The following is a 115343-nucleotide window of genomic DNA, read 5'->3' on the forward strand; positions in this document are numbered from 1 at the left end:
AACGTCCCGTCTCGAGACATTCATGACGGGGAAGGCCGCATCAGAGAGCCCGCGAGGAAACCCATGTCGCTGACGATGCCCTTGCCCGAACCCGAGATCATGGCGGCGCGCGACGACATCGTCGCCCGCCTCCAGGCGATCCTGAAACCGTCGAGCGTCATCCACCTCGCCCGCGAACTCTCCCCCTACGAATGCGACGCCCTCACCATGTATCGCCAGACGCCGCTGGTGGTGGTGCTGCCGGAGACGGTGGAGGAGGTCGCCGCCGTCATGCGGCTCGCCGCCGAGCTGAACGTCAAGGTGGTGCCGCGCGGTTCGGGGACCTCGCTCTCCGGCGGATCGCTGCCGCTCGCCGACGGCATCCTGCTCGGTATGAGCAAGTTCAACCGCATCCTCGACGTCGATTTCGAGAACCGCTGCGCCCGCGTCCAGCCCGGCGTCACCAATCTCGCCATCACCAAGGCGGTCGAGCATCGCGGCTTCTATTACGCGCCCGATCCGTCCTCGCAGATCGCCTGCTCGATCGGCGGCAACATCGCCGAGAACGCCGGCGGCGTACATTGCCTCAAATACGGCCTCACCACCAACAACGTGCTCGGCGTGGAGATGGTGCTGATCGGCGGCGAGATCGTCCGTCTCGGCGGCAGGCATCTCGATTCGGAAGGTTACGACCTGCTCGGCCTCGTCACCGGATCCGAAGGCCTGCTCGGCGTGATCACCGAGGTCACCGTGCGGATCCTGCAGAAGCCGGAGACGGCGCGCGGCGTCCTCCTCGGCTTCTCCTCCGTGAAGGCCGGCGCCGATTGCGTCGCCGCGATCATCGCCGCCGGCATCATCCCCGGCGGCATGGAGATGATGGACAAGCCCGCCATCGACGCCGCCGAGGCCTTCAAACCCTGCGGCTATCCGGAGGATGCCCAGGGCCTCGTCATCGTCGAGCTCGACGGCACCGCCGCCGAGGTCGACCATCTCTGCGGCGAGGTCGCCAAGATCGCGGAAGCCGCCGGCGCCACCTCGATCCGCACTTCGAACTCCGACGCCGAGCGGATCGGCTTCTGGTTCGGCCGCAAGAACGCCTTCCCCGCCGTCGGCGCGATCGGCCCGGACTATCTCTGCATGGACGGCACGATCCCGCGCGGCCGCCTCGCCGAGGTGCTGACCGGCATGGGCGCTCTCGCCGCCGAACACGGCCTGCGCGTCGCCAACGTGTTTCATGCCGGCGACGGCAATCTCCATCCGCTGATCCTCTACGATGCGGCGATCCCCGGCGACATCGAGAAGGCCGAGGCCTTCGGCGCCGACATCCTGCGCCTCTGCGTCGCCGTCGGCGGGGTCCTGACCGGCGAGCACGGCGTCGGCGTCGAGAAGCGCGACTTGATGGGCGAGATGTTCGATTCCGTCGATCTCGGCCAGCAGGAGCGGGTCAAATGCGCCTTTGACGAGAACCACCGCCTCAACCCGGGCAAGGTCTTCCCGACGCTCCACCGCTGCGCCGAGATGGGCTTCATGCACGTCCGCTCCGGTGACCTGCCCTTCCCCGAGATCCCGAGGTTCTGATGGCACGAACCGTTCACGCCCCCCGCGACGAGGCGGACCTCGCCGCCCTCGTCGCGAGCGCTCGCGAGACCCGCGCCCCCCTCGCCGTCGAGGGACGCGGCACCCGCCGCGCGCTCGGTCGCCCGGTCGAGGCGCCCGCCACCCTCTCGACGGCCGATCTCTCCGGCATCACCCTCTACGAGCCGGCCGAACTGGTGATGACCGCCCGCGCCGGCACCTCGCTCGCCGAAATCCGCGCGACGCTGGCGAGCGCGAACCAGGAACTGGCCTTCGACCCGATCGAGCACACCGCCCTCCTCGGCCACGACGCCGGCTCGACCACCATCGCCGCCGCCTTCGCGCTCAACGCCTCCGGCCCGCGTCGTCCCAAGATCGGTGCCGCCCGCGACCATCTCCTCGGCTTTCGCGCCGTCAACGGCCTCGGCGAGACCTTCAAGTCGGGCGGCCGGGTGATGAAGAACGTCACCGGCTTCGACCTCTCCAAACTCGTCTGCGGCTCCTGGGGGACGCTCGCCGTCCTCTCCGAGGTCACCTTCAAGGTGATGCCGGCCCCCGAGACCACCGAGACCATCGCCGTCTTCGGCCTCGACGACGAGGCCGCCGGCCGCCTGATGCGCGAGGCCTCCGGCCTGCCGCAGGAGGTCGACGCCTTCGCCCACCTGCCCGCCGGCGCCGACGGGCCCTTCTCCCACGTCGCCACCACGCTGCTGCGCCTCGACGGCCCTCCGGTCTCGGTGGCGAGCCGCGAGGCCGATCTGGTCGCCCGGTTCAAGGCGCTCGGCCAGATCGAGATCCTCGGCGAGGACGATTCGCGCCGCGCCTGGACCGATCTGCGCGAGGCCGGGCCGATCGCCCGCCGCCCCGGCGCGATCTGGCGGATCTCGCTCGCCCCCTCCGACGGCCCGAAACTGGTGGCGGCGCTGCGCGCCCGCGAGCTGCCCCTCGCCGGCTGGTTCTACGATTGGGTCGGCGGTCTGGTCTGGCTGGCGCTGGAGCCCGAGGCCGGGCCGCAGGCCGGTCCCGTCCGGGCGGAAGTCGACCGCCTCGGCGGTCACGCCACGTTGATCCGCGCCGGTGAGCTGGTGCGTGGCGTCGACGACGTGTTCCACCCTCAGCCCGCCCCGCTCGCCGCCCTCGCCGCCCGCGTCAAACGCGCCTTCGACCCCGACGGGATCCTCTCTCCCGGCCGCATGACGAAAGGCGCGTGAGATGCAGACGAATTTCCTGCCCGAGCTCCTGGCCGATCCCGACACCGCGCTGGCCGAGAAGATCCTGCGCAAATGCGTCCATTGCGGCTTCTGCACCGCGACCTGTCCGACCTTCCTCGAACTCGGCGACGAGTTGGACAGCCCGCGCGGACGCATCTGGCTGATCAAGGAGATGCTCGAGACCGGCCGCCCCGCCGACACCGAGACGGTGACCCATCTCGACCGCTGCCTGACCTGCCTCTCCTGCATGACCACCTGCCCGTCTGGGGTGGACTACATGCATCTGGTCGACCATGCCCGCGCCCATGTGGCGAAGACCCACACCCGCGCCCCGCTCGACCGCGCCTATCGCCGTCTGCTCGCCGCCGTCATCCCCAATCCGACGCTGTTCCGCCTCGCCCTGATCGGCGCGACGCTCGCCCGGCCCTTCGCCCGGCTGATGCCGAAGGCCTTCTCCGCCCTCTTCGCGCTGGCGCCGAAGTCGGTGCCGCGCCCCTCCTGGGTCGACGCGCCGCAGACCATCGCGGCGACGGGCGAAAAGCGCCTGCGCGTCGCCCTCCTCAACGGCTGCGCCCAGACCGTGCTCGACACCGCCATCAACGAGGCGACGGTGCGGCTTCTCGCCCGCCTCGGCGTCGAGGTGGTGGTGGCCGAGGGCATGGGCTGCTGCGGCGCGCTCGAGCACCACATGGGCGAGACCGACGCCGCCCACGCCCGCGCCGCCAAGAACATCGCCGCCTGGACCCGCGAGATCGACGGCGCCGGGCTCGACGCGATCGTCGTCAACACCTCCGGCTGCGGCACCACGGTCAAGGACTACGGCCACATGTTCCGCAACGACCCGGCCCACGCCGCCGACGCCGCCCGCGTCTCAGGCCTGGCCCGCGACGTCTCGGAGGTGCTGGCGACGCTCGAGATCGAGGCCGCGCTGGTGCCGGGCCCGCGTCCGCGCGTCGCCTATCATTCGGCCTGTTCGATGCAGCACGGCCAGAAGATCACGACGCTGCCGATGGAGCTTCTCGCCAAGGCCGGCTTCGAGACGGTGTCGATCCCCGAGAGCCACGTCTGCTGCGGCTCGGCCGGCACCTACAACATCCTCCAGCCGGAGCTGGCGGGACGGTTGCGCGACCGCAAACTGGCCGCCATCGCCTCCGTCTCGCCCGACGTGATCGCCGCCGGCAACATCGGCTGCATGACGCAGATCGGCTCCGGCACCACCACCCCGATCGTCCACACCGTCGAGCTTCTCGACTGGGCCACCGGCGGCCCGGTTCCCGAGGGGCTCGAAGCCTTCACCGAAACGAAGAAAGTCCTCGCATGACCGATCTCACCCTCGCCCAGGCCCAGACCATCGTCACGCGTTCTCTCGCGGTGGCGCGCGAGCGCGGCCTCAACCCGATGGCCGTCGTCGTCCTCGACGCGCGCGGCGCGATCAAGGCCGCCGCCTGTGAGGACGGCTGCTCGGTCGGCCGTTGGAAGATCGCGCACGGCAAGGCCAACGGCGCGATCGAACTCGGCATCTCCAGCCGCCGCCTCGGCGCGATGGCCGTCGAGCGCCCGCATTTCTTCGCCGGTCTCACCACCGTCATCGGCGAGGCCGGCGCGATCCCCGTCGCGGGCGGCGTCCTGATCCGCGACGCCTCCGGCGCCCTCGTCGGCGTCTGCGGCATGTCCGGCGACACCTCCGACAACGACGAGGCGGCCGTGGTCGCCGGCATCGAGGCCGCCGGTCTCCTCGCCGACTGCGGCTGAACCGCCTCGCCCCCTCTGTTCGGCTTCAGGCCGAGGTGAGAGCGAAGCGAGCCTCGAAGCCCGAAGCCGGCGGCACGGCCCGTCGTCCCACACCCTTCATGGTTCGAGTCCCGGACCTTCCGTCCGCCTCACCATGAAGGGAGCCGTGCGGAATGCGAAGCGGGGCCGTGCGGGATGAGGACCTCCACCCGGAGACGGCCGCCCCCCGCCCTCAGCCGATCTCGGCGAGGCGATCCATATCGAAGCGATCGACCTCGGCGAGCAGCTCGAGGAATCCGGTCACCGCGTGATCGATCGCCGCCCGGCCCTTCTCCGGGGTCGAACGGCGTGGATCGCCGACCGCCCCCGATGCGTTCAGATCCCGTGCCGCCCAGCCGAAGGCATGTGGCCCATAGGCCCGGAGATGCGTGAACTCGCGCTCCATCTCCCCCTGGAGCGAGGGAAATTCGGCGAAGGCCTCGGGTCGCACCAGATCCGGCCGCAGCGCCATCACCATCGAGGTCTCGACGTCGCCGGCATGGATGCCGAGCCGCCGCTCGTCCGGATCGAACAGCCCCTCCGGCCGCCCGAATCGCGACCACGACGACGCCACCGCGAGCATGCCGTGCTTCATCCGAAGCTCGCGGCAGACGAGATCCATGATCGGCACGTTGCCGCCGTGCGCGTTGACGACGACGAGCTTGCGCACCCCCGCCTTCGCCACCGACGCCCCGATCTCGAGCCAGACCTTGGCGACCGTCTCCCAGGAGAGCGTCAGCGTCCCCGGCGTGCCCTCGTGCTCGGCCGACCACGCCACCGCCTGGACGGGGAGGAACGTCACCGGCAGCACCTCGGGAAGCCGCGCCACCGTCGCCGCAACGTGGCCCTCGGCGATGATCGTGTCGGTGCCGAGCGGCATGTGCGGCCCGTGCTGCTCGATCGCCGCGATCGGCAACACCGCGATCCACGAGGCGACGTTCGGATCGGCGAAGTCGGTGGTGACGAGGTCGGACCAACGAGGACGAGGCATGAGACGGTCTTTCAGAAGAGATCGAGGAAGGCGCGCGCCGCTTCCCCATGTTCGTAGCGGAGCTTCGCGACGTCGATGCCGACCGGCATCCCGTCGACCACCCGCCACTCGCCCGCCACCATCACCCGGTCGGCCCGATGCGCCCCGCACAGCACCAGCGCCGCGAGCGGATCGCCGGCCCCGGAAAAGCGCAATTCGTCGAGGGTGAAGAGCGCCAGATCCGCCTGTTTGCCGACCGCGATTTCGCCGATGTCGGCGCGCCCCAGACACCGCGCCGAACCCTTGGTGGCCCAGCGCAGCACGTCCGTGTGGGAGAGCGTCGCGTCGTAGGTGAGCCGGCCGATCATCAGGGCGTGGCGCACCCCTTCCATCAGGTTGGAATTGTCGTTCGAGGCCGACCCGTCGACCCCGAGCCCGACCGGGGCGCCCGCCGCCTCCAGTTCCCGCGTCCGGCACTGGCCCGAGGCGAGCACCATGTTCGAGGTCGGGCAATGGCAGATCCCGACCCCGTGCCGGCCGAGCCGCGCCACCTCGCCGTCGTCGAAATGGATGCCGTGGGCGAGCCAGGTGCGATCGCTCATCCAGCCGACCTCTTCGAGATAGTCGACCGGACGGCACCGGAGGGCCGAAAGGCAGAAGTCGTTCTCGTCGCGTGTCTCGCCGAGATGAGTGTGGAGGCGGCAGTCGTGCTTCGCCGCCAGATCCGCCGTCGCCTTCATCAAGGAGCGCGTCACCGAGAAGGGCGAGCACGGCGCCAGCGCGATCCGCGTCATCGAGCCGTCGGAGAGGTCGTGATATTTGGCGAGCACCCGCTCGCTGTCGGCGAGGATCGTGTCCTCGTCCTGCACCGCGGCTTTCGGCGGCAGCCCACCGTCCTCCTCCGAAAGATTCATCGACCCGCGCGTGACCGTCATGCGCAGGCCGAGCGTTCGTGCCTCCTCGACCTCGATGTCGACGGCATCCTCGAGACCGGGCGGGAAGATGTAGTGGTGGTCGGCCGCCGTGGTGCAGCCCGACATCAGAAGCTCGGTGCCGGCGAGCCGGACCGCGAGGCGAAACGCTTCCGGATTCAGCCCCTTGGTCCAGATCGGATAGAGCGCCTGGAGCCACGGGAAGAGTTCCTTGTTGATGGCGCGCGGGTGGGCCCGGGTCAGCGTCTGATAGACGTGGTGATGGGTGTTGACGAGGCCGGGGATGACCACATGCCGGGAGGCGTCGAACACCGCGTCGACCGGCGTGACCGGCTCACGGCCCGCCGCCACCGTCTCGACGATGCGGCTTCCCTCCACCACGACGCCGCGCGCCGCGCCCTCGGCCATGACGGCGAGCGGATCCTTCACCCACAGACGCATGATCACTCCTCGATTGCCCCGCCATCCTAGCCGACGCCGGCGCCCCCGTCACCGCGCGTCGCCACGCGTCACCGCCCCGGCTCCGGTCGACGGACCGGCCCGCCCGAGCTAGGGTCGGCCGCCCCGAACCGATCGGAACGCCCACGATGATCCCGCCCGCGCACCCCGACGCCATGCCCGCGACCACGATCGAGACGCCCGAGATCCTCGCCGCTCTCGACCATGTCGCCAAACGCTACCCCGGCGAACCGACCGTGCTCGACGACGTCTCGCTCGCGGTCGGCGCCGGCGAGGTGGTGACCCTGCTCGGCCCCTCCGGCTGCGGCAAATCGACGGTGCTGCGTCTCGTCGCCGGTCTCGAGACCGCCGATTCCGGACGCGTCGTCGCCCCCACCCGCGGCATCGGCCTCGTCTTTCAGGACGCCACGCTGATGCCCTGGGCGAGCGCCCTCGACAACGTCGCCCTGCCGCTCCGCCTCGATCGGCGCCCGAAGGCCGAGGCCCGGCGCCGCGCCCTCGCGGCGCTCGCCGGGGTCGGCCTCGCCGAGGCCGCCGGCAAACGCCCGCGCGAGCTCTCCGGCGGCATGCGCATGCGCGTCGCCGTCGCCCGCGCCCTGGTCGGCGATCCCGGCCTCCTCCTGATGGACGAACCCTTCGCCGCGCTCGACGAGATCACCCGCTTCCGGCTGGTCGACGACCTCCTGCGGCTGAAGACGCTTCGCCGCCTCGGCATTCTCTTCGTCACCCACTCCGTCTACGAAGCCGTCTCGCTGTCCGACCGCATCCTCGTCATGAGCGGGACCCCGGGGCGGATCGCCGAGGTCGTCGACATCCCCGCCGACACCCCGCGCGGCGGCGCGTTCCGCGCCTCCCCCGCCTTCGCCGAGACGGCCGCGACCGTTTCACGCGCCCTCGCGACCGCCATGGGCGAGGCCGAACCCGTCGACGCAACTCCCGGAAGCGGCTAAACTCTTTCGATAGTCGTCGTAAATTCGAAACATCCGACGCTTAAGGAACGGACATGAGCTTTCAACATCGCAAGTCCGTCACCTATCGTCTGGCCATGGCCGCCAAGGCCCACCGTGCCCGCTCCGGCACGCATCTGGCGCGCATCGGTCTCCACCCGGGTCAGGAGGCGGTCCTCAAGGCGCTGGCCGACGAGGACGGACGCACCATGAGCAACCTCGCCCAGGTGCTCGGCGTCCAGCCGCCGACCGTCACCAAGATGATCTCGCGCATGGCCGCGCAAGGCCTCCTGAAGCGCGTCGCCTCCCAGACCGACGGCCGCCTCGCCCGCGTCCACCTGACCGACGAGGGCCGCTCGCGCATCGACGAGATCGATCGCATCTGGACCCGGCTCGAGCGCGAGGCCCTCGCCGGCTTCGACGACAAGGACCGCAAGCGCCTGCGCCGCCTGCTGCGCGACCTCGAGCGCAACCTCACCCTCCCCCTCGACGGCCTCGCCGAGCCCCAGGCCGCGGAAGAGACCGAGGACGATCCCGAGGATTGAGCCGGCTTCGTCGCCGCGATCGCGGTTTTTTCGAGGCTCCGTCGCGATTTCGCCACGACTGGGTCGCAGGAGCATGTCCGGCGCCCGAGACGGCGCGCGGGGGCCGGAGTTTTCAGTGACGGGATCGATCGACATCGCACGCCGCGAGGGCGCCCCCGAGGCGTGGGAGCGCCGCCGCCGCCTCGCCGGCATCGGCCTGATGTGCCTCGCCCTGATCGGCTTCACCGGCATCGACTCCTCGGCGAAATGGCTCGGTCACACCCTGCCGCCGCTCGAGATCGCCTTCTTCCGCAATCTCGTCGCCTTCCTCGCCGCCGCCGCCATCTTCGCGCCCTGGCGCGTCCCCGGCGCCTGGCGCAGCCGCCGCCCGCTGCTGCAGATCGTCCGTGGACTCTGCCTGCTCGGATCGACGGTCTTCAACTTCATGGCGCTGCGCCATCTCCAGCTCGCCGAGACCATGTCGATCTCCTTCTCGGCGCCGATGATGATCGCGCTCCTCTCCGCGATCTTCCTCGGCGAGCGCATCGGGCTCGGCCGCTGGGTGCTGATCACCGTCGGCTTCGCCGGTGTCGTGGTGGTGGCGCAACCGAGCGCCGGCGGCTTCCAGCCGGCGATGCTGCTCGCCTTCGCCAACGTCGCCTGCTACGCGGTCTATGCCATCGTCACCCGCAAACTCGCCGGGGTCGATACCTCGGCGAGCATGTTGATCATCTCCGCCGGCCTGCCCGTCGTCGCGCTCGCGCCGTGGTTGCCGGCCGGCTGGGTCTGGCCGGAAGGACTCCAGACCTGGATCGTCCTGGTGATCATGGGCCTGTGCGGGGCCGCCGGCCATTTCCTGCTGATCCTCTCCTTCGCGCGCGCCCCCGCCTCCGTCGTCGCGCCCTTCACCTACACGCAGATCCTCTGGATGACGCTCTCGGGCTGGCTGCTCTTCGGCGACGTGCCCGGCACCTCGACTCTCGCCGGCGGCGCGATCGTGGTGGCGAGCGGTCTGCTGCTCCTGTGGCTCGAGCATCGTCCCGCGCGGCCCTCCACCATGTGAGCGTGCGACGTCCGCGCGATGCGTGACGGGTGGGTGAGTTGTTGCGGTTCGCTCGAGTTTCCGGCACAAACGGGCGACCGGCGGCGCGAGGGGCGCTCCGGTCGCAGGCCTTCTCACCCCTCGACCGAGATACCGATGGATACCCCTGGCGCCACGCCGAAACGACGTCTCACCCTGGCGATGATCGCCGAGCGACTGGACCTGTCGACCGCGACGGTCTCCCTCGCCCTGCGCAATTCGACGCTGGTCGCCGAGGAGACGCGCAAGCGGGTCCACGCCCTCGCCGAGGAACTCGGTTACATCTACAATCGATCGGCCGCGAGCCTGCGCACCGCGCGCACCAACATCGTCGGTCTGGTCGTCCACGACATCCTCAACCCCTATTTCGCCGAGCTGGTCTCGGCGGTGGAGACCGAGCTCGGTCGCCAGGGGCAGACCGTGATCCTCTACAATCACGGCGACGATCCGCAGCGCCAACGCCAGTTCCTGGAGACGCTGCTCCAGTATCGCGCCGACGGCATGATCCTGTGCCCGGCCGCCGGCACCACGGCCAAGGACGTCGCCCGCATCGTCGACGCCGGCCTGCCCACCGTGCTGATCGCGCGCGAACTGCCCGACCTCGCCGACGTGCCGGTGATTCGCGGCGACGATCGCGCCGGCATCCGCCTCGCCGTCGAGCATCTGATCGGCCAGGGCCACACCCGTATCGCCCTGGTCGGCGGCCAGCAGGAATCCTCCTCCGCCGCCTCCGAGCGTCGCGCCGGCTACGAGGACGCGCTGCGCGCCGCCGGCATCCCGGTCGATCCGGCGCTGGAGTTTCCGGCCGTCGCCAGCCGTCGCGCCGGTCGCGACATCTGCGGCGACGTCCTCGCCGCCCACCCGACCGCGATCGTCTGTTTCAACGACCTCCTGGCGCTCGGCATGTTGATGGAGCTGAAGCGGCGCGGCATCGATCCCGGCCGCGACATCTCGCTGACCGGCTACGACGACATCGACGAGGCCTCGGTCTGGTCGCCCGGCCTCACCTCGGTGTGGAACGGCCAGCAGGAGGTCGGCCGCATCGCCGCCGAGACCCTGCTCGACGTCGTCGCCGGCCGCCGGCCCGAACAGACCCGCGTGCTGGTCGAACCCCAGTTGCGCCTGCGCGAGACCACCTGCCCGCCCAAGGCGTGATACCGAGCGTAGAAAGGCCCGACTTGTTCGGAACTTTCTACGCGAAGGCAAGCCCGAACGGGCGTCGGCCGGTCAGGCCGCAGCGCTCACGAAATTCGGACGAGTCCGAATTTCGTGAGCCTGATATGACACCCCTCGCCCCGGAAGACGACGAGAAACGGCGCGCCCTCGCGGGACGCGCCGTCTTCGTTTCCGACGAACGAGAGGGGGCCCTCAGGCGCCCTTCACCTGCGCGGTGATCTCGGCGACGAGAGCGGCGTCGAGGCCGAGCCTGGTCGCCAAGGCGTCGAGATAGGCCTTCTCCGAGGTCTGATCGGGATCGATGGCGAGCAGCGAGGCGGCATAGAGATGGACCGCCTCCTGCTGATTGGTCGCGAGCGAGGCGACCCGGTCGAGATCGAGCGGCGCCGCCAGTTCGGTGTCGAGGAAGGCCTTGGCGGCCGCCTCGACCTCGCCGACCCGCGCCAGGATCGCCGCCCGCTCGGCCGCGTCGACGTGACCGTCGGCCTTGGCCGCCTGGATCATCGCGATGATCGTCGCGGCGGCGAGCTTCTGCTCCGCCTCGGTCGAGACCGGCGCGGGCATGGGCGCCTCCGCCCCGGGAACGGCGGCCGGCGCCGTCGCCGAGGCTCCGGCCGAGCCGCTCTGATAGGATTGATAGGCCTTCCAGGCGAGACCGCCGAGCGCGGCGAGCGAGCCGAGCTTCACGGCCGTGCCGCCGACCTTGCGGCCGGTCTCGGTGCCGACCAGGAGCCCGAGCAGACCGCCGGCGAGCGCGCCGACGGCGAGGCCGTCGCCCTGTTTGGCGAAGAGGTCCTTGGCCTGGGCGACCTTCTCGGCGCCGACGTATTGCGTCGCCGTCGCCTCGAGGGAGCCGAGCCCCTCGCCCAACATCGCCTTGCCCTTGGCGATCGTGTCGGCGCCGACGAAGCCTTCGACGGTCTTGGTGCCCTGATCGATGGTGCTCTGGACGCCGGCCGCGGCCTGCGGACCCAACAGTTGCTCCAGAAGCTTCATGGCGTCGAACATGTCCGATCCTCCTTTGCCGCTGAGGTTCCGTCCCGGCGGTAGGCAGGATCTAAGCACGCGGGCATGACGACACAAGGGCGCCTGCCCCAAAGGAAGGCCCGGTTGCGACCGACCCCGCCCTCAGCAGGCCGGGCCGAGATTGGCCGCCTCGCGCGCCAGCTTCTCGATCCGCCCCCAGTCGCTCGCCGCGACCGCGTCGCCCGGCGCGACCCAGGATCCACCGACACAGACGACGTTGGGGAGCGCCAGATAGCGCGACGCCTTGTCCGGTCCGATGCCGCCGGTCGGACAGAACTTGAGACGCGGCAAAGGCGAGGCGAGCGACTTCAGATGATCGACGCCGCCGATCGCCTCGGCCGGGAAGAATTTGAGCCGCTCGTAACCACGCTCCGAAAGCGCCATCGCCTCCGAGGCCGTGGCGATGCCGGGCAGGAGCGGGATGCTCGACCGATCGGCCGCCTCGAGGAGCTTCGGCGAGGTGCCGGGCGAGACCAGGAATTGCGCCCCCGCCTCGACGGCCGCCGCCAGCGCGAGCCCGTCGAGCACCGTGCCGGCGCCGACGATCGCCCCCTCCACCGAGGCGAGCGCCCGGATGCAGTCATAGGCGCGCGGCGTGCGCAGCGTCACCTCGAGCACCGGCAGACCACCGGCGACCAGAGCGCGGCCGAGGCCGAGCGCCTTGTCCGGATCGTCGAGGATCAGCACCGGGATCACCGGCGCGCGGCTCATGATGTGATCGAGAAGGGCGATGTCTTGGCTCATCAGACTTTGGTAGTCCAATTCCGTGACGCTGAGAAGACCCGCCCGAACGAAGAAGGGGCGCCGCGGCGCCCCTTCGTATCCCATGACCCCACGGCGAGGCCGAGGCCTCACCAGGTCTTCTGCGGATGCAGCTTGAACAGCCACGTCTCGGTCAGGGCGGTGTCGCCGTCGCGCAGATAGGCGCGCAGGTCGACCGGATCCGGCCCCTCGGCCTTGATGTCGAACTGCAGCCGCCACGCCTTGTTCCAGGTGGTGGTCTCCAGGAAGATCGAGGAGATCTGACCGCGCGAGGCGGTGATCACCGGCTCGGGCTTGCGATCCTTCGGGAAGCCGTCGAGCGGTCCGCCCGAGAACTCGATCACCATCCGCTTCAGTTCCGGCGGATTGACGCGGCTGTAGGGGAAGCCGCCGCGCCCGATCCGGGTCGCGGTCGGCCGCGCCAGATTGTTCGGCGGATTGGGCTCGTCGGCGTTCCAATACATCCGATAGCGGAATTCGAGGCTCTGCCCGGCCTTGACCGGCTCCTTCGGCACCCAGAAGCAGCCGATGTTGTCGAAATCCTCGTGATCGGTCGGAAACTCGACCAGATGGAACGCGCCCTGACCCCACCCGCCGATCGGCTCGATCCACAGGGACGGCCGCCGTTCGTAGTTGAGATAACGGTCCATGTAGTGCTGGGGATCGCGATCGCGCTGCATCAGGCCGAATCCGCGCGGATTGTCGTCGACGAAGGCCGAGGTCGACGGGCCGGGCGGATTGACCAGCGGCCGCCAGATGCGCTCGCCGGCACCCGTCCACATCGCCAGACCGTCGCTGTCGTGGGCGCCCTCGCGCCATTCGAGCTGATAGCTCTTGTCGTAGTTGGAGAACCAATACATCGACGTCATCGGCGAGATGCCGAGCTTGCCGATGTCCTTGCGGACGAAGAGATTGCACTCGACGTCGATGATCACGCCCTCGGTGCGGCGGATCGTGAACTTGTAGGCGCCGGTGATCGACGGCCCGTCGAGCAGCGCGTAGACGACGACCGGCTGGGTCTCCGCGCTCGCCGGCTGGAGATAGAACTCGGTGAAGTCGGGGAATTCCTCCGGCTTCGGACTGGCGGTGTCGACCGTCACGCCGCGCGCCGAGAGCCCATATTCGCCGAGCGAGCCGATCGCGCGGAAATAGGAGGCGCCGAGGAAGGCGCACCAGTCCTTGGTGGTCCAGTCGGGGCGCGACTTGGCCTCGCGGATCTGGAAGCCGGCGAAGCCCGTGTCCTCGGGCAGCTTCGCCGCCGGGCTGTCGTCCGGCATGTCGAAATATTCGGGCTCGTAGAGCACCTCGGCCGCCTTGTCCCCGTCGACCGCGTGCATCTTGATGGTCTTGGGGAAGTACTTGCCGACGGGGAAGAAGGTGACCGGATAGACCCCCTTCTCGTCGGAGAAGAGCGCATGGTCGGAGCGGAACTTGATCTTGCCGTGCTGCTCGTAGCCGATCTGATCGACGATCTCCGGCGCCGGCTTGCGCGGGGCGAGATAGGCCTTGGCGGCCATGTCGCGGGCGCGGCCGACCAGCCCGGAGAAGGAGAAGGACTTGGCCGGGCCGAACTTCAGTTGCGCGGCCGCCGCCGGGCCGGTGGCCCCCAGCAGGCTGGCGACGGAGGCGGCGACGGCGGCGGAGAGAACGTCACGGCGGGAAGGGGCAGCGCGCATGGATGGTCCTGAGGATCCCTGAAGGTCCGGAACGGAGGCGAGGCCGAGGGAGACGTAGCCTCCGATCCTTCTAATGCGCCGCAAGATCCATCGCAATCGGGCGGAAGAACGGCAACCCCGCCAGGATGCATCCTTCCCATGCGGAAAAGGAGCCCGTCTCGAACGTCGGCGGCGGAGGAACGGCGAGAAAGTTGCGCGCTCGCGCCGGGAGGCGAGCGATTCCGATGGCGAGACGTCGGCGAGATCACCGGCCCCGCGAGGCACGAAGAGACCAGCCGATCCGACCCGTCCGGCCCGGCGAGACGGGGCCTCAGAGCTTCGGCTTCCACCGCGTCAGCGTCAGCGCGTTGGTCACGACCGTGACCGAGCTCATCGCCATCGCCGCCCCGGCCAGCGCCGGGGTGAGGTGGCCCATGGCGGCGAGCGGCACGCCGACCACGTTGTAGAAGAACGCCCAGAAGAGATTCTGGCGGATCTTGCCCCAGGTCGCCCGGGCGATCTCGAGCGCCGCCGCCACCAGCCGCGGATCGGCCCGCATCAGGGTGATGCCCGCCGTCTCCATCGCCACGTCGGCGCCCGAGCCCATGGCGATGCCGACGTCCGCCGCGGCGAGCGCCGGCGCGTCGTTGACCCCGTCGCCGACCATCGCCACCACCTGGCCCGAGCGCCGGAGCAGCTCCACCACCTCGACCTTGCCCTCGGGCAGGACCTGGGCGCGGACCGCGTCGACGCCGACCGCGCGCGCCACCGCCTGCGCCGGCGCCTTGGCGTCGCCGGTGACGAGATGGGACGAGATGCGCTCGGCCGAGAGCCGGGCGATCGCCTCTGCCGCCGTCGCCCGCAACGGATCGGCCAGCGCCACCAGCCCCAGCGCCTCGTGATCGCGCGCCACCACCACCACGGTCTTGGCCTCGCCGGCGAGGCGGCGCGCCTCGCTCTCGAAGAGGCGCAGATCGACGTCGAGTTCCTCCATCAGCCGGGCATTGCCGACCGCGATCGTCCGCCCCTCGACGGTGCCGGAGACCCCGCGCCCGACCGAGGCGCGGAACTCGGTCGCGGTCGAGAGCGCGATCCCGCGCGTCTCCGCCGCCCGCACGAAGGCGGCCGCGAGCGGATGTTCACTGGCGCTCTGGAGCGAGGCGGCGAGCCGCAACATCTCGTCGCCGGAGCCGCCCAGGGTGAAGACGTCGGTGACCGAGGGTCGCCCCTCCGTCAGCGTCCCGGTCTTGTCGAAGACGACGCAGTCGACCGCATGGGCCCGTTCCAGCGCTTCGATGTCACGAATGAGAATGCCCGCCTTGGCCGCAGCCCCGGTGCCGGCGACGAGCGCCGTCGGCGTGGCGAGACCGAGCGCGCAGGGACAGGCGATCACCAGCACCGCCACGGCCGGGATCAGCGCCCCTTCGAAATCGTGCCCCGCCAGCCACCACGCCGCGAAGGTGAGGATCGCGATCGCCACGATCACCGGCACGAACACCGCCGCGATCCGGTCGACCAGCTTCTGCACCGGCGCCTTGGCGATCTGCGCCTGTTCGACCAGATGGCCGATCCGGGCGATGGTGGTGTCCTCGCCGACCGCCGTCAGCGTCACGGTGAGGGAGCCCGCGCCGTTGATGGTGCCGGCGGTCACCTTGTCTCCCGCCCCCTTGGCGACCGGCATGCTCTCGCCGGTGACGAGGCTCTCGTCGAGATCCGACGCCCCCTCGGCGACGAGACCGTCCGCCGCCACCCGCTCGCCGGGCCGCACCAGGATCCGTTCGCCGCGCCGCAGCCGATCGACCGAGACCGTCTCCTGCGTCCCGTCGGGCAGAAGCCGCGTCGCCGTGTCCGGCCGCAGCTGCATCAGCTTGGCCACCGCCGCGCTCGCCGAGCGCTTGGCCCGCGCCTCCAGGAGCTTGCCGAGGATGATCAGGGTCAGCACGGTGGTCGACCCCTCGAAATAGAGATGCGGCCCGGCCGCGTCGCCGTGGCGCCCGATCGCCCAGACGGAGAACGCATAGGCCGCCGAGGTGCCGAGCGCCACCAGCACGTCCATGTTGGCGGAGCGCCCGCGCAGCGCCTTGAAGGCGCCGACGTAGAAGCGCGCCCCGGCGATCGCCTGCACCGGAGTCGCCAGCGCCAGCTGGACCCACGGCGTCAGCCAATGGGCATGCGCGCCCCAGGCCATCGGCACCATCGCCACCAGGAAGGGCAGCGTCAGCACGGCGGAGAAGAGGAAGAGCGCGAAGGTGCGCCGCTCCTCGCGGGCCCGTTCCGCCGCCGCCCGCTCGAGCGCCGCGCGCCGGGCCGCGACTGCGGTGTCGCGCGGATGGGCGCCGAAACCGGCGCGCTCGATCGTCTCGACGATCGCGCTGGTCTCCACCCCCGGCGCCACGATTTCCGCCGTCTCGAGCGCCAGATTGACGGTCGCCCGCTCCACCCCGGGCATCCGCCCGAGCACCTTCTCGATGCGCGCCGAACAGGCCGCGCAGGTCATGCCGGTGACGTCGACGACGATCGGCGTCGCGCCGGAGGCGGTGTCGGAGGTCGGGTGGGAGGGGGCGGGAGCGAGGGCATTCATGGGCTCATATTTGCGCTCTTCCGGCCGGAAGGTCGAGAGGTCGCGCGTCCGGTTGCCGGAATGCGCGGTCACATCCGTGTCAGCGCGGATGACCGTTGATCTCGCCGCGCCCCAGCGCCTAAGGTCGCCTCGGGGCAAACGAAACGTCGCGCGTCGCCGACACCCCGCAAGAAAAGGATACCCGCACCATGCCGGGAACTCGTGAGGAGCGCCCGGTCGGGCCGCTCGTCGAAGGCTGGAGCGAACGCGCTCGGCCGGTACGCGCCACCATCACAGGCACCCACGGCCGTCTCGAGCCGCTCGACACCGCCAAGCACGGCGCCGACCTGTGGGCGGCGATCGTGGGCCACGATTCGGTCTGGACCTACATGAGCTACGGCCCCTTCGAGACCGAAGGCGCCTTCCTCGCCTGGCTGAAGAGCCGCGAGGAACTGACCGATCCCCTCTCCTTCGCCGTGGTCGACACCGCCTCCGGCAAGGCGCTCGGCGTCCTGACGCTGATGGAGGTCCGTCCCGCCGCCGGCGTCGTCGAGATCGGCCACATCTTCTTCGCGCCGGTGCTCCAGAAGACCCGCGCCGCGACGGAGGCGATCTTCCTGGCCATGCGCCATGCCTTCGACGACCTCGGCTATCGCCGCTTCGAATGGAAGTGCGACGGCCTCAACGCCCCGTCCCGCGCCGCCGCGATCCGCTTCGGCTTCACCTTCGAGGGCCTGTTCCGCCAGCACATGGTGATCAAGGGCCGCAACCGCGACACCGCCTGGTATTCGATCGTCGACAAGGAATGGCCGGTGGTGAAGGCCGGGTTCGAAGCCTGGCTGAAGCCGGAGAACTTCGACGCCGAGGGCCACCAGAAGGCCGGCCTCGCCGACCTCCGCCCGAAGGCCGCCCACGCCCGCTGAGGACCGAGGAACCGAGACGACGCGAGCCGGCCGGGGGCGACCTCGGCCGGCTTTTTCCTGCGTCCCTCTCAGCGCGCCGAGCCGCCGCCGAAGGCCGCGCGGTTCGAGACCCGCATCACGACCAGCGCCAACACCGCCGCCGCGAGCGGCACGAAGGAGACGGCGAGCACCGTGCTCCACCCCGACGTCGTCAGGAGCCCACCCGAGGAGAGCGAGCCGACCGTCATCGTTCCGAAGACGAGGAAATCGTTGAGCGACTGGACGCGCGTCCGCTCCTCCGGCCGGTGGCAACCGAGCACCAGCGCCGAGGCGCCGACGAAGCCGAAGTTCCAGCCGACCCCGAGCAGGATCAGCATCACCCAGAAATGGGGCACGTCGACGCCCATCAGCCCGGCCGCGGCCGAGAGCGCGATCAGCGTCAACCCGGCGGCGACCACGCGCGGCGCGCCGAAACGGGTGATGAGATGGCCGGTGACGAAGCCGGGCGCATACATGGCGATGATGTGCCACTGGAGCCCGGTATTGGCCGATTCCTGGCTGAGGCCACACATCCGCATCGCCAGCGGCGCGGCGGTCATCAGGAAGTTCATGACCATGTAGGATACGACCCCGCAGATGACGGCGACGACGAAGCGCGGCTGGCGGGCGATCTCCATCAACGGCCGTCCGCCCGCGATCTCGGTTCGGCTCGGCATGGGGATGTGGACGCCGACGAGGACGAGCGCGGAGACGGCCGCGACCGCCGCCTGCGCGACATGGGTCGCGGCGAAGAGATAGGGCGGCCACAGATCCATCGTATGGGTGACGAGCTGCGGCCCGATCACCCCGGCGAAGACCCCGCCCGCCATCACGAAGGACATCGCCCGCGCCCGCCGCTCGAAGGGCACGCAGTCCGCCGCCGCGAAGCGGAACGACACCACGACCGCCGCATAGGCCCCGCCGAGGAAGGCGGCCAGGCAATAGAGCCAGAACGAGCCGAGGACCACCGCCGCCGTCGCGATCCCTCCGGCGACCACGGCCGCCCCCGTCCCGACGAGAAAAGCCGCGCGCCGGCCGTGGAGCCGCGCGATCGCCCCGACCGGCAGCGTCGACACCGCCATACCGACGACGAAGACCGAGATCGGCAGCGTCGCCAAAGTCTTGTCGGGTGCGAGGATGTTTCCGACCACCGCCCCGGTCGCATAGAAGACCGAGGAATTGGCCCCCGCGAGCGCCTGCGCCGTCGCCAGCCTGAGGACGTCGCGTCCCCCCGAAGGCCCCACCGCCTGCTGAACGGCACTCTCCTCGACGGCGGAACGGGACATCGTCACCTCGATTTCGGCTGAGGACGCGAGCGGAAAGGAGAGCCGACCGCGAGAAAACCTCGCAGGACCGGACGAGCCGCATCACCTAGCAGAGCCCGCTCCCGATGGGAAATCCGAAGGTCGCGCGCTCACCGGCACGCGTCGTCGCGGGCGGCGCGGCGTCATGTGGAGAGGCCGGTTCTGGCGCTTTGCGGCAACTCGGAAGCAGGGTATTTCTGGTTGTCCGACGACGGAGCTGCTCATGGAATGGTTGGGGATGCTGCTCGACACGGTCGTCGGCGGACTGCCGTCGGCGGCGGCGGCACTCTGCCCGGAGCACCTGAAGAGGCGATGGCAGCAGCGGCTCGCCGACAAGAATCCGTTCGCGACCATCTCGGACAACCATGATCTCATCCGGGCGACTAGGCTCGCGTGGATCGAGGCCGCGCAAGACGTTCTGGAGGCGGCACAAGCGCGAAAGTCAGATCGGGAATGGCACTCGCAATACGCGAGCATCTCAGCCTTCCACGACACGATTCGGGACATCCTGCTCGACGTGCGCGAAGACGCGCTCGACCGGCGCAAGGCCCCTGGCCATTCCCCGATCGACGTGCATGTCGAGGCCGTGATCGCCGGCGTCCCAGAACGGATCTCTCTCGGCGAGCATGCGGCGAAAGGCGCGTCGGTGAGTGCCGGCTTCACCAAAACGCTGGCCGAACTCAGCAACTGGAGCGTGCCGGAAATTCCCCCGATCTTTCAACAGATCGCCGACGTCGGCCTCGCCCCCCATGGTGGAGGGGCGGCGCGGTCCTTCGGCGAGTTGGTCTTCGCGGCCTTCGCCGAAATCCTGAAGGATCCCAGGAAATACCCGCAAGCGTGCGAGGCCTTCCACATCGCCACCGAAAAGCTCGGTCGCGACCTCGGCCGAGCGACACTCGACGCCGTGCGCGGGCTCGACGATCGGCTGGATGCTCTGACCTCGCAACTCGATGCGCTCGGCATCCTGCGCGCTGGCGTCATCCACCATCTGGAGCTCATACCGAAGATTGCGGACGATGCCGCAGCGACGCGCGACGGCGTCACTTCGGCGAACGACAAGCTCGACAAAATCATGCGGCGGATAGCGCAAGCCGAAGGCGTCCCGCTCGACGCGTTGCGCACCATCCTGACCGACATGGGCGAGGCGGCGGACGAACTCGACGCCGATCAAATCGAAGAACGGCTCAGAGCCAAGGCAGGTGAATTCAAGGCTCTGACCGACCGGCTGAACCGCCTCTCCAACGACGATCCCGAAGTCCGAGGACTGCGCCACGCGGCGGCCGAAGCGCTGGGCATGGGCCGTTTCGCGCAGGCCGACACGCACCTCGCCGCCGCCGAAGAGCGCGATCTCGCAGGTCTGGAGGATCTGGAGGCGCTGGCGAAACAGAAGCGCCTCTCCGCAGCCGAAAGCCGCGCCGGGCGAGCCGCCGCCGCCAAGCTGCGCACCAGCCCGGACGGATACCGCGAAGCTGCGAGCCACTACGGTGAGGCCGCTCGGATCGCCGCACCCGCCGACCCCGGAATCTCGCGCGACTACGCGCGCCGGAAGGGCATGACGTTGATCGATCTGGGCGCCGAGTTCGGTCTGAACAATGCGCTTCTCGAAGCGGTCGATCATTTCAGGGAGATGACGAGCACTGTCGATCGGACCGACGATCCGCTCGAATGGGCAAGGACACAAGCCAGTCTCGGCACGGCGCTCATGAAGCTCGGTGAACGTGAAGGAGGTGTGGAGCGATTGAAGGAGGCGGTTGTCGCCTTCCGTGCGGTGCTGAAAGTCCGACGTTGGGATCGCGGTCCGCTCGAGTGGGCGATCGCACAGACCAACCTCGCCACGACACTCCTCAGGCTCGGTGAGAGAGAAAGTGGAACGGCGCGGCTCAAGGAGGCAGTCACGGCCTTTCGTGCCGTATTGACCGTGCACCGTCGGAATCGTGTGCCGCTCCGATGGGCGATGACGCAGACCAATCTCGGCGTCGCACTCTCGATACTCGGCGAGCGTGAGGGCGAGGGCGAACGCGGTACGGCAAGATTGGAGGAGGCGGTCGAGGCTTACCGGGCAGCGCTCGAGGAATACCGGCAAGACGTCGTGCCACTCCGATGGGCCATGACGCAGGCCAATCTCGGCACCACGCTCATGAGGCTCGGCCAACGCGAGGGCAGAACAACGCGGCTGCAAGAGGCGGTCGCCGCTTTCCGCGCGGCATTGAAGGAACAAACGCGAGAGCGCGATCCGGTGGAATGGGCGAGGACGCAGACCAATCTCGGCCTCACCCTCTTCATGCTCGGCGAGCGCGAGAAGAACACCACCGGGATGAAAGAGGCTCTCGTTGCTTTGAACGCGGCACTGGAGGAACGAAGGCAGGATCGCGCGCCACGCGACTGGGCGAACACGCTTTGCCTTGCGGGCGACGTCTTACGGACCATTGCCGACCAGAACCATGATCTCATTCTCGCCCAACTGGCCCTACGACAGATAGAGGACACGCGCCAAGCATTCCACGCATACGGCAACGAGCGCGAACGGGTCTACCATGCCGAACAGAGTCGCGCGGCGCGAGAGTTGGTCGAGCGGTTGCGAAGAGGGTGATGGAACGGGTCATGTCTGGAGTACGGCGAGTGTCGAGGCACCCGCCGAACCCCAGAGGAACACATGCCCCTCACCCCACCGGCCGTTCGTCGGCGATCACCTTGCCGTCCCTCGGCAGCGCGCCCGGCTCCACCCGGACGACGCCGCCCTTGAGCTTGGTCACCGCCTGCAGGGTCGCCGCCACCTTCGCCGGCAGGGCGCCGTCCTCCGTCTCGGTCTCGATGCGGAGCTCCATCGCGTCCTGCTCGCGCTCGCGGGTCACGACCAGCCGCGCCAGCCGGATCTCGGGATGGCGCTTCACCACCCGGTCGATGTCGGAGGGGTCGACGAACATGCCCTTGACCTTGGCCTTCTGGTCGGCGCGGCCCATCCAGCCCTTGATGCGCGGGCCGGTCCGGCCGCAGGGAGAGGCCTCGGTGAGCAGCGCCGAGAGGTCGCCCGTGCCGAGCCGGATCACCGGATGGACCGTGTCCGCCCGGCTCACCACCACCTCGCCGACCTCGCCCGGCGCGACCGCGTCGCTCGTCCCCGGCCGCACGATCTCGAGCACGATCCGCTCGTCGACCACCATCCCCGGATTGACCGAGCCGTCCGGCGCGTCGGTCTCGTAGGCGACCAGTCCCACGTCGGCGATCGCGTAGCATTGCCGCACCTTGACCCCGCGCGCCTCGAGCTCGGCGCGAAGCGTCGCCGGCAGCGCCGCGCCGGTCACCAGCGCCACTTGCAGGGACGAGGTGTCGCGGCCGAGCTCGCGGCCCGAATCGAGCAGGATCTTGAGGAAGTCGGGCGTCCCGACATAGGCGCGCGGCCGATAGTGCTCGATCAGCTCGAGCTGCGCCTCCTTGTTGCCCGGCCCGGCCGGGATCACCGGGCAGCCGAGCGCCCGCGCCCCCGCGTCCAGAATGAAGCCGCCCGGCGTCAGGTGATAGGCGAAGGTGTTGAGCACCACGTCGCCCTTGCGGATTCCCGCCGCATGGAGCGCGCGCGCGGTGCCCCACCAGTCGGACGCGGCGCCCTCGGGCTCGTAGACCGGCCCCGGCGAGGTGAAGAGATGCGCGACGCCGGAGAGATCCGACGGCGTGATCTCGGCGAAGGGCCGGTTCTCCGACTGCAACAGCTTCAGCGCGTCCTTGCGCAGCACCGGGATCGCCGCGAGGTCGCGATAATGGCGCAGCGCCATCGGCTCGACCGTGGAAAACCGCTTGCGCCACAGGCGCTTGCGCGCCAGATCGGCGATCGCGCCGGCCAGCGCCGCCATCTGCTCGCGTTCGCGCACACGCGGCCCCCGCGTCTCCGCCCGATCGAACCCCCGCGCCATGGGACGCCCCCTCATGCCAGCCAGCGCTTGCGCCGCTTGTAGTGTTTGACTTCCTTGAAACTCTTGCGCCCCGCCGCCGCCACGCCGAGGTAGAATTCCTTGACGTCCTCGTTCTCCGCCAAGGCCTTCGCCTCGCCGTCCATGACGATTCGCCCCGATTCGAGAATGTAGCCGTGGGTCGCCCAACGCAACGCGACCGCCGTGTTCTGCTCGGCGAGCAGGAACGAGACGCCCTCTTGCGTGTTGAGCCGATGGACGATCTCGAAGATCTCGTCGACGATCTGCGGCGCCAGCCCCATCGAGGGCTCGTCGAGCAGGATCATCGTCGGCCGCGACATCAGCGCCCGCCCCACCGCCACCATCTGCTGCTCGCCGCCCGAGGTGTAGCCGGCGAGCGACTTGCGGCGCTGCTTGAGGCGCGGAAAGAGCTCGTAGACCTTCTCGAGATCCGCCTTGATCGCGCCGCGCCCGTCGGCCCGGGTGAAGGCGCCGGTCAGGAGATTGTCCTCGACCGTCAGATGGCCGAAACAGTGCCGGCCCTCCATCACCTGGATGCAGCCGCGCCGCACCAACTCGTTGGGCGAGAGATCCTGCACCTCCTCGCCGTTGAAGACGATCTTGCCCTTGGTCACCTCGCCGCGTTCGGCGTGGAGCAGGTTGGAGACCGCCTTCAGCGTCGTCGTCTTGCCGGCGCCGTTGGCGCCGAGCAGCGCCACCACGCCGCCCTTCGGCACCGTCAAGGAAACGCCCTTCAGCACCAGCGCGACGTGGTCGTAGACCACTTCGATGTTGTCCACGGCGAGCAGCGGCCGGGCCGCGGGCGTCGTCTCGGATGTCTTCTCGGACATGGGGTGTCGGTGCCTCGATGAGGTGTCGAGTGGGAAGGAGCCGTGGACGAAGTGTGGGTCAGACCTTCGCCCACGGCGATCGCCCGGGAGCGGCGAACCGCTCGCGCGCTTCGACGGGCCGCTCGGGGGCCGCCCGTCGATTCGATCGCGACCTCAGCGGCCGCCACAGGCCTCGGTGCGCGCCGGCCACGGCGCGTTCTTGTCGGCATAGGCCTTGGCGTCGGCGAGAAGCGTCGGACGAATCTTGTCCGTCATCGGCTCGATCCAGTCGGAGACCTTCACCCACTTGGCCCCGTCCCACTGCTGCACGTAGACCGGGTTCTCACCGGAATGGTCGTCGCAGGTGACCTTCATCGGCGCCATGAAGCCCTCGAGCCCCATTTCCTTGATGCGGGCGGCGTCGATGTTGAGCGTCTCGAGACCGGCGCGCATGTCGGCGGCGTCGATCATCTTCTTGCCGGCGATCTTCTGCGCGTTGCGGATCGCCTCGGCGATCAGCATCGAGTTGTAGACGCCGTGATTGTAGTTGTTCTCGCCGATGCGATCCTCGCCCTTCACCTGCGACAGGCCCTTGGCGAAGACGTATTTCTTGATGTCGGCGAGCGCGGGATAGTTCGCGCCGGTGCCGTTGAAGTTGAGCGTCAGGAAGCCCTTGGCGCCCGCGCCGCCGGCCTTGGCGTCGTCGTCGCCGCCGGAGAACCACACGCCGATGAAGCGATCCATCGGATAGCCGATCTTGGCGGCCTCCTTGACGGCGGTCGGGTTCATCGCGCCCCAGCCCCACATGATCATCCAATCGGGGCTGTCCGACTGGACGTTCAGCCACTGCGACGACTGATCCTGCATCTTGTCGCCGGGCACCGGATATTTGGCGAGCTTGAAGCCGTTCTCCTTGGCGAGCTCTTCCAGGAGCGGGATCGGCTCCTTGCCGTAGGGCGCGTCGAGATAGATGTAGCCGATGGTCTTGCCCTTGAGCTTGGCCATGCCGCCCGACTTCTCGGCGATGTACTTGATCGCGACCGAGGCGCCGTCCCAATAGGTCATCGGCGGATTGAACACCCACGGGAAGGTCTTGCCGTCCGCCGCGGCGGACAGGCCGTAGGCCATCGACAGGACCGGGATCTTGTCGACGCCGGCCTTGGGGATCAGCTGAAGCGTGATGCCGGTCGACCAGGGATTGTAGACGAGCGCGCCCTTGCCCTTGGTGGCCTCGTAGCACTCGACACCCTTCTGGGAGTTGTAGCCGGTCTCGCATTCCTCGAGCGCCAGCTTCACACCGCCGATGCCGCCGTCGCGCTGATTGAGCATCTCGAGATAGTCGTGCATGCCGTCGGCGATGCCGATGCCCGAACCGGCATAGGCGCCGGTGCGATAGGTGAGCAGCGGCACGTAGAGGCTCTCCTCCGCATGCGCCGTCGAGATCGGCGGCAGGACGGCGGCGATCACCGAGGCCACTGAAAAGGCTAGTCCAAGACGTCCGAACATCTGCGTTTCCTCCGCTCTCGGTGCCGCTCCCCCGTCTCGTTCGCGGGAGATGTGACACCCTGGGCCGTCGTCGCACGAGGTCCGCCGACCGGCCCGTGCCGGCGGATGGGGGCGCCCCTCACCAGGGGAAGGGCCACACCCGAAGCTTCTGCTTGGTCACCGCCCACAGGCGCGCGAGCCCGTGCGGTTCCACGATCAGGAAGAAGATGATCAGCGCGCCGACGATCATCGAATTGACGTGCTCGACCCGCGCCGAGGGCACGTCGATGCCGACGAGGCCGGGCGCGAACTTGATGACGACCGGCAGCGCCCAGATGAAGGCCGCGCCGAGCCACGATCCGAGCAGGCTGCCGAGCCCGCCGATGATCACCATGAACAGCACCTGGAACGACAGCGTGATGCCGAAGGCCGAGGGCTCGGCCGCGCCCAGCCAGAAGAACACCATCATCGCCCCGGCGACGCCGGCGAGATAGGACGAGACCGCGAAGGCGAGGAGCTTCGCCGGCAACAGCCGCACACCCATCAGCTCCGCTGCGATGTCCATGTCGCGCACCATCATCCAGGTCCGCCCGATGCGGCCGTGGACGAGGTTCGAGGTGATCCAGGTGAGGAACACGACGAGCCCCAGCACCACGAAATAGCGCGTCAGCGGATCCGCCTCCGGCCCCGAGATCGACAGGCCGAACAGCGTCCGCCGCACCGCCTCGATGGCGCCGGAAGACGAATAGTCGGTGAGCCAGCCCATCCGCACGAAGCACCACTCGAGGAAGAACTGCGCCGCCAGCGTCGTCACCGCCAGATAGAGCCCTTTGATGCGGAGCGACGGCAGGCCGAAGATCACGCCGATCCCGGCCGAGAAGACCCCCGAGCAGAGGATCCACACCAGGAGGTTCACCTCGGGAAAGGCATTGGCGAGCTTGTAGGCGGCATAGGCGCCGACGCCCATGAAGGCGCCGGTGCCGAGCGAGATCTGCCCCGCGTAGCCGGTCAGGATGTTGAGCCCGATCGCCGCCAGCGTGAAGATCAGGCCGGGGATCAGGATCGAGGTCAGAACGAAGTCGTTCGAGACCAGCGGCAACACCACCACGGCGATCGCCAGCAGCACGAGGATGCCGATCCGATCCTGACGGATCGGAAACACCGCCATGTCGGCCGCGTAGGTCGATTTGAACTGTCCGACTTCACGATAGAACATGGGTCTCGATCCTGAAGCTCGTCGTCGTCGAAAGGGAGCACGGGAACCGTCGGGCGGAATAGGTGACGCCGTATTCCGCCATCGGCGCCCCGGGCGGAATACGGCTGTGCCTATTCCGCCCTACGAGGCCGCGTTCACCGGCGGCGATGGTGTCGTGGTGCATGGTCATCGTCGTCCTCACACCCGCTCGATGATCTTTTCGCCGAACAGGCCCTGCGGCCGGAACAGCAGGAAGCCGAGCGCGATCAGATAGGCGAGCCAGCTCTCGATGCCACCGCCCAAGAGCCGCCCCCAATAGATCTCGCCGACCTTCTCGCCGATGCCGATCATCAAGCCGCCGACGATGGCGCCCGGCACCGAGGTGAAGCCGCCGAGGATCAGCACCGGCAGCGCCTTCAGCGCGATGATCTCGAGATCGAACGACACTTGCGAGCGCGCCCCCCACATGATGCCGGTGACCAGCGCGACGACGCCGGCGGCGAACCACACGATCACCCAGATCTTCTCGAGGGAGATGCCGACCGACAGCGCCGCCTGATGATCGTCGGCGACCGCCCGGAGCGCCCGGCCGATCTTGGTTCGGGCGAAGAACACCGCGAGGAAGGCCACCATCGCCAGCGCCACCACCGCGGCGGTGATGTCGATCTCCTTCAGGATCAGGGTCTTGCCGAAGAGCGGAACCCGCAGGACGTCGGTCGGAATGCCGAGCGCGCCGGTGATCATCACCTTGGGCTCGCCGCCGAACACCATCTCGCCGAGACCGACCAGGAACCGCGTGAGGCCGATCGTCGCCATCAGGAGGATGATGTCGGGCTGGTTGACCAGCGGTCTCAGCACCAGCTTCTCGATGCCGAAGGCGAGGATCAGCATGGCGACGACCGCCGCCGCCAGGGCCAACCACCCCGGCATGCCCATCTCGGCGAGGCCGACCAGCGTCAGCGCGGCGAACACCACCATGATGCCCTGGGCGAAGTTGAAGACTCCCGAGGCCTTGTAGATCAGCACGAAACCGAGCGCGACCAGCGCGTAGAGCACGCCGGAGACGAAGCCCTCCCACACCACCTGGACCAGGAAGGTCGGGTTCGTGCCCATTCGGACGAAGGGATCGAGGAAGATCGAGGCGAGGAGATCCATGGGTCGCTTCTCCTCAGTGGGACCGGCCGAGATAGGCGTCGATGACGGTCTGGTCGTTCTGGACCTCGTCGGGCGTGCCGTCGGCGATCTTGCGGCCGTATTCGAGCACCACCACCCGGTCGGAGAGATCCATCACCACCCCCATGTCGTGTTCGATGAGCGCGATCGTCGTGCCGTAGGTCTCGCGGATGTCGAGGATGAAGCGGCTCATGTCCTCCTTCTCCTCGAGGTTCATGCCGGCCATCGGTTCGTCGAGCAGCAGGAGTTCCGGCTCCTGGGCGAGCGCGCGCCCGAGTTCCACCCGCTTCTTGAGCCCGTAGGGGAGCTTGCCGACGGGCGTCTTGCGGATGTGCTGGATCTCCAGGAAGTCGATGATCTCCTCGACCTTGGCGCGGTGATCGATCTCCTCGGCGAGCGCCGGGCCGAAGCGCAGGCACTGCCAGAAGAAGCCGCGGGTCATCTTCAGGGTCCGCCCCGCCATGATGTTGTCGAGGGTGGAGAGCCCCTTGAAGAGCGCCACGTTCTGGAAGGTGCGGCCGATCCCGCGCCGCGCCGCCTCGTGCGGCCGGCGGCCCGTCCGCGCCTCGCCGCGATGGACCACACGACCGATCTGGGGATGGTAGAAACCGTTGATGACGTTGAGCATCGACGTCTTGCCGGCGCCGTTCGGGCCGATGATCGCGCGCACCTCGCCCGCCTTGATGTCGAAGGACACGTCGGTCAAGGCCTTCACGCCGCCGAAGGAGAGCGAGATGTTCTCGACCGCGAGCAACTGCTTGCCGTGTTCGATCGGGGTGAGCCCACTCATTCCGCCGCCTCCCTCTGCGCGGTCGGATGGACCGTCATGTCCTCGATCTTCACGTCGCCGGTGATGCTGCCCTTGCGACCGTCCTCGAAGGCGATCTCGGTGACCACGTGCTTCTCGGTGGAGCCGTCGTAGAGCGCCTCCACCAGCGGGGCATAACGATCGGCGATGAAGCTGCGCCGCACCTTCTGGGTCCGGGTCAACTCGCCGTCGTCGGCGTCGAGTTCCTTGTGCAGGACCAGGAAACGGCGGATCTGCGCGCCCGCCATCATCGGTTCGGCCGCGAGGTCGCGATTGACCCGGTCGACCGCCGCCCGGATGCGCTCGATGACGCGTGGGTGGCCGGCGAGTTCCTGGTAGCTCGCGTAGGTGACGTCGTTGCGCTCGGCCCAGGCGCCGACCGAGCCGAGATCGATGTTGACGAAGACCGTCACGAAGTCACGCTTGTCGCCGAAGGCCACCGCCTCCTTGATGTCGGCGAAGAACTTGAGCTTGTTCTCGATGTATTTCGGCGCGAACAAGGTGCCGTCGGCCAGTTTGCCGACGTCCTTGGCGCGGTCGATGATCTTGAGATGCCCGGTCGCGTCGACGAAGCCGGCGTCGCCCGAGCGCACCCAGCCGTCGGGCGTCTTGGTCTCGGCGGTGGCGGCGTCGTTCTTGTAGTAGCCGACGAAGACGCCGGGGCTCTTGTAGAGCACCTCGCCGCTGTCGGAGATCTTGATCTCCACCTCCGGCGCCGGCACCCCGACCGTCTCGGCGTGGATCTCGGCATCCGGCTGCATCGTCACGTAGACCGAGGCTTCGGTCTGGCCGTAGAGCTGCTTCAGATTGATGCCGAGCGCGCGGAAATAGCGGAAGATCTCCGGCCCGATCGCCTCGCCGGCGGTATAGGCGACGCGGGTGCGCGAGAAGCCGTAGCGGTTCTTGAGCGGCCCGTAGACCAGGATCTCGCCGAGCCCGTAGGTGAGACGATCCATCAGCCCGACCGGCCGGCGATCGAGGATCGCCTCGCCGACCCGGTCGGCCACCTTCAGGAAATGCTCGACCATGCGCTGCTTGACGCGGCCGGCGTCCTGCATCCGGACCTGCGTGCGGGTCAGGAGGCTCTCGTAGACGCGCGGCGGGGCGAAGACGTAGGTCGGACCGATCTCGCGGCGATCGTCCTCCACCGTCTCCGCGCTCTCCGGACAGGAGACGCAGAAGCCGGCGATCAGCGATTGGGCATAGGAGAAGATGTGGTCGCCGACCCAGGCGATCGGCAGATAGGCGACGACCTCCTCGCTCTCGCCGAGCCGGTCGAAATCGATGCCGTTGCGGGCCGAGATCAACACGTTGTCGAAGGAGAGCATCACCCCCTTCGGCTTGCCGGTGGTGCCGGAGGTGTAGAGCATCACGGCGAGGTCGAAGCCGCGCCCCAACTCGATCCGCGCCCGCCAGCCCGCCTCGAGCACGGGATCGCGATCGCGCGCCTCCCGCCCCGACCGCGACACCTCGACGAAGGCGTGGAGCCGGCCGTGCTCGTAGTCGCGCATGCCGCGCTCGTCGTCGTAGATCATGTGGCGCAGCGCCGGCAGGCGACCGGCCACCGAGAGAACCTTGTCGACCTGCTCCTGGTCCTCGGCGACGACGAAGGCGACCTCGGCGTGCTCCAGCACATAGGCCATCTCGTCGGCGACGCTGTCCTTGTAGACCGGCACCGGCACCGCGCCGAGCGACTGCACGGCGGCGAAGGTCCAATAGAGCCGCGGCCGGTTGGCGCCGATCACCGCCACCTTCTCGCCGGCCTCGAGACCGAGTTTCTGAAGGCCGAGCGCGTAGTCGCGCACCAGATCGGCGACCTCGCCCCACGTCCAGGTCTGCCAGATGCCGAGATCCTTCTCGCGCATCGCCGGACGATCGCGACGGTTCACGGCATTCCAGATCAACAGTTTGGGAAAGGTGTCCCGTTCGCCGGAACGGGTTTCTCCCGCCGTCGCCATGCGCGTCTTCTCCCCTCGGCGTCTCGCATTCTCACCGAATTTCGGTGGCGCTCGATCGTTCGATTAAATGGGATTAATGCCGAGTTTCGTCTCGGACGCAAGCCTCGAGCGCCGCCCATTGGTCGTAGAGAAGGAAATTCCAGTGGGCCGAAAAAATGCATGCTCACTGCATGTCGATGCCGTCGGAGCGAAAATGAGAAGGCCCGGAGGGCGTTTCTCGCCATCCGGGCCTCGTCGGTTCGAACCGCTTTCGCACGCCGTGGGCGCCGGTTTTCGGCCTCCCGCGCGCGCCCCCGCGTCATTGCGACGCGTAGAGCAACCTCGGCAGCCAGGTCGCGAGCGACGGCCATTCCCACAGCACCCACAGCATCGCCACCTGGATGACCACGAAGGGCACCGCGCCGAGATAGATGTGCGAGGTCTTGACCTCCGGTGGCGCCACGCCGCGCAGGAAGAACAGCGCCGCGCCGAAGGGGGGATGCATGAACGAGGTCTGGAGATTGACGCTCATCAGCACGCCGAGCCACACCGGGCTCATCGCCGAACCGTCCGGCATCGGCATCTTCAAGAGCACCGGCGCGGCGATCGGCACGACGATATAGGCGATCTCCAGATAGTCGACGAAGAAACCGAGCAGGAACATCGCGATCATCACGACGATGATCGCCTGGGCCGAGCCGCCCGGCAGCGCCTCGAGGTGACGCGCCACCATCGCCTCGCCGCCGAGGCCACGGAACACCAGGCTGAAGAAGGTCGCGCCGATGACGATGGTGAAGACCATCGTGGTGATCTCGGTGGTGGTGCGCACCACGGGCCGCAGCACTTCCCCCTTGAAGTTGACCCAGGTCGCCAGCAGCACGCCCGCCGCCAGCACCAGCGACAACACCACCGAGGCGGCGATCCCGAGCGACTGGAGCCCGGTGGTGTCGGAGCGACCGAGCCGCATGTCGACGGTGGTCGCCAGCACCAGCAGCGCCGCCAGCGCCACCCAGGTCGCGACGAACCACGGCGTGAGATGCGGCGCGCGCCGCTGGCCGCCGAGCAGAAGCGTGCCGACCGCGCCGACCGAGGCCGCTTCCGTCGGCGTGGCGATGCCGAACAGGATCGATCCGAGCACGCACAGGACGAGCGCCACCGGCGGGATCAGAGCGCCGGCCACTTCACCGAGCGTCACCTTGCCGAGGCCTTCCGGCGCCGGCGGCGAGCTCTTCGGCGAGACGATCGCCACCACCACCTGATAGACGATGTAGAGACCGGCGAGCGCGAGACCGGGGATCAGCGCGCCGGCGAAGAGATCCGACACCGAGACGGTCTCGGGGGCGAAGTTGCCCATGTCGGTCTGCGCGGTCTGATAGGCGTTGGCGAGCACGTCGCCGAGCACCACCAGCACCAGCGACGGCGGAATGATCTGCCCGAGCGTTCCCGCCGCCGCGATCGATCCGGCCGCCAGTTTCGGGTCGTAGCCCCAGCGCAGCATGGTCGGCAGCGACAGGAGCCCCATCGTCACCACCGTCGCCCCGACGATGCCGGTCGAGGCCGCGAGCAGCGCGCCGACCAGCGTCACGGATATGCCGAGCCCGCCGGGGAGGCGGCCGAACAGCCGCCCCATCGTCTCGAGCAGCAGTTCCGCCACCTTGGAGCGCTCGAGCATCACGCCCATGAAGACGAACAGCGGCACCGAGATCAGCACCGGGTTGGTCATGATGCCGAAGATGCGCTGCGGCAGCGCCGCCAGGAAGGTCGGGTCGAAGGCCCCGAGCATCCAGCCGATCACCGAGAACAGGATCGCCGTCCCGGCGAGCGTGAAGGCGACCGGAAAGCCCGCCAGCAGCACGACACAGGCGACGACGAACATGCCGACGTCGAGCCATTCGGACACGGTGTTCATCGGGCCGTCTCCTCGGTCTCGGCGTCGTCCTCGGTCAGCGTGGCGATCGCCCGGATCACCGACGAGAGGCCCTGAAGGGCGAGCAGCCCGGCGAAGGCGAGCAACTCCGCCTTGAGCAGATAGAGGAAGGGCAGACCCGCCGTCTCGCGCGACCCTTCGAGGATGGCGAAGGAGCGCCACACGTAAGGGTAGGCGACCCAGAGCAGCAGCCCCGTCACCGGCCACAGGAAGACCAGCGTCCCCACCAGATCGACGATCGCCCGCGCCTTCAGGCTCGCCTCACGATAATAGATGTCGACCCGCACATGCCCGTCGCGCAGCAGCGTGAACCCGGCCGCCAGCATGAACACCGAGGCATAGACGTAGGTGATGCCCTCCTGCAGCCAGACGAAGCCGACGCCGAAGACGTAACGCTGGATCACGACTGCGAACTGCAACAGGACGAGGGCGAACACCCCCCAGGCGATGAAGCGGCCGACCTTGTCGTTCAAGGCCTCGATCGCTGTGGCGATTTTGAGCATGAGATCCCCGAGAGGAACGAAGAACAGCGGGAAGGCCCTTCATAGACGGGCGAAACCCATCGGTCGAGCACCACGAGCGCGGGAGCCATGCGACCATCGGCTCCGTCTCGTCATTTCGCCGAGGTCGTGGCATATCTGCCGAACGACCGCTCGAGAGCCGGGGCCGCGCCCCCGGCCACTGGTTTCACGCTCGCGAGGTGCCATGACCGCCCGTCCGCTCGTCCTTCTCTCCGCCGACTACAAGGTCATCGACGGCCTCGCCTGGCACATGACGCCGGCGCCCTACATCGAGGGCGTTCTGCACGGTGCCGGCGCCATGCCGGTGCTCCTGCCGGCGCTCGGCGGCGCGCTCGACCTCGACGCCATCCTCGCCCGCATGGACGGCGTGCTCCTGACCGGGTCGCGCTCCAACGTGCATCCGAGCCTCTACGGCGAGGAGCCGACCCTCGGCCACGAGCCCTACGACCCCGCCCGCGACGCCACCACCCTGCCGCTGATCCGCCGCGCCATCGATCTCGGCGTGCCGCTCCTCGCCATCTGCCGCGGCTATCAGGAGCTGAACGTCGCGCTCGGCGGCTCGCTCCACACGGAGATCCAGACCTTCGAGGGCCGGATGGACCACCGCGCCCCCGACACCTCCGACTGGGACGCCCGCTTCGCCATCCGCCACCCGGTCCACATCGTCCGCGACGGCTGCATCGGCAAGATCCTGGACGCCGACAGCGTCGACGTGAATTCGCTCCACCGCCAGGGCCTCGCCCGCCTCGCCGATCGCCTGGCGATCGAGGCGACCGCGCCCGACGGCACCATCGAGGCGGTGCGCGTGGTCGATGCGAAGGCCTTCGCCGTCGGCGTCCAGTGGCATCCCGAATATTGGGTGAGGACCGACGGCCCCTCGGCCAAACTCTTCGCCGCCTTCGGCGCCGCCATGCACGAGCGCGCCGCCGCGCGCGGGTGACGGCGGGGGCGACCGGCGAAGGCCCGATCGGCCGTCCGCGAACGCGTCCTCTCCCCGCAACGACCTCGTGCGGAGACCTTCACGGGTGAGGTGCCCGGTCGAAGACCGGGCCTCCAACCACGAAGGGCGAGAGGCACGGCCTCCGGGGATCGCGGGCGGGTCTCGGGCGATCGTGCCCATCGGCCCTTCGCCCTTCGAGGCTCGCTCACGCTCGCACCTCAGGGTGAAGCGCCTCCGCACCGGGAGCCCCGTTCGGCCGCACTCGGCCGCCACCCATCTCTCCGGGAAGAATCGATCGGTGGCTTTCAGCCGCCGCCCATCTCTCCGGGAAGAATCGATCGGCGGCTTTCAGCCGCCGCCCATCTCTCCGGGAAGAATCGATCGGCGGCTTTCAGCCGCCGATCGGGCCACCCCAGATCGCCGCGCCGGTCAGGAGCGTGCCGGCGGTCAGGACGAGCAGCGCGCCCGTGACCTCCGCCGTGCGCAGGATCCGCAGGGGCCACGGCCCCTCGTCACCGGCGATCCTGAGCGCCAGATTGCGCGCGCTCACCGCCAGCGAGGCGAGAACCGACACGGTGAATCCGGTGCCGAGCGCCATCGCCATCACCGAGGCCATGCCGGGGCCCGGCATCTTCTGCGCGAAGGCGAAGACCAGAACGATCAGCGCCCCGGTACAGGGCCGGATCCCGACCGCCGCGATCGCGCCGAGCGCCTTCTTCCAATCGAACGGCCCCTTGATCAGCGAGGGATCCGGCATGTGCGACACGCCGCAGGGACAGGCCTGCGGCACCGCCGCCGGATCGCCGCCGATCGCGCAATCGACCACGTCCGCCTCGCTCGCCACCACCGGGGCGGCGCGCGCCGCCCGGCGCGCCCGCACGATCGGCTCGACGATCTTCACCCAGGCGAGCCACAGCCCGAGCCCGAGGATCGCCGCCGCGCTGGTGCGCTCGAGCGCCGTCGTGGCGTCGGTCATCTGCAACGCCGTCAGATTGAAGATCAGGATCGCCGAACCGACCAGGAGGATCGCCATCGCCCCCTGCACCACCGCCGAGATGAAGGCGAGCACGATGCCGCGCTTCAGCGTCTCGTCGTTGGCGAGCACATAGGAGGTGATCACCGCCTTGCCGTGACCGGGACCGGCGGCGTGGAAGATGCCGTAGAGAAACGAGAGCCCGATCATCCACCAACCGGCGTGCGGCTGGGTCTTCATCGCCCTGAGCCCGTCCTTCAGCGCCAAGTAGAAGACGCTCTGCTGATGGACGATCCAGGCGAAGATCGTGCCGCGCGGCGCCGAGGCGCCGAGCTCCGGGTTGCCGACGCCGAAGGGACCGGCCTGGGCGAAGGCCGGTGCCGCCGTGACCATCACCGCGAGCCCGAGGACGATCGCCACGACCGCCCATCCGTGGAGCCGCCGGGCGCTCACGGGCACACCACCGTCATGCGATTGGCGAGATCGGAGGTCATCGCCTTGAGATTGGCCGGCAATTCGCGCTCGCTCGCCGGGATCTGGCCGAGGATCGCGGCGGTCGCCGGATCCGGCGCGTCCTTGCGCTTGAGGCTCGCCTTGCAGTTGGCCGGCGCGTTCTCGAGAACGATCGGGTCCTTCTCCACCATCTGGAAATCGACGAAATAGCCGGGATCGTAGACGTCCAGCGTGACCCCGGTCGCATCCGGCTTGATCGGCTGCATCAGATTGAGCGTGTAGAACAGCGTCAGATAGCCGTCGGCCGACTGCAGCCAATATTCGGTCGGGATCTTGAACCCGGTGCGGCGTCCGCCGACCCGAAGAAAGGTGAAATACTCGTAGTCCTTCAGCGAATCGACATTGACCTTGGCGAGCGGCTGCAATTCCTCGACGGTGAGGATGCCGTCGCCGTTCTTGTCGAGCCCCTGGGAGGCGAAGGCGGAAAAGGCGTCGTCGAAACGCCAGATCTGACGCACCGCGACGATCCGCCCCTCCTTGTCGAACACCACCTGGCTGCGCGCGTCGACGAAGACGTGCGGATGGGCCGCCGCCGGCGCCGCCACGCCGATCACGGCACCGACCGCCGCGACGGCGCTGAGAACGAGGGATCGCAACGACATGGGGCCTCCCGGCGGTTCCGCTGCCCGGCAGCGGTGGCTACGCGAATCGCGAGGGGATCATCGCATTGCGGCGAAGGCGAGGACAGGCATCCGCCTCACATGCAGGGGTCGCGCCGCTTGCGTCGCTCGAACCAGCCGACCAGAAAATCGACGAAGACCCGCACCTTGGCCGAGAGATGGCGGCGATGCGGATAGACCGCGTTGACGGTCAGGCCGGTCAGCTCGAACTCCTCGAGCAGGGCGACGAGCCGCCCGTCCTGGATCGCCCGCGCCACCGCGAACAACGGCACCCGCGCCACCCCGACCCCGGCGATCGCCGCCTCGGCGGTCACCTGCGGTCCGTTGACGTTCATGCGCGGGCTCACCGCCACCACCACCCGCTCGCCATCGACGATGAAGGGCCAATGGTGCCAGTTGCGCGCGTTGGTGTCGCAGATCGCCGGCAGTCCCAGGAGATCGTCCGGCCGCGCCGGGCGCCCATGCGCCTCGATCCACGCCGGCGCGGCGCAGGTCACCACTCGAAAGGCGGCGAGGCGCCGGGCGATCAGGCTCGAATCGGCCGGCTCCGAGACCCGGATCGCCACGTCGAACCCCTCCTCGACCAGATCGACGAAGCGATCGTCGAGCCTCAGATCGATGGTGATGTCGGGATGCTCGGCCATGAACTCGACCACCGCGCCCCCGAGCTCGGCGTCGCCATAGGAGCGCGGCGCCGAAATCCGCAGATGCCCACGCGCCTGAGTGTGGGTGTCGCGCACCGAGGCGGTGAGGTCCTCGAGCCGCTGCAGGAGATCGACCGCCTCGCGGTGATAGGCGATGCCGGCTTCCGTCGGCGACAGCTGCCGCGTCGTCCGATTGAGCAGGCGAACCCCCAGTTCGTCCTCGAGATCGCGGACGTATTTGGAGAGCAACGCCTTCGATTTGCCGGCCTTGCGCGCGGCGGCCGAAAACCCGCCGGCATCCACCACCTGCACGAAGGCCTGCATGCGCGTCAGCGTGTCCATCACCGTCTCCGCTCACCGAACGATCCTCGGGAAATCCTACTCGATCGTCTCCGATTTGCCACCCCCGAGGCGCCCGGTGCCGGCCTCGCGCGCGCTCCGCCGCGCCCACGCGGATTCCGTGAATTCCCTCGATCGGCCCGTGGCTTGCCCGGGGGTGGAAAATCTCGGTCCGTCATCGAGAATTCACTTGTGTCACCGGGCGAACGGCCCTATATCCCGGCTCGCCCAAATTCGCACGTGCCTGTGGCTACGTGCCGGTCGATGACGTTCCAGGGACAAGAGGCCTGGGAATTCCATCGGGGCAACCGGCAGCCGGAGTAACCGGCGCACCTCGTGACTCACACGGGGGACGTGGCTTGAAGCAACGACGTAGAGGGCTTTTTTGGTCTCTGCCGGCTCGTCCAAAGGCCGGGGTTACTGAAGAGGCAACTACTTCCTTGCCGGCGTGCGGACGGGTCCTCCCATCCAAGCCATGGCAGCAACGTCCGTGATCGAGCCGCTCCGCGTCTCGTGACCGGAAGGGTCCGCGCCCCTCTCCTCAGCGCGGGTTCGGGTCGGCGTCACACCGCCGGCTCATCGGGTGCTCGTCACCGTCGTTCGGTCGTCTCCAAAGCGATCGTCGGCGCGGGATGTGCTCCCCGAACACTTTCGCGCGTCGCCGCGCGGAGGAAACGCCCGAGAACGGCCGAAAGGCCCGATGCGGGGATGACCGAACGCCGACGGCATCGTCGGCCTGCTTGGAAGACCCGGGAAGGACCCCGCCATGACCGCTCGCATCCGTGAATTCCTCCGCACCCGCCGTCCCGATGGTCCCTGCCTGGTGGTCGACCTCGACGTCGTGCGCGAGAAATACATGTCCTTCGCCAAGGCGATGCCCGACACCCGCGTCTTCTACGCGGTGAAGGCCAACCCGGCGCCGGAAGTGCTGGCGCTGCTCGCCGAGATGGGCTCCTGCTTCGACACCGCCTCGGTCGCCGAGGTGGAGATGGCGCTCGCCGCCGGCGCCACCCCGGACCGCGTCTCCTATGGCAACACCATCAAGAAGGAGCGCGACATCGCCCGCGCCTTCGAGCTGGGCGTTCGCCTCTATGCGGTCGATTGCGAGGCCGAGGTGGAGAAGGTCGCCCGCGCCGCTCCCGGCTCGAAGGTCTTCTGCCGCATCCTGTCGGACGGCGCCGGCGCCGAATGGCCGCTGTCGAAGAAGTTCGGCTGCGTGCCGGAGATGGCGCCGCGCGTGCTCGAGCACGCCCATCGTCTCGGCCTCGAGGCCTATGGCGTGTCCTTCCACGTCGGCTCGCAGCAGCGCGACACCGGCGCCTGGGACGCCGCCGTGGCGTCGGCCGCCGGCATCTTCCGCGAGATGGCCGATCGCGGCATCCACCTGCGCATGGTCAACCTCGGCGGCGGCTTCCCGACCCGGTATCTGAAGAACGTGCCGGCGGTGCAGGCCTATGCCCAGGCGATCTCCGACGCCATCCTGACCCATTTCGGCAACCACGTCCCCGAGACCATCATCGAGCCGGGGCGCGGCATGGTGGGTTCGGCCGGCATCATCAAGACCGAGGTCGTGCTCATCTCCAAGAAGAGCGACGACGACGAGGTCCGATGGGTCTATCTCGACATCGGCAAGTTCGGAGGTCTCGCCGAGACCATGGACGAGGCGATCCGCTACCCGATCAAGACGGCCCGCGACGGCGACGAGATGAGCGCCTGCGTGCTGGCCGGCCCGACTTGCGACAGCGCCGACGTGCTCTACGAGAAGGATCCCTACCTCCTTCCCGTCAGCCTCGAGATCGGCGACGAGGTTCTGATCGAGGGCACCGGCGCCTATACGACCACCTATTCGGCGGTCGCCTTCAACGGTTTCGCGCCGCTGAAGAGCTACGTCATCTGAGGATGACCGATCGGGGGTGAGCCCACCCCCGGCCTCCCGCACCGTTCCCGACCGGCCGGCCCTCCGGGGCTCGGCACGAGGGTCGTCGTCCACTCGCTCGCCCGAGGACCTCGACCGTGATCCACGTTCGTCCCCATCTCGCCGTCGCCACCCCCGCCTTCCACGTCCGTGACGAGATCGACACCGATTTCGTCGCGCGCGAAGCCCTGCTCGACGCCGCCTTCGGCCCGACCCGCTTCGCCAAGACCTGCGAGCGCCTGCGCGAGGGCCGCCGCCCCGCCGAGGGTCTCGCGCTGGTCGCGGAGGGTGCCGACGGCCGCCTGATCGGCACCGTCCGGTTGTGGCACGTCGAGGCCGGATCGGCCGGCGCCGCCCTGATGCTCGGCCCCATCGCGATCGATGCCGAGGCCCGTTCGCTCGGCCTCGGCGGCGCGCTGATGCGGGTCGCCATCGACCGCGCCCGGCGCTTCGGCCATCGCGCGATCGTTCTGGTCGGCGACGCGCCGTATTACACCCGCTTCGACTTCACCCCCGAGGCGACCCTCGGCCTCGACCTGCCCGGCCCGGTCGATCGCACTCGGTTCCTCGGCCTCGACCTCGTCGACGGCGCGCTTTCCGGCGCCTCCGGGATGGTCGAAGCGACCGGCCCCTTCGAGGCGATCGCCCGCGCGGCGTAAGACGGGGCCGGCGCGATCCGGCGCCCGGCCCTTCGCTCGTCGACGAATGGACCGATGGGAATCCCGGCGGGGGAAGGATACGCTCGCTCCGATTGCATATGATCGGAGTACACGATGACGTTTATTCTCCCCCTCGGCCTCGCGCTGCTCTTCCCCGTCACCGCCGAAGCCGCCAGCAAATGTTTCACCCCGCGATTCGTCTCCCTCGTCGGCCAGACCGTCAACGCCCAGATGATCGCCGAGAGTGGCCGGTCCTGCAGCATCGGCCTGGGAAGCTCCGAGGGCCCCGTCAAGTCGACCTGGATCTCGACCCAGGCCCGCAACGGAACCGCCACGGCGACCGGCACCAGGGTCTCCTACAAGTCGAGACCGGGTTTCACCGGCCGCGATTCCTTCACCTATTCCCGCACTCTGATCGACCGATACGGCAAGCCGGGAACCAAGATCGTCGTGGTGAACATCGAGGTCGTCCACTAGGACGCCCGACACGGCGCCCGGCCGGCGGGCTCTCCCGCGCCCGCGCCCTGGACGGCCGGGGCGAACCCGGCCGTGTGGCGGCGCGAGCCGTCCGGCCCTCGATTGGCATCGCTCCTGCTTGGGGGACCGCCATCGCCCCCTCGCGCGCGTCGCGGCGAGCGGATCGTCGCGTGCGTGTCGCGAAGGAGACGAACATGACCACCCCGACCGACGTCGACGCCCCGCGCGACGCCTTCGACATTCTCGAGGGCGCCCGCGCCGCGCGGAGCGAGCCGGAGCGCTCCGAGGCGGCCGTCCTCGCCGCGCTCCAGGCCGCGCCCGACGACCGCGCCGTGCGGATGGGCGCCTACAAGTTCTATTTCTACGCCGGACGCCTCGCCGAGGCGGTGCCCCATGCCGCATGGTGCGTCGCCGACGGCGCCCGCGCCCTCGCGATCCCGCCCGATTGGCGTGGCCTCGCCCCGGGCTCGGTGCCGTGCGCCGGCTACGACGAGGCGCCGCGCTTCTTCGTCCAGTCCCTGGTTGCCCTCGGCTATTGCCGGACCCGGATCGGCGAGATCGACGCCGGCCTCGAGGCGCTGCGGAAGGCCGCCGAGATCGACCCCACCGACACCTTCGGTGTGAAGCGCCTGATCGCCGTGATCGAGCGCGGCGGCCTCGACGAGGACTGAAACCCCCGCGAAGCCCCGAATGACGGTCTTGCGACGCGGATTCCCGTTGACCCGCCGGCCGTCGCCCTGTTTTGTGATCACGAATTCCGCATCCGGCCGCTCGGCCGATCGCGGCCCTTTCGACGTCGCCTCCGCGACACGTGTTTCCCGGGTCGCCCATGCGACACGATCTTCCCGGGTCGCCCATGCGACCAGCCATCAACCCCAGGAGTTGAAACGAATGAAGACTTGGCCGATCTACGGCGAAATCACCGGCCCCATCGTGATGATCGGCTTCGGCTCGATCGGCCGAGGCACCCTTCCCCTGATCGAACGCCATTTCAAATTCGACAAGTCGCGTCTCGTGGTGATCGACCCGTCCGACGCCGACCGCAAGCTCGTCGACGAGCGCGGCTACGCCTTCGTCCATCAGGCGGTCACCAAGCAGAACTATCGCGAACTGCTGCTGCCCTTCCTCACCGCCGGCGAGGGCCGGGCCTTCATCGTCAACCTGTCGGTCGACACCGGCTCGCTCGACCTGATGAAGTTCGCCCGCGAGAATGGCGCGCTCTATATCGACACCGTGGCCGAACCCTGGCTCGGCTTCTATTTCGACAAGAATGCCACCACCGCCGACCGCTCCAACTACGCCCTGCGCGAGGCGGTGCGGACCGAGAAGGCCGCCTCCCCCGGCGGCCCTACGGCGGTCTCCTGCTGCGGCGCCAATCCCGGCATGGTCTCGTGGTTCGTCAAGGCGGCGCTGCTCGACATCGCCCGCGACACCGGCGCCGAGGCCGAGAAGCCCACCACCCGCGAGGGCTGGGCGAAGCTGATGCAGTCGCTCGGCGTCCACGGCGTCCACATCGCCGAACGCGACACTCAACGCTCCAGGAACCCGAAGCCCGCGAACGTCTTCGTCAACACCTGGTCGGTCGAGGGCTTCATCTCGGAAGGTCTGCAGCCGGCCGAACTCGGCTGGGGCACCAAGGAGACCTGGAAGCCCGACAACGCCCGCTCCCATGAGAAGGGCTGTCTGGCGGCGATCTATCTGCTCCAGGCCGGCGCCAACACCCGCGTCCGCACCTGGTGCCCGACGCCCGGCGCCCAGTACGGCTTCCTCGTCACCCACAACGAGGCGATCTCCATCGCCGACTACTACACCGTCGGCGACAAGGCGGCCCCCGAGTTCCGCCCGACCTGCCACTACGCCTACCATCCCGCCAACGACGCCGTCCTGTCGCTGCACGAGATGTTCGGCGCGGAAGGCCGCAAGCAGCCGGCGCAGCACATCCTCGACGAGCACGAGATCGTCGACGGCATCGACGAACTCGGCGTGCTCGTCTACGGCCACGCCAAGAACGCCTATTGGTACGGTTCGCAGCTCTCGATCGAAGAGACCCGCGTTCTCGCCCCCTACCAGAACGCCACCGGCCTCCAGGTCTCCTCGGCCGTGCTCGCCGGCATGGTGTGGGCGCTCGAGAACCCGATGGCCGGCATCGTCGAGGCCGACGAGATGGATCACGAGCGCTGCCTCGAGGTCCAGACCCCCTACCTCGGCCCGGTCTGCGGCTACTACACCGACTGGACCCCGCTGGAAGGACGCCCCGGCCTCTTCCCCGAGGACATCGATACCGCCAACCCCTGGGCCTTCCGCAACGTTCTGGTGCGCTGAGCCTTCCTACAATTTCAGTAGGCATGGAGAACCCGGAGAACACCACTCCGGGTTTTTCTTTACGCGACCGGATACTGACGCGACGTCAGGCCTTTAAAACGTCTCGACAACGAAAAATTTACCCGTGCGGAGGAGATTATCGGCGAAAATCGAGAGGATTCCCCATGAAGAACGTCTCCATTGCCGCGAAGTTGGCCATTCTCTTCGCGATGACCGCCGCGTTGTCGCTCGTGGTCGGCGCGGTCGGTCTGTGGGCGGAATCCTCTCAGCGCGCCCTCGGCGAGGACATGCGCCAGGCCTTCCTCGGCCAGGCCTATGTCGAGCGCATCAATGGCCTCGTCTATGCGGTGGTGATGGACAGCCGCGGCGTCTACATGTCCGCCGACCCCAAGAAGCTCGCCAAGTTCGCCGACGGCATGGCCAAGAATCTCGACCGGATGACGCAGGAAGTGGCGGACTGGAAGAAGGACGTCGCCCCCGCGCTCCGTTCCCGCTTCGACACCCTCGAGAGCCGCGTCGCCCAATTCCGCGAGTTCCGCCTGGAGACCGCCCGTCGCGGCCGCGAGATCGGTTACGAGGCGGCCCGCGAGCACGGCGACAACGACGCCAACCGCTCCGTCCGCTCCGCCCTCAACAAGGATCTCGAGGCCCTGGCCGAAGGCCTCTCCGATCAGGCCGCCGCCGCCTCCGCCCGTCTCGACACGCTCACCGAGCGGTCCCGCCTCATGGTCGCCCTGTCGATCGGCCTCGCCGTGGTCGTCGGCCTGTTCGGCTTCTGGCGCGTTCGCTCCGACGTGACCAAGCCGATCGAGCGCCTCGTCACGGTGATGGCTCAGATTTCCGCCGGACGCACCGACGTCGAAGTGCCCCTGCGCGATCGCGGCGACGAGATCGGAGCGATCGCCACCGCGGTCGCGGAATTTCGTGCGACCGTCGAACGGTCCGACGCGATGAAGGCGAGCCTCTCCGACGAGGGCCGCGCCCGCGCCGAACGCCAGGCCAAGATCGACACGGCGATCACCGCCTTCGACCACGAGATCCGCGACCTGACCACCGAACTCGGCCGCGCCGTCGAGACCCTGTCAGGCGCCGCCCGTCATCAGATCGAGTCGACCCAGGGCGCCGGCGCCCGCGCCCGCGACGTCGCCGGCGCCTCCGAACAGGCCGCCGGCAACGTCCAGACCGTCGCCGCCGCCGCCGAGGAACTCTCCGCCTCCGTCGCCGAGATCAACGCCCGCGTCGCCGACGCCACCGGCACCGCCCGCACCGCCGTCGACACCGCCGAGCGCTCCGCCGCCGCCGTCCAGGGGCTCGCCGGCTCGGCCCAGAAGATCGGCGAGGTGGTCGGCCTGATCCGCTCGATCGCCGAACAGACCAACCTCCTCGCCCTCAACGCCACCATCGAGGCCGCCCGCGCCGGCGAGAGCGGCCGTGGCTTCGCCGTCGTCGCCAACGAGGTCAAGGCGCTCGCCGACCAGACCGCCAAGGCGACCGAGGAGATCTCCGCCCAGATCATCGAGATGCAGTCGACCACCCGCGCCTCGGTCGCGGCGATCGAGGAGATCCGCGCCACCATCCGCGCCATCGACGGCATCACCATGTCGGTCGCCGCCGCTGTCGAGGAACAGAGCGCCTCCACCGACGAGATCGCCCGCAACGTCAATCACGCCGCCTCCGCCTCGCGCGAGGTCGACCACAACATCCGCGAAGTCGACGTCGCGATGGGCGAGACCGCCCGCAGCGCCGAGAGCCTGCTCGATCTGGCCGTCGGCCTCGACCGCCGGTCCTCCGACCTGCGGTCCCGTGTCGACGCTTTTCTGCGAACCATCGCCGCCGCCTGAGATCCCGGCGCGATCGGCCGGACGCCGCCCTCACCGCTCCCGTCCGGCCACGACCTTGCGACGGTAACCGCTCCGAAACGCCTCTCGGCTACGGTGGCCGTCGGGAACGGGGGAACGAGATGCGTGGTCTGGTCGGATATGTCGCAGCAGCCGTGATCGCCGCGATGGTGGCGACCGCGTGGACACTGCTCCAGAGCGACGGCCAGTCGCTGATCGCGTCGTTCCGCATCCCCGATTCGCTCGCCGGCATGATGCCCGACCTCGCCATCGGCATGCGTCGCCTGATCGGCTATTACAACGAGACCGGCCGCCCCATGACCGTCCTCATCGACGTCCCGGCCGGCGTGCTGATCTTCCTGGTCCTGAACATCCCCGGCGCGATCTTTCTCTGGGCCGCCGAGGGCGCCTGGGGCAAGGCGCCGAGCTGGCGCACCATGAAACCCCTGTGGGGCGGCCTCGCCTATGCGGTGATGGCCGCGACCTTCGTCATGCTCTGCATGAACTACGGTCTGCCGCCCTTCTCGAGCCTGCGCATCTCGCCGATCGGCGCGACCCTCGCCGCGCTCTTCTCCGGCGCCATCCTCGGCCTCACCCCGCCGCCGGAACCGAAGATCGACGACTACGGCTACTGAGGCCCGACGCGCCGACGCCCGTTCCGGATCGCGACCCGACGGCGGCGGCGGGATCGCTCACCGCCGGATGTCGATCACCCCGGCCTCGCCGCCCTCGCCGCCGAAGGCGATCCGGACGCCGGCCGCGTCCCACGCCAGCGCCGAGACGGGCGATCCTTCCGGCTTGCGCAGCAGCACCTCCGCCGCATCGCCGAAGCGCACCGCCATGATCATGCCGTCGTCGTAGCCGATCGCCACCACGTCCTCGCTCGGATGACAGGCGACGGAGGTGACGATGCGGTCGCGCGGACCGAGCTCGAGCGGGGCCTTGCCCATCGGCCCGTCCTTGGAGAGATAGGGCCAGAGGATCGCCGCATTGGCCCCGGAGGTGGCGAGAAACCGCCCCTTGGCCGACCACGAGATCGACTTCACCTTGGTCGGATAGCCGGTCATCCGCATGTGTTTCATGTCGTCGATGCGCCAGCCGTGCAGCGCCGGCTCCTGCATCGTCGTCACCAGGAAGCGCCCGTCGGGCGAGGCGGTGATGCCGGTATGCGCGCCCTTCCACGGCAGATCGACCGGGGCGCCCTTGGCGGTGACCCAATGCAGCATCGCCTTGTCGGTGGTCGCGGTGGCGAGCCGCAACCCCTTGGGCAGGAAGGCGACGCCGCCGACCGCCTTCTCGTGCGGAAATTCCACCACGGTGCCGTCGGCGAGCCGCACCCAGGCCATGCGGCCGGAGGCGGTGGCGATCGCCCCCTGCGGCCCCTCGGCCAATTGGTCGAGCCACTTGCCTCGTCTCTCGAACAGGGTCTCGGTGGTACCGTCGGCGGTGGTGCGGACCACCCGGCCGTCGTCGCCGGCGGTCAGGAGGCTCCGGCCGTCGGCGGCGACACGGGCGGCGAGAATGCCGCCGTCGTGCGCCTCCACGGTCGGATCCGTCTCGCCGACGACGAGCCGGACGTGCCCGTCGCCGAGCGCGAAGACCGGCGCCTCGCCGAGGAAGCCGGAGGCGACGACATAGGCGTCGAAGCTGCGCGGATCGATCGTCGGCATCGCGTCAGGCCGCCTTGCAGGCTTCGAAACCGGCCTTCAGGGCCGCGAAGTCGAGATCGCGGCCGATGAAGACCAGACGCGTGCGGCGCTCCTCGTCGGGCTTCCAGTCGCGCTGGTGATTGCCCTCGACGATCATGTGGACGCCCTGGACCACGTAGCGCTCGGGATCGCCCTTGAAGGCGATGATGCCCTTCATCCGGCGGATGTTGGGACCCTGTTCCTGGGTCGCCCGGTTGACCCATTCGAAGAAGGGTTCCGGCTCCATGTCGCCGGCCTCGAGGCTGATCGACTTCACCGTCTCGTCGTGGCTGTGATGATCGGCGACGAGGAACTCCGGCTCGACCAGAAGGATCCGGTCGAGATCGAAGGCGCCGCGATCGAGCACTTCGGAGAGATCGACCGCGCAGCGCTCGGTCTCGACGATGCGGGCCTGCGGATTGATCGCCAGGATCTCCGCCTTGACCCGCGCCAGTTCCTCGGCGGAGACGAGATCGACCTTGTTGAGCAGGATCACGTCGGCGAAGGCGACCTGATCCTCGGCCTCGGGGCTGTCCTCGATGCGGGCCATCAGGTTCTTGGCATCGACCACGGTGACGATCGCATCGAGACGCGTCTTGGCGCGCACCTCGTCGTCCATGAAGAAGGTCTGGGCGACCGGCGCGGGATCGGCGAGACCCGTGGTCTCGATGATCACCGCGTCGAACTTGCCCTTGCGCTTCATCAGGCCTTCGAGAATGCGAATGAGATCGCCGCGAACGGTGCAGCAGATGCAGCCGTTGTTCATCTCGAAGATCTCCTCGTCGGTGTCGACGACCAGGTCGTTGTCGATGCCGACTTCGCCGAACTCGTTGACGATCACCGCATATTTCTTGCCGTGATCCTCCGAGAGGATGCGATTGAGGAGGGTCGTCTTGCCGGCACCGAGATAGCCGGTGAGCACGGTGACGGGAATGGCCGAAGCGGCGGCGGACGTCATCGAGGAGGGTTCCTTGTCTCTCGCGAAGCCCACCGCCGGGCGATCGGTCACGAATCGGCCATCGCCGCCGTCAGGAGCTTCACGTTGTTGCGGACCATATCGACATATGTGGAGGCCGGTCCACCCTTTGGCGAGAGGCTGTCGGAATAGAGTTCCCCACCCAGGACGACACCCGTCTCCTTGGCGATCCGCTTCACCAATCGACCGTCCGTCATGTTCTCGATGAAGACGGCGGTGATGTGTTCACGCCGGATCTGGCGGATCAGCGCGGCGACCGCCTTGGCAGAGGGCTCGGCGTCGGTCGACAGACCCTGCGGCGCCACGAATTCGATGCCGTAGGTCGTGGCGAAATAGCCGAAGGCGTCGTGAGAGGTGATGACCCGCCGCCGCGCCGCCGGCACCGCCGCGATCTTCGCCCGCACCTCGGCGTCGAGGCCGGCGAGTTCGCTGGTGAAGGCGGCGGCATTGGCTGTGTAGACCTCGCGCCCCTCCGGATCGGCGACGATCAGCGCGTCGCGAATGTTCGCCACGTAGAGCTTCACGTTGTCGATCGACTGCCAGGCGTGGGGATCGAAGGCACCGTGATCATGGTCGTGGCCGGCCTTGGCCTCGGCGCCGTGCGCCTCGCCCTCGTCCTCGGCCTTCTGCGGCACGACGCCCTTGGAGGCGACCACCACCGCCGCCCGGGTTCCCGAGGCGGCGACCAGACGATCCATCCAGCCCTCGAAGCCGAGCCCGTTGACGAAGACGAGTTTCGCGGCGGCGAGCGTCTTGGCGTCGCTCGGCTTCGGCTGGAACACGTGCGCGTCGCCGTTCGGCCCGACCAGCGTCGAGATCGTCACCCGCTCGCCGCCGACGCGGGCGATGAGATCGGCCAGGATCGAGAAGGAGGCGACCACCGGCAGGCGGGTCTCGGCGGCGACGGCGAGCGGCCGGGTCGCGGCGGCGAGCGCCAGCGTGGCGGTGGCGGCGAACAACGAACGACGGGACACTACGATCATGGGATCGACTCCACGTTGAGGTCTGCGAAGGAGGATGAGAGGCGGACCGCGCGTTCGGCGAACGCGCCGGTCAGGCTTCCAGATGTCGCCGCCCGAGCCGGGTGGTGACGAGACCGCGTCGCCCGAACAAGAGCGAGACGAACCAGATCACCCCGGCCGTCAGCACGATCGACGGACCGGCCGGCAGCGACAGGTGATAGGAGACGACGAGGCCGACGACCGAGGAGATCACCCCGATCAACGCCGCCACGGCGATCGTCGCGGTCGGGTCGTCGACCCAGGACCGCGCCCCGGCCGCCGGCAACATCATCAGCCCGACCGCCATCAGCGTGCCGAGCGCATGGAAGCCGCCGACCAGATTGAGCACCACCACGCCCATGAAGACGAGGTGGACCGAGGCCCCGACCCGCCCGCCGACCGCGCGCAGGAAGCCCGGATCGATCGAATCGAGCACCAGCGGCCGCGCGATGATCGCGAAGACGATCAGCGTCGCCGTCGAGATCCCGGCGATCAGCATCAGCGCGTCGTCGTCGAGCGCCAGCACCGAGCCGAACAGCACGTGCAGGAGGTCGACGTTCGACCCGCGCAGGGAGACGATGGTGACGCCGAGCGCCAGCGACAGGAGATAGAAGGCGGCGAGCGAGGCGTCCTCGCCCAGCACCGACGAGCGCGCCACCGCCCCCGCCGCCACCGCCACCGCGACGCCGGCGATCAATCCGCCGAGCGTCATCGCCGTCAGCGACAGGCCGGCGAAGAGATAGCCGATCGCCGCGCCGGGCAGGATCGCGTGGCTCATCGCGTCGCCGGTCAGCGACATCCGCCGGAGCATCAACATCACCCCGATCGGGGCCGCCGCCAGCGCCAGCGCCACCGAGCCGACCAGCGCCCGCCGCATGAATTCGAAGTCGGCGAAGGGCGCGATCAGGAGATCGTATGCGGTCATGATGTCCTCGGGTCGAGCGACGGAGCAGGGAGCGTGACGAGCGTCAGGACGCGCGCGCGCAGACGTGCGCGTGAGTATCGAAGGCCTCGATCATCCGCTGCGCCCGCGCCAAATGGGCGTCCGAGACGACCTCCGCCGTCGGCCCCCAGGCGACCGGCTCGCGGGCGAGAAGCAACGTTTCGGGGAAATGCTCGGCGACCAGCGCCATGTCGTGCGAGACCGCCACCACCGTGCGCCCCTCGCCGTGCCAGCGATGGACCAGAACCAGGAGATCGGCCACGGTGCGCGCGTCGACCGCATTGAAGGGCTCGTCGAGCAGAATCACCGCCGCGTCCTGCAACACCAGCCGCGCGAACATCGCCCGCTGCATCTGCCCGCCCGAGAGCGTCCCGATCGACCGCGTCTCGAACCCCTCGAGCCCGACCGCCGCCAGCGCCTCGCCGATCCGCGCCCGTTCCGCCGGCCCGATGCCGCCGAAGGCGCCGATCCGCCGCCACGCCCCCATCGCCACGAAATCGTAGAGCGACAACGGGAAACGCCGATCGATCTCCGCCACCTGCGGCAGATGGGCGATCGCCTTGGGCTCGACCCCGTGGAGCCGGATCGCCCCGCCGATCGGCCGGACCGCGCCGACGATGCCCTTGAGGAGCGTCGACTTGCCCGCCCCGTTCGGCCCGATCACCGCGGTCAGACTGCCGCGCGCGATCGCGCCGGTGAGATGATGCACCGCCGGATGGCGGTCGTAACCGAGGGTGAGATCCTCGAACTCGATCAGCGCGCTCACGGCAGCACCGCCGGCACGATCGGAGCGCTGGCCCACAGCACCGCCAGCCAGACGAGAACGGAGAGCCCGCCGGCGACCGCCAGCCGCGACGCCACCGACGCCTGCACCATCGAGAAACGCGGCACAGTCACGCCCCGAACCGCCCCGTGCGCGTGTCCATGCTCCGGCGCGGGACCGTGATCGTGCCCGTGTTCGGCCTCGACCGCATGATCGGCCGCGTGCGCATGACGATCGCCGCCATGATCCCCGAGCCCCTCGATGCGGGCTTGCGCCGACACCGAAACGGGACCATGTGCGGAGGGGGCGGGACCGAGGTCCCGACCCGAGAGGATCCCGACCGGACGCGGGGCGAGAGAGGCTGTCGTGCTCATGGAGGATGTTATAACGTAACACTTCGAGGCCGGCAAGCCCGTCCGCCCGCCGTCATCGTCCCGGAAACATTTTCGCCCACCCTCGTGTAGACTGGGTAAAAGTCGAATCCTCACCCGGAGCCGCCCGTCCCGATGCCCCCGACCACCGCGCCCTCCCCTTCGCCCCGGCCCGCCGATCATCCGGCGGTGGAGAGCGGCCGTGTCGGTGTCCTCCTGGTCAATCTCGGCACGCCGGACGGCACCGACTACTGGTCGATGCGGCGCTATCTGAAGGAGTTCCTCTCCGACCGCCGCGTCATCGAGGTGCCGCGCGCGATCTGGTGGGTCATCCTCAACGGCATCATCCTGACCACCCGGCCGGCGAGGAAGGGGCGCGACTACGCGACCATCTGGAACCGGGAGCGGAACGAAGGCCCGCTCAAGACCATCACCCGCGCCCAGGCCGAGCGCCTCGCCGAGCGGCTCGATCGCGACGACGACCGCCTCGTCGTCGATTGGGCGATGCGCTACGGCAACCCGTCGATCGCCGAGCGCCTCGACGCGCTTCTGGCGCGCGGCTGCGAGCGCATCCTGGTGGTGCCGCTCTATCCGCAATATGCCGCCGCCACCACCGCGACCGTCGCCGACGCCGCCTTCGACGCGCTGAAGACCATGCGCCGCCAGCCGGCGGTCCGCATCGCCCCGCCCTGGCACGACGACCCGACCTACGTCTCGGCGATCGCCACCTCGCTGGCGAACGACCTCGCCGCCCTCGATTGGGAGCCGGAGGTGATCGTCGCCTCGTTCCACGGCATCCCCGAGAGCTATTTCGAGAAGGGCGATCCCTATTTCTGCCACTGCGCCAAGACCATGCGGCTCCTGCGCGAGGCGACCGGATACGACGAGACGCGCTTGCGGATGACCTTCCAGTCGCGCTTCGGCAAGGCGGAATGGCTGCGCCCCTATACCGACGAGACCATCGCCGCGCTGGCCCGATCCGGCGTGAGGCGTCTGGTCGCGATCACCCCCGGCTTCGCCGCCGACTGTCTCGAGACGATCGAGGAGATCGGTCACGAGAACGCGGAGATCTTCCGCGCCGCCGGCGGCGAGAAGTTTCACCGTGTCGCCTGTCTCAACGACGGACCGCTCGGCCTCGACGTGATCGAGACCGTGGTCCGCCGCGAGCTCGGCGGCTGGATCTAGAGGAGGAGCGGCCCCGGCCGCTCTCGCGCCGTGGAGGCCCACGGCCGACAGGGAGGAAGTCCATGCCCCTTTCCGGTTTCGACATCGTCGTCGTCGCCTTCGTGGCGGTCGTCGTCCTGGTCTTCTTCGCCGGCGTCAAGACGGTGCCTCAGGGCCAGAACTGGACGGTCGAGCGCTTCGGCCGCTACACCCGCACCCTGAAGCCCGGCCTCAACGTCATCGTTCCCTTCATCGACCGGATCGGCGCCAAGCTCTCGGTGATGGAACAGGTCCTCGACGTGCCGACCCAGGAGGTCATCACCAAGGACAACGCCACCGTCGCCGTCGACGGCGTCGCCTTCTACCAGATCCTCGACGCGGCCCGCGCCGCCTACGAAGTGCAACAGCTCGAGATCGCCATCCTCAACCTGACCATGACCAACATCCGTACCGTCATGGGCTCGATGGAACTCGACCTGCTGCTCTCCCACCGCGACGAGATCAACACCAAACTGCTCCACGTCGTCGACGCCGCCGCCGAGGCCTGGGGCCTCAAGGTGACCCGCATCGAGATCAAGGACATCGTACCGCCGGCCGACCTCGTCGCCTCGATGGGCCGCCAGATGAAGGCCGAACGCGACAAGCGCGCCGCCATTCTCGAGTCGGAAGGCATGCGTCAGTCCGAGATCCTCAAGGCCGAGGGCCAGAAGCAGGCGCTGATCCTCGCCGCCGAGGGCCGCCGCGAGGCCGCCTTCCGCGACGCCGAGGCGCGCGAGCGCGCGGCGGAGGCCGAGGCCAAGGCGACCGAGATGGTCTCCAAGGCGATCGCCGAGGGCGACGTCCAGGCGATCAACTACTTCGTCGCCCAGAAATACGTGGAGGCGCTCGGCCATCTCGCCTCCGCCCCCAATCAGAAGGTCCTGATGCTGCCGGTCGACGCCACCTCGATCCTCGGATCGATCGCCGGCATCGCCGAAATCGCCAAGGCGACCTTCGGCGAGGGCGGCGAGCAGCGCCGCCGCCCCGGCGTGCCGGACACGCGTGGCTGACGGCTCAGGGAGACTTCCATGCTCGACGGTCTCGAAACCCTGTTTCTGCGATACGGCGCCTGGAGTTGGTGGCTGCTCGGCCTCCTGCTCCTCGGCCTGGAGATCGTGATGCCCGGCTTCGTGCTGATCTGGTTCGGCGCCGCCGCCGTCCTGATCGGCGTCCTGGCGTTGGCGGTCGACTGGTCGGTGCGAACCCTCGCCATCATCTGGGCGATCCTGTCGATCGTCCTCCTGATCGTCGGCCGCCGCGTCATGAAGCGCTCGGAGACGGAGTCCGAGGATCCGCTCCTCAACGACCGCGCCGGCCGACTCGTCGGCCGCGCCTTCACCCTCGAGGAGCCGCTCGGCGAGAACGGCGGCCGCCTCACCATCGACGACACCAATTGGCGCATTCGCGGGCCGCTCCTGCCGGTGGGCACCCGCGTCGTCGTGCGCGCCGTCGAGGGAACCGTATTGGTCGTCGAGGCGGCCTGAGACCCCGGGTCGCCCACGGGCGACCCTCTTCCTGCCTCGCGGCCGCTCGGGCGACCCTCTTCCTGCTTCGGGGTCGCCTCAGGCGACGCTCTGCCTGGTTTGGGGTCGCCTCAGGCGACGCTCTGTCTGGTTTGGGGTCGCCTCAGGCGACCCCGGCGCGCAGCAGATCGTGGACGTGGACGACGCCGACCGGGCGTTCGTCCTCGACCACCAGCAGCGCCGTGATCGACGACACGTTCAAGGTCGCAATCACCCGACCGAGCAGGGCATCGGGGCGGGTGGTCTTCGGATTGCGGGTCATGACGTCGTCGACCCGCTGTTCCAAGAGATTGGGCGAGAGATGGCGGCGCAGGTCGCCGTCGGTGACGATCCCGATCAGCCGGCCCTCGGCATCGACCACGCCGACGCAGCCGAAGCCCTTGCCGGTCATCGCGATGATCGCCTCGCTCATCGGCGTGCCCGAGGCGACGACCGGCACCCGGTCGCCGACGTGCATGACGTCGCGCACCGTCCGGAGCGACGAGCCGAGCTTACCGCCCGGATGGAACACCCGGAAATCCTCCGGCGTGAAGGAGCGCCCCTCGAGCAGCGCCACCGCCAGCGCGTCGCCGATCGCCAGTTGCAGCGTCGTCGAGGTGGTCGGCGCCAGCCCGTGCGGACAGGCCTCCTCGGCGCGCGGCAGCTCGAGCACCACCGTCGCCGCGCGTCCGAGCGTCGAGGTCGCCTTCGAGGTCACCGCGATCAGCGTCACGTCGAACCGCGCCGCATAGGCGAGGATCGGCGCGAGCTCCGCCGATTCCCCCGACCACGACAGCGCCAGCACCACGTCGCCGTGCGCGATCATGCCGAGATCGCCGTGCCCGGCCTCGGCCGCATGGACGAAATAGGCCTGTGTTCCCGTCGAGGCGAGCGTGGCGGCGATCTTGCGCCCGACATGGCCGCTCTTGCCCATGCCGGTGACGATCACCCGCGCCGCCGGATCGGCCATGAACTCGACCGCGCGGACCAGCGCCGTGCCGAGATCTCCGTCGAGGGCGGCGGCGAGCGCCTCCAGGCCGCGAGTTTCGGTGGCGATCGTGCGCCGTGCCGAGGCGAGACTGTCTGGTTTCATCCTGAGGATCCTTGACCCGAGGCCGCGCCGAAACCGTCGCCGCCATGGTGTGGGGGTCGCCTCTCTACCACGTTTCGCCGGCGCGCCAAGGCGCCGCGCGGTCGCGCCCCCTCCCCCCGCGAGAACCGGCAAGAAAGCGTTAACCACTTCCCTTTACCTTTCGGCAAGAAACCGCGACCCGACCCGTGTCGACCCCGCCGCGATCGTCCCGAGGATCCATGCGCTCCGCGAGCCTCCCTCCTGCGCGAGCTCCCGCGTCGCGATCCCGCTCCCGTCGCGTCGACGGGTGCCTCCGCGCGTCGCTCGCCGGCGCGAGCCTCCTCGTCGCGCTTCTCACCGCCGTCTCGCCCGTCCGCGCCCAGTTCCTGCGCGGCACCCTCTCCGAACGCGAGACCGCGACCCCCGACGATCCGACCCGCACCCTGCCCCGGACCCCGACCCCGTCGGTCAACGTCGCCCCCGATCTGCTCGGTCTCGGCGAAACCGTCTCGCCGCTCGATCCCGCCGCCCTGCCGAAGGACGGGACCGACGCCGCCGCCGCGACGGCCGACCCGGCCACGCCCGACCTCACCCGCACCGGCACCGTCGATCCCCGCGCGACCGCGGGTCGCGGTTCGACCGCCCGTCGCGGCACCGCCACGACCCGGACGGCGACGCCCGCCCCCGGCACCCGTGTCGCCCCGGTCGCGCCGACGGCCCCACCCGAGGAGACCGGCCGGGTGATGCCCACCGCCGCGATCCGCTCGGCGCCGCCCGACCCGGACGGCGCGACCGCCGAGGAGGCCGTCAAGGAGGATGCCGCCTACGCCCCGCTCGGCCTGCGCGTCGGCGGCATGACCTGGCGGCCGGCGATCGAGATCGGCGTCGGCGGCAAATCGAACGTCGATTCGGCACACGGCGGCCGCTCGAGCAGCGCCGTCTCGATCGAACCGGAACTGATCGGCCGATCCGACTGGTCGCGTCACGCGCTCGAGGTGTCGCTGCGCGGCGGTCTCCTCGCCTATCCGAACGCCCCGGATCAGAGCCGCAAGCAATATGCCGCCGAGGTTCGGGGCCGGATCGAGATCGGCGACCTCACCCGTCTCGATCTCGCCGCCGGCTGGGCCCGCCAGCGCGAGACGACCTCGGTCACCGAGACGGCCACCGCCGGCGACGGCACCGATCGCGAGAGCAAGACCCTCTCCGTCGGCCTGACCCGCGAGGTCGGCGCGATCGGCCTGACGTTGCGCGGCGAAATGGCCCGCTCCGACTATTTCCTCAACGGCACCCTCGACGCCGGCGCGGTCGATCCGTCGATCCAGAACAACACCCGTTGGACCGCCGCCTTCCGCACCACCTTGGGGCCGACCCGGACGATCGCGCCCTTCGTCGAGGTCCAGACCGGCATCCGCCGTTACGATGCCGGCTTGGTCTACGGCCTGCGTCGCGACGGCGACGGCGCCGCCGCCAAGATCGGCGTGGCGATCGACACCGGCCCGACCCTGCGCGGCGAGATCTCGACCGGCTGGGGCTTCGAGAAGCCGGCTGAGACCTCGTTGAGCACCCTCTCCGGCTGGCTCGTCGACGGCAACCTGACGTGGTCGCCGAGCCGTCTCGTGGTGGTCAAGACGAAGATCAAGACCAGCTTCGAACCCACCACCAACGCCGGTTCGCCCGGCTCGATCGCCCGCGCCTGGACCATCGACGTCGATTGGGCGCTGCGGCGCGACCTCACCGCCAGCCTCGGCGGCGGCTGGGACACCAAGCACTATTTCGGGATCGACGTCGACGAGCGCACCGCCGCCCTGTCCGCCGGCCTGACCTACAAGTTCGACCGCACCTTCCAGACCTTCGTCCGTGCCAAGTTCGAGCACGTCACCGCCTCGAACGCCCCGACCTACGACGTCGGCACGGTGATGACCGGCGTTCGCATCCAGCGCTGACGACGGCCCCCGAGAAACGAAGACGGCCGCCGCCCCGGCAGGGACGACGGCCGCGCGTCGTGGATCGGACCGAGGATCAGTGCCCCTTCAGGATCGCCGCGATCTCGGCCTTGAAGTCGGCGGTCAGCTCGGTGCGCTCGAGGCCATAGGCGACGTTGGCCGCGAGGAAGCCGACCTTGGAGCCGCAGTCGTAGGTCTTGCCCTCGAACTTCACGCCCCAGAACGCGTCTTCGCCCATCAGCTTGAGCATCGAATCGGTCAGCTGGATCTCGTTGCCGGCGCCCTTCTCCTGGCTCGCCAGCAGTTCGAAGATGCGCGGCTGCAGGATGTAGCGGCCGTTGATGAAGAGGTTGGAGGGGGCGGTGCCCGCCTTCGGCTTCTCCACCATGGAGGTGATCTCGAAGGCCTTGCCCTTGTGGGCGCCGACCCCGACGATGCCGTACTGATGGGCGAGCTCGGGCGCGCATTCCTCGACCGCGACCACGTTGCCGCCGGTCTCATGATAGACCTCGGTCATCTGGGCGAGACAGCTCTTGCCGACGCCCTTCATGATCATGTCGGGCAACATCACCGCGAAGGGCTCGTCACCGACCAGATCGCGCGCGCACCACACCGCATGGCCGAGCCCGAGCGGCTCCTGCTGGCGGGTGAAGGAGGCCGCGCCGGGGCGCAGGCGCTGACCGTCGAGGATGGCCAGTTCCGCCACCTTGTTGCGGCTCTTCAGCGTCTGCTCGAGCTCGTAGGCGATGTCGAAGTGATCCTCGATGACGCCCTTGTTGCGGCCGGTCACGAAGATGAAGTGCTCGATGCCCGCCTCGCGCGCCTCGTCGACGATGTATTGGATCACCGGCTTGTCGACGACCGTCAACATCTCCTTCGGCATCGCCTTGGTGGCGGGGAGGAAGCGGGTTCCGAGGCCCGCGACGGGGAAGACGGCCTTGCGAATTTTCTTCATGTCGAAAACACCCTGAAACCCATGACGATCGGGCCGGGATCCCCTCTCGTCGACAGTTGTGGACGTACCGGAAGCTCGCTCGATCGACAAGCCGGTCGATCTGCGGATCCGTCGGCGACCGGCGCGCTGTTCTCCTGATGCGCAGTCGTGGCGGGACCGTGGCGAGCCACTCGCATGCCACGAAACTCACCACCACGGCGTTAAGACCGTATTAAGATCGAATTAACCATGATCCCCCGAGACGACGCGCCATCCGCGACCTCCGGCCCGCCCACCCGAGCCGGTCGCATCGATCAGGAGACCACCGATGACACGAGCGACTTCGCTGAACCGGGGCCTTCTCGCCCTCCCGGATCCGGCGACCACCCGCCGTGCCTTCCTCGTCGGCCTCGGCGCCACCGGCCTCGGCGCCTGCGCCTCCAATCCCGTCTCCGGCACCCTGCGCGCCGCCGAGACCCCGGAGATACCCGACGGGTTCCGGGAATGGATCGTCGCCTTCCGCCCGCGCGCGCTCGGCCGCGGCATCTCCGCCGCCACCTACGACCGCGTCATGAATTCGGTCGTGCCGGAGACCTCGGTCTTCAAGTCAGACAAGTCGCAGCCCGAGACGATCGAGCCGATCTGGCGCTACGTCGACCGCCGCACCAACGAATACAACGTCGCCACCGGCCGCAAGCGCATCCAGGAATATGCCGCCCTGTGGGACCGGATCGAGGCCCGCTACGGCGTCGATCGCCATCTCCTCTGCGCGCTGTGGGGGCTGGAATCCTCCTTCGGCGATCTCGCCGTCTCCACGAAATACATGAAGCCGGTGATGAACTGCCTCGCCGCCCTCGCCTGGGGCGAGCCGCGACGGCGCACCTATTGGGAGGCCGAGCTCCTCAACGGCCTCGTCATCATCGATCGCGGCTGGGCCGAGCCGTCGGGCATGATCGGTTCCTGGGCCGGCGCCATGGGCCACACCCAGTGGATGCCCGAGGTCTGGCTCAACATGGGCGTCGACTTCGACGGCGACGGCAAGATCAACCCCTTCGGCAAGCCCGACGACGCGCTCGCCGGCACCGCCCGCTACATGGTCGAGCGCGGCAAGTACCGCCGCGGCGAGGCCTGGGGCTACGAAGTCTCGTTCGATCCCGGCTTCGATCTCGGCGACGCCGACGGCAAGACCCGCCACACCATCGCCCACTGGACCGCGCGCGGCATGCGCCGCGCCGACGGCCAGCCCTTCCCGCGCTCCGGCGACATCGCCCGCATCTGGCTGCCGGCCGGCGCCAAGGGCCCCGCCTTCGCCCTGTTGCAGAACTTCTACGCGGTCCGCTCCTACAACCCCTCCAACAAATACGCGCTCGCCATCTGCCACCTCTCCGACAAGATCCGGGGCAACGGCACCTTCATCCATCCCTGGCCGACCCAGGAGCGTCTCCTCACCCTGGCCGAGACCCAGGAGATGCAGGAGAAGCTGACCGCCATGGGCTTCGACACCGGCGGCGCCGACGGCCGCGCCGGCGAGAAGACCCAGTCGGCGCTCCAGGCCTGGCAGAAGTCGGTCGGCATGCAGCCCGCCGACGGCTACCCCTCCGACAAGGTTCTGGAACGGCTGCGCGGCGGTTGAGACCCGGCCCGGCCACGCGAAAATGTCGGAGAAATCTCCGACCCGATTCAATCCGCGCGGAAATCGCACTAGACTGGTCTTCGAGCCGACCCTCGCGGCGTCAGAGATCCGGAGACCGTCCCCATGCGCCGCATCGCGATGTGGCTCGCCGTCGTGGCGATCGCGCTCGCCCTTCCGGGCGCTCCTCCGGTTCAGGCCCAGGATCCCGTCACCGGCTTCTTCAACATGCTGTTCGGCGGCGGCCGGCGTCAGCCGCAACAACAGCAACAGCAGTATCAGATCATCGAGCCCGACCAGACCCGCAAGCCCACCCGCCCGGCCGAGCCTCGCGTCGTCGAGACGCCGAAGAACCCCGACGCCCAGACCGTCGTGGTGGTCGGCGACATCGAGGCGGCCGGGCTCGCGAGCGGCCTCCAGGCCGCCTTCGCCGAGGAACCCTCGCTCATCGTCCTGCCCAAGGTGAAGAACACCACCGGCCTCGTCCGCGACGGCGACCCCGACGGCATCGCCCAGCTGAAGAAGACCCTCACCGACACCGCGCCCGATTTCGTCGTCGCCATGATCGGCATCAACGACTGGCGCGCGATTCCCGTGCCCGGCGGCAAGGCGATCGAGCCCGACTCCCCGGACTGGGCCCGCCTCTACGGCGAACGCCTCGACCAATATGTCGCGGCGCTGCGCGCCACCGGCCGGCCGTTCTGGTGGGTGGGCCTGCCCCCCACCGCCGACGCCGACCTCGGCCCGACCCGGCGCGCCGCCTTCTCCGCCTTCCTGTCGTCGCTGAACGACCTCGCCCGCCCGCGCGTCCAGGCCGCAGGCGGCACCTTCGTCGACGTCTGGGCCGCCTTCACCGACGAAGAGGGCCACTACACCCAGATGGGTCCCGACGTCGACGGACAGGTGAAGCGCCTGCGTCTCAACGACGGCATCCTCTTCACCCGGGCCGGCCGGCGCAAACTCGCCTTCTTCGTCGAGAGCGGCATCCTGCGCCTCAAACGCGGCGAGGCCCCGGTCGCCCTGCCGGAGGAGCCCAAGGTGGTCGCCCCGGTCGAGGCGACCATCGTCGGCGCGCCGCCGCCGCTGCCGCCGGCGCCCTGGTCGGTGCCGGGCCCGGTCGTCCCCCTCGACGATCCCGCCCCGTCCGCCGAGGCCGGCCTCGCCGGCGGCCCCGACCGTACGCCGCCGCGCTGGCTGCCGGGCGGCTACCCCGTCGCCGCCACCCCCGCCCACCGCCGTCTGGTCGAGGGCGCCCCCCTCGATCCGCCCGCCGGCCGGGTCGACGCCCTCGTCCGCCGCGCGCCGTGACCGCCACGGACCGACGGCCGACGCGGTTTCATCCCTTCGGAGAGGCCCGATGACCCTGCCCACCCCTCCCGCCTGGCTGTTCTGGGCGTTGCTCTCGGCCGTCTTCGCCGCCTCGACCGCGCTCTTCGCCAAGCTCGGCGTCGCCCAGGTGCCGGTGCAACTCGCCACGCTCCTGCGGACCCTGGTGGTGGTCGCCTTCGCCGGCGGCCTCGTCGCCGCCACCGGCGAATGGCGCGCGCTCCCCGGCCTTCCGGCCAGCGCCTGGGGCGCCCTGATCCTGTCCGGACTGGCGACGGGCGCCTCGTGGCTCTGCTGGTTCCGCGCCCTCTCGCTCGGCGAGGCCGCCCGCGTCGCCCCGATCGACAAGCTGAGCGTGGTACTGGTCGCCGTCTTCGGCGCCACCTTCCTCGGTGAGCGTCTGACCGCGATCAACTGGGCCGGCGTCGCCCTGATCGCCGGCGGCGCCGTTCTGGTCGCCGTCCGCTGAACTGACCCCGAAGACGACGACGGCGCGCCTCTGTCGAGACGCGCCGCCGAATACGTCCGAGACGAAGACCGCTCAGCGCGGCAGTTCGGTCTTGCCCATCAGGTCGAGGTCGATCGCCCGCGCCGCCTGACGACCCTCGCGAATCGCCCACACCACGAGGCTCTGGCCGCGCCGCATGTCGCCGGCCGCATAGACCTTGTCGACCGAGGTCTTGTAGGCGACGTCGTCGGCCTTGACGTTGCCGCGCTTGTCGAACGCGGTCGCCAGCTCGTCGAGCATGCCGACGTGGACCGGACGCGAGAAGCCGATGGCGAGGAACACCAGATCCGCCTTGATGACGAATTCGGTGCCGGGGATCGGCTGACGCTTGGCGTCGACCTTGACGCACTTGACGCCGGTGACGCGCCCGTCCTCGCCGACCACCTCGACGGTGCCGGTCTGGAACTCGCGATTGCAGCCCTCCGCCTGCGACGAGGAGGTGCGGAACTTCACCGCCCAGTTCGGCCAGGAGGCGAGCTTGTCCTCCTTCTGCGGCGGCACCGGACGGATGTCGATCTGCGTCACCTGGACCGCGCCCTGACGGAAGGCGGTGCCGACGCAGTCCGACGCCGTGTCGCCGCCACCGACCACGACGACGTGCTTCGCCGCCGCCAGGATCGGCGCTTCGTGGCTGATGTCCTCGCCCGAGGTGCGGCGGTTGGACTGGACCAGATAGGTCATCGCCCAATGGCAGCCGGAGAGGTCCTGACCCGGGATCTGCGGATCGCGCGGCTCTTCCGAACCGCCGGTCAGAAGCAGCGCGTCGTGGCGCTCGGCCAGTTCCTTGGCGCCGACGTCGAAGCCGACGTTGACGCGGGTGTGGAACACCACGCCCTCGGCCTCCATCTGCGAGACGCGCCGGTCGATCAGCGCCTTCTCCATCTTGAAGTCGGGGATGCCGTAGCGCAGCAGGCCGCCGACCTTGGGCTCACGCTCGTAGACGTGGACCTCGTGGCCGGCACGCGCCAACTGCTGCGCCGCCGCCATACCGGCCGGCCCCGATCCGACGATTCCGACCGACTTGCCGGTCTTGACCGCCGCCGGGATCGGCTTGACCCAGCCCATCGCCCAGGCCTTGTCGATGATCGACTGTTCCACCGTCTTGATGGTGACCGGCACGTCCTCGAGATTGAGGGTGCAGGCCTCCTCGCACGGCGCCGGGCAGACGCGGCCGGTGAATTCGGGGAAGTTGTTGGTGGAGTGCAGGTTGCGCGCCGCCTCTTCCCATTCCTCGTTGTAGACGAGGTCGTTCCAGTCGGGGATCTGGTTGTTGACCGGACAGCCGGTATGGCAGTAGGGCACGCCGCAATCCATGCAACGCGCCGCCTGCCGCTCCACGTCCACGTCGCTCAACGGCAGCGTGAACTCGCGGAAATGCCGGATCCGGTCGCCCGCCGGTTGATACTTCTGTTCCTGGCGGTCGAACTCGAGAAAGCCGGTGACCTTACCCATCACGCACTCCGTTCGTCTTCCGTGGGACCGCTCGCCCCGCCCCTCTCGTCGACGAGGGGGCGGGCGACCTGCGGTCGATCAGGGTGAATGGCGCGATCCGAGGATCACTCCGCCGCCTGGCGCTGGGCCTGCATGGCCTCGAGCGCCTTCTTGTATTCGACCGGCATGACCTTCACGAACTTGGGCCGGAAGGTCTCCCAGTGCTCCAGGATCTCCTTGGCGCGGGCCGAGCCGGTCCAGTGGAGATGGCTGGAGATGAGCTGCCACAGCCGCTCGTCGTCGTGCCGCGTCATGTCGCCGGAGATGTCGACCCGACCCTTGAAGTCGAGATCGCCACCGTGATGGTGCAGCTCCTCGAGCAGGATGTCCTCTTCCGGCACCGGCTCGAGATCGACCATGGCGAGGTTGACGCGGCTCGAGAAGGCGCCGTCCTCGTCGAGCACATAGGCGACGCCGCCCGACATGCCCGCGCCGAAGTTGCGGCCGGTCGGACCGAGCACCACCACGACACCGCCGGTCATGTATTCGCAGCCGTGGTCGCCCACGCCCTCGACGACGGCGATGGCGCCGGAGTTGCGCACGGCGAAGCGTTCACCGGCGAGACCCCGGAAGTAGCACTCGCCCTCCACCGCGCCGTAGAGCACGGTGTTGCCGACGATGATCGAGCTCTCCGGCACGATCTTCGAGGCCGGGTTCGGCTTGACCACCAGACGGCCGCCCGAAAGACCCTTGCCGACGTAGTCGTTGCCGTCGCCGATCAGCTCCAGCGTGACGCCCCGCGCCGCCCAGGCACCGAACGACTGACCCGCCGTGCCGGTGAGGGTCACGTGGATCGTGTCTTCCGGCAGACCGGCATGGCCCCAACGCTTGGCGACCTCGCCCGAGAGCATCGCGCCGACCGAGCGATCGACGTTGATGACCTTGGTCTCGATGCGCACCGGGGTCTTGGCCTCGAGCGCCGGCATCGCCTCGGCGATCAGCTTGCGGTCGAGCACGGTATCGATCGGATGGTTCTGGACGGCGGTGTGGCGGATCTCCTCCGGCGCGGCCTTCGGCATGAAGAACAGCTTGGAGAAGTCGAGCCCCTTGGCCTTCCAGTGATCGATCGTCCCCTGCTTGTCGAGCAGGTCGGAGCGGCCGATCATCTCCTCGAACTTGGTGAAGCCCAGCTCCGCCATCATCCGACGCACTTCCTCGGCGACGAAGAAGAAGTAGTTGATGACGTGTTCGGGCGTGCCCTTGAAGCGCTTCCGGAGCACCGGATCCTGGGTGGCGATGCCGACGGGACAGGTGTTGAGATGACACTTGCGCATCATCAGACAGCCCGCCGCGATCAGCGGCGCCGTGGCGAAGCCGAATTCGTCCGCGCCCAGGAGAGCGCCGATGATCACGTCGCGGCCGGTCCGGAGACCGCCGTCGACCTGGAGCGCGACACGCGAGCGCAGCTTGTTCACCACCAGGGTCTGATGGGTCTCGGCGAGACCCATCTCCCAGGGCGAACCGGCATGCTTGATCGAGGTCAGCGGCGAGGCGCCGGTGCCACCCTCGAAGCCGGAGATGGTGATGTGGTCGGCGCGCGCCTTGGCGACGCCGGCGGCGACGGTGCCGACGCCGACCTCCGAGACGAGCTTGACCGAGACCTCGGCCGTCGGGTTGACGTTCTTCAGGTCGAAGATCAGCTGGGCCAGATCCTCGATCGAATAGATGTCGTGATGCGGCGGCGGCGAGATCAGGCCGACGCCCGGCGTGGCGTGACGCACCTTGGCGATGACCGCGTCGACCTTGTGGCCGGGCAACTGACCGCCCTCGCCGGGCTTGGCGCCCTGAGCGACCTTGATCTGCATCTGGTCGGAGTTGACCAGATATTCGGTGGTGACGCCGAAGCGGCCCGAGGCCACCTGCTTGATCGCCGAGCGCAGGCTGTCGCCGTTGGGAAGCCGCACGAAGCGATCCGCCTCCTCGCCGCCCTCACCCGTGTTGGAGCGGCCGCCGATGCGGTTCATCGCGATGGCGAGCGTGGTGTGGGCCTCGCGGCTGATCGAGCCGAAGGACATCGCGCCGGTGGCGAAGCGCCGGACGATCGCCGCCGCCGGCTCGACCTCGTCGAGAGCGACCGGGGTGCGGCCCATTTCGGCCGCGCTCTTGATGCGGAAGAGGCCACGGATGGTGGTCAGCTTCTCGCTCTGACGATCGATCGGATCGGCGAATTCGGCCTTGTAGCGCTCGAACGAATTGCCGCGCACCGCATGCTGGAGACCGGCGATGACATCGGGCGTCCACACGTGGGCCTCGCCGCGCAGGCGCATGCCGTATTCGCCGCCGACCTCGAGCGCATGGGCGAGCACCGGATCGGCGCCGAAGGCGCGGGCGTGACGCAGCACCGTCTCCTTCGCCACCTGATCCAGACCGATGCCCTCGATCTTGGTCGCGGTGCCGAAGAAATACTGCTTCACGAACTTCGATTCGAGACCGACCGCGTCGAAGATCTGCGCGCCGCAATAGGACTGATAGGTCGAGATGCCCATCTTGGACATGACCTTGAGCAGCCCCTTGCCGATCGACTTGATGTAGCGATAGACGATCTCGGTCTCGTCGACGTCGTCGGGGAACTGAGACTTCATCGCCAGCAGCGTGTCGAAGGCGAGATAGGGGTTGATCGCTTCGGCGCCGTAGCCGGCGAGGAGCGCGAAGTGATGGATCTCGCGCGGCTCGCCCGACTCGACGACCAGACCGGCGCGGGTCCGAAGGCCCTTGCGGATCAGGTGATGGTGCACGGCGGCGGTGGCGAGCAGCGCCGGAATGCCGATGCGCTCGCGCCCGACCATGCGGTCGGAGAGGACGATGATGTTGTAGACCTGCCCCGTCGCCGAGATCCGCACCGCGGCCTCCGCCTGGATGCAGATCGCCTCCAGCGCCGGGCGCATGCCCGAGGCGCCGTTGGCGGCCGGATAGGTGATGTCGATGGTGATCGACTTGAAGCCCGACCCCTCGATGTCGCCGATGGTGCGGATCTTCTCCAGATCCTCGTTGGTGAGGATCGGCTGACGCACCTCGAGCCGCTTCTGCGCCTCGGCGCCCTCGAGATCGAACAGGTTCGGCCGCGGCCCGATGAAGGAGACGAGGCTCATCACCAGTTCCTCGCGGATCGGATCGATCGGCGGGTTGGTGACCTGGGCGAAGTTCTGCTTGAAATAGGTGTAGAGCAGCTTCGACTTGTCCGACAGCGCCGAGATCGGCGTGTCGGTACCCATCGAGCCGATCGCCTCCTGGCCGGTGACGGCCATCGGCGGCATCAGGAGCTTGAGGTCTTCCTGAGTGTAGCCGAAGGCCTGCTGCAGATCGAGCAGGCTCTCGAGCGTCTTGGGCGCGCGCGCCGGCACCTCCGGCAGATCCTCGAGGACGAGCTGGGTCTCCTCGATCCATTGCGCATAGGGGTGCGCGGTGGAGATCGAGTGCTTGATCTCCTCGTCGGAGACGATGCGGCCGGCCTCGAGATCGATCAGCAGCATCTTGCCCGGCTGCAGGCGCAGCTTCTGGACGATCTTTTCCTCCGGCACCGGCAGCACGCCGGATTCCGAGGCGAGGATGACGCGGTCGTCGTCGGTGACGATGTAGCGGGCCGGACGCAGACCGTTGCGGTCGAGCGTCGCGCCGATCTGGCGGCCGTCGGTGAAGCACACCGCCGCCGGGCCGTCCCACGGCTCCATGATCGCGGCGTGATACTCGTAGAAGGCCTTGCGCTCGTCGTCCATCACCTTGTTGCCGGCCCAGGCCTCGGGGATGAGCGTCATCACCGCGTGCGGCAGCGAATAGCCGCCGCGCAGCAGGAACTCGAGCGCGTTGTCGAAACAGGCGGTGTCGGACTGGCCCTCGTAGGAGATCGGCCAGATCTTGCCGATCTCGTCGCCGAAGAGCTTCGAGGTGGTGGTCGCCTGACGGGCGTACATCCAGTTGACGTTGCCGCGCAGCGTGTTGATCTCGCCGTTGTGGGCGACCATCCGGTAGGGATGGGCGAGCTTCCACGACGGGAAGGTGTTGGTCGAGAAGCGCTGATGCACCAGCGCCAGCGCCGAGACGAAGCGCTCGTCGTGCAGGTCGAGATAATAGGCGCCGACCTGATAGCTCAGGAACATGCCCTTGTAGACGATGGTGCGGCTCGAGAAGCTGACCACGTAGAAGCTGTCGAGATCGCGCTTGGTGGCTCCGTTCCAGTCGGCCTCGTAGACGTCGCCGGAGAGGAGCTTGCGGGCGATGTAGATGCGCCGCTCGAAGGCTTCCGTGTCGACCTGGGTGCCGGCGCAGCCGACGAACACCTGGGCATGGACCGGCTCGGTCGCCTTGACGCCTTCGGAGAGCTTGGAATTGTCGACCGGAACGTCGCGCCAGCCGAGGATCGCCAGACCCTCCGCCTTGATCGAACGCTCGACGATGGCGACGGCGCGCTCGCGCTCGGCCTGATCGCGCGGCAGGAACAGCTGACCGATGGCGTAGTGGCCGGCCTCCGGCAGGGTGAAGCCGAGCTTCGCGCATTCCTCGGAGAAGAAGGCGTGCGGGATCTGCACCAGGATGCCGGCGCCGTCGCCCATCAGCGGATCGGCGCCGACCGCGCCGCGATGCTCGAGGTTCTCGAGCACGTAGAGCGCGTCCTTGACGATCCCGTGGGTCTTGCGCCCCTTGATGTCGGCGACGAAGCCGACGCCGCAGGCGTCGCGGGTCTCGGCCGGATCGAACATGCCTTGCGCGGGCGGCAGCGCGGTCGCCGTGGTCGCGACCTCGGTCGAGACGGCGTCGGCCGGGCGGCCCTGGAGTTCTTCCGACGAGATCCGTTCCATTGGGATCCATCCTCGCTTTGAGCGACGTCTCGCGACGTCGGCGACAAGGGTGGCCCGTCGACGCTCGCCCCCGCCGCCGACCGGCGGGAGAGGCGACCGGCGCGGGCCGGGTTTCGGGACGTCACCGCTCGCAAACCTCGGGCCGAGTCCGAAAATCGATCTCGAAGACCCTCGGAAACGAGCTGAGCCCCTGCCGAGAAAGAGTGAGAAGTGACTGAAAACAGCCGATTTTCTCGCCCCCTGGAGAGATAGGTCAACAACACTGTCCTATTTCTCACAGTCGGAAGATGGCAGAAAACCGGAGTCCTCGCAAGTCGACCCGCATGCGCGCCATGCCGCACCTCTCGCCACTCTGAGCAAATGCTGGGCAACCGCACACGATCGGCGCGAATTACGGTCACGCAGCGACACCTCGCGCGTCTTCCGCACGAGCGGCCCGCCCTCCGTCGCACGCCCCTTCCCCACGCCCTTGCTCCGCGGCCCGCGCGGTGCCAAGGTCGCCGCCATGATCTTCTCGTCCGACAATTGGGCCGGTGCCTCCGAGCCCGTCCTCGCCGCCCTCCTCGCCGCCGGTCGCTCGGGTGCCCGTCCCGCCTACGGCACCGACGACGCCACCCGCCGGCTCGAGGCGCGGATCTCCGAACTCTTCGAACGTGAGGTCGCGGTGCTGACGGTCGCCACCGGCACCGCCGCCAACGCGCTGTCGATCGCCGCCCTCGCCCCACCCTGGGGCGCGGTCGTCGCCCACGAGGAGGCACATCTGGCGGTCGACGAATGCGGCGCTCCGGAGTTCTTCGCCGGCACCCGCACGATCCGTCTTCCCGGCGCGCGCGGAAAGCTCGGCGCCGCCGATCTCGCCCGGCGCCTCGAAGAGATCCCGCGCGGGCTCCATCACGGCGAACTCTCGGTTCTGTCGCTGACCTCGCCCAACGAATACGGCCTCGTCTACCGGCCGGCCGAGACCGCCGCCCTCTGCGAGGTCGCCCGGGCGCATCGGCTCGCGGTGCACCTCGACGGTGCCCGTTTCGCCAATGCGATCGCCCGCCTCGGCTGCACCCCGGCGGAAGCCACCTGGAAGGCCGGCGTCGATCTGATGTCCTTCGGCGGCACCAAGGGCGGCTGCCTGATGGCCGAGGCGATCGTCGCCTTCGACCCCGCGCGCCGCGACACGATCGCTTATCTGCGCAAGCGCGCCGGCCAGCTCGTCTCCAAACATCGTCTGATCACCGCGCAGTTCGACGCCTGGCTCGACGGCGGCCATTGGCTCGCCCTCGCCACCCATGCCAACGCCATGGCCGATGCTCTCGCGGAAACGATCGCCGCCTCGCCGCGCGCCCGCCTCGCCTGGGCGCCGGAGGCCAACGAGGTCTTCGTCTTCATGGACGAGGCGACGGCCGAACGGCTGCGCGCCGCCGGGGCTCGTTTCTACGATTGGTCGGTGGCGGCGCTCGCGCCCGAGGATCGTCCCCGCGACGGCGAGAAACTGTGGCGCTTCGTCACCAGTTTCGCGACGACGTCCGAGGAGATCGCCGACCTCGCCCGCGCCCTCGCCTGAGGCTCAATCGAGCTCGAAGTCGGCGGCGATCCTGAGATCGCGCAAGGGCCGGACCCGGCGGATCGCGTCCTCGTAGATCGGATGCGCCTTGTAGGCGGCGAGCGCGGCCGCGTCGGCGAATTCGCCATAGACCACGAAGTCGACCTCGGTCGACCACGAATCGCCCTTCAGATTGGGCCGGATCTCCAGACGCAGGGCGTGCGGGTTGCTCTCCAGGAGCCTGAGCCCCGCCTCCACCGTGGCACGGTCGGCGGGATCGGCGACGGTGAAGAAGACGATGTGACGGATCACGGACCTATGTCTCTCTGAGGCCCGCCGCCGACCGAGGCCGGGCGCGAGGCCGAACATGTTCGCGGGGCGTACGTCTACCGCCTCGTGATCGCCCTGACAAACCGCCCGACGCACGCGGACCCCAAAAAAGGCGATGCCCCGCCGTCCCTGGGGGTGGACGACGGGGCACGCTCGAAAACCGACCGGGGGCGATCGGGGCTCTGGCGCCGAGCGGGCTCCTCGGGGGGACGGAGGAACCCGATCGGCGGGTCGCGGCCGTCAGGCGGCGGCGACCGTCGGCGTCGATTCGATCGACGGCGAGGCGGGGGAGGCCTCGATCGTGCCGCGCGAGGCGGCCTGGGTGATCGGAATGCGACGCGACTTCAGCGTCTCGGGGATCTCCCGGACGAGTTCGATGTGCAGCAGCCCGTTCTCGAGCCGCGCGCCCTGTACGATCATGTGATCGGCGAGCTGGAAGCGGCGTTCGAAGCTGCGCGCGGCGATGCCTCGATAGAGGAATTCGCCGGAGGCCTCCTGTTGGACCTTCTCGCCCTTCACCGAGAGAGCGTTCTCCTTGACCTCGATCGACAGCTCGCCCTCACCGAAGCCGGCCACGGCCATGGTGATGCGATAGGCGTCGTCGCCGGTCCGCTCGATGTTGTAGGGCGGATAACTCGGCTGCGAAGCTTCCGCGGCGCCGAGATTGTCCATCAGCGAGAAGAGACGGTCGAAACCGACCGTGGAACGATAGAGGGGAGAGAAATCGACACGCATGACATGTCCTCCTTGAAGTCGAGCGACATCGGTGAGAAATTCGCCGTCTTCCCCGCGCGCGGCCCGGAGGCGCGAACGCCTCGTTGGTGGCACCGCCGAAGGGGGCGATTTCTTCATGGACCCTTGCGGCGTCCATGTCGAAGATCTGGGAAGGCGGACGAGAGCTTTCAAGGGCCGTCGTCACGAATTTCTCGCCGCCACGAATCGCGCGTTTCCGCCGGCTTCGCGCGCCGGCTCGGTTGTGGGACGCCCGCCCCCGCGCTATGTCCGAGGCATCGACGCCGCCACCCGCGACCGCCCCTCGCGCGGGCCGCCAAGGAGTGACACGAGATGCCGGCCCTCGCGCGCCTCTTCGATCTCCCCGACAATCCGGTGCCGCCCGGCGCCCGCGTCGGAACGATCGCCGCGGCCGACGGCGTCGCCCTGCGCTGGGCGACCTTCCCGCCGCTTGCGCCGACCGCGCGCGGCACCGTGCTGATCCTCCAGGGCCGCGCCGAATTCATCGAGCGCTGGTTCGAGACCGTGCGCGATCTCCAGGTGCGCGGCTTCGCCGTCGCCGCCTTCGACTGGCGCGGCCAGGGCGGCTCGGAACGCCTGGCCAAGCACCCGCGCATGGGCCATGTCCGCCATTTCGGAACCTATGATTTCGATCTCGACGTGATCCTGCGCGAGGTGGTCGCCGATCTGCCGGCGCCCCTCTTCCTCCTCGCCCATTCCACCGGCGCCCTCGTCGCCGTCGCCAACGCCGCCCGCCTCTCCGGCGCCGTCCGCCGCGTGGTGGCCGTCGCGCCCTTCCTCGGCCTCGGCGACTTCGGCGTGCCCGAAGCCGGCGCCCGCCGCCTCTCCCGCTTCCTGCGCGGCCTCGGCATGGGACGAAGCTTCGTGCCCGGCGGCGGCGCCACCTCGATGCTGACGACACCCTTCGCCGTCAATCGCCTGACCTCCGACCCCGCTCGTCACGCCCGCGGCGCGACGCTCGCCTGGGACTGTCCGCAAGTCGTCATCGGCTCGCCGTCGATCGGCTGGCTCGCCGGCGCCTTCGACACGATGGACGAGGTCTTCCGCCCCGACGCCCTCGATCGCTGGCGCCTGCCGACGCTCGTCTTCGCCTGCGGCGCCGATCGGGTGGTCTCCAACGACGCGATCGAGCGTTTCGTCGTCGCCACCCGCTCCACCGAGCTGGTGACGGTGCCGGGCGCCCGCCACGAACTGTTGCAGGAACGCGATCGCTACCGCGAGCAGTTCTGGGCCGCCTTCGACGCCTTCGTGCCCGGCGGCGATCCCCTCGCCCCGCCCGCGCCGACGCCCGTGCAGGAGCCGACCGTCGTCCCGGCGCCGGCGTTCGAACCCGAGGCACAGGCGGAGACGGAAGCGGAGACCCCGCCCGCGACGCCGCTCGCCGCCGAGCCGGCACTCGAAACCGCCGACGAGCCGAAGCCTGTCGCCGAACCCGCGCCCGTCGTCGAACCGGAAATCGAACCCGAGACCGCCGCGCCCGAAGCCTCAGTCGCCGAGGGCGAGGAGGCGCAGCACGGCGTCGTGGATGCGGGCGTCGCCAGAGGCGACGACGCGCCCGCCCTCGGCGGCGCTGCCGCCGGTCCAGGAGGTGACGGCGCCGCCGGCCCCCTCGACGACCGGGATCAGCGCGACGATGTCGTAGGGCTGGAGCCCGGACTCGATCACCACGTCGACGAAGCCGGCGGCGACCATGCAATAGGCGTAACAGTCGACCCCGTAACGCGCCAGCCGAACTCGTGATTCCACCCGGTCGTAGGCCGTCCGCTCCTCGCCCTCGAAGAGATGCGGCGAGGTGGTGAAGAGCACCGCGTCTTCGAGGCCCCCGCAGGTCCGCGTCGTCAGAGCCCGATCGCCGTCCGGCCCACGATACCACGCCCGCCGCCCGTCGCCGACGTAGCGCTCGCCGGTGAAGGGTTGCGCCATCATGCCGAGGGTCGGCGTGCCGCCGCGCGTCAGGCCGATCAGTGTCCCCCACACCGGCAGACCCGAGATGAAGGCGCGCGTCCCGTCGATCGGGTCGAGCACCCAGACGTGCTCGGCGTCGAGTCGCTCGGAGCCGTATTCCTCGCCGAGAATGCCATGGTCGGGATGATGGGCGCCGATCAGCGTCCGCATCGCCGCCTCCGCCGCCCGGTCCGCCACCGTCACCGGATCGAAGGCGGCCCCGCCCAACTTGTTCTCCACCGCCAACCGCGATCGGAAATGCGGCAGGATCGCCGCCCCGGCCGCATCGGCGAGCCGATCGAGAAAGGCGACGAGGTCCTCGGAGGGGCGGAGTTCGGTCATGACGGGCGATCCTCGGCGGTGGCTGGGTCGCCCCAAGCCATGCGTCGAGCGCCGCCGCAATGCAAGCCCGACCGCACGGCGCCGACGTCGCATCGGCGGCCGGTCGAGAATCTGAACCAAAGTCGAATAAAATGGGCGTCCTGCCCCTTGACTTTATTGCAGCGCAATATAATATTTATTGCATCGCGGTCGGTCGCCTCGCGACGGATCGTGTGCCCTTCTCGGGCGTTTCCTCCCTGATACCACTTTCGGGCCGCCGCTCTCAGCGCGCGGCCCGTTTTTTTTGCTGCGACGCAACCGGGGCATCGGCGTGCGCCGGCCTCACTCCGCCGCCAGCGTGTCGCGATCGAAGATCGCCCCCCATCCGCTCGCCAAATCACCGAAGATGCGCGCCAGATCCCGCTCCAGCCGGGTGAAGCCGGCGGTCTTGGTCAGTCGCGCCTCGTTCATGTAGAGCGCCCGCGACATCTCGATCTGCAGGGCGTGGATCCCCTCCGCCGGCCGTCCGAAATATTCGGTGATGTGACCGCCCGCATAGGGCTTGTTGCGCGCCACCCGATAGCCCGCGCCCCGGAACAGCGCCGAGACCACGTCGGTGAGGCGCGGATCGCAGCTTGTGCCGTTGCGGTCGCCGAGGATCACCTCGGCGCGCGGGTCGCCGATCGCCGGCCGGGCGATCGAGGGCATCGAATGGCAGTCGATCAGGACGGCGAGGCCGAACCGATCGCGGATCCGCTCGAGCGTCCGCCCGAGCGTGTCGTGATAGGGCCGATGCAACGCCTCGATTCGGGCGAGCCCCTCCTCGATCGGGATCGGCCCGCCATAGATCTCGTCGCGCTCGGAGACGATGCGCGGGATCGTGCCGAGCCCGCCGATCACCCGAGGCGAATGAGTGTTGGCGCCGCGCGGCAACGCCCCCGTGAACATCTTGGGGTCGAGTTCGAGCGCCTCGCGATTGACGTCGAGATAGGCGCGCGGGAAATGCGCCCGCATCAGCACCAGTCCGTGATCGACCGCCCCGGCGCACAATTCGTCGACGAAGGCGTCCTCCGACCGGCGGATCGCGGTGGCGTCGAGCCGGGTCGCGCGCAGGAACGCGTCCGGATAGGCCGAGCCGCTGTGCGGCGAATCGATCAGGAACGGCGCCCGGATCCGCTCCGGCAGAACCAGTTCGAACGGCGGGTGTTCGACGAAGTCACGAATGATCTTCACGCCCCCGCCTCCTCGTCCGGTCTCGCGCCGTGGCGCCCGCGCGCGAGCCCATCCGAACAATTTGCCTTTCCGCCGCGATCCTGTCCACAATGGCGCGCCGGAGACGCGGACCGCGCCGTCTCGATCGGAGCGACCCGGCCCGATTTCACCGGATGTTTACCGCGATCGTTCCAAATGTCGGAACGAAGTTCACCGAGAGTTGGAAGATACGACATGGACCCGATGGCGCGCATCATTCTCGCCGAGGACGACAACGACATGCGCCGGTTTCTGGCCAAGGCGTTGGTCAACGCCGGTTATGACGTGGTGTCCTACGACAACGGCCGCAGCGCCTACGAACGCCTGCGCGAGGAGCCCTTCACCCTCCTCCTGACCGACATCGTGATGCCCGAGATGGACGGCATCGAACTGGCCCGCCGCGCGACCCAGCTCGACCCCGACCTCAAGGTGATGTTCATCACCGGCTTCGCCGCCGTCGCGCTCAACCCCGACAGCCAGGCCCCCAAGGACGCCAAGGTCCTGTCGAAGCCCTTCCACCTGCGCGATCTCGTCCGCGAAGTCGAGAAGCTGCTCGCCGCCTGAGCGGCGCGACGCGGGCCTCGCCCGGTCGCGGTGAGAACTTTCCACAGGGCACGGGTCTCGGCACTTGCGGGACCGATCAAACCTCGTTATAGACCCCCTCGCCGCTCGATCCCGATGAGCGGCGCCGGTGGTTCCGGGCGTGTAGCTCAGCGGGAGAGCACTACGTTGACATCGTAGGGGTCACAGGTTCGATCCCTGTCACGCCCACCACCACCTCCTCGATCCCGGATCGAAGCCCTTTCAAGAAGTCGAGATCGTCGCCACGCCGCCATTGCCGCGTCGACGTCCGCTCGTTCCTCCTCGCGCCGAATCTCCCGCCGGCCGTCGTTCAACCGGACGCTGCTCCGCCACGCGGCGGCCGCGTCGTCATTACTTCCCAGTACGCTCGGCCCGGACCGCCCGCAGGCCTCACGGGCCGTGACGCCGGTCCGGCCCGCCGCCTCGGCGCGCGTCTCGACGACGATTTTCGCGATCGTGCGGCCGGTTTTGCCCGGGGCCCGCGCCACACCGCGATGCTCCAACCCTCATCGTCCCCCGCCGCTTGCCCTTCCGATCCACCGTTTTTCCCCCTCCCGACACCCTCCGACGGAGGAAATTCGCGTCCTCACGCAACGACACCCTTTGCTCTTGACATCATCGTCCCCTCGAGGTGATTTAGAACTGCGTTCTATTTTAATGTTTCCGAGCGAGCGCACGGCAGAAACAAAACGTCGGGACGCCGAGTCGGCAACCGCCCTCGGTCGCATGCGATCGAACGGCGGAAAGAGGGAGAGGGGAGACGACCGTCGCGAGACGGCGGCGTCTCGTCGACGTCCGAAAAGGGGGGAATGATGAAATACGTGTCAGCACTGGCGGCAGCGGCCGTTCTCACAGGGACGGGCGCCGTGTCGGCCGCCGATCTCGCCCGCAAGGCGCCCGCCGCGGCCGAATACGTGAAGGTCTGCGACGCCTACGGTGCCGGTTACTTCTACATCCCCGGCACCGAGACCTGCCTGCGGATCGGCGGCTTCGTCCGTGCCGAGTTCCGCGCCCTGACGCAGAGCCGCGAGAACATCGCGCTGCCCGCCGTCTACGGCTGGAGCCCGCGCAATCAGCGCGCGATCGCCACCCGCGCCCGCGTCAATCTCACCATCGACGCCCGCACCAACACCGAAATGGGCCTGCTGCGCTCCTTCGTCGACATCTGGATCACTCAGAACACTGCCCAGGCCACCACCGAGACCTCGCTGCGCAAGGCCTTCGTGCAGTTCGGCGGCCTGACCGCCGGCCGCGCCCAGTCGTTCTTCGACTTCTTCACCGCCGGCATCGGCGTCACCGATTCCTTCCAGCTCGCCTCGGCCGCCTTCTCGGAAGTGAACCTGATCGCCTACACCTTCGGCTTCGGCAACGGCATCTCCGCCTCGCTGTCGCTCGAGGACGCCGGCACCTCCAACGAGCCCGCCTCCAGCCTGACCGCCGGCTTCCGCCGCATGAGCGGCCCCTACGGCGGCGTCAAGACCCCGGATCTCGTCGCCAACGTCGCGATCAAGCAGGCCTGGGGCTCGGCCCAGATCATGGGCGTCCTGCACGACGACAACGGCAATGCCGCCGTCAACGAGAGCAAGCTCGGCTACGCCGTCGGCGGTGGCGTCAAGGTGCTGGTGCCGATGCTCGGCGCGGGCGACATCGTCGGCCTGCAGGCGGCCTGGGGCAAGGGCGCGCTCGGCTACGTCGCCGCCGGCGTGTGGACCGCCAACACCCCCTTCCAGGACTTCGAGTTCACCGGCGGCCAGCTGCTGCAGTCGACCGCCTGGTCGGTCGCCGGCGGCTACAACCACAATTGGACGAAGACCCTGTCCTCGTCGATCGGCGGCTCCTACCTGCGCTACGACGCGCCGGCCGGCTCGGCCTTCGCCGACTTCGATCAGATCGACCTCCAGGGCTCGATGCGCTGGAAGCCGGTCGCCGACCTGTCCTTCACCGCCGCTCTCGAATATCGCCGCATCGATCGCGCCGTCCTTCCGGACGGCGACGGTCTGGTCGCCTTCTTCCGCGTCCAGCGCGATTTCTGAGCGCGTCTCCCAGCGAAGCGCCTCGAGCTCGGCGGGCCCTCCCGCCGAGCTCTTCTCTTTCGCCCGCCACCCCACCGCCCACACCGGAGGACGCGGGCCCGCTCCGGCGGCGAGCCATCGCCCGCGCCCGCGCGCCGACCTCGCCTTCGCCGTCGCGCACCTGCGCCACGGGCCATCGTCGGTGTTGACAAGACCGGATCGCCGGGCTTATTCTGAAAAAAGAACGTCGTTCTATCTAACAGAATTATGGTGAAGCCGTGAGACTCGCTCGTTACGACAATGGACGCATCGGCGTCGTCACCGCCGGGGGCATCGTGGACGTGACCGACGCGGCCGGCGTCGATCCCCTCGCCTGGCCGCCGATCGACCCGACCCGCCTCGTCGCCGATTTCGACCGGCTCCGCCCGGCGTTGGAGCGCGCGGCGGCCGAGGGCACGCCCGTTCCGGTCTCGCAGGTGAAGCTTCTGACGCCGATTCCCTGGCCGAACAAGGTCGTCGCCTTCCCCGTCAACTATCACGCCCACGGCGCCGAGATGGGGGCCGGCTATCGCGCCACCAACCAGGGCTTCTTCCTGAAGCCCAATTCGTCGCTGTCGGGCGCCGGCGAGCCCGTGGTCCTGCCGGATCTTCCCGGCCGTGAGGTCCATCACGAGAGCGAGCTCGGCATCGTCATCGGCAAGACCGCCCGCAACGTCGCCCGCGCCGACTGGAAGGACTACGTCTTCGGCTACGCCTGCCTGCTCGACATGGTGGTGCGCGGCCGCGAGGAGCGCGTCGCACGCAAGGCCTACGACACCTTCTGCCCGGTCGGCCCCTGGATCACCACGGCCGACGAGGTTCCCGACCCGACCGCCCTGCGCATGCGCCTCTGGGTCGACGAGGAGCTGCGGCAGGATGCCAACACCAAGGATCTGGTGCTCGACATCCCCGGTATGATCGAGATGGCCTCGGCCGTCATGACCCTGTACCCCGGCGACATCATCGCCACCGGCACCCCGGAAGGGGTCGGTCCCGTCGTCGCGGGCAACAAGATCCGCATCGAGATCGACCACTGCGGCGAGATGATCGTCGACGTCGTCCAGGGCACCGGCGGACGCGCCTCGATGTTCGAGGAACCCTATCAACTGGTGAAGAAGGCCTGAGCCGAGCGATGACCACACCGAGAACCCTCGACGAGCTCTATGCCGCCTTCGACGGTCTCCACATGGAGGGCGGCTGGCACCGCCGGTTCCCGGCGCTGTGGCGCACGCCCGCGGAGAACTTCCTCCCCCACGCCTGGCACTACGCCGAGGTTCGCCCGATCCTCGACGTCGCGCGCGATCTCGTCAGCACCGAACATGCCGAGCGCCGCAATCTGACCATGCGCAACCCGGTCGAGGGCAATCGCTACGCCACCGTCCGCACCCTGGTCGCGGCCTATCAGATGATCCGTCCCGGCGAGGTGGCGCGCTCGCATCGCCACACGCCCAACGCCCTGCGCCTGATCCTCGACGGCCGCGGCACCTACACCACGGTCGACGGGAAGCGCGTGGAGATGCGTCCCGGCGACGTGTTGCTGACGCCGAACTGGTGCTGGCATTCCCACGAGAACGTCGGCGAAGAGGATTGCTACTGGCTCGACTTCCTCGACGTGCCGACGGTCCATCTGCTCGAGCCGATGTTCTTCGAACAGCATCCCGACGGAATCGAGGCCGATCCGCGCGACGTCGAGACCGCTCCGATCGCCTTCCGCTGGACCGATACGGTCGCCGCGCTCGACGCGAGCACCGACGACGCCGGTGGCATGTGCGCCGCGCAGACCGAATTCGGCGATCCCGCCATGGCGACCGTGCGCCTCTTCATGCAGCGCCTGGCGAAGGGGTCGACGCGGCGCATGCGGACGACCGCCAATTCCGTCTTCGCCGTCGTCGAGGGCAGCGGCCGGACCGAGGTGGGCGACACCGTCCTGCCGTGGTCGCGCGGCGACGTCCTGGCGGTGCCGGCCTGGCGCGCCTTTCGCCATGTCGCCGACGACGACGCGGTGCTGCTGCGCGTCACCGACCGACCGATCTACGAAAAGCTGGGATGGCTGCGCGAGGAGATCCTCTGAACCGCCCGGAACCCGGCCTCAACCGAGGGAAAGAACATGTCCGAGAAGAACCCGATCCTGATCGCCGGTGGCGGCATCGGTGGGGCCGCCGCGGCGCTGGCGCTGCTGAAGAAGGGCCATGCCGTCGAGGTCTATGAGCAGGCCCCGGCGCTGGCCGAGGTCGGGGCCGGTGTCCAGATCAGCCCGAACGGCGCCCGCGCGCTCGACACGCTCGGCGTGTTCCACGATCTCGCGGCCCTCTCCTGCAAGCCGGAGAAGAAGCAGTTCCGCCTGTGGAACAACGGCACCGCTTGGCCGATGTTCGACCTCGGCGAGACCGTGATGGCCGATTACGGCTATCCCTATCTCACCGTCTATCGCCCCGACCTCCTCGACGTGCTGGTCGCCGGCGTCCGCGCCATCGATCCCGATGCGATCCGCCTCGGCAAGCGCGCCGTCGGCTACGTCCAGGACGAGGACGGCGTCACCCTGACCCTCGAGGACGGCACGACCGCGCGCGGCCGCGCCCTGATCGGCGCCGACGGCGTCCGCTCCGCGATCCGCACCCAGACCTGGGGCGTCGACAATCCGGTCTTCTCCGGCATGGTGACCTGGCGCGGCGTCGTGCCGATGGAGCTGCTGCCCGCCCATCTCCAGGCGATGGTCGGCAACACCTGGATCGGACCGGGCGGCCACGTCGTCACCTATCCGCTGCGCGGCGGCAAGCTCCTCAACTTCGTCGCCACGATCGATCGCGACGATTGGCGCGAGGAGGCCTGGAACATCGTCGGCACCGCCGAGGAATGCGCCGCCGACTTCGCCGGCTGGCACGCGGACGTCCACGCGGTGATCCGGGTGGCGCCGAAGCTCTTCAAATGGGCCCTGATGGTGCGCGATCCGATGCCGGCCTGGACCAAGGGGCGGGTCACGCTCCTCGGCGACGCCTGCCATCCGACCCTGCCCTTCCTCGCCCAGGGCGCGGTGATGGCGATCGAGGACGGCGTCGTCCTCGCCCGTTGCCTGGAGGCCCTGCCGGACGATCTGCCGGGCGCCCTGAAGCGCTACGAGGAGGCCCGCGTCGAGCGCACCCGCAAGATGGTCCTCGGCGCCCGCGACAACACCGACCGCTTCCACAGCAAGGAACTGCGCACCGAGGAGGAGGCCCAGCGCTACCTCGAGCGCGAGTGGAGCAAGGCGCCGATCCGCGACCGCTACCACTGGCTCTACACCTACAAGGCCGACGAAGTCGCCGTGTGACGCCGAGACCGTGACGTCCCGACCAGTCGGAGCGTCATGTGACCCACATGACGCCGGAAGGCCCCGCCTCGTCGGGCCTTCCGGCCCACCCCGTGCCGAACGGCGCCCTCGTTCCTGAGACAGACGACGGAGAACCGCATGAGCGCCCTTCCCGGGACCGTGTATTTGAATGAGGAAGGCCCGCGCGAGGGATTCCAGATCGAGTCCGCCGCGATCCCGACCGCCGCCAAGATCGAGCTGGTCGACCGCCTCGCCCGGACCGGGCTCCGTCACATCCAGGTCGCCTCCTTCGTCAATCCGAAGGCGGTTCCCGGCATGGCCGACGCCGACGCCGTGATCCGGGGTTTCACACCGCGTCCCGGCGTCCACTTCACCGGCCTGTGGCTCAATCAGCGCGGCTTCGAGCGCGCGCTCGGCCATCGCGACCGGCTGACCATCGACGGTTCGCTGAACCTCTACGCCTCCGCCGCCTTCCTGAAGCGCAATCAGAACCGCGTGCCGGCGCAACAGCTGAGCGCCCAGCACGAACTCGTCGCCATGTATCAGGCCGCGGGCGTCTCGGTGCGGCGCGGCTTCATCACCGCCGCCTTCGGCTGCAACTTCGAGGGCGACGTCCCCGTCGAGCGTGTCGTCGGCCTCGTCGGCGACCTCCTGGCGATCGCCGCCGAGCACGGCGAGACCATCGACCACATGGGCCTCGGCGACACCATGGCCTGGGCCACGCCGGACCGCGTGAAGCGGGTCGTCGGCGCCATCCGCGAGAAGCACCCCGATCTGCCGCTGCTGCTGCATCTCCACGACACGCGCGGCCTCGGGATCGCCAACGCCTATGCCGGCCTCGAGATGGGGGTGCGCATGTTCGACACCGCCGTCGCCGGCCTCGGCGGCTGTCCCTTCGCCGGCCACGCCGGCGCCGCCGGCAACGTCTGCACCGAGGATCTCGTCTTCATGTGCGAGGAGATGGGCATCGAGACCGGCGTCGATCTCGACGCCCTGATCGATTGCGCCAAATTCGCCGAGACCATCGTCGGCCACCCGCTCCCCGGCGCCGTGATGCGCGGCGGCGGCCTGCGCCGCTTCCGCGAGATCCGGCGCGCCGGCTGACCCGCGCGCGATCGGCCCGCGCCGCCCTCCCCCGGCCCGGCGCGGGCCGCGCGAGCCTCCCGCGACCCCGACCGCGACCGGCGGCGCGCCCACCCCGCGCGCCGTCCGACGCCCCGTGTCACGCACCCACACCGCCCCAGCCGAGACGCCGGACCGCCGTCGCCTTGACAGGGAAGGCGCCGACCGCGTAAATATCAGAATTACGTTCTATTAGACAGAACCATCATGACCATAGTCTTCCCCGGATTTCTGGATCGCCCCATGACCGACGCGTCCTCCGCCGCCGAGACACCCGCCGACCTGCTCCAGGGCGTGCGCGTTCTCGACCTGACCAACGTTCTGTCGGGCCCGTTCTCCACCTATCAGATGGCGCTCCTCGGCGCCGAGGTCATCAAGATCGAGAACCCCGACGGCGGCGACCTCGCCCGTCGCCTCGGCGCCGCGCCCGATCTCAACCGCGATCTGATGGGCACCTCGTTCCAGGCCCAGAACGCCGGCAAGAAGTCGCTCGCCCTCGATCTCAAGACGCCCGCCGGCCGCAGAGTGTTCGAGACCCTGGTCGCCACCGCCGACGTGCTCGTCGAGAACTTCCGGCCCGGCGTGATGGACCGCCTGAAGCTCGGCTGGGAGGACCTGCGCAAGATCAATCCGAAGCTGATCTACTGCGCCATCTCCGGCTTCGGTCAGGCCGGCCCGCTGCGCAACAGCCCCGCCTACGACCAGATCATCCAGGGCATGGCCGGCATCATGAGCGTCACCGGCTCGCCCGAGACCGCGCCGCTGCGGGTCGGCTACCCCGTCGCCGACACGATCGGCGGTCTCACCGGCGCCTTCGCCACGATGGCCGCCCTGTTCGCCCGCGATCGCACCGGCAAGGGGCGCTTCATCGACGTCTCCATGCTCGATTCGAGCATCGTCACCATGGGCTGGATCGTCTCGAACTATCTCTCCGCCCACGTCCGCCCGACCCCGCTCGGCAACGAGAACATGACCGCCGCGCCCTCCGGCACCTTCGTCGCCGCCGACGGCCCGCTCAACATCGCCGCCAACAAGGACGAGCATTTCGTCGCGCTCTGCGGCCTGCTCGGCCGCGAGGATCTGGTCGCCGACCCCCGCTTCTGCGAGCGCGAGCTGCGCAAGCGCCATCGCGCCGCCCTCAACGTCGAGATCAACGCCGGCCTCGCCGGCGCGAGCGTCGCCCATTGGGTCGAGGCGCTGACCGCGGCCGGCATCCCGGCCGGCCCGGTCCTCGACATTCCCGCCGTCCTCTCCCACCCGCAGATCGCGGAACGACGCCTCATTCAGGAGATCCCCGTCCCCGGCGAGACCGGCGCCACCATGCGCGTGACCCGCGCCGGCTACCGTCTCGCCGAGGGCGAGCCGACCGCCCGCACCGCCCCGCCCCGCCTCGGCGAGCACACCACCGAGATCCTCGAGGGTCTCGGCCTGACCGCGGAGGCGATCGAGGCCCTGCGGGTCGAGGGCGTGATTTCTCCGCGATAGACCCGTCGGTGAATTTTGGATATGAGATCGGGGCTGAAGAACTCGGCTACCGGACCGTCGCCCCATGAATGAAGACAGTGGCAAGACTGGCGGGGTCGCGGCGGTCAACCGTGCCCTCCTGATCCTCGATGCGTTTCGCCAGACGAGCGGCGTGCTTTCTCTGAAGGAGATCGCCGAGGCGACGGGTCTCTACAAGAGCACCGTGCTGCGCCTGCTCGAATCGCTCGAAGGCTTCGGCTACATCCGGCGGCTCGACACCGGCAGCTACCACCTCGGCCCGAAGCTCGCCGAGCTCGCCGCCGTCTATCGCGAATCCTTCAATCTCCAGTCCTACGTGATGCCGGTTCTGGAGACGGTGGTCGCCGAGATCGACGAGAGCGCGACCTTCTACGTCGCCGAGGGCGAGGCGCGCGTCTGCCTGTTCCGGGTCGAGACGCCCCAGCTCATCCGCGACCACATCCGCGTCGGCGACACGCTGCCGCTCAAGGGCGCCAGCGGCAAGGCCCTGATCGCCTTCGCGAACGGGCTCGAGAGCGCGACCGACGCCGACGCCCTGATCTTCACCTCCGCCGGCGAGCGCCATCCCGACATGGCGGCGGTCGCGGCGCCGGTGTTCGGCGTCGGCGGCAAGCTGATCGGCGCGCTCAACGCCAGCGGCCCCAAGACGCGCTTCACCGCCAAGGCGGTGAAGCAGATCTCCCGGGTGATCCAGCGCGAGGCGATCCAGTTGTCGCTGCGCCTCGGCGCCCCGGAGAGCCGGATTCCGAAACCGAACGGCTGACCGGCGCGGGTGGGCGCGTCGGCCCACCGCTCTCGTGCTCACGCCGTCTCGCCCACGAGCCCTTGCCCTCAGGCCCCCGCCCCCGGCGACCGCCGGACTTGCGTGAGGCGTCCGAGGGCCGCCTTCAGGCCGGCGCGATCGCGCGTCTCGACCAGCGTCAGGATGCGCCCGAGCGAGAGCCGGATCGCCTCGCGGCTGAGATGATGCCAATCGTGCCGGACCCGGCCCGAGCGGACCGTCTCGCTCCGGCGCCACAGTTTGATCGCCTCGCCGACGACGATGTCGAGCGGGCAGAGCCGATAGACGGCGAGCATGAAACGGTCGTTGCAGGCGAGCCAGGCGCCGACGTCGCCCGCCTCGAGGGCGGCCTCGGCGGTCGCGTAGATCGCCTTCAATCCGTCGAGCGCGGCCTCCTCCGGCCACGCCAGCGCCGCCGCGATCTCGCGGTCGAGCAGGCGGCGCAGCAGATAGATCTGCTCGATCTCGCCCTCGCTGAGGACGGCGACGAAATAGCCCTGATGCGGCTCGTGCGCGGCGAGCCCCTCGGACTCGAGCATGCCCAGGGCTTCGCGGACCGGAACCCGGCTGACCCCGAGACGCAGCGCCCAATCGGCCTGTTTCAGCTGCATCCCCGGCAGGAGCTCCCCCGCCCGGATCGCCTGGCGGATCGCCTCGGCGACGTCGATGCTGCTCTGGCCGCGCTTCTTGATGGGTGTCTCGACGATGGATGTCACGGCCGACCTTTCGAACGGCCGGCCGAGGAGATCCCCGACCGGCCGCCCGTGAACTACAACGCGTCTCGGTTCAGGCTTCAAGCGCGACTTTGCTGCCGGCCGGCTGCACGCTCTTGAAGACGTCCTGCCAACTGAGATCGGAGCTCACCTCGGCGAAGACCGAACGGCACTTGAAGCTCTCCGAGTCGCTCGGCTGGGGAGGTTCCTGACCGTTCTGCAGACCCTTCACGGTCGTGAGCAGCTTGCGGCGCATCATCACGATGGCGAGGTCGGTCGACCCGAGCTTCTCGAGATGGCGCGGCGCGATCGGGCCGTCCTGATCCTCCTGCACCGCCACGTCCTGGAGACGCAGGCCGGGAATGCCGGTCATGGTCTCGGTCGCCTGCGACTTGCGATCGATCAGATAGTCGTTGTGGATGTTGGCGACCGGCAGGAAGGTCTCCGGGTCGACCCGCAGATGCAGGATGTCGTCCTCGGTGAAGCGGCGCATGTCCTCGCCGGTGATCGGCCGGTCGGCGCGCCACGAGACCGTGTAGCCCATCATCGTCACGTCGTCGATCGGCACCGCGAAGGTGAGATGCTGCGGACGTTCCGGCGTCTGCGGGATCAGCGTCCCCGACGGCATGATGTAGGGGGTCATGCGCCAGTTGATCTTGCCCGCGTGCGGGGTCCCGTCCTTGCCCTCGCGCTTGGCGATCATCAGCATGCCGAAGCCGGTGTCCTTGATCTCGTAGCGCGGCGCCAGCGCCACCATCGAGCCGGGCACGACCTCGTGCTGATGGAGCTGCTGGACGTGGGCGGTGTCGAGCTCGCCCTCGAGGTTCTGCAGCCAGTTGCAGAGCTGGAGGCGCTTGGAGGCGTAGACGTGGTCGCTCGGCACCAGGGTGAATTCGAACTCGGGGAACGGCGGCTTCTTGTCGGCCGGGCCCATGTAGGCCCAGATCGCGCCGGCGACCTCGTGGGTCGGATAGGCCTTGAGCTTGACGTGCTGCTTGAAGCAGGTCTCCTCGGACTCCGCCGGCTGATCGAGGCAGTTGCCCTCCTTGTCGAACTTCCAGCCGTGGTAGACGCAGCGCAGGCCGTCCCCCTCGTTGCGGCCCCAATAGAGATTGGCGAGGCGGTGGGGACAGCGCGCGTCGACCAGACCGACGGTATTGTCCTTGTTGCGGAAGGCGATCAGCTTCTCGCCGAGGACGGTGACCTTGGTCGGACCCTTCTCGGTCGGCCCGACCTCCTTGGAGAGCGCGACCGGCAGCCAGAACCGGCGGAACAGATCGCCCATCGCCGTACCCGGTCCGGTGCGCGTCAACAGCTCGTTGTCTTCGATCGACAGCATTGCAACCTCCCATTTGGATCATTCGGTCGGGGCGAGACCTGCGCTGCGCCCCGTTCGTTCGGCCTCGGCCGAAGTCACTCGAACACCAGCGTCGCCTCGGGGCTCGTCACCTGGGCCTGACACGCCAGCGTCCATCCCTCGGCGATCTGGGCATCGGAGACCCCGCCGAGATTGTCCTTCATCGTCACGGTCCCGGACGTGACCCGGGCGAGACACAGGCCGCAGTAGCCGGCCTTGCACGAGAACGGCAGACTGAGCCCCTGGCGCGTGGCGGCGGCGTGGACCGTCTCGCCCGCGCGCACGCCGAAGGCATGATCGGCGCCGTGATGACGCACCACGACGCGGGCGGCGGCATCCTCGCCGGCCGCCTCGGCGCCGGTCGCGGCGGGTGCCGCCGGGGTCTCGTCGATCTCGCCGTCGAAACTCTCAAGGAAGATCCGCTCCTCGGCGATGCCGGCGTCGCGCAGGCTGTTGCGGACCATCTGCATGAACGGCGCCGGGCCGCACATGTAGAACTGCGCCTCCCCCACTCTGGTCTGCGCCGCGACGGCACCCGCCGTGAGCGGCCCCTCGCGATCGTCGAAGCGATGGACGAGAGTGAAACGGTCGGCATGACGGGCGGCGAGGCCCGCCAATTCGTGGCGGAAGATCACCGAGCGCTCGTCGCGATTGGCATAGACCAGGGTCACCGGCCGCGCGGTCGTGACCAGGATCTGCTTGAGGATCGAGATCACCGGCGTGATCCCGCTGCCGGCGGCGAAGAGCACCACCGGCGCCTCGCTTTCGCGCAGGCGGAAGACCCCCTTCGGCGGCATCACCACGATCTCGTCGCCGGCCTGCACCGTGTCGAGCAGACGGTTGGAGACGCGCCCGCCCGCGACCCGCTTGATCGACACCTTGAGATCGGCGTCGACCGACGGCGAGCTCGCCAGCGAATAGCAGCGCAGGCAGGTCTCGCCGTCGACGTCGACCCGCAGGGTCAGGAACTGGCCGGGCGCATAGGCGAACCGATCGGCGCGATCGTCCGGAACCTCGAACACGATGGAATGGGCGTCGGCCGTCTCGCGGATCACCGCCTTGACCCGAAGGCGCTCGAATCCGGGCGGAACGGCGGCCGGAGCCGGATCGGTCTGCATCGATGCCACGGTTCTTTCCTCCCCGATATTGAATTCAAAATGGCATTCTATTTTTGGATTGTCAACAAGGCTTACAATCGATCTGAAGAGGAAGAGCGCGACGACCCGCGAGCGACCGCGAAGGTATGAAAATCGGCGGGTTTCGGCCGTGCGAACGGCTTCGCCGGCGGAACCCGAGGGCGCCGCCGGACGATGGCGATGGACATGGGATCGCGGGGCTGCGGGCCCGATCGATCAGGCGCGGGGCTTCGATTGCAGGGCGTGATAGCCGAGCGCGGCGCGCGCCTCGCGCAGGGTCTTGCCGGCGCGCACCGCCTCGCGGATCTTCTCCTCCGCCACCTCGATCGCCTCGGCGACGTCGAGGATCTCGTCCTCGCGGGCGCGCGGCAGGACCACCACGCCGTCGGAATCGCCGCGCAGGAGATCGCCGGGCGAGACCCGGGCGTCACCGATGTTCACCGGCACCTGGACCGCGTCGACCTGGACCCGATCTTTGCCGGTCTTCATCGAATAGCTGCGCGAATAGATCGGATAGCCGAGGCTGAGGCAGAGATGGACGTCGCGGCAGGGACCGTCGATGACCGTGCCGGCGAGCCCCTTCTGCGAGGCGACCATGGTCAGAATGTCGCCCCACACGGTGCAGTCCTCACGGCCGCCGTTGTCGAGCACCACCACGGTGCCGGGCGCGAGATCGTCGATGTAGTCGCCGACGGTACCCGGCGCGACCGGATCGATCGGACCATAGAGGATGGTGAAGGCGCGGCCGGCCATGCTCACCTTCTGATCGCGCGGCTTGATGCCCCGGCACACGCCCTCGATGCCGAGCTTGTCCATGGCGTCCGAAAGGGTCGCGCAGTCGAGTTTCTTCAGACGCTCCAGATTCACGTCGGTCATCGGGTTCGCTCCAACAGGATTTCGAATGTCGCGCGGGCGATCGTCCCGCGTCGGGTCGGATCAATTCGGGTCGGACGGGATCGGCCGTCCGCCTCAGTCGACCTGCCACCAGTACATGCCCTGGGCGGTGCCGGTGCCGGCTGGGGTGCGGTAGCAGGGGATGTAGCCGATCTCGTGCAACCGGGTCGTCTCCGCCTCGAGCACGCCGGCGAGGGTGATCCAGGTCTTCAGTTCGGAGGTTCCCGCCTGGAGGTCCGAGAGCGGCAGCCCGCGCAGGAAGTCGGCGTCCTTCTCCGCCAGCGCCCGGACGAAGCGCCGGTCGAAGGCTTCGTCGATGGCGAAATGGGTCATGCCGCCCGAGGCGAAGACCGCGACCCGCGCGTCGCTCGTCCAACTGCGGATGGCGTCGCCGATCGTCTTGCCGAAGTCGTAGACCCGGCGTGCCGACGGCTGGTTCGGCGGATAGAACGTGTTCTGATAGATCGGCACGTTGGGGATGACCCGATCGCGCATCACGTTGCGATAGACGTGGCCGAAGGCATGGCTGATGCCGGTGTTCTTCGGATTGTGCGCCGGCAGCGTCGGCGAGGCGGTGACGTCGAACTCCGCCGCCATCAGCGCGGCGATGACGTGCCGGGCGAGTTCCGGATGCCCGGCGTGGCTGACCGCATGGTCGGGCGCGTGCCCGTGCTCGGCCTCGACGATCCCCGGCGGCAGCAGCCGGCGGCCCTCCTCCGAGGAGGGGTGATGCGGGATCTCCGCGCCGTAATAGACCATGAAGACCGGGCTCAGATCGTCGCCGTAGATCTCCTGCTGATCGTTGCCGAGGATGACGGCGACGTCGGCGTCGATCCCGGCCCAGACGTCGGCGAGCCCCTTCATGCCCGCCTGACAGCGCGCATGCGCCTCCGCCATCGCCTCGGGCGTGCACTTGGCCGCCAGGTCCTCGTCCTTGCGCAGCTCCACGAGCTCGTCGTAGCCGTAGACCCCGCCCCGGAAGGGATGGCGCGCGCGCCGGTCGAATTCCGTGCGCATCAGCCATTGTTCGGGGGTCGTATGCAGTTGAGGCCCGTGGGCCGTGGCCAACCCAGCGACGATCTTCGCCATGGTGCCTCTCCTTCTCGCTCGTCGATGTCGTTCAGCACGGGGTGGATTGCGGTTTCCAGGTCGCGCCCGGCTCGTAGGCGAGACAGGCCACCCGCGTCCCCTCGTAGTCGACGAGTTCGGGCAGACGGGTCGCGCACACCGGCTGCGGCGACGCGCAACGCGAGCGGAAATGGCACCCCTCGGGCAGATTGGTCGGATCGGGTCCGCCCCCGTCCCAGCGCGCCGGCGGCAGATGATGCTCCGGGTCCGGCGGCAGGATCGAACTGATCAGCAGCCGGGTGTAGGGGTGATGGGGAACCTGGAAGATCTGCTCGGATTTGCCGATCTCGACGATCCGCCCGAGATACATCACCGCCACCCGCTGCGAGAGACGCCGCACCACCGACAGGTCGTGGCTGATGAAGACGCAGGTGAGGTCGAGGTCGCGGCTGAGCTCGCGCAGGAGGTTCAGGATCTGCGCCTGGACCGACACGTCGAGCGCCGAGGTCGGCTCGTCGCACACCAGGATCTTCGGCCGCGTGATCAGAGCGCGCGCGATCGCCACGCGCTGACGCTGCCCGCCCGACATCTGGCTCGGATAGGAGTTCTCGAAGCGCTGCGGCAGCCCGACCCGGCGCATGATCTCGCGGACCCGCTCCGTCACCTGTTCCGGCAGCGGCCGTTCGGAGAGAATGAGCGGCAGCGCGATGTTGGCGGCGACCGACTTGCGCGGGTTCAGCGACGAATAGGGATCCTGGAAGATCGGCTGCACCATATGGGCGAGTTCCAGCCGCGAATAGTCGGAAAGATCCTTGCCGTTCACCGCGATCGCCCCGGCGGTCGGGGCCTGGAGCCCCAACAGGGTCTTCACCAGGGTCGACTTGCCGCACCCGGATTCGCCGACGATCGACACGAACTCGCCGCGCTCGACGTCGAGCGAGAGCTTGTTGACCGCGTGAAGTATCTTCGGCCGGCCGATGAGCCGGCGGCCGACCGTGAACCGCACCTCGAGGTCCCGCAGGCTCAACATGGGGGTAGTGCGAGGGGTCGCCATCACGCCTTCATCCCTTCCGTCTCGCGCCAATGCGCCATCAGCGTCTGGTGGGGAACCACGCAGCGATACCCGTGGTCGGCCTCGAACGCGGTGAGACCGATCTCTCCGACCGCGCATTCCGGCCGCGCGAGCGCGCAGCGATTGCGGAAACTGCATCCCTCGTGACGCCCGATCAACGACGGCACCATTCCGGGGATCGTGTGCAGAGGCGCGTCCGCTCCCGCCGGTCCGTGCGAGGGAATGCACTGGATCAGACCCTGGGTGTAGGGATGGAGCGGCGCCCGGAAGAGGCTCCTGGTCGGCGCGTTCTCGACGATCTTGCCGGCGTACATGACGACCACCCGATCGGCGAGCGAGGCGACGATGCCGAGATCGTGGGTGATCAGGATCACGGCGAGGCCGAAGTCCTTCTGCACCTCGGCGAGCAGCGCCAGCGTGCGCATCTGCACCGTCACGTCGAGCGCGGTCGTCGGCTCGTCGGCGATGATCAGCTTCGGCCCGCACATCATCGCCATGGCGATGACGACGCGCTGCCGCAGACCGCCCGAGAGCTGATGCGGATAGGCCTTCATCCGCTCGGCGGCGTTCTTGATGCCGACCCGCTCCAGCAGGAAGATCGCCCGGTCGCGCGCCTCGGCGCGGGTGCCCTTCTTGTGGCGCAGGAACACCTCCATCAGCTGGTTGCCGATGGTGTAGACCGGATTGAGCGACGTCATCGGGTCCTGGAAGATCATGCTGATCGTGTTGCCGCGGATCTTCTCGCGCTCGCGCCGCGACAGCGTCAGCATCTCCTGACCGTCGAATTCGCAGCGATCGGCCCGCGCCGTCGCGGCGCGGGGCAGGAGCCCCATCACCGCCGCCGACGAGATCGACTTGCCGCAACCGGATTCGCCGACGATGGCGAAGGTCTCGCCCGGGGCGACGTCGAAGGAGACGCCGCCGGTGGCGCGCAGGTCGCCGACCGCCGTGCGGATCGAAACCTCGAGGTTTCGCACGCTCAGGATCGGCTTCTGCCGGGTTTCGATGTCACCTGCCATGGGATCAGTTCCTGCCCTGCGGCTCGGTGACGTCGCGGATGCCGTCGCCGAGGAGATTGATCCCGATGACCAGAATGCAGATGGCCAGACCGGGGATGAGGACCAGATGCGGCTTGTAGAACATGAAGTCGCGCGCCTCGGAGACGAGAATGCCCCAAGACGACATCGGCGGCCGGATCCCGAGCCCGAGGAAGCTCAACGCCGCCTCGACCAGAATGGCGATGGCCATTTCGAGCGAGCCGATGACGATGATCTGATTGGCGATGTTCGGCAGAATCTCGCGCAGCAGGATCCAGCTCTTGGAGGCGCCCGAACACTCCGCCGCCGCGATGAATTCGCGGGTCCGGACCTGTTGCGTCGCGGTGCGGGTGACGACCGCGAAACGGTCCCAGAAGAGGAGCGACAGGATGAGGGTGATCGACAGGAGCGATCCGCCGAAGATCGACACCAGCGACAAGGCGATCAACACCCCGGGCATGGCCAGTTTGACGTTGATCAGGAAGATGATCACCGCGTCGACACGGCCGCCGAGATAACCGCCGATGATGCCGAGCGTGGTGCCGATCAGGCCGGAGAAGACGGCGGCGCCGAAGCCGACGATCATCGTCACCTGGGTGCCGTAGATGAGACGCGACAGCACGTCCCGGCCGAAGCCGTCGGTGCCGAGGATGTGCGCCCAGGTGCCGCCCTCCTGCCAGATCGTCGGAGCGAGACGCGCGGTCAGATCCTGCGCATAGGGATCGGCCGGCGCCAGGAGCGGCGCGAACAGGGCGGCGAAGGTGGCGACGAGGACGATCGCCAGGCCGATCTGGAGACCCAGATGGCGCTTGGCCATGGCCCAGCTCTGCTGCCGAGGGGTCGGCAGGGCGATGTCCATGTTGTCCAGCGGAGCAGGCGCATTCGACACGATCGAGCCTCCTTCAATTCAGGCGGATGCGCGGATCGATGCGCGCGTTGATCAGGTCCGACACCAGGGTCAGAAGCACGTAGACGAAGGACAGGACGAACAGGATCGACTGGACGACGGGGAAGTCGGCGCGCCGGATCGACTCGTAGGCGAGCGACCCGATGCCGTTCAGCGAGAACACCGATTCCACGATCACCGACCCGCCGAGCAGGAAGCCGAGCGACACCGCCGAGAGGGTCACCACCGGCAGGATCGCGTTGGGCAGGGCGTGTTTGAAGAACACCACCGTGGGGCTCAGCCCCTTGGCCCAGGCCATCCGCACGTATTCCGCGTCGAGCGCCTCGATCATGCCGCCCCGGGTCAGCCGCATGATCTGCGGCATGACCATGGTCGAGAGCGTGATCGTCGGCAGGACGAAGTTCTCCCAGCTCTGGCTGCCCGAGATCGGCAACCAGCGCAGCTGGACGCCGAACACGTAGATCAGCACCAACGCGAACCAGAAATTGGGAACCGCGCTGCCGAACACCGCCATGCCGAGCGACGCCCGGTCGATCCAGCTGTTGCGATAGACCGCCGCGAACACCCCGAGCGGCACCGCCACCGCGATCGCCGCGGCGAGGCTGAGGACGGCCAGTACGATCGTCACCTGCATCCGCGAGACGATCAGCTCGAACACCGGCTGATTGCTGACCAGCGACTGGCCGAGATCGCCCCGCACGGCGTCGAAGGCCCAATCGAAATATTGGACGACCAGCGGCCGGTCGAGACCATAGAGCTGCCGGATCGCGGTGACCTGCTCCGCCGTCGCCCCCTCGCCCGCCAGGCTCTGCGCCATGTCGCCCGACAGACGCAAGAGCCCGAAGCTGATGACGGAGACGGTGATCACGACGAGGAGCGCGATCCCCAGCCGCTTCGCGAAATATCTCCACATGACCCGACTTTCCTCCCGTCGCGCGCGTCTTGCGACGCGGGACATTCTGCGGCCTCGGCTTCGCGCGTCGCGCGCGCCGGGCGTCTCATTCGTCGTCGATCTTGAACAGCTTCATCGCGTTGCCACCGAGGATCGCGGCCTTCTCGTCCTCGGTGATGAAGTCGCAGTCGCGGATGTAGGGGATGATCGTGTCGAAGGTCTCGCCGGTCTCCGGATTGATCGCCGAGCCGACGCCCGGCATCTCCGCGCCGAAGACGCAGTGATCGGGACCCACCACCTTGATCAAGAGCTCGATCGCCTCGCGCGAATAGAGGACGGTGTCGAAATAGAGCCGGCGCAGGCGATGGAGGAAGCGCGGCGGACGCCGCACCGAGGCGGAATCGAAGCGTCCGACCTGATAGGGGATCGCCCCGCCGCCGTGGCTGACCACGATCTTCAACTCGGGGAAGTCGTCGAGCACGGTCGACTTGATCAGCCCATAGACCGCCGTCGTCTCCTCGTTGATGAAGTGGAGCGAATAGGGCTCGCGCTCGACCAGACGCGAACTCGCCGAATGGATGTGGCCGACCACGTCCAGCTCGCACATCTTCTCGTAGAGCGGATACCAGTAGCGATCGCCCATCGGCGGCGCCTTTTCGCCCGAGTTCTCGTAAGGATCGGGATTGATGAGGCAGCCGCGGAAACCCATCTTGGTGACGCAGCGCTCGAGTTCCGGCAACGCCCCTTCGATCGGATCACCAGCGGTCTGCGGCAGCCCCGCCATCGGCACGAACCGGCCCGGATAGAGCGCGCACTGGCGGGCGATGAGGTCGTTGACCTCTTCCATGTACCAGTGGACGAGCTTCGCCGGCTTTTCCGAGTGCATCATCTGATAGGGGCGCGGCGAGATCACCTGCATGTCGACGCCGGCCTTGTCGAGGCACTCCATGTGCCCCATCGGCGCCATCTCGACCCGCTCGAAGGCGGCGCGGATGTCGTCGTCGCTCGCCCCGACCTTGCCGCGGCCATGGGCGCCGCGATGCGACAGAAGCCCCGCCTTGTAGGCCGGCAACTGGGTGGGGACGGCCATGTGGGCGTGACAATCGATGATCTTGGCCATGGATTCCAGCCTCCTTCTCGGGGCGTTCGGGTCTCGATGCGGGCGTCGCGGGCGGCTCACTCGCCGCTCGGCGCCTCGCGCTCGGAACGGGTGCGCCGGCGTTCGTCGAAGAACTCGGCGATGCGGTGCTTGGAGTTGGAGGCGCGCGCCGTCAGCGTCGCGAGAATCGACTCGGCGAAGAAGCCGGTCGGTCCCATCTGCGAGATCTGCGAGACGCCGTTGATGATGGCGAAGTTGGAGACCTCGGAATTGTCCGAGAGCTTGCGCGCCAGTTCCTCCGCCCGCGCGAGCCCCTCGCCGTCCCCCACCCGATAGTGACCGAGGCCGAGATCGCAGCCCTCGCGGGCGTCGAAGCTGCGGCCGGTCAGCATCATCTCGGTGACCCGGCCGGCGCCGATGATCTGCGGCACGCGCACCGAGGCGCCGCCGCCGACGAAGATCCCGCGCTGGCCTTCCGGCAGTTGGAAATAGGTCGAGGCCTCGCAGACCCGGACATGGGTCGCCGCCGCCAGCTCCAGGCCGCCGCCGATCACGCCGCCCTTCAACACGCTGATCACCGGCACGTCGCCGTGCTCGATCCGCTCGAACACCCGATACCAGTCGCGCGAGCGGCGGATGCCGCTCAGCGGATCCGGAGAGCGGTTCTCGATCCGCTCGATCAGGTCGAGGCCGGCGCAGAAATGCTCGCCCTCCGCATGCAGGATCACGACGCGCGTGCCCTCGGGAAGATTTTCGAAGAAATCGCCGAGTTCTTCGATCATCCTGTCGTTGATGGCGTTGCGCTTGGACGGGCGGTTCAGCTTGACGTACGCGACACCATCACGAAACTCCGTCGATATGACTTCATACTCAATCGTCATAGTGATTACCTTTCCAATTCTGTCTGGTCTCAAAACACCATGACGTCGGCGTCGGGCGGATCACGGAACAGCGCCTCGATGTCGGCGCGGCGCGTCTCCAGCGTCTTGCGCTGGTTGACGTAGCCCTTGTCGGTGACCTCGCCGGCATCCATCGACAGCGGCGCGGCCATCAGCCGAACCCGGCGGACGTGACGGCTGCTGCCGGTGTTCTCGGCGTTGTAGGCGTCGATCTTCTCCCGGATCGCCGCGCGCAGGATCGGCGAGGCGAGGAGATCGGCGACGCTCGCCCCGGGCGTGCCGAGGAACTGCCGGCAGGCCTGGACGTTCGGCCACAGCAGGAGGCCGACGTAGGGTTTGTCCTGGCCGGCGACGACCGCGTCGATCACCAGCGGCGCGAGCGCGTCGACCACCGCGACCCGCAGCGCCCCCACCCGTACGAAGGTGCCGGAATCGAGCTTGAACTCCTCGCTGACGCGGCCGGAGAAGCGGAACCCTTCCTCCGGGCGATCACGATCGACGAAGACCGCCGCGTCGCCCATCTTGAAGTAGCCCTCCTCGTCGAAGGCCGCGGCGGTCAGATCCGGCCGCTTCAGATAGCCCGGCGTGATGCCGGGGCTGCGCACCCGCACCTCGTAGCGATCGTCGTCGAGCGGCAGCAGCTTGACGTCGACGCCGGGCAGCGGCAGCCCGATCAGGCCGGTCTGATCGGTGGTCCAGAACACGTACATCGCCGAGGGGCCGGTCTCGGTGGCGCCGAAGCCGGAGAGGAACGAGATCCGGTGGCCGGTGTGCCTGATCGAGAGCGCCTGGATGCGGTTGTAGGTGTCGTCGGCGAGGCGCGAGCCGCCGTAGCCGATGAAGATCAGATCCTTGAAGAAGGTGCGGCCGAGATCGTCGTCCTTCTCCATCGCCTCGGCGAGCATGGCGAAACCGGCCGGCACGTTGGCGAAGCGCGAGGTCGAGATCTCCCTGAGGTTCCGCAGCGATTCGCCGAAGAGCTCCGGCGTCGCCTTGCCGTCGTCGATGTAGAGCGTCCCGCCCTTCACCAGCGTCATGCCGAACACCGAGTTGCCGCCCATCACGTGGTGCCACGGCAGCCAGTCGACGGTGACGTGCGGCGGCTGATCGTGGACGAGATCGATCGCCTGATCGGCCATGGCGATGTTGGCGCACAGCATCCGCTGGGTGGTGATGACGGCCTTGGCGTCGGCGGTCGAGCCCGAGGTGAACATGTATTTGGCGACGGTGTCGTGGGTGATCTTCGCGATCGACTCCTCGACCGCCGGGGTCGGCTCGCAGCCGATCAGCTCGGCATAGGACGTCCCCGCCATCCCCTCGACCGGATCCTCGGCGTAGTAGACGACGACCTCGTCGAGATCGAACACCCGCAGCGCCCGCTCGTAGTCCTTCATGCTCTGCACGAACACGGCGGCGGGATGGAGCAGCTCGAGGATCGCCTTCAGCTTGGCGAAGTCCCTGCTGCGCAGCGAATAGGCCGGCGCCAGCGGCGCCACCGGCATGCGCGCCTGCATCGCCGCCATGCTGACGACCGCGTGTTCGATGGAATTGCCGCTGAGAATGACCAGAGGACGGCCCGACCAGCTGTGCTCGAGCAGCACCTCGGCGGCGCCGTCGACGGCGCGCCGCGCCTCGGCATAGCTCAGCCGGCGCCAGTCGCCGCCGTCGGCCGGACGCTGCGCGAGCCAGGTCCGATCGGGCGTGCGCTCGGCGTTGCGGCGGAACAGCGCCGTCAGATGGGCGGGAAGCGGGCGCAGCGGGGTCGCGTTGCGCGCCACCAGCACCCCGTCCGCGCGGGTTTCGATCTCGACCTGCCGCGGCATGAAGGGCACGGGCAGGAAGGGCACTTCGGAGGGGGTCATGCGGATCTCGAGCTCCGTTTCTGGCCGGCAGGCCGGCGCCGCCGGTCTGGGCACGGACGACCGGCTCTCGGCCGGCCTCACCGCCCGGCCTCGTCGTTCATCGCGCCGTTTCGTATCGATCGGATGGGATCTCCGGAGCGGCCAACCGTCGTGCCGCGCCCGGGAGGACGGACGCCGCCGACCGGCATCCGTCCCGAGGGGACCCGTTCGCCTTACTTCGCCCAGCCGAGCATCGGCGGGGTCTTGCCGTAGGATTCGAAGAAGCTGAAGCGGGCGAAGAGAATGTTGCCGCGCGTCGCCGCGTCGACCTTCACGTCGGCGGAGTGGATCACCACCACCGGATCCGTCGTGATCGGCAGGATGAAGGCCTGCTTCTCGACGATGTCGAGGGTCTCGCGGAAGAGATCCCCGCGCTTCTTCTCGTCGAGCGTGGTGTTGGCTTCTTTGGTCAGGTCGAACAGCCGCTTGTCGCCGAAGTAGTCCCGGTCGGACGAGGAGAAGAAGAAGTCCACCACCGCGCCGGTGTCGGGCAGGCCGCCGTAGACGTAGTTGGAGACCAGCGCCTGGAGACCGCCCTCGACCTGCTTCTTGCGATAGGCGCCGAGGGTCAGGACGTCGACGCTGGCGCGGATCCCGACCGCCCGGAGGTAGCCGACGACGGCTTCCGCGATCGGACGCGACGAGCCCCAGGTCGACACCTTGAGATCGAACCCGTCGGCGAGACCGGCCTCCTTCAGCAGCGCCCGCGCCTTGGCCGGATCATAGGCCTGCGGCGTGCCGCCGTCGGGGCAGCCGACCTGGAAGGGGAAGCAGAGACGCGCCATCGCATGGGCGACGCCCGTCTTGCCGGCGCCACCCGCCACGATCGACTTGCGGATCGCGTCGCGATCGACCGCATGGAAGACCGCCGCGCGCACCCGTTCGTCCTTGAACACGCTCAGGCCCGAGTGGCCGACCGCGTCGAGATACATGTACTGGAAGTTCATGTCGGAGATCGGCGTCGCGACGATGCGCGGATTGGCGGTGAGCGCCGCCACCTGATCCGGCGACTTGGCCATCATGACGTCGATGTTGCCGATCATCATTTCGGCGATCTGGGTCTGGGCGTCCGGCAGCGGCTTGAAGACGATGCGCTTGAACGCCGGCGCCGGGCCGAGCTTGTAGCCGTCCCAACGCTCCATCTCGATGCCGGTGGATTCGTTGAACTTCACGACCTTGTAGGGACCCGAGCCGATCGGCGCCCGCCCCCAGGAGGCATAGTCCGCGCCGAGCGCCGAATGCTTGTCCGAGGGATAGACGGGAACGCCGATCATCCGCGCCATCAGCATCGGATAGGGACCGCGCGTCTTCACCCGCACCGTCAGGTCGTCGACCTTCTCGGCGCCGGCGAAGAAGGCGAAGCGGCTCTTCAGGCGGAACTTGGTCTCCGGATTGGAGATGAAGTTGATCGTGTAGGCGACGTCCTCGGCGTCGAGGACCGAACCGTCCTGGAAGGTCAGGCCCGGCTCGAGCTTGAACTCCATGGTTTCGGGATCGATCTGCGACCAGCTCTTGGCGATGACCCCGACATAGGTCTTGGCCTTGGCGTCATAGGCGACCAGGGGATTGAAGACCGCGCTGGTGGTCATCGCCGTCTCGGCGCCGGGCCCCATGTAGATGTCGACCGCCTCGACCGGGCTGTCGAGCGCGACGGTCAGCGTGCCGTCCTTGATCCCGGCGACCGCCGGCCAGCTCGCCAGAACGACCGCTCCGGCCGCGACCAGACGCGTGAACCAAACGTTCATCGTATTCCTCCCCGTTCTCGTCCGCCGATGTCGTGCGGTCGGGCATGAGGGCTCCGTCTCGCCTCCCCCCCCTCCCCTGTCGCTCCGTTCGACGGCGCGGCCGAGAAGATCGGGATTTCGAAGACCCCTCGAGAACGAGGGCGCCGCGACGACGCGGCCGAAGAGCTTCACGACCGACCTGCAAGCACAGGTCCGTTTTTTTGGTGAACCACCCCATCGACGACGGGACGGCTCCGGAACGCGTTCAATTTTTTAGAACTTCGTTCTCTCAGTCAGAATATATTGTAAGCTTAGCTTATCGTCAAGGCCGCATTTTCCGGCGGCGACCGCGATCCGCGACGGTCGCTTCCGGCGAGACGTCCCCACGAACGGGCGGTTCCCGGCCCCCTTCGGCTTCGAAGGACCGGCGCCGATCGCCTCGCCCCGAAAGGCCGGCGCGCCCGGCGAGACCCCGAACGCAAGACGCGCCCCCACGAGAATGGAGACGCTCGATGATGGCATCAAGTCCCCCGCCCCGAAAGGCCCCTCGAGGCGAAGATCGGGTCCCGGAGCACGTATTCGCATCGATTTGGGAGCCATGTGAATCGGATATATATGGAGGCGACGGTCACACGATTCCACACGCAGACACGTCGTCTCCCGGCGACGGACGTCGGGCGCGTCCTCGAATATGTCAAAGGTGCGGATCCGCGCGCCGTCGGTCGCTCGCCAGACCACGGCCCGGCCACGATCACACGAGCAAAGGCCCGGTAATGACAGGCAAAACTCCCGCGCCCCGGATCTTCTATTATTTCCTCCGGCACTATCAGACCATCGACGCGATCATGGAAGCCGCCCTCAAGGAAGAGGGTCTGACCACGGGCCAATACACGATCCTCAGCGCGCTGAAACGCTTCGAGCCCTGCACTTCGGCCGAGCTCGCCCGCCGCCAGGGCATGACCGCGCAGTCGATGGGCGCCTATCTCAATACGCTCGAGGCCAAGGGTCTGGTCGAGCGCAGCTATCTGAACGGCAACCGCCGCGACATCATCGTCCGCCGCTCGGCCAAGGGCATCGAGGTGCAGGAACACTGCGACGCCCTGATCGTCGAGGCCGAGAAGACCTATCTCTCGACCATTCCGGAAGAGGCCCGCGACGATTTCGTCCGCCACCTCATCATGCTCTATCACCGCTGACCGATCGGGGAGCCGGCGCCCGGCTCCCCCCTCCGAAACGGCGAACGCCCGACGCTCCGTTTCGACGAGAGCATCGGGCGTTCGCATGTCCGGGGCTTCGGTCGATCGCCTCAGATCAGATCCGACGGCACGCCCATCAGCGGTTCGCTGCTCAGCAGCGCGCGATCCGCGAGCGCGCGGACGAGCGGCATCTCGCGCGCCATCCACACCCGGGCGAGAGCGAGTTTGCGCGCCTTCGCGTCGTCGCCGAGATGGGACGTCTCGCCCTTCAGGATGAGGCAGGCGATCTCCGCCCAGGCCCATCCGACCGCGACGATGCCGAACATCGTCAAGATGTCGTAGGCCGCCGCCGCCGAGGCGTCGGGATCGCTCGCGTCCGCCGCCGTCGCCCGGTCGAGCACGTCGCCGAGAACGTCGAGCGCCGCCGCCAGGGGCCGAACGTAGGGCGCCGCCCCCGGCGTCCCCGCCTGGGCCGCGACGAAACGCTCGATCGTGCCGAAGAAGGAGGCGCGCGGGCGTCCCTGATGGGCGGTCAGCTTGCGCTTGACGAGATCGAGCGCCTGGATGCCGTTGGCGCCCTCGTAGAGCTGGCCGACGCGGGCGTTGCGGACGAAATGCTCGAGCCCGTATTCGGCGATGAAGCCGTGACCGCCCAGAACCTGGAGGCAGTCGTTGGCGCATTCGAAGCCCTTGTCGGTGCAATAGGCCTTCATGACCGGCGTCATCACCGCCATGAGGTCCTCGCAGCGGGTCTTCTCCGCCTCGTCCTCGCCGTGACGGGCGAGCGACTGCATGAAGGCGATCTTGACCCCGAGCGCGCGCGCCCCTTCCGCGAAGGCACGGGCGCCGAGCAGCAGACGGCGGATGTCGGCGTGGACGATGATCGGATCGGCCGGACCGGCCGGATTGACCGGCCCCCGCGTCGCCCGGCCCGAGAGCCGTTCGCGGGCATAGGCGGCGGCGTTCTGCTGGGCGATCTCGGTATAGCCGATGCCCGACATCGCCACCCCGACCCGGGCGTAGTTCATCAGGAAGAACATCGCCGCCATGTTGGCGGCCGCCCCGCTGCGCCCCGGCGCGGCGATCCGGTGGCCGATCGCGTCCTCGAAGTTCATCACGCAGGTGGCGCTGCCGGCGAGGCCCATCTTGTGCTCGATCGAACCGACACCGACGCCGTTCTCCGCGCCGAGTGCCCCGGTCTCGGGATCGATCCGCCGCCGCGACACCAGGAACACGTTGACGCTCGAGAGATCGTTGGCGATCCGGCCGTCGGGTCCCGGCACCTTGGCGAGCACGATGTGGACGACGTTCTCGCCGAGATCGTTGTCGCCGCCGGAGATGAAGATCTTCGAGCCGCGCAGCCGCCAGGTGCCGTCGGAGAGCGGCTCGGCGCGGGTGCGGATCTGGCGCAGATCGGTGCCGCAATGGGCCTCGGTCATGGCCATGGTGGCGGTCCACTCGCCGGCCACCAGACGCGGCACCACGTGCTCCTTGATCCACGGTTCGGCGAGCGCGTCGAGCATCTCGGCGGCCGGGGCGCAGAAGGAGAAATACATCCGGAACGACTGTCCGGTGGCGACGCTGAACTCGCTCGAGACCGCCCCGAACACCGGCGGCAGTCCCGCCCCGCCGAGCCGCTCCGGCACGCCGGCGGCGAGCCACCCGGACTCGCGGTATTGCCGCGCCAGCTCCTTGAACGGACCGGGCGTGCGCACGCGACCGTTCTCGAGCCGCGCGCCCTCCTCGTCGGCGGCGCGATTGACCGGATGGAGCACCTTCTCGTGGAAATCCGCGAGCCCCTGGAGGAGGCCCCGGGTGAACTCCGGATCGAAATCGGCGAAGCCCGGGAGATCCCGATGCTCGTGGAGCTTCAGGACGTCGTGGAACAGGAAGACGTAGTCGTCGACGGGGGCGGTATAGGAGGTCATCGGGCCGTTCCCGTCTCTGATCCGGTTGCGCTCGACGCGAGCGTGGCGAAGGTCTCGCCGCTCCGCGCCATCGTCTCGAGCAGCGGCGCCGGCGCGAAGGGATCGCCGAAGCGGGCGTGGAGATCCACGAGCCGCGCATGCACCGCGCCGATCCCCAGACGATCGGCATGATACATCGGCCCGCCCTTCCACGACGGCCAGCCGAAGCCGGTCTGCCACACCACGTCGATGTCGCTCGGCCGCCGGGCGATGCCCGCCGCGACCAGTTTGGCGCCCTCGTTGATCATCAGGAGGATGAGCCGCTCCTCGATCTCCTCGTCCGAGATCGCCCGCCGTTCGATCCCTGCGTCGGCCGAGGCCGCCTCGATGATCGCCGTCACCTCAGCGTCGACGATCGGCCGGGTCTTGCCCGGTTCGTAGCGATAATAGCCCTTGCCGGTCTTCTGACCGAGGCGGCCCGCCTCGAAGAGACGATCGATGATGAAGTTCTTCTCGCCGGTCGACTGGCGATTGCGATAGCTGAGTTCGATGCCGCCGGCCATGTCCTGCATCTCGAACGTGCCCATCGGCATGCCGAAACGGGTCAGCACGGCGTCGATCTGGCGCGGCAGCGCCCCCTCGAGCAGCATCCGCGCCGCCTGACGCTCGCGCGCGATCATCAGCCGATTGCCGACGAAACCATAGGCGTTGCCGACCACCACCGGCACCTTGCCGAGCCGTTGCCCGACCTGCATGGCGAGCGCCAACGTCGCTTCCGACGTCGCCGCGCCGCGCACCACTTCGAGCAGCCGCATCACATGGGCCGGGTTGAAGAAGTGGAGGCCGACCACCCGGTCGGGCCGATCGGTCGCGGCGGCGATCTCGTCGATGTCGAGGGTCGAGGTGTTGGAGCAGAGACAGACGCCGGGCCGCGCATGGCGGGACGCCTCGGCGAAGACGGACGTCTTCAGCTCCATCTGCTCCCACACCGCCTCGACCACCAGATCGGCCCGCGCCAGATCGGCCATCGCCGTCGAGGTCGCGAGGCGCGCCAGCGTCGCGGCGGCCCCCTCGGCGGACAGGCGCTTGCGCGTCACGTCGCGTTCGAGCGTCTCGGCGATGCGCGCGCGCGCCCGCTCGAAGGCCTCCTCGGCCCGATCGATCATCAGGACCGAAAAACCGGCCTTCAGGAAGGCGGTGGTGATGCCGATGCCCATGTTGCCGGCGCCGATCACCGCGACCGTCTCGATTTCGACCGGCGGCTTGCCGGCGGCGAAGGCCTTCTCGTCGGCCGCGACCGCCGCCATGGCGGCGTCGGTATGCGCCCGCGCCGCGTTCGCCTCCGCCGTGGTGAAGGCGAGCCGCAGAACACCCTCGCGGTCCGCCTGGAACGCCACCGTCACCCGGTCGCCGATGGCGAGGCGATGGACGTCGGCGTCGAGGACGACGGAATTGATCCGGAGGCCCTCGTCGAGATCGACGATCGCCGGCGCGGTCGCCCGCTTGGCGCCCTCCATGACCGTGAAGGAATAGAGGCTCGCTCCGCCGCTCGCCTCGACCCAGTCGACGTCGCGGCTGCCGCACACCGGGCAGTGCGAACGGGGATAGTAGTGCGCTTCGCCACAGGCGCCACAGCGTCGGATCAGGAAGCGGCCCTCGGCGGCGGCCTCACGGAAGATCCGAGCCTCGGGGCTCACCTCGGCGCGCGGGGGCTTGGTCTCGATGGTCATGGCTCACGCGGCCTCCAGAATGACGGTTCCGGCCATGTGCTGGCTGGAGAGAAGCCCGCCGGTGCCATGGGCGAGGACGAGGCCGTGGTCGGCGACCTGGACCGAGGGATGAGCCTCGCCACGACACTGGCGAACCGCCTCCAGCATCTTGGTCATGCCGCCCTTGTTGCCGGGATGATTGGAGCAGAGCCCGCCGCCGTCGGTGTTGACCGGCAGCCGGCCGATGCCCGAGATCAGATTGCCGTCGGCGACGAAGCGGCCGCCCATGCCCTTCTCGCAGAAGCCGATGTCCTCGAGCTGCATGATGACCGTGATGGTGAAACTGTCGTAGAGCGAGGCATATTTGATGTCGCCCGGCGTCACCCCGGCCTCCTCGAAGGCCTTGGCGGCGCTGAAGACGCCGGCCGAATGGAGGAGGTCGATGCGACCGCCCCGGCTGTGCCTCATCGCCTCGCCCGCGCCGGCGATCTTCACCACCGGCCGCGCCAGCGACCTGGCGATCTCCGGACGGGTGATCACCAGCGCCCCGCCGCCGTCGGTGACGACGCAGCAGTCGGCGCGGCGCAGCGGATCGGCGACCAGCGGCGAGGCCATCACGTCGGCGAGCGTCATCGGCTCGCGCAGCCGCGCATGCGGATTGTACTGGGCGTGATGCGACGCCGCGACCTTGACCCAGGCGAGCTGCTCGGCCGTGGTCCCGAATTCGTGCATGTGGCGCTTGGCGACCATGGCGTAGCCGTAGACCGGCGGCACCATCACCGGCGGCGCGAATTCGCGTTCCGGCACCTTCGACATGTCGACCCCGGCGAGCACCGGCCCGGCGCCGGCGGCGAGCGGCCGGTCGGCCATGGTGATCAGCGCGACGTTGCATTGCCCGGTCGCGATCGCCCGGGCGGCGTGCGACACGTGCAGGAGATAGGACGACCCGCCCGTCTCCGTCGTGTCCATGTAGCGCAGATTGTTCAGCCCGATGTACTCGGCCATCGAGAACCCGCCGATCCCCGGCGCGTCGGCGCCGCAGAAATAGGCGTCGACGTCGGACGGCGACAGGCCCGCGTCGGCGAGCGCGCCCAAGGCGACGTCGGCATGGAGCCGCGCGATCGAGAGATCGTCCGCCCGCCGCGTCGGGTGCTCGTAGATCCCCGCCACACAGGCCTGACCCTTGATGCTCAAAGCCGTTCCTCCCCCGCACCGGACGGGTGTCGGCCCCGTCCGCTTTTTATAAGTCTACCTTACTATATGCTGCTGCGTCCGATTCCGTCAACGCGGTCGGAAGACCGCGTCGACGGGTCGAAGGCCGGCGCTTCCCGTCGCGATCACCGATGGAAGCCGAAGATCTCCATAGTGGTCTCACCGGCGAGAAGACGGCCGATCTGGCCCTGCTCCGCCGCCTCGCGCGCCGCCGAGGCGGCGAGCACCGTCGGCACCGAGGCGCGCGGCAGCGCCACCAGCCCGTCGCCGTCGCCGACGATCAGATCGCCCGGCTGCACAACGACGTTGCCGAGGAGGATGGGATGGCCGACCCAGCCCAGCGCGCCGAAATCCTTGCCGGTGCCGCGGATCGACAGGCCCCGGGCGAACACCGGCACGCCGACCTCGTCGAGGAGATCGCCGTCACGGACGCAGCCGTCGATGACGAGACCGGCGAGGCCCCGGCTCTTGGCCGCCGTCGACATGATCTCGCCCCAGTAGCCGTAGTCGAAGGCGCCGGACACGTGGACGACCATGACGTCGCCCGGCCGCGCCGCTTCCAGCGCCCGGTGGAGCCACAGATTGTCGCCGCCCGGCGAATGCACCGGCAGCGCCGGCCCGGCGAGCCGCATGGTCGGGGCGACCGGCTTGATCGCCGACGGCAGCGCGCCGATCTTGCCGGCGGCCTCGTGCAGCGTCGCCGTCGGCAGGCTCAGGGCGGTGGCGACGTCGTCGGGCGAAACCCGCTCGAAGTCGGAGGTGATGGTCAGTTCCGGTTTCATCTGGGCGGTCATCCTGCGTCCCGTATCCGCGTCCTGGCGAGAAAGGCCGCTCACGCGGCGCCGTTCCCCAACATGTGTTCGTAATTGGCGCCCATGACCTCGCCGATCGGCTTGCCGGCGAGCAGCGCCTTGGCCATGGCCGCCTCCTTGGCGGCGATGAACTCGGCCGCGTCCAGCACCGCCTCGACCGTCGCGGCGGCGATGAAGACGATCGCGCTCGAATCGGCGATGACGTAGTCGCCCGGCGCGACGCGGACACCCCACGGCTCGATCGGCTCGTCGGTCGCCGCCTCGACGACGCGGGAGCGCGCCGTCCGCGCCGTCAGAGCGGTCGAGAAGATCGGGAAGTCGTAGTCGCGCGCCTCGTCGATGTCGCGCACCGGACCGTCGGCGACGACGCCCGCCACCCCGCGCAGCTTGGCGCCGAGAGTCAGAAGCCCGCCCCAACAGCCGGCGTCGAGCCCCGTGCGCTGCTCGACGACGATGACGTCGTCGGGACCCGAGGCCTCCACCGCCGTCGTGCCGAGATGGCGCACCGCGCCGGCCGGGCGCGCGCCCGCGTGCAGTTTCAGCGTCCGGACCCGCCCGGCGATACGCGCCGCCGCGCCCGAGCGCTTCGGCACGCCGGTGACCTGGCCCGTCAGCCCCAGCTGGTCGAGCGCGTCGGACACGGCGCAGGCGTCGAGGCGCCTCAGGCGCCGAACCGCTTCGTCGGCGATGGTGGTGGTCGTCGTCATCGATCGTTCTTTCTTCCCTGACGTGCTGCGTGTTCTTCGTCTGCCCCGCCCCACCCCCGATCGCGTCGGAGGCGAGACGGCGAGCCTCGCGGGCGCGATGCCGGCCCCGGACCACGTTCCGCGCGCGGCGGGCCTCCCGGCCAGTGGAAGGCGCGCCGCGCGACGGCTCCGAAACCCCTGTCGGATGGCCCGGGAGCCGACCCGCCGCTCGCTCAGGGCAGTCACTATTTCAGAACGCAATTATGCACAACAGAACGATACTGACAAGCGTCGACGCGAGCGCCGAGATCTCGAAGGGATCGGAGCCCGCGCGAGAGCCGCTCGCGCGCGGTCAGAGCGGTGCGCGCGTGACGTCGTCGGCGAAGATCCAGTCGTAGCGCGCGAGGATCGCGTCGCGGTTCCATTGTCCGTCGACATAGGCCGCCGCCCCCGCCTCGGTCGCCAGGGCGGGATTGTGGAAGCGCTCGGTGTTGGCGGAGGCGCCGAGCACCTTGCGGCGAGTGACCTCGATGCGCGCCGCCTCGTAACGGGCGAGCGCCTCGGAAACGTCGTCGCCGAAGGCCTCGAAGGCGCGGGCGAGCACCACCGCGTCCTCGAGCGCCATCACCGCGCCCTGCGCCAGGAACGGCAGGGTCGGATGGCAGGCGTCGCCGAGCAGCGTCACCCGCCCGACCGTCCACCGCTCCATCGGTGGCCGACCCAGCAGCGCCCATTTGAAGAGCGACGGCGCCGCGCCGATCATCGCCTGGATGTCGGCGTGCCAGCCGAGGAAGTCGGCCCGGCACTCCTCGACCGTGCCCTCGGTGGTCCAGGACTCGTCGCGCCAGTCGTCGCGATCGACGGTGGCGACGAAATTCATCAGCCGGCCGCCGCGCAGCGGATAGCAGACCACATGCGCGCCCGGGCCGATCCAATTGGTGGCGACCGAGCGCGCCATGTGCGTCGGCAGACGCTCCATCGGAATGACGCCGCGCCACGCCATCATTCCCGAGAACCGCGCCGCGCTCTCGCCGTGGAGCCGGTTGCGGATCCGCGAATGGACCCCGTCGGCGCCGATCAGCACGTCGCCGCGCACTTCGCCCCCGTCCTCGAGGCGCAGGACCACCCCGTCGCCGTCCGCGCCGAAATCCGTCACCTTGGCGCCGAGATGGAGCGCCGAGGGCTTCAGCGCCAACACGGCGTCGGTCAGAACCTGCAACAGGTCCGGACGGTAGACGGTGAGATAGGGATGGCCCCAGCGCGCGATCGCCTCCGCGCCGAGATCGAACAGTTTCCACGTCCGCCCGGAGTTCCACAGCCGGATCTCCTTGCCGTCGGCGTCGCAGGACACCGCCTGCAGCGCATGAAAGACGCCGAGGTGATCGAGCGCGCGATTGCCGTTGGGGCTGATCTGGACGCCGGCCCCGACCTCGCGGAAGGCCTGCGCCTGCTCGTAGACGTCGACGTCGAAGCCCTTGCGCAGCAGCGCCAGCGCCGCCGCCATGCCGCCGATGCCGCCACCGGCGACGAGAAGATGCGGTTTGCCCATGAGGTTTCCCCCGCCCTCCCGCCGGGAGGGTCGTCGCGGATCGATGGATGGAGGAGGTCCCGCCGCCGGCGAGACCGCGCCGCTCAGCGGACGAGCGGCTCTTCCCGGAGGAAGCCGAGGAGACGCAACGTCGGCTCGTCCGAGACCTCGACGAGGAGCGCGTCGGAAGTCGCGCGGATCTCGAAGTCGTGCCACGACGGCAGGCAGAAGACGTCGCCGCGCGTCCAGTCGAACGCGCCGTCGCCGAGACGCGCGACGCCCGCGCCCGAGGTCGCCGCGAAGATCCGGCTCGCCGTCGAGCGTCCGGCCGCGTCGCTCGCCCCGGCCGGCAGCTCCACATAGGTGACCGAGAGCGTCGGGACATGCCCCTGCGTCGGCAGCACCAGCCGCCGGCCGCCGCCCGGCCGCACCGGCTGGCCGGCCATCTCGGCGACCACGCGGGCGCGGGTGAAGACGAGCGGGCAAGTCTCCGGATCGGGCTCGGCCTCGACCGTCTGATGGACGGCGGCGAGGTTCTCCGCGAACATCGGCTCCAGCCGGTGGACCAGCGGCACGTCGAGGAAGTCGATCCAATAGGCCTTCGCCGTGCCCTCGTTGTAATGGCTGTGCCAGGCCCAGTTCGGCGTCAGCAGGAAGTCGCCGGGCCGCATCGGGAGCTTCACCCCGTCGACCACGGTGTAGACCCCCTCCTCGCCGTCGAGGATCAGGCGCATGGCGTTGGCGGTGTGGCGATGACTGCGGGCATATTCGCCCGGCTGGATCATCTGATAGGCCGTGACGATGGTGCGGACCGTGTCGTAGTCGTTGTCGCCGACCGGATTGAACATCAGGAGATTGCGCCGCTCGGCGTCCTCCGTGCTCATCCATTCGCCCGCCTTGTCCATCGCCGCCGCCGCGTCGGCATAGCGCCAGCGGTTCGGCCGGAACTCGGTCCTGGGCTCGCGCCACAGCGACGGCCGCTTCTTGTGCCAGCCGGCGGTCAGCCGCCCCTCGGCGAAGACGGCGTAGAGGTCGTCGAGATCGCGGGCCGCCTCGACCCCGGCGCGGATCTCGCTCATGCCCGGCCTCCCGCGACCACCGCGCGCTTGAATTCATAGGGCTTCGCGAAGACCGGGTTGCGGCCGAGCGCGCCCTGCTCGACCCGAACCGACATCGACCCGACCCGTTCGATCTCGATCCGCACCACGTCGCCGTCGGCGATCGGGCCGACCCCGGCCGGCGTGCCGGTGGCGATCACGTCGCCCGGCTGGAGCGTCGCCGCCGAGGAGGCGACGGCGATCATCTCCGGCAGCGAGACGATGAGATCGCGGGTGTTGGCGTGCTGGCGCAGCTCGTCGCCGACCCACAGCCTCATCTCGAGCGCGCTCGGGTCGCCGACCTCGTCGGCCGTGACGATCCACGGGCCGACCGGGGTGAACGTGTCGTAGGACTTGCGCATCACCCGCTCCTCGCGCCCCCGCACGGTGACGTCGATCAGGCAGGCATAGCCGAAGACGTGGTCGAGCGCGGTCTCGACCGGGATCTGCCGCCCGGCCTTGCCGATGATCACCCCGAGTTCGCATTCGTGATGGACCGATCGGCCCGGCAGATCCGGCAGGACGATCGGCTCCGACGCCCCCGACAGGGACGAATTCGCCTTCAGGAAGAAACCCTGGACGTCGGCGAGGCCGGTCGTCGCCATCTCCGCCGCGTGGTCGTGATAATTGACAGGGAAGGCCAGGAGCTTGTTCGGCCACGGCACCGGCGTCTCCAGGAAGACCCGGTCGAAGGGCACCGTATCGCCCTCCCCGAGCGCCGCCTCGAGCACCGGACGCAGCGTCTCGAAGTTCCGGATCAGACGGTTCATCGCCACCGGCGGCCAATCCTCGCCGACGCCGCAATGCCGCGTCACGTCGGCCACCCGCACACCGTCGGTCACGCCGATCCGACCACCATCGTACCTGATCAACTTCATGAGGGCCTCCTCCGCACCGGCGATCGCCGCCGCCTCGGGGGAAAGAGTGTCCGATGGCGAGATTTGACACAATTATATTGCAGGCATAGGATTCATCTCATTTGGAGATGGGTCGTTGGATTTTCGCGATCTCGAGGCCTTCGTCGCCGTCGCCCGCCAGGAGAGCTTCTCCCGCGCCGCCACCCAGATGCGCATCGCCCAATCGGCGCTGAGCCGCCGCGTCGACCGGCTGGAGCATCAGTTGGGCGCCCGTCTCCTGACCCGCCACGGCCGTGGCGTCCGGCTGACCGATGCCGGTCATCTCCTGATGGACCGTTCGCAGGCCTTGATGCGCGATCTCGCGGCGGTCGAGGCCGACGTCCAGAGCCTCGCCCAGGAGCCGACCGGCCACGTCCGGCTCGCCCTGCCGCCGGCGACCAGCGAGGTCCTGAGCCCGTTGCTGGTGAAGGCCTGCCGGGACGAGTTCCCGCGCATCACCCTGCAGATCCGGGAAGGGTTCAGCGGCGCCATTCACGATTGGCTGCTCGCCGGCGAGGTCGACGTCGCCGTCTTCTACAGCCCCGAGGCGGCGCCGGAACTGGAGATCGTGCCGCTCCTCGACGAACCGCTCTGCGTCGTCGTGCCGGCCGACATGGTGGTGGAGAACGAGGCGGCCTTTCCGGCCCGAGCCCTCGCCGACCTCCCCCTGATCCTGCCCGCGCGCCCTCACAGCCTGCGCCCGGTGGTCGAGCGCTACGCCGCCGACCACGGTTTCCAGCCCCGTGTCGCCTATGAGATCGACGGCATCCGCACGATCCGCGCGCTGATCGCCGCCGGGCTCGGCTGCACCGTCTTCAGTCATGCCGAGATCGCCGGCGACATCGACGCCGGCGTGGTGAAGGCGATCCCGCTGGACCCGCGTCTGAGCTGGCGGCTGTGCATGGTCCGCAAGACGTCGGCGCGCGCGACCCGCGCCACCGAGGCGGTGAAGGACCTGATCCTCGCCCAGATCTCCGCCCTCCTCGAACGACGCTTCTGGCGCGGCACGCTCCTCGCCGGAGCCCGCCGCGCCGAAACGCGCACCTGAGGCGAGGCACACGTCGCCTCGGATGCCTCTCGCCTCACGGCGCCATGTCGAACAGCAGCACCTCGGCGTCGTCGATCCCTTCGAGCCGCACCGGCCCGGAGGTGCCGATCGCCACGCCGTCGCCCTCGCCGAGCGTCTCGCCGGCGAAGCGGACCGAGCCGCGCGCCACGTGGATCCAGCCGCCGCGTCCCGCCGCGATCTCGTGGGTCACGGCCTCGCCGGTGCCGAGGACCGTCGCCCACAGATCGACGTCCTGATGGATCGTCACCGACCCGTCGCGCCCGTCACGCGAACCGACCAGACGCAGCCGGCCGCGCTTCTCCTCGGGGGCGAAGAAGGTCTGCTCGTAGCTCGGCGCGATGCCGTGCGCCTCCGGCATGATCCAGATCTGGAGGAAATGCACCGGCTCGCTGCCGGAGGCGTTGAACTCGGAGTGGCGGATGCCGGTGCCCGCCGACATGCGCTGCACGTCGCCCGGCCGGATCACCGAGCCGGTGCCGAGGCTGTCGCGATGCTGCAACCCGCCCTCGAGCACATAGGAGACGATCTCCATGTCCTCGTGCGGATGGGTCGGGAAACCGCCGCCCGCCGCGACCCGGTCGTCGTTGATGACCCGCAACGGGCCGAAACCCATGTGTTCCGGGTCGTAGTAGTGACCGAAGGAGAAGGTGTGGCGGCTGTCGAGCCAGCCGAAATTCGCCCGGCCGCGATCGGCCGCTCTGCGGATGACGTGCGCCATGATCGGATCCTTTCTCGAGCGGGCGTCGATGCCCGCGTCTTTCGAAAGCCAATCTAGGTCTTGCCAATCCTCGCGACAATCATCAGCATCGGCGACGCACTGCATCCATTTCGGAACCAATCGCGAGGTGCCCGCATGGACAAGCTCGAGGCGATGAACGCCTTCGCCCGGGTCGTCGCCCGCGGCAGCTATGCCGAGGCGGCCCGCGCGCTCGGGCTCACGCGCTCGGCGGTGAGCAAGGCGGTGATGGAGCTCGAGCACCTCCTCGGCGCCCGTCTGCTCGATCGCTCGACCCGCCGCGTCACCCCGACCGAGGCCGGCCTCGCCTATTACGAACGCTGCCTCGACATCCTCGCCCGGGTCGAGGAGACCGAGGCGCAGGTCTCCCGTCTCCACGACGAACCCCGGGGCGTCCTGAAGATCAACGCGCCGGTCTCCTTCGGCGTGCTCCATCTCGCCCCCGCCGTCGCCGACTTCATGGCCACGCACCCGGATCTGGCGATCGAACTGGCGCTCACCGATCGCTTCGTCGACCCGATCGAGGAAGGGGTCGACGTCACCGTCCGCATCGCCCGGCTCGCCGATTCGAGCCTCGTCGCCCGCAGGCTCGCCCCGGCCCGCCGGGTGATCGTCGCCTCGCCCGAGCATCTCGCCCGATACGGCGCGCCCGCCGCGCCCGAGGATCTCGCCGCCCGCCCCTGCCTCTCTTATGGCCACACCACCACGCTGCCGCGCTGGCGGTTGAGCCGGGACGGCGAGACCTTCGACGTCGCCGTCGGCGCCGCCATGTGCTCCAACAACGGTGACGTGCTGCGCCTCGCCGCGCTCGCCGGACGCGGCCTCACCCTGTTGCCGACCTTCCTGGTCGGCCCCGACATCGCCGCCGGCCGTCTGGTGCCGGTCCTCGACGACACCCCGCCGCCGGACCTGGGAATCCACGCGCTCTACGCCCCCAACCGCTATCTCGCCGCCAAGACCCGGCTCTTCATCGATTTCCTGGTCGCCCGTTTCGGCCCGGAACCGCCGTGGGACGCCTTCCGGCGCGCGGTGGGAGCGAACGATCAGGCCGTGCCGTCGCCGTGATCGTGGCCGTGCGCCTCGTCGAGGGCGTGAATGTGCACGTGGTCGTGGACATGCACGTGGCGATGCAGGCTCGCCGGGCGGACGCGCCCGCCCTCGAGCAGCACCGCCCGCGTCGCCAGACGTTCCAGGAACACCCGATCGTGCGAGACCAGCACCATCGCCACGTCGAGCCCCGCGAGGATCTCGATCAACCGGGCGAGCCGGGTCTCGTCGAGCCCGGTGGTCGGCTCGTCGAGGAGCAGCGCCTTCGGCTCCATCGCCAGCACGCAGGCGAGGCTGACCAACCGCTTTTCGCCGCCCGAGAGCCGATGGGTGAGGCGCCGGGCGAGATCGGCGAGGCCGAGCCGCGTCAGCGTCGCCTCCGCCCGCTCGGTCGCCGCCGCTCGCGTCATCCCGAGATTGAGCGGCCCGAAGGCGACGTCCTCGATCACCGTCGGCGAGAACAGTTGATCGTCGGGATCCTGGAACAGGAAGCCCGCGCCGATCCGCACCTCGCGGAAGTCGCGCTCGACCCGCCGCTCCGCGCCGAAGGCGACGAGACGGCCCGAGCGGATCGTCTCGAGCCCCACCAGCGTGCGCAGCAGCGTCGTCTTGCCGGCGCCGTTGTCGCCGACCAGCGCCAGCCGTTCGCCCGGATCGAGCCGCAGCGTCACCCCGTCGAGCACCATCCGCCCGGCCCGCGCCACCGCCACCGCGTCGAGTTCGAAGAGCGCGCTCATGACGACCGATCCACCACCAGAACCGCGAGGAGGACGAGCCCGAGCCCGACCGCGAAGGCGGCGTCGAGACGCGTGAAGCGCCCCTCGTCGACCAGCGCGAAGCGCCCGGCGAAGGCCCGGCACCGCATCGCCTCCTCGACCCGCTCGGCCCGTTCGAAGGCCCGGACCAGGAGTTGCCCGATGAAATGGGCGAGCGTCCTGAGCCCGTGCGCGGAAGGCCGCGCCCGAAACCCGCGCACCCTGAGCGCGTCGTCGAGCCGCCGCGCCTCCGCCGCCACCAGCCCGACCCAGCGCGCCGCGAAGAGCAGGAGATGGACGAGCTTCTCCGGCATCCCCAGCCGCGCCAGGGCATGACCGAGCCGGATCGGCTCCAATCCACCGATCAGCGTGAAGAGCGCGATCGCCGAGAGATTGACCCGGAGCACGATCGCCGCCGCGCGCTCGAGCCCCGACTGCGACAGGGCGATCGGCCCGAAGGTCACCACCGCCGGCCCCGGCACGGTGAGCGGCAGGAGCAGCGCCAGCACCACCAGGAAACCTTCCACATGGGCGAGCCGCCGGGCGAGATCGGCGACACCGACCCCGGCGAGACGCGCGGCGATCAGCGCCACCGGAACGAGACCCGCCAGAAGAGGGAGCGAACGCGCCGCGAGCACCACCACGACGACCGCGACGGCGGCGGCGACCCGGGTCCGCGGCTCGAACCGATCGAGCCGTGACCCTTCGACCGCCGCCTCCGCACACAGAAAGGCCTCGCTCATGCGCGCGGGCCCTCCCGTTCGCGCCGTCGCGCCATGCCCCAGGCACCGAGCCCGGCGAGACCGACGATCATGCCGATCCCGCCCATGATGTCGGCGAAGCGCAGCCGCGCCTCCGAGCGTTCCTGCGCCTCGACGAGAGGCTGCAACCGCCGCGCCAGCGCCCGATCGACCGCCGCCTCGATCTCGGCCGCCGAGACGATCGCGTCGGGACCCCGCGCCACGGCGCCCGGCTTCGCGACCTCCGGCCCCGAGGCCGGCGCGGCCGCGACCGGCGCCGGTGTCGACGCCGAGGTCGCGCCGACGAACCGATCCGCCGTCACCTCGGCGCGCGTGAAATGCCCGTCGCCGGTGTCGAGGAGCACCGTGTAGGCGGCCGGTGCCGGCGCGGTCCAGGCGAAGGCGCCGTTCGCGTCGGTCCGGCCGTCGTGGAGATCCCGGCCGTCGGCGTCGCGGATCTTCACGACGACACCCTGCGGCCGGCCGCCGCCGACGAAGAAGCCGTGGCCGGAGACGACCATGCCGTCGACGGTGACGAAGAGCTTCAGCGAATGGGCCGCGACCGGGGCCGAGGCGAGCCCGACCGCCACCCAGACGATCACCGCGAGCGGAGTGGACCGGCCGATCACGACGCCACCTCGATCGATTCGGCCGCCGGCACCACGACCGGAAGCGGCGCCGGCTCGAAGGCCGTCAGCCCCAGAACCTCCGGTTTGACGCGGGCGAGATGGGCGACCAGGACGCCCGTCACCACCGCCTCGATCGCCGCCAGCGGCACCTGCGTCGCCACGACCACGCCGAGGCTCGGCACGTAGTCGGGCGAGGAGAGCGCCAACGCCAACGCCATGCCGCCCGCCGTCCCGGCGACCGCGAGCGCGCCGACGCCGGCGCCGATCGCCACCCGCCCGGCCGTCGAGACCCGCCCGAGCAGCGGCCGCGCCAGAACCCCGAGCACCACGCCCGGCAGCGCCATGTTCACCGTGTCGACCCCGAGCGTCGAGATCCCGCCGAAGCCGAACATCGTCGCCTGCAGGAGGAGCCCGACGAAGACCGCCGGAAAGGTCGCGACCCCGAGCACCAGCCCCATCGTGCCGCCCAGCAGGAGATGGATGCTCGACGGACCGATCGGCACCGAGAACAGCGAGCCGACGAAGAACAGCGCCGCCAGGATCGCCGTCTTCGGCACGTCGCGTTCGTCGATCGCCCTGAGGCCGAGCCCGATCCCCGCCGCCGCGAGGGCGCCACCGCCGATCAGCACGGGAAGCGACAGGACCCCGTCGGGAATATGAGCCATCGCACGCCCTCCCTCACTTCGACGCCGAGGCGGGCGCGGCGCCCATGTCGGTCGCCTTGACCCAGATCAGACCACCCCATTCGGTCGCCGCCGGCGAGCCGTCGGGCGCCTTCGCCTCGGGCCCGTCGACCAGCGCGGCGAAGCCCCACCATCCCGCGCGCGGCATCGCGTGGACGAAGACGCCGTTCGCGTCGGCCCGCGTCACCTGCGTCAGGAAGGCCTCGTTGGGCGCGGCGACCGAACCGTCGTTGACCCATTCCACCTCGACCTCGGCGAAGGGCACCGGCCGGCCGTCGCGCCGCACGATGCCGCGAAAGACGTCGCCCGCCCAGAGCCCGGTCGGCCGCGTCAGCGGCTCGATCTCCACCGGCAGGCCGACCGGCTTCGCCCAGCCCTCGCCAGAGGCCCAACCGTCGACGATCACTTTCGCATAGTGGACGATCCATTTCTTCTCCGCCGCCTCCCAATAGGGCTTCGGCTCGACGAAGAAGGCGACCGCCCCGGGCGCGGCGGCCGTCCAGTCGAAGGTCCAGGCCGACTTGCCGTCGATCGGCTTCGCCTTCAGGCGCGGCATCAGATCGACGACACCGGCCTCGCCGGAGACGCCGACCCGCACCGGCGCCGCCATCTCCATCACCGGGCCGCGCGCCATCGGATGGGTGAAGACCAGATCGACGGAGACCGGCCCGCCCTCGGGCAACACGTCGGCGGACGGCAGGATCTCCTGGAAATGCGCCGCCGCCGGCGCCGCCGCGACGAGCGCGAGACCCGAACCGAGGAGGAGGGAGGCGACGGCGGGGGCGAGAACGGTTCGCATCATGGATCTCCGATCGAAAGCGTCGATGCACGATAAGATGATTCTTAAAATTTGTCATACTCCATTTCCCGGACGGCGCGGGCGATTTCGTCGCAGCCCGGCGCGAGGCCCGGCGCCGCCCCTCGCCGATTTGACGAGGCGGAAGCCCGGCGTCTAACCTCCCCTCGGACCCGTCGGCCGGACCGGCCACGGCCTCGATCGAGGACAAGGAGAACTGCGATGAAGGCGAAGCGCACATTCACCCGTCTGGCCGCCGCCGCCCTGGGCCTCGCCGGCCTCTTCGGCGCCAGTCTGGTCGGTTCGGGCCTGGTCGAGGCTCAGCAGATGGCCTTCTTCCGCATCGGCACCGGCGGCACCGCGGGCACCTATTTCCCGATCGGCGGCCTGCTCTCCAACGCGATTTCCAATCCGCCCGGCTCGCGGGAATGCGACAAGGGCGGCTCCTGCGGCGTGCCCGGCCTGATCGCCACCGCCGTCGCCTCCAACGGCTCGGTCGCCAACATCAACGGCATCGCCTCCGGCGCGCTCGAGAGCGGCCTGACCCAGTCCGACGTCGCCTATTGGGCGTGGTCGGGCACCGGCGTCTACGAAGGCAAGCCCAAGGTGGAAGAGCTGCGCGCCATCGCCAATCTCTACCCCGAGACCATCCATCTGGTCGCCCGCAAGGGGGCCGGCATCAAGACCCCGGCCGACCTCAAGGGCAAGCGCGTCTCGCTCGACGAGCCCGGCTCCGGCACCCTGATCGACGCCCGCATCGTGCTCGCCGCCTACGGCCTCACCGAGAAGGACGTGAAGCCCGAGTATCTGAAGCCCAACGCCTCCGGTGACCGCCTGCGCGACGGCGCCCTCGACGCCTTCTTCTTCGTCGGCGGCTATCCGACCGGCGCCATCGCCGAACTCGCCTCCTCCGCCGGCATCGAACTGGTGCCGATCGCCGGTCCCGAAGCCAAGAAGATCCTCGCCGACTACAAGTTCTTCGGCCCGGACAAGGTCCCGGCCGGCACCTACAAGGACATCGACGCGGTCGAGACCATCTCCGTCAACGCCCTCTGGGTGACCTCCGCCAAGCTGCCCGACGATCTGATCTACGGCGTCACCAAGGCGATCTGGAACGACAATTCCCGCAAGCTCCTCGACGCCGGCCACGCCAAGGGCAAGCTGATCCGCAAGGAGACCGCCCTCGACGGCGTCGGCATCCCGCTCCATCCGGGCGCCGCGAAGTTCTACAAGGAGGTCGGCCTCCTGAAGTGACGGCCGTTCCGCCGCGCGACCCGCGCCGCATCTTCGTCGACGGCGCGGGACCCGCGCCGTCGCCTCTCCCGTGAAGACCGATCGGATCCCTCATGTCCCAGTTCGAATTCGACGAAGCCAAGGCGCGCGAACTGGAGGAGACCTTCGATCCGGAAATCCGCTTCCGCCCGCTCGCGCCGCTCGCCAACGCGCTGGTCGGCGCGGCGCTGGTCGCGCTGTCGCTCTTTCACTATTGGACCGCCGGTTTCGGTCTCCTGCCCGAACTGATCCATCGCGGCGTCCATCTCGCCTTCGTGCTCGGCCTCGTCTTCCTGGTGTTCCCGGCCTTCCGGACCGGCGCGGTGGCGAAGTCCTCCGTCCTGATGCCGCTCGGCAT

99 protein-coding genes, 1 tRNA gene and 1 pseudogene (1 of these 101 running past the window's edge) are annotated in these 115343 nt (G+C 69.0%); 41 read left to right on the top strand and 60 right to left on the bottom strand.

Going from position 1 to position 115343, the window contains the following annotated elements:
- Positions 1-63 precede the first annotated feature (63 nt).
- The 4 genes from J3S89_RS06120 to J3S89_RS06135 are packed head-to-tail and all read left to right on the top strand — an operon-like array spanning position 64 to position 4517.
- Positions 64-1557: an FAD-linked oxidase C-terminal domain-containing protein gene (locus tag J3S89_RS06120; protein ID WP_217926581.1), complete on the top strand. Its 1494-nt coding sequence runs from the start codon at positions 64-66 to the stop codon at positions 1555-1557.
- Positions 1554-2765, top strand: a complete 1212-nt coding sequence (locus tag J3S89_RS06125) for an FAD-binding protein (RefSeq protein ID WP_420801308.1) — start codon at positions 1554-1556, stop codon at positions 2763-2765. Before J3S89_RS06120 ends, J3S89_RS06125 begins: the two co-directional genes overlap by 4 nt.
- Before the next feature lies 1 nt (position 2766).
- On the top strand, positions 2767-4086 hold the full coding sequence (gene glcF, locus J3S89_RS06130; protein ID WP_217926583.1) for a glycolate oxidase subunit GlcF: 1320 nt from the start codon (positions 2767-2769) through the stop codon (positions 4084-4086).
- Complete coding sequence (locus tag J3S89_RS06135) at positions 4083-4517, top strand: GlcG/HbpS family heme-binding protein (RefSeq protein WP_217926584.1); 435 nt, start codon at positions 4083-4085, stop codon at positions 4515-4517. Before glcF ends, J3S89_RS06135 begins: the two co-directional genes overlap by 4 nt.
- A 211-nt stretch (positions 4518-4728) precedes the next feature.
- Here J3S89_RS06135 and J3S89_RS06140 read toward each other — a convergent pair whose 3' ends face one another.
- Positions 4729-5526: a creatininase family protein gene (locus J3S89_RS06140; protein ID WP_217926585.1), complete on the bottom strand. Its 798-nt coding sequence runs from the start codon at positions 5524-5526 to the stop codon at positions 4729-4731.
- Positions 5527-5537: 11 nt separating this feature from the next.
- Complete coding sequence (locus tag J3S89_RS06145; protein WP_217926586.1) at positions 5538-6878, bottom strand: 8-oxoguanine deaminase; 1341 nt, start codon at positions 6876-6878, stop codon at positions 5538-5540.
- 146 nt (positions 6879-7024) lie between these two features.
- Here J3S89_RS06145 and J3S89_RS06150 point away from each other — a divergent pair, with 146 nt between their 5' ends.
- The 4 genes from J3S89_RS06150 to J3S89_RS06165 all read left to right on the top strand — a co-directional run bounded on the left by J3S89_RS06150 (position 7025) and on the right by J3S89_RS06165 (position 10603).
- A complete protein-coding gene (locus tag J3S89_RS06150) occupies positions 7025-7846 on the top strand; it encodes an ABC transporter ATP-binding protein (RefSeq protein WP_230489032.1) in 822 nt (273 codons plus the stop codon).
- 53 nt (positions 7847-7899) lie between these two features.
- A complete protein-coding gene (locus tag J3S89_RS06155) occupies positions 7900-8388 on the top strand; it encodes a MarR family winged helix-turn-helix transcriptional regulator (RefSeq protein ID WP_217926587.1) in 489 nt (162 codons plus the stop codon).
- Between the two features lie 115 nt (positions 8389-8503).
- Positions 8504-9430, top strand: coding sequence for a DMT family transporter (locus tag J3S89_RS06160; RefSeq protein ID WP_217926588.1), 927 nt, complete (start codon positions 8504-8506; stop codon positions 9428-9430).
- Positions 9431-9565: 135 nt separating this feature from the next.
- On the top strand, positions 9566-10603 hold the full coding sequence (locus tag J3S89_RS06165; protein WP_217926589.1) for a LacI family DNA-binding transcriptional regulator: 1038 nt from the start codon (positions 9566-9568) through the stop codon (positions 10601-10603).
- A gap of 213 nt (positions 10604-10816) precedes the next feature.
- On the opposite strand, the gene J3S89_RS06170 is transcribed toward J3S89_RS06165, so the two are convergent.
- The 4 genes from J3S89_RS06170 to J3S89_RS06185 form a co-directional block, all read right to left on the bottom strand.
- Positions 10817-11632 (bottom strand): tellurite resistance TerB family protein, encoded by an 816-nt coding sequence (locus J3S89_RS06170; protein WP_217926590.1) that lies wholly within the window; start codon positions 11630-11632, stop codon positions 10817-10819.
- A gap of 120 nt (positions 11633-11752) precedes the next feature.
- Positions 11753-12394 (bottom strand): bifunctional 4-hydroxy-2-oxoglutarate aldolase/2-dehydro-3-deoxy-phosphogluconate aldolase, encoded by a 642-nt coding sequence (gene eda, locus J3S89_RS06175; RefSeq protein ID WP_217926591.1) that lies wholly within the window; start codon positions 12392-12394, stop codon positions 11753-11755.
- A 107-nt stretch (positions 12395-12501) separates the two neighbouring features.
- Positions 12502-14088 carry an OpgD/OpgG family glucan biosynthesis protein gene (locus J3S89_RS06180; protein WP_217926592.1) on the bottom strand — a complete coding sequence of 529 codons (1587 nt, stop codon included), beginning with the start codon at positions 14086-14088 and terminating at the stop codon, positions 12502-12504.
- A gap of 310 nt (positions 14089-14398) precedes the next feature.
- Entirely contained in the window at positions 14399-16648 is a 2250-nt protein-coding gene (locus J3S89_RS06185) for a heavy metal translocating P-type ATPase (protein ID WP_217926593.1), read from the bottom strand.
- 188 nt (positions 16649-16836) lie between these two features.
- Between J3S89_RS06185 and J3S89_RS06190 the strand changes: the two genes are divergently transcribed.
- Positions 16837-17550, top strand: a complete 714-nt coding sequence (locus J3S89_RS06190; RefSeq protein ID WP_217926594.1) for a GNAT family N-acetyltransferase — start codon at positions 16837-16839, stop codon at positions 17548-17550.
- A 68-nt stretch (positions 17551-17618) separates the two neighbouring features.
- Here the strand turns inward: J3S89_RS06190 and J3S89_RS06195 are convergent, their stop codons facing one another.
- Positions 17619-18854 (bottom strand): MFS transporter, encoded by a 1236-nt coding sequence (locus tag J3S89_RS06195; RefSeq protein ID WP_217926595.1) that lies wholly within the window; start codon positions 18852-18854, stop codon positions 17619-17621.
- Between the two features lie 256 nt (positions 18855-19110).
- Between J3S89_RS06195 and J3S89_RS06200 the strand changes: the two genes are divergently transcribed.
- Positions 19111-21462 carry a tetratricopeptide repeat protein gene (locus J3S89_RS06200; protein WP_217926596.1) on the top strand — a complete coding sequence of 784 codons (2352 nt, stop codon included), beginning with the start codon at positions 19111-19113 and terminating at the stop codon, positions 21460-21462.
- A gap of 70 nt (positions 21463-21532) precedes the next feature.
- On the opposite strand, the gene J3S89_RS06205 is transcribed toward J3S89_RS06200, so the two are convergent.
- The 9 genes from J3S89_RS06205 to J3S89_RS06245 form a co-directional block, all read right to left on the bottom strand.
- Positions 21533-22780, bottom strand: a complete 1248-nt coding sequence (locus J3S89_RS06205) for a phenylacetate--CoA ligase family protein (RefSeq protein WP_217926597.1) — start codon at positions 22778-22780, stop codon at positions 21533-21535.
- 11 nt (positions 22781-22791) lie between these two features.
- Positions 22792-23628, bottom strand: a complete 837-nt coding sequence (locus J3S89_RS06210) for an ABC transporter ATP-binding protein (protein WP_217926598.1) — start codon at positions 23626-23628, stop codon at positions 22792-22794.
- A 153-nt stretch (positions 23629-23781) separates the two neighbouring features.
- Positions 23782-25113: an ABC transporter substrate-binding protein gene (locus J3S89_RS06215; RefSeq protein WP_217926599.1), complete on the bottom strand. Its 1332-nt coding sequence runs from the start codon at positions 25111-25113 to the stop codon at positions 23782-23784.
- A 118-nt stretch (positions 25114-25231) separates the two neighbouring features.
- Positions 25232-26308 (bottom strand): branched-chain amino acid ABC transporter permease, encoded by a 1077-nt coding sequence (locus J3S89_RS06220; RefSeq protein WP_217926600.1) that lies wholly within the window; start codon positions 26306-26308, stop codon positions 25232-25234.
- A gap of 177 nt (positions 26309-26485) precedes the next feature.
- A complete protein-coding gene (locus J3S89_RS06225; protein ID WP_217926601.1) occupies positions 26486-27442 on the bottom strand; it encodes a branched-chain amino acid ABC transporter permease in 957 nt (318 codons plus the stop codon).
- A 13-nt stretch (positions 27443-27455) separates the two neighbouring features.
- On the bottom strand, positions 27456-28250 hold the full coding sequence (locus J3S89_RS06230; RefSeq protein WP_217926602.1) for an ABC transporter ATP-binding protein: 795 nt from the start codon (positions 28248-28250) through the stop codon (positions 27456-27458).
- Positions 28247-30226, bottom strand: a complete 1980-nt coding sequence (locus J3S89_RS06235) for an AMP-binding protein (protein ID WP_217926603.1) — start codon at positions 30224-30226, stop codon at positions 28247-28249. The genes J3S89_RS06230 and J3S89_RS06235 overlap by 4 nt, the downstream gene beginning before the upstream one ends.
- Before the next feature lie 298 nt (positions 30227-30524).
- Positions 30525-32114 (bottom strand): TRAP transporter large permease, encoded by a 1590-nt coding sequence (locus tag J3S89_RS06240; protein ID WP_217926604.1) that lies wholly within the window; start codon positions 32112-32114, stop codon positions 30525-30527.
- Complete coding sequence (locus tag J3S89_RS06245; RefSeq protein WP_217926605.1) at positions 32111-32635, bottom strand: TRAP transporter small permease subunit; 525 nt, start codon at positions 32633-32635, stop codon at positions 32111-32113. The genes J3S89_RS06240 and J3S89_RS06245 overlap by 4 nt, the downstream gene beginning before the upstream one ends.
- 202 nt (positions 32636-32837) lie before the next feature.
- Between J3S89_RS06245 and J3S89_RS06250 the strand changes: the two genes are divergently transcribed.
- A complete protein-coding gene (locus tag J3S89_RS06250) occupies positions 32838-33593 on the top strand; it encodes a gamma-glutamyl-gamma-aminobutyrate hydrolase family protein (RefSeq protein ID WP_217926606.1) in 756 nt (251 codons plus the stop codon).
- Positions 33594-33984: 391 nt separating this feature from the next.
- On the opposite strand, the gene J3S89_RS06255 is transcribed toward J3S89_RS06250, so the two are convergent.
- The 3 genes from J3S89_RS06255 to J3S89_RS06265 all read right to left on the bottom strand — a co-directional run bounded on the left by J3S89_RS06255 (position 33985) and on the right by J3S89_RS06265 (position 36685).
- Positions 33985-34986: a nickel/cobalt transporter gene (locus J3S89_RS06255; RefSeq protein WP_217926607.1), complete on the bottom strand. Its 1002-nt coding sequence runs from the start codon at positions 34984-34986 to the stop codon at positions 33985-33987.
- A 29-nt stretch (positions 34987-35015) separates the two neighbouring features.
- Positions 35016-35681 carry a DUF1007 family protein gene (locus tag J3S89_RS06260; RefSeq protein WP_217926608.1) on the bottom strand — a complete coding sequence of 222 codons (666 nt, stop codon included), beginning with the start codon at positions 35679-35681 and terminating at the stop codon, positions 35016-35018.
- Positions 35682-35776: 95 nt separating this feature from the next.
- Positions 35777-36685, bottom strand: coding sequence for a LysR family transcriptional regulator (locus J3S89_RS06265; RefSeq protein ID WP_217926609.1), 909 nt, complete (start codon positions 36683-36685; stop codon positions 35777-35779).
- 763 nt (positions 36686-37448) lie between these two features.
- Here J3S89_RS06265 and J3S89_RS06270 point away from each other — a divergent pair.
- From J3S89_RS06270 to J3S89_RS06300, 7 genes are all read left to right on the top strand, one after another.
- A complete protein-coding gene (locus tag J3S89_RS06270) occupies positions 37449-38579 on the top strand; it encodes a type III PLP-dependent enzyme (RefSeq protein WP_217926610.1) in 1131 nt (376 codons plus the stop codon).
- 116 nt (positions 38580-38695) lie between these two features.
- Positions 38696-39256 (top strand): GNAT family N-acetyltransferase, encoded by a 561-nt coding sequence (locus tag J3S89_RS06275; protein ID WP_230489030.1) that lies wholly within the window; start codon positions 38696-38698, stop codon positions 39254-39256.
- A gap of 114 nt (positions 39257-39370) precedes the next feature.
- A complete protein-coding gene (locus J3S89_RS06280; protein ID WP_217926611.1) occupies positions 39371-39733 on the top strand; it encodes an Ig-like domain-containing protein in 363 nt (120 codons plus the stop codon).
- Between the two features lie 194 nt (positions 39734-39927).
- Positions 39928-40404 (top strand): hypothetical protein, encoded by a 477-nt coding sequence (locus tag J3S89_RS06285; RefSeq protein WP_217926612.1) that lies wholly within the window; start codon positions 39928-39930, stop codon positions 40402-40404.
- A 220-nt stretch (positions 40405-40624) separates the two neighbouring features.
- Positions 40625-42055: a homospermidine synthase gene (locus tag J3S89_RS06290; protein ID WP_217926613.1), complete on the top strand. Its 1431-nt coding sequence runs from the start codon at positions 40625-40627 to the stop codon at positions 42053-42055.
- 164 nt (positions 42056-42219) lie between these two features.
- Entirely contained in the window at positions 42220-43896 is a 1677-nt protein-coding gene (locus J3S89_RS06295; RefSeq protein WP_217926614.1) for a methyl-accepting chemotaxis protein, read from the top strand.
- A 119-nt stretch (positions 43897-44015) separates the two neighbouring features.
- Positions 44016-44528 (top strand): hypothetical protein, encoded by a 513-nt coding sequence (locus tag J3S89_RS06300; protein WP_217926615.1) that lies wholly within the window; start codon positions 44016-44018, stop codon positions 44526-44528.
- 57 nt (positions 44529-44585) lie between these two features.
- Here J3S89_RS06300 and J3S89_RS06305 read toward each other — a convergent pair whose 3' ends face one another.
- The 6 genes from J3S89_RS06305 to J3S89_RS23370 all read right to left on the bottom strand — a co-directional run bounded on the left by J3S89_RS06305 (position 44586) and on the right by J3S89_RS23370 (position 49398).
- On the bottom strand, positions 44586-45563 hold the full coding sequence (locus J3S89_RS06305; RefSeq protein ID WP_217926616.1) for a WD40 repeat domain-containing protein: 978 nt from the start codon (positions 45561-45563) through the stop codon (positions 44586-44588).
- A gap of 4 nt (positions 45564-45567) precedes the next feature.
- Entirely contained in the window at positions 45568-46539 is a 972-nt protein-coding gene (locus tag J3S89_RS06310) for a CobW family GTP-binding protein (RefSeq protein ID WP_217926617.1), read from the bottom strand.
- 47 nt (positions 46540-46586) lie between these two features.
- On the bottom strand, positions 46587-47540 hold the full coding sequence (locus J3S89_RS06315) for a metal ABC transporter substrate-binding protein (protein ID WP_217926618.1): 954 nt from the start codon (positions 47538-47540) through the stop codon (positions 46587-46589).
- Positions 47541-47610: 70 nt separating this feature from the next.
- Complete coding sequence (locus J3S89_RS06320) at positions 47611-48483, bottom strand: metal ABC transporter permease (RefSeq protein WP_217926619.1); 873 nt, start codon at positions 48481-48483, stop codon at positions 47611-47613.
- A gap of 43 nt (positions 48484-48526) precedes the next feature.
- Positions 48527-49267, bottom strand: coding sequence for a metal ABC transporter ATP-binding protein (locus J3S89_RS06325; protein ID WP_217926620.1), 741 nt, complete (start codon positions 49265-49267; stop codon positions 48527-48529).
- A complete protein-coding gene (locus tag J3S89_RS23370; protein WP_274383202.1) occupies positions 49264-49398 on the bottom strand; it encodes a hypothetical protein in 135 nt (44 codons plus the stop codon). The genes J3S89_RS06325 and J3S89_RS23370 overlap by 4 nt, the downstream gene beginning before the upstream one ends.
- A gap of 372 nt (positions 49399-49770) precedes the next feature.
- On the opposite strand from J3S89_RS23370, the gene hemH reads away from it, so the two are divergent.
- From hemH to J3S89_RS06340, 3 genes are all read left to right on the top strand, one after another.
- The gene (gene hemH, locus J3S89_RS06330) at positions 49771-50820 is read left to right on the top strand and encodes a ferrochelatase (protein ID WP_217926621.1); all 1050 of its coding nucleotides are present in this window, start codon (positions 49771-49773) and stop codon (positions 50818-50820) included.
- 62 nt (positions 50821-50882) lie between these two features.
- Positions 50883-51848 (top strand): SPFH domain-containing protein, encoded by a 966-nt coding sequence (locus J3S89_RS06335; RefSeq protein ID WP_217926622.1) that lies wholly within the window; start codon positions 50883-50885, stop codon positions 51846-51848.
- A gap of 18 nt (positions 51849-51866) precedes the next feature.
- Entirely contained in the window at positions 51867-52322 is a 456-nt protein-coding gene (locus J3S89_RS06340) for an NfeD family protein (RefSeq protein WP_217926623.1), read from the top strand.
- 142 nt (positions 52323-52464) lie between these two features.
- On the opposite strand, the gene J3S89_RS06345 is transcribed toward J3S89_RS06340, so the two are convergent.
- Positions 52465-53433, bottom strand: a complete 969-nt coding sequence (locus J3S89_RS06345) for a KpsF/GutQ family sugar-phosphate isomerase (RefSeq protein ID WP_217926624.1) — start codon at positions 53431-53433, stop codon at positions 52465-52467.
- Between the two features lie 218 nt (positions 53434-53651).
- On the opposite strand from J3S89_RS06345, the gene J3S89_RS06350 reads away from it, so the two are divergent.
- Positions 53652-55355, top strand: a complete 1704-nt coding sequence (locus J3S89_RS06350) for an outer membrane beta-barrel protein (protein WP_217926625.1) — start codon at positions 53652-53654, stop codon at positions 55353-55355.
- A gap of 76 nt (positions 55356-55431) precedes the next feature.
- Here the strand turns inward: J3S89_RS06350 and galU are convergent, their stop codons facing one another.
- Positions 55432-56310: a UTP--glucose-1-phosphate uridylyltransferase GalU gene (galU, locus tag J3S89_RS06355; RefSeq protein WP_217926626.1), complete on the bottom strand. Its 879-nt coding sequence runs from the start codon at positions 56308-56310 to the stop codon at positions 55432-55434.
- A gap of 307 nt (positions 56311-56617) precedes the next feature.
- Here galU and J3S89_RS06360 point away from each other — a divergent pair, with 307 nt between their 5' ends.
- The 3 genes from J3S89_RS06360 (at position 56618) to J3S89_RS06370 (ending at position 59714) form a co-directional block, all read left to right on the top strand.
- Positions 56618-57922 carry a lytic murein transglycosylase gene (locus tag J3S89_RS06360; RefSeq protein ID WP_217926627.1) on the top strand — a complete coding sequence of 435 codons (1305 nt, stop codon included), beginning with the start codon at positions 56618-56620 and terminating at the stop codon, positions 57920-57922.
- Between the two features lie 123 nt (positions 57923-58045).
- Positions 58046-59227 (top strand): SGNH/GDSL hydrolase family protein, encoded by a 1182-nt coding sequence (locus J3S89_RS06365; RefSeq protein ID WP_217926628.1) that lies wholly within the window; start codon positions 58046-58048, stop codon positions 59225-59227.
- 49 nt (positions 59228-59276) lie between these two features.
- Positions 59277-59714, top strand: coding sequence for an EamA family transporter (locus tag J3S89_RS06370; RefSeq protein ID WP_217926629.1), 438 nt, complete (start codon positions 59277-59279; stop codon positions 59712-59714).
- Positions 59715-59786: 72 nt separating this feature from the next.
- On the opposite strand, the gene J3S89_RS06375 is transcribed toward J3S89_RS06370, so the two are convergent.
- Complete coding sequence (locus J3S89_RS06375; protein WP_217926630.1) at positions 59787-61205, bottom strand: glutamate synthase subunit beta; 1419 nt, start codon at positions 61203-61205, stop codon at positions 59787-59789.
- A gap of 104 nt (positions 61206-61309) precedes the next feature.
- A complete protein-coding gene (gltB, locus tag J3S89_RS06380) occupies positions 61310-66037 on the bottom strand; it encodes a glutamate synthase large subunit (RefSeq protein WP_217926631.1) in 4728 nt (1575 codons plus the stop codon).
- A 505-nt stretch (positions 66038-66542) separates the two neighbouring features.
- On the opposite strand from gltB, the gene J3S89_RS06385 reads away from it, so the two are divergent.
- Entirely contained in the window at positions 66543-67592 is a 1050-nt protein-coding gene (locus tag J3S89_RS06385; RefSeq protein WP_217926632.1) for a threonine aldolase family protein, read from the top strand.
- 3 nt (positions 67593-67595) lie between these two features.
- Here J3S89_RS06385 and J3S89_RS06390 read toward each other — a convergent pair whose 3' ends face one another.
- A complete protein-coding gene (locus J3S89_RS06390; RefSeq protein ID WP_217926633.1) occupies positions 67596-67883 on the bottom strand; it encodes a Dabb family protein in 288 nt (95 codons plus the stop codon).
- Between the two features lie 258 nt (positions 67884-68141).
- A complete protein-coding gene (locus J3S89_RS06395; protein WP_217926634.1) occupies positions 68142-68636 on the bottom strand; it encodes an Hsp20 family protein in 495 nt (164 codons plus the stop codon).
- Between the two features lie 330 nt (positions 68637-68966).
- On the opposite strand from J3S89_RS06395, the pseudogene J3S89_RS06400 reads away from it, so the two are divergent.
- A pseudogene (locus tag J3S89_RS06400) lies at positions 68967-69851 on the top strand (alpha/beta fold hydrolase); the annotation flags it as partial.
- Between the two features lie 288 nt (positions 69852-70139).
- Here the strand turns inward: J3S89_RS06400 and hisN are convergent.
- Positions 70140-70940 (bottom strand): histidinol-phosphatase, encoded by an 801-nt coding sequence (gene hisN, locus J3S89_RS06405; protein ID WP_217926635.1) that lies wholly within the window; start codon positions 70938-70940, stop codon positions 70140-70142.
- Positions 70941-71261: 321 nt separating this feature from the next.
- Positions 71262-72152 (bottom strand): N-formylglutamate amidohydrolase, encoded by an 891-nt coding sequence (locus J3S89_RS06410; protein ID WP_230489029.1) that lies wholly within the window; start codon positions 72150-72152, stop codon positions 71262-71264.
- 222 nt (positions 72153-72374) lie between these two features.
- Between J3S89_RS06410 and cpdR the strand changes: the two genes are divergently transcribed.
- The 9 genes from cpdR (at position 72375) to J3S89_RS06455 (ending at position 81498) form a co-directional block, all read left to right on the top strand.
- Positions 72375-72734 (top strand): cell cycle two-component system response regulator CpdR, encoded by a 360-nt coding sequence (gene cpdR / locus J3S89_RS06415; RefSeq protein WP_217926842.1) that lies wholly within the window; start codon positions 72375-72377, stop codon positions 72732-72734.
- A gap of 135 nt (positions 72735-72869) precedes the next feature.
- A tRNA-Val gene (locus J3S89_RS06420) sits at positions 72870-72944 on the top strand.
- A 617-nt stretch (positions 72945-73561) separates the two neighbouring features.
- Positions 73562-74785: a porin gene (locus J3S89_RS06425; RefSeq protein WP_217926636.1), complete on the top strand. Its 1224-nt coding sequence runs from the start codon at positions 73562-73564 to the stop codon at positions 74783-74785.
- A gap of 257 nt (positions 74786-75042) precedes the next feature.
- Positions 75043-75927, top strand: a complete 885-nt coding sequence (locus J3S89_RS06430; protein WP_217926637.1) for a fumarylacetoacetate hydrolase family protein — start codon at positions 75043-75045, stop codon at positions 75925-75927.
- A gap of 8 nt (positions 75928-75935) precedes the next feature.
- Positions 75936-76874, top strand: a complete 939-nt coding sequence (locus J3S89_RS06435) for a cupin domain-containing protein (protein ID WP_217926638.1) — start codon at positions 75936-75938, stop codon at positions 76872-76874.
- 36 nt (positions 76875-76910) lie between these two features.
- Complete coding sequence (locus tag J3S89_RS06440; RefSeq protein WP_217926639.1) at positions 76911-78110, top strand: FAD-dependent monooxygenase; 1200 nt, start codon at positions 76911-76913, stop codon at positions 78108-78110.
- 138 nt (positions 78111-78248) lie between these two features.
- On the top strand, positions 78249-79214 hold the full coding sequence (locus J3S89_RS06445; RefSeq protein WP_217926640.1) for a hydroxymethylglutaryl-CoA lyase: 966 nt from the start codon (positions 78249-78251) through the stop codon (positions 79212-79214).
- 261 nt (positions 79215-79475) lie between these two features.
- Entirely contained in the window at positions 79476-80717 is a 1242-nt protein-coding gene (locus J3S89_RS06450) for a CaiB/BaiF CoA transferase family protein (RefSeq protein WP_217926641.1), read from the top strand.
- Positions 80718-80781: 64 nt separating this feature from the next.
- Positions 80782-81498: an IclR family transcriptional regulator gene (locus J3S89_RS06455; protein ID WP_217926642.1), complete on the top strand. Its 717-nt coding sequence runs from the start codon at positions 80782-80784 to the stop codon at positions 81496-81498.
- A gap of 68 nt (positions 81499-81566) precedes the next feature.
- On the opposite strand, the gene J3S89_RS06460 is transcribed toward J3S89_RS06455, so the two are convergent.
- The 13 genes from J3S89_RS06460 to J3S89_RS06520 form a co-directional block, all read right to left on the bottom strand.
- Positions 81567-82232 (bottom strand): GntR family transcriptional regulator, encoded by a 666-nt coding sequence (locus J3S89_RS06460; protein WP_217926643.1) that lies wholly within the window; start codon positions 82230-82232, stop codon positions 81567-81569.
- 70 nt (positions 82233-82302) lie between these two features.
- Positions 82303-83568, bottom strand: coding sequence for a Rieske 2Fe-2S domain-containing protein (locus tag J3S89_RS06465; protein WP_217926644.1), 1266 nt, complete (start codon positions 83566-83568; stop codon positions 82303-82305).
- A 74-nt stretch (positions 83569-83642) separates the two neighbouring features.
- Positions 83643-84704, bottom strand: coding sequence for a ferredoxin--NADP reductase (locus tag J3S89_RS06470; protein ID WP_230489034.1), 1062 nt, complete (start codon positions 84702-84704; stop codon positions 83643-83645).
- A gap of 234 nt (positions 84705-84938) precedes the next feature.
- Positions 84939-85598 carry an RraA family protein gene (locus J3S89_RS06475; protein ID WP_217926646.1) on the bottom strand — a complete coding sequence of 220 codons (660 nt, stop codon included), beginning with the start codon at positions 85596-85598 and terminating at the stop codon, positions 84939-84941.
- A 93-nt stretch (positions 85599-85691) separates the two neighbouring features.
- Positions 85692-86705: a DODA-type extradiol aromatic ring-opening family dioxygenase gene (locus J3S89_RS06480; RefSeq protein WP_217926647.1), complete on the bottom strand. Its 1014-nt coding sequence runs from the start codon at positions 86703-86705 to the stop codon at positions 85692-85694.
- A gap of 31 nt (positions 86706-86736) precedes the next feature.
- On the bottom strand, positions 86737-87738 hold the full coding sequence (locus J3S89_RS06485) for an oligopeptide/dipeptide ABC transporter ATP-binding protein (protein WP_217926648.1): 1002 nt from the start codon (positions 87736-87738) through the stop codon (positions 86737-86739).
- Positions 87738-88775 (bottom strand): ABC transporter ATP-binding protein, encoded by a 1038-nt coding sequence (locus J3S89_RS06490; RefSeq protein WP_217926649.1) that lies wholly within the window; start codon positions 88773-88775, stop codon positions 87738-87740. Before J3S89_RS06490 ends, J3S89_RS06485 begins: the two co-directional genes overlap by 1 nt.
- 4 nt (positions 88776-88779) lie before the next feature.
- Complete coding sequence (locus J3S89_RS06495) at positions 88780-89682, bottom strand: ABC transporter permease (RefSeq protein ID WP_230489027.1); 903 nt, start codon at positions 89680-89682, stop codon at positions 88780-88782.
- A gap of 13 nt (positions 89683-89695) precedes the next feature.
- Positions 89696-90613: an ABC transporter permease gene (locus J3S89_RS06500; RefSeq protein WP_217926650.1), complete on the bottom strand. Its 918-nt coding sequence runs from the start codon at positions 90611-90613 to the stop codon at positions 89696-89698.
- An 85-nt stretch (positions 90614-90698) separates the two neighbouring features.
- Complete coding sequence (locus tag J3S89_RS06505; protein ID WP_217926651.1) at positions 90699-91712, bottom strand: amidohydrolase family protein; 1014 nt, start codon at positions 91710-91712, stop codon at positions 90699-90701.
- A 56-nt stretch (positions 91713-91768) separates the two neighbouring features.
- Complete coding sequence (locus tag J3S89_RS06510; protein ID WP_217926652.1) at positions 91769-92572, bottom strand: crotonase/enoyl-CoA hydratase family protein; 804 nt, start codon at positions 92570-92572, stop codon at positions 91769-91771.
- Between the two features lie 29 nt (positions 92573-92601).
- Entirely contained in the window at positions 92602-94452 is a 1851-nt protein-coding gene (locus J3S89_RS06515) for an AMP-binding protein (protein WP_217926653.1), read from the bottom strand.
- Between the two features lie 212 nt (positions 94453-94664).
- Positions 94665-96236 carry an ABC transporter substrate-binding protein gene (locus J3S89_RS06520; RefSeq protein ID WP_217926654.1) on the bottom strand — a complete coding sequence of 524 codons (1572 nt, stop codon included), beginning with the start codon at positions 96234-96236 and terminating at the stop codon, positions 94665-94667.
- 752 nt (positions 96237-96988) lie between these two features.
- On the opposite strand from J3S89_RS06520, the gene J3S89_RS06525 reads away from it, so the two are divergent.
- Entirely contained in the window at positions 96989-97411 is a 423-nt protein-coding gene (locus J3S89_RS06525) for a MarR family winged helix-turn-helix transcriptional regulator (protein ID WP_217926655.1), read from the top strand.
- A 110-nt stretch (positions 97412-97521) separates the two neighbouring features.
- On the opposite strand, the gene J3S89_RS06530 is transcribed toward J3S89_RS06525, so the two are convergent.
- The 8 genes from J3S89_RS06530 to J3S89_RS06565 all read right to left on the bottom strand — a co-directional run bounded on the left by J3S89_RS06530 (position 97522) and on the right by J3S89_RS06565 (position 107240).
- The gene (locus J3S89_RS06530) at positions 97522-99339 is read right to left on the bottom strand and encodes an acyl-CoA dehydrogenase (protein ID WP_217926656.1); all 1818 of its coding nucleotides are present in this window, start codon (positions 99337-99339) and stop codon (positions 97522-97524) included.
- Positions 99336-101048: a 3-hydroxyacyl-CoA dehydrogenase NAD-binding domain-containing protein gene (locus J3S89_RS06535; protein ID WP_217926657.1), complete on the bottom strand. Its 1713-nt coding sequence runs from the start codon at positions 101046-101048 to the stop codon at positions 99336-99338. Before J3S89_RS06535 ends, J3S89_RS06530 begins: the two co-directional genes overlap by 4 nt.
- Positions 101049-101051: 3 nt before the next feature.
- On the bottom strand, positions 101052-102221 hold the full coding sequence (locus tag J3S89_RS06540) for a thiolase domain-containing protein (RefSeq protein ID WP_217926658.1): 1170 nt from the start codon (positions 102219-102221) through the stop codon (positions 101052-101054).
- 143 nt (positions 102222-102364) lie between these two features.
- Entirely contained in the window at positions 102365-103033 is a 669-nt protein-coding gene (locus J3S89_RS06545; protein ID WP_217926659.1) for an RraA family protein, read from the bottom strand.
- Positions 103034-103071: 38 nt separating this feature from the next.
- The gene (locus J3S89_RS06550) at positions 103072-103758 is read right to left on the bottom strand and encodes an RraA family protein (protein WP_217926660.1); all 687 of its coding nucleotides are present in this window, start codon (positions 103756-103758) and stop codon (positions 103072-103074) included.
- A gap of 331 nt (positions 103759-104089) precedes the next feature.
- Positions 104090-105286 (bottom strand): FAD-dependent monooxygenase, encoded by a 1197-nt coding sequence (locus tag J3S89_RS06555; RefSeq protein ID WP_217926661.1) that lies wholly within the window; start codon positions 105284-105286, stop codon positions 104090-104092.
- An 83-nt stretch (positions 105287-105369) separates the two neighbouring features.
- Positions 105370-106344, bottom strand: coding sequence for a cupin domain-containing protein (locus J3S89_RS06560; protein ID WP_217926662.1), 975 nt, complete (start codon positions 106342-106344; stop codon positions 105370-105372).
- Complete coding sequence (locus J3S89_RS06565; protein WP_217926663.1) at positions 106341-107240, bottom strand: fumarylacetoacetate hydrolase family protein; 900 nt, start codon at positions 107238-107240, stop codon at positions 106341-106343. The genes J3S89_RS06560 and J3S89_RS06565 overlap by 4 nt, the downstream gene beginning before the upstream one ends.
- A 115-nt stretch (positions 107241-107355) precedes the next feature.
- Here J3S89_RS06565 and J3S89_RS06570 point away from each other — a divergent pair, with 115 nt between their 5' ends.
- Complete coding sequence (locus tag J3S89_RS06570) at positions 107356-108306, top strand: LysR family transcriptional regulator (protein ID WP_217926664.1); 951 nt, start codon at positions 107356-107358, stop codon at positions 108304-108306.
- Positions 108307-108340: 34 nt separating this feature from the next.
- On the opposite strand, the gene J3S89_RS06575 is transcribed toward J3S89_RS06570, so the two are convergent.
- On the bottom strand, positions 108341-109045 hold the full coding sequence (locus J3S89_RS06575; RefSeq protein WP_217926665.1) for a pirin family protein: 705 nt from the start codon (positions 109043-109045) through the stop codon (positions 108341-108343).
- Between the two features lie 135 nt (positions 109046-109180).
- Here J3S89_RS06575 and J3S89_RS06580 point away from each other — a divergent pair, with 135 nt between their 5' ends.
- Entirely contained in the window at positions 109181-110128 is a 948-nt protein-coding gene (locus tag J3S89_RS06580) for a LysR family transcriptional regulator (RefSeq protein ID WP_217926666.1), read from the top strand.
- Here J3S89_RS06580 and J3S89_RS06585 read toward each other — a convergent pair.
- Genes J3S89_RS06585 through J3S89_RS06605 form a run of 5 tightly spaced genes read right to left on the bottom strand, consistent with a single transcriptional unit; the run spans position 110107 to position 113716 of the window.
- Complete coding sequence (locus J3S89_RS06585) at positions 110107-110847, bottom strand: energy-coupling factor ABC transporter ATP-binding protein (RefSeq protein ID WP_217926667.1); 741 nt, start codon at positions 110845-110847, stop codon at positions 110107-110109. The two genes, J3S89_RS06580 and J3S89_RS06585, sit on opposite strands and share 22 nt — an antisense overlap.
- Positions 110844-111608 carry a cobalt ECF transporter T component CbiQ gene (gene cbiQ, locus J3S89_RS06590; RefSeq protein WP_217926668.1) on the bottom strand — a complete coding sequence of 255 codons (765 nt, stop codon included), beginning with the start codon at positions 111606-111608 and terminating at the stop codon, positions 110844-110846. Before cbiQ ends, J3S89_RS06585 begins: the two co-directional genes overlap by 4 nt.
- A complete protein-coding gene (locus J3S89_RS06595) occupies positions 111605-112234 on the bottom strand; it encodes a cobalamin biosynthesis protein CbiM (RefSeq protein WP_217926669.1) in 630 nt (209 codons plus the stop codon). The genes cbiQ and J3S89_RS06595 overlap by 4 nt, the downstream gene beginning before the upstream one ends.
- Positions 112231-112899 carry a cobalt transporter CbiM gene (gene cbiM, locus J3S89_RS06600; protein ID WP_217926670.1) on the bottom strand — a complete coding sequence of 223 codons (669 nt, stop codon included), beginning with the start codon at positions 112897-112899 and terminating at the stop codon, positions 112231-112233. The genes J3S89_RS06595 and cbiM overlap by 4 nt, the downstream gene beginning before the upstream one ends.
- A 13-nt stretch (positions 112900-112912) precedes the next feature.
- Positions 112913-113716, bottom strand: a complete 804-nt coding sequence (locus J3S89_RS06605; protein WP_217926671.1) for a DUF4198 domain-containing protein — start codon at positions 113714-113716, stop codon at positions 112913-112915.
- Positions 113717-113935: 219 nt separating this feature from the next.
- Between J3S89_RS06605 and J3S89_RS06610 the strand changes: the two genes are divergently transcribed.
- Positions 113936-114967: a TAXI family TRAP transporter solute-binding subunit gene (locus tag J3S89_RS06610; protein ID WP_217926672.1), complete on the top strand. Its 1032-nt coding sequence runs from the start codon at positions 113936-113938 to the stop codon at positions 114965-114967.
- A gap of 92 nt (positions 114968-115059) precedes the next feature.
- Positions 115060-115343, top strand: partial view of a TRAP transporter permease gene (locus J3S89_RS06615; protein WP_217926673.1) — the 5' portion only. It continues 1747 nt past the right edge of the window; the window shows 284 of its 2031 coding nt (coding positions 1-284); its start codon is at positions 115060-115062; its stop codon lies off the right edge, out of view.

It is taken from the genome of Pinisolibacter aquiterrae (assembly GCF_019160155.1).
Lineage (GTDB): Bacteria > Pseudomonadota > Alphaproteobacteria > Rhizobiales > Ancalomicrobiaceae > Pinisolibacter > Pinisolibacter aquiterrae.

Bases quoted from the DNA above. Each gene is read 5' to 3' on its own strand.
- J3S89_RS06350 (WP_217926625.1), top strand. From the start codon at position 53,652: ATGCGCTCCGCGAGCCTCCCTCCTGCGCGAGCTCCCGCGTCGCGATCC.
- J3S89_RS06305 (WP_217926616.1), bottom strand. From the start codon at position 45,563: ATGCCGACGATCGATCCGCGCAGCTTCGACGCCTATGTCGTCGCCTCC.
- J3S89_RS06185 (WP_217926593.1), bottom strand. From the start codon at position 16,648: ATGAATGCCCTCGCTCCCGCCCCCTCCCACCCGACCTCCGACACCGCC.
- J3S89_RS06200 (WP_217926596.1), top strand. From the start codon at position 19,111: ATGCTGCTCGACACGGTCGTCGGCGGACTGCCGTCGGCGGCGGCGGCA.
- J3S89_RS06260 (WP_217926608.1), bottom strand. From the start codon at position 35,681: ATGTCGTTGCGATCCCTCGTTCTCAGCGCCGTCGCGGCGGTCGGTGCC.
- J3S89_RS06450 (WP_217926641.1), top strand. From the start codon at position 79,476: ATGACCGACGCGTCCTCCGCCGCCGAGACACCCGCCGACCTGCTCCAG.
- J3S89_RS06220 (WP_217926600.1), bottom strand. From the start codon at position 26,308: ATGTTCTATCGTGAAGTCGGACAGTTCAAATCGACCTACGCGGCCGAC.
- J3S89_RS06385 (WP_217926632.1), top strand. From the start codon at position 66,543: ATGATCTTCTCGTCCGACAATTGGGCCGGTGCCTCCGAGCCCGTCCTC.
- J3S89_RS06425 (WP_217926636.1), top strand. From the start codon at position 73,562: ATGATGAAATACGTGTCAGCACTGGCGGCAGCGGCCGTTCTCACAGGG.
- J3S89_RS06515 (WP_217926653.1), bottom strand. From the start codon at position 94,452: ATGACCCCCTCCGAAGTGCCCTTCCTGCCCGTGCCCTTCATGCCGCGG.
- J3S89_RS06585 (WP_217926667.1), bottom strand. From the start codon at position 110,847: ATGAGCGCGCTCTTCGAACTCGACGCGGTGGCGGTGGCGCGGGCCGGG.
- J3S89_RS06565 (WP_217926663.1), bottom strand. From the start codon at position 107,240: ATGAAGTTGATCAGGTACGATGGTGGTCGGATCGGCGTGACCGACGGT.
- J3S89_RS06320 (WP_217926619.1), bottom strand. From the start codon at position 48,483: ATGACCGCATACGATCTCCTGATCGCGCCCTTCGCCGACTTCGAATTC.
- cpdR (WP_217926842.1), top strand. From the start codon at position 72,375: ATGGCGCGCATCATTCTCGCCGAGGACGACAACGACATGCGCCGGTTT.
- J3S89_RS06250 (WP_217926606.1), top strand. From the start codon at position 32,838: ATGACCGCCCGTCCGCTCGTCCTTCTCTCCGCCGACTACAAGGTCATC.
- J3S89_RS06530 (WP_217926656.1), bottom strand. From the start codon at position 99,339: ATGACCTCCTATACCGCCCCCGTCGACGACTACGTCTTCCTGTTCCAC.
- J3S89_RS06285 (WP_217926612.1), top strand. From the start codon at position 39,928: ATGACCACCCCGACCGACGTCGACGCCCCGCGCGACGCCTTCGACATT.
- J3S89_RS06280 (WP_217926611.1), top strand. From the start codon at position 39,371: ATGACGTTTATTCTCCCCCTCGGCCTCGCGCTGCTCTTCCCCGTCACC.
- J3S89_RS06150 (WP_230489032.1), top strand. From the start codon at position 7,025: ATGATCCCGCCCGCGCACCCCGACGCCATGCCCGCGACCACGATCGAG.
- J3S89_RS06190 (WP_217926594.1), top strand. From the start codon at position 16,837: ATGCCGGGAACTCGTGAGGAGCGCCCGGTCGGGCCGCTCGTCGAAGGC.
- J3S89_RS06165 (WP_217926589.1), top strand. From the start codon at position 9,566: ATGGATACCCCTGGCGCCACGCCGAAACGACGTCTCACCCTGGCGATG.
- J3S89_RS06145 (WP_217926586.1), bottom strand. From the start codon at position 6,878: ATGCGTCTGTGGGTGAAGGATCCGCTCGCCGTCATGGCCGAGGGCGCG.
- J3S89_RS06500 (WP_217926650.1), bottom strand. From the start codon at position 90,613: ATGTGGAGATATTTCGCGAAGCGGCTGGGGATCGCGCTCCTCGTCGTG.
- J3S89_RS06335 (WP_217926622.1), top strand. From the start codon at position 50,883: ATGCCCCTTTCCGGTTTCGACATCGTCGTCGTCGCCTTCGTGGCGGTC.
- glcF (WP_217926583.1), top strand. From the start codon at position 2,767: ATGCAGACGAATTTCCTGCCCGAGCTCCTGGCCGATCCCGACACCGCG.
- J3S89_RS06265 (WP_217926609.1), bottom strand. From the start codon at position 36,685: ATGGACACGCTGACGCGCATGCAGGCCTTCGTGCAGGTGGTGGATGCC.
- J3S89_RS06310 (WP_217926617.1), bottom strand. From the start codon at position 46,539: ATGACGTCCGCCGCCGCTTCGGCCATTCCCGTCACCGTGCTCACCGGC.
- J3S89_RS06550 (WP_217926660.1), bottom strand. From the start codon at position 103,758: ATGACGACGACCACCACCATCGCCGACGAAGCGGTTCGGCGCCTGAGG.
- J3S89_RS06140 (WP_217926585.1), bottom strand. From the start codon at position 5,526: ATGCCTCGTCCTCGTTGGTCCGACCTCGTCACCACCGACTTCGCCGAT.
- J3S89_RS06340 (WP_217926623.1), top strand. From the start codon at position 51,867: ATGCTCGACGGTCTCGAAACCCTGTTTCTGCGATACGGCGCCTGGAGT.
- J3S89_RS06170 (WP_217926590.1), bottom strand. From the start codon at position 11,632: ATGTTCGACGCCATGAAGCTTCTGGAGCAACTGTTGGGTCCGCAGGCC.
- J3S89_RS06465 (WP_217926644.1), bottom strand. From the start codon at position 83,568: ATGCTGTCGATCGAAGACAACGAGCTGTTGACGCGCACCGGACCGGGT.
- J3S89_RS06290 (WP_217926613.1), top strand. From the start codon at position 40,625: ATGAAGACTTGGCCGATCTACGGCGAAATCACCGGCCCCATCGTGATG.
- J3S89_RS06505 (WP_217926651.1), bottom strand. From the start codon at position 91,712: ATGGCCAAGATCATCGATTGTCACGCCCACATGGCCGTCCCCACCCAG.
- J3S89_RS06230 (WP_217926602.1), bottom strand. From the start codon at position 28,250: ATGAGTGGGCTCACCCCGATCGAACACGGCAAGCAGTTGCTCGCGGTC.
- J3S89_RS06235 (WP_217926603.1), bottom strand. From the start codon at position 30,226: ATGGCGACGGCGGGAGAAACCCGTTCCGGCGAACGGGACACCTTTCCC.
- J3S89_RS06575 (WP_217926665.1), bottom strand. From the start codon at position 109,045: ATGGCGCACGTCATCCGCAGAGCGGCCGATCGCGGCCGGGCGAATTTC.
- J3S89_RS06365 (WP_217926628.1), top strand. From the start codon at position 58,046: ATGCGCCGCATCGCGATGTGGCTCGCCGTCGTGGCGATCGCGCTCGCC.
- J3S89_RS06300 (WP_217926615.1), top strand. From the start codon at position 44,016: ATGCGTGGTCTGGTCGGATATGTCGCAGCAGCCGTGATCGCCGCGATG.
- hisN (WP_217926635.1), bottom strand. From the start codon at position 70,940: ATGACCGAACTCCGCCCCTCCGAGGACCTCGTCGCCTTTCTCGATCGG.
- J3S89_RS06225 (WP_217926601.1), bottom strand. From the start codon at position 27,442: ATGGATCTCCTCGCCTCGATCTTCCTCGATCCCTTCGTCCGAATGGGC.
- J3S89_RS06525 (WP_217926655.1), top strand. From the start codon at position 96,989: ATGACAGGCAAAACTCCCGCGCCCCGGATCTTCTATTATTTCCTCCGG.
- J3S89_RS06370 (WP_217926629.1), top strand. From the start codon at position 59,277: ATGACCCTGCCCACCCCTCCCGCCTGGCTGTTCTGGGCGTTGCTCTCG.
- J3S89_RS06605 (WP_217926671.1), bottom strand. From the start codon at position 113,716: ATGCGAACCGTTCTCGCCCCCGCCGTCGCCTCCCTCCTCCTCGGTTCG.
- J3S89_RS06520 (WP_217926654.1), bottom strand. From the start codon at position 96,236: ATGAACGTTTGGTTCACGCGTCTGGTCGCGGCCGGAGCGGTCGTTCTG.
- J3S89_RS06440 (WP_217926639.1), top strand. From the start codon at position 76,911: ATGTCCGAGAAGAACCCGATCCTGATCGCCGGTGGCGGCATCGGTGGG.
- J3S89_RS06345 (WP_217926624.1), bottom strand. From the start codon at position 53,433: ATGAAACCAGACAGTCTCGCCTCGGCACGGCGCACGATCGCCACCGAA.
- J3S89_RS06545 (WP_217926659.1), bottom strand. From the start codon at position 103,033: ATGACCGCCCAGATGAAACCGGAACTGACCATCACCTCCGACTTCGAG.
- J3S89_RS06485 (WP_217926648.1), bottom strand. From the start codon at position 87,738: ATGGCGACCCCTCGCACTACCCCCATGTTGAGCCTGCGGGACCTCGAG.
- J3S89_RS06120 (WP_217926581.1), top strand. From the start codon at position 64: ATGTCGCTGACGATGCCCTTGCCCGAACCCGAGATCATGGCGGCGCGC.
- J3S89_RS06555 (WP_217926661.1), bottom strand. From the start codon at position 105,286: ATGGGCAAACCGCATCTTCTCGTCGCCGGTGGCGGCATCGGCGGCATG.
- J3S89_RS06375 (WP_217926630.1), bottom strand. From the start codon at position 61,205: ATGGGTAAGGTCACCGGCTTTCTCGAGTTCGACCGCCAGGAACAGAAG.
- eda (WP_217926591.1), bottom strand. From the start codon at position 12,394: ATGAGCCAAGACATCGCCCTTCTCGATCACATCATGAGCCGCGCGCCG.
- J3S89_RS06475 (WP_217926646.1), bottom strand. From the start codon at position 85,598: ATGACCGACGTGAATCTGGAGCGTCTGAAGAAACTCGACTGCGCGACC.
- hemH (WP_217926621.1), top strand. From the start codon at position 49,771: ATGCCCCCGACCACCGCGCCCTCCCCTTCGCCCCGGCCCGCCGATCAT.
- J3S89_RS06610 (WP_217926672.1), top strand. From the start codon at position 113,936: ATGAAGGCGAAGCGCACATTCACCCGTCTGGCCGCCGCCGCCCTGGGC.
- J3S89_RS06270 (WP_217926610.1), top strand. From the start codon at position 37,449: ATGACCGCTCGCATCCGTGAATTCCTCCGCACCCGCCGTCCCGATGGT.
- J3S89_RS06510 (WP_217926652.1), bottom strand. From the start codon at position 92,572: ATGACGATTGAGTATGAAGTCATATCGACGGAGTTTCGTGATGGTGTC.
- J3S89_RS06195 (WP_217926595.1), bottom strand. From the start codon at position 18,854: ATGTCCCGTTCCGCCGTCGAGGAGAGTGCCGTTCAGCAGGCGGTGGGG.
- J3S89_RS06480 (WP_217926647.1), bottom strand. From the start codon at position 86,705: ATGGCGAAGATCGTCGCTGGGTTGGCCACGGCCCACGGGCCTCAACTG.
- J3S89_RS06490 (WP_217926649.1), bottom strand. From the start codon at position 88,775: ATGGCAGGTGACATCGAAACCCGGCAGAAGCCGATCCTGAGCGTGCGA.
- J3S89_RS06580 (WP_217926666.1), top strand. From the start codon at position 109,181: ATGGACAAGCTCGAGGCGATGAACGCCTTCGCCCGGGTCGTCGCCCGC.
- J3S89_RS06295 (WP_217926614.1), top strand. From the start codon at position 42,220: ATGAAGAACGTCTCCATTGCCGCGAAGTTGGCCATTCTCTTCGCGATG.
- gltB (WP_217926631.1), bottom strand. From the start codon at position 66,037: ATGGAACGGATCTCGTCGGAAGAACTCCAGGGCCGCCCGGCCGACGCC.
- J3S89_RS06245 (WP_217926605.1), bottom strand. From the start codon at position 32,635: ATGCTCAAAATCGCCACAGCGATCGAGGCCTTGAACGACAAGGTCGGC.
- cbiM (WP_217926670.1), bottom strand. From the start codon at position 112,899: ATGGCTCATATTCCCGACGGGGTCCTGTCGCTTCCCGTGCTGATCGGC.
- J3S89_RS06135 (WP_217926584.1), top strand. From the start codon at position 4,083: ATGACCGATCTCACCCTCGCCCAGGCCCAGACCATCGTCACGCGTTCT.
- galU (WP_217926626.1), bottom strand. From the start codon at position 56,310: ATGAAGAAAATTCGCAAGGCCGTCTTCCCCGTCGCGGGCCTCGGAACC.
- J3S89_RS06205 (WP_217926597.1), bottom strand. From the start codon at position 22,780: ATGGCGCGGGGGTTCGATCGGGCGGAGACGCGGGGGCCGCGTGTGCGC.
- J3S89_RS06240 (WP_217926604.1), bottom strand. From the start codon at position 32,114: ATGAACACCGTGTCCGAATGGCTCGACGTCGGCATGTTCGTCGTCGCC.
- J3S89_RS06210 (WP_217926598.1), bottom strand. From the start codon at position 23,628: ATGTCCGAGAAGACATCCGAGACGACGCCCGCGGCCCGGCCGCTGCTC.
- J3S89_RS06180 (WP_217926592.1), bottom strand. From the start codon at position 14,088: ATGCGCGCTGCCCCTTCCCGCCGTGACGTTCTCTCCGCCGCCGTCGCC.
- J3S89_RS06445 (WP_217926640.1), top strand. From the start codon at position 78,249: ATGAGCGCCCTTCCCGGGACCGTGTATTTGAATGAGGAAGGCCCGCGC.
- J3S89_RS06455 (WP_217926642.1), top strand. From the start codon at position 80,782: ATGAATGAAGACAGTGGCAAGACTGGCGGGGTCGCGGCGGTCAACCGT.
- cbiQ (WP_217926668.1), bottom strand. From the start codon at position 111,608: ATGAGCGAGGCCTTTCTGTGTGCGGAGGCGGCGGTCGAAGGGTCACGG.
- J3S89_RS06215 (WP_217926599.1), bottom strand. From the start codon at position 25,113: ATGTTCGGACGTCTTGGACTAGCCTTTTCAGTGGCCTCGGTGATCGCC.
- J3S89_RS06435 (WP_217926638.1), top strand. From the start codon at position 75,936: ATGACCACACCGAGAACCCTCGACGAGCTCTATGCCGCCTTCGACGGT.
- J3S89_RS06535 (WP_217926657.1), bottom strand. From the start codon at position 101,048: ATGACCATCGAGACCAAGCCCCCGCGCGCCGAGGTGAGCCCCGAGGCT.
- J3S89_RS06470 (WP_230489034.1), bottom strand. From the start codon at position 84,704: ATGCAGACCGATCCGGCTCCGGCCGCCGTTCCGCCCGGATTCGAGCGC.
- J3S89_RS06560 (WP_217926662.1), bottom strand. From the start codon at position 106,344: ATGAGCGAGATCCGCGCCGGGGTCGAGGCGGCCCGCGATCTCGACGAC.
- J3S89_RS06155 (WP_217926587.1), top strand. From the start codon at position 7,900: ATGAGCTTTCAACATCGCAAGTCCGTCACCTATCGTCTGGCCATGGCC.
- J3S89_RS06360 (WP_217926627.1), top strand. From the start codon at position 56,618: ATGACACGAGCGACTTCGCTGAACCGGGGCCTTCTCGCCCTCCCGGAT.
- J3S89_RS06315 (WP_217926618.1), bottom strand. From the start codon at position 47,540: ATGATCGTAGTGTCCCGTCGTTCGTTGTTCGCCGCCACCGCCACGCTG.
- J3S89_RS06395 (WP_217926634.1), bottom strand. From the start codon at position 68,636: ATGCGTGTCGATTTCTCTCCCCTCTATCGTTCCACGGTCGGTTTCGAC.